The sequence below is a fragment of the Agrobacterium leguminum genome, from assembly GCF_015704895.1.
Lineage (GTDB): Bacteria > Pseudomonadota > Alphaproteobacteria > Rhizobiales > Rhizobiaceae > Agrobacterium > Agrobacterium leguminum.
The window spans coordinates 1-115343 of the sequence record NZ_JADQWB010000009.1; the positions used below are offsets into that span (position 1 = coordinate 1).

The 115343-nt window shown below is 59.5% G+C and carries 93 protein-coding genes (1 of these 93 running past the window's edge); 43 read left to right on the forward strand and 50 right to left on the reverse strand.

The genetic code is table 11. The features are described from left to right. The first annotated feature begins 50 nt into the window (after positions 1 to 50). Positions 51 to 836, forward strand: coding sequence for a TIM barrel protein (locus I3J13_RS14695; RefSeq protein WP_196379249.1), 786 nt, complete (start codon positions 51 to 53; stop codon positions 834 to 836). Between the two features lie 205 nt (positions 837 to 1041). Further along, entirely contained in the window at positions 1042 to 2088 is a 1047-nt protein-coding gene (locus I3J13_RS14700) for a LacI family DNA-binding transcriptional regulator (protein ID WP_196379250.1), read from the forward strand. Between the two features lie 236 nt (positions 2089 to 2324). On the opposite strand, the gene I3J13_RS14705 is transcribed toward I3J13_RS14700, so the two are convergent. Genes I3J13_RS14705 through I3J13_RS14730 form a run of 6 tightly spaced genes read right to left on the reverse strand, consistent with a single transcriptional unit; the run spans position 2325 to position 10468 of the window. Then, the gene (locus tag I3J13_RS14705) at positions 2325 to 3374 is read right to left on the reverse strand and encodes a carbohydrate ABC transporter permease (RefSeq protein WP_139786121.1); all 1050 of its coding nucleotides are present in this window, start codon (positions 3372 to 3374) and stop codon (positions 2325 to 2327) included. 2 nt (positions 3375 to 3376) lie between these two features. Beyond that, positions 3377 to 4372, reverse strand: coding sequence for a carbohydrate ABC transporter permease (locus I3J13_RS14710; protein WP_034498130.1), 996 nt, complete (start codon positions 4370 to 4372; stop codon positions 3377 to 3379). A 1-nt stretch (position 4373) separates the two neighbouring features. Continuing rightward, complete coding sequence (locus tag I3J13_RS14715) at positions 4374 to 5480, reverse strand: ABC transporter ATP-binding protein (RefSeq protein ID WP_196379251.1); 1107 nt, start codon at positions 5478 to 5480, stop codon at positions 4374 to 4376. Then, positions 5480 to 6832, reverse strand: coding sequence for a polygalacturonase PglB (gene pglB, locus I3J13_RS14720; protein ID WP_196379252.1), 1353 nt, complete (start codon positions 6830 to 6832; stop codon positions 5480 to 5482). Before pglB ends, I3J13_RS14715 begins: the two co-directional genes overlap by 1 nt. Before the next feature lie 5 nt (positions 6833 to 6837). Next, positions 6838 to 7932 carry a beta-galactosidase BglB gene (gene bglB, locus I3J13_RS14725; protein ID WP_004433483.1) on the reverse strand — a complete coding sequence of 365 codons (1095 nt, stop codon included), beginning with the start codon at positions 7930 to 7932 and terminating at the stop codon, positions 6838 to 6840. 13 nt (positions 7933 to 7945) lie between these two features. Further along, positions 7946 to 10468 (reverse strand): hypothetical protein, encoded by a 2523-nt coding sequence (locus tag I3J13_RS14730; protein WP_196379253.1) that lies wholly within the window; start codon positions 10466 to 10468, stop codon positions 7946 to 7948. Positions 10469 to 10662: 194 nt separating this feature from the next. Between I3J13_RS14730 and I3J13_RS14735 the strand changes: the two genes are divergently transcribed. Beyond that, positions 10663 to 11943 carry an ABC transporter substrate-binding protein gene (locus I3J13_RS14735; RefSeq protein ID WP_059758844.1) on the forward strand — a complete coding sequence of 427 codons (1281 nt, stop codon included), beginning with the start codon at positions 10663 to 10665 and terminating at the stop codon, positions 11941 to 11943. Between the two features lie 253 nt (positions 11944 to 12196). Further along, positions 12197 to 14179, forward strand: coding sequence for a phosphatase PAP2 family protein (locus I3J13_RS14740; RefSeq protein ID WP_196379254.1), 1983 nt, complete (start codon positions 12197 to 12199; stop codon positions 14177 to 14179). A 57-nt stretch (positions 14180 to 14236) separates the two neighbouring features. Here the strand turns inward: I3J13_RS14740 and I3J13_RS14745 are convergent, their stop codons facing one another. The 5 genes from I3J13_RS14745 to I3J13_RS14765 all read right to left on the reverse strand — a co-directional run bounded on the left by I3J13_RS14745 (position 14237) and on the right by I3J13_RS14765 (position 20904). Next, positions 14237 to 15460 (reverse strand): MFS transporter, encoded by a 1224-nt coding sequence (locus I3J13_RS14745; protein WP_196379255.1) that lies wholly within the window; start codon positions 15458 to 15460, stop codon positions 14237 to 14239. Beyond that, positions 15460 to 17889 (reverse strand): TonB-dependent siderophore receptor, encoded by a 2430-nt coding sequence (locus tag I3J13_RS14750; RefSeq protein ID WP_196379256.1) that lies wholly within the window; start codon positions 17887 to 17889, stop codon positions 15460 to 15462. Before I3J13_RS14750 ends, I3J13_RS14745 begins: the two co-directional genes overlap by 1 nt. Before the next feature lie 109 nt (positions 17890 to 17998). Beyond that, a complete protein-coding gene (locus I3J13_RS14755) occupies positions 17999 to 18967 on the reverse strand; it encodes a FecR family protein (RefSeq protein ID WP_196379257.1) in 969 nt (322 codons plus the stop codon). 84 nt (positions 18968 to 19051) lie between these two features. Next, positions 19052 to 19558 carry a sigma-70 family RNA polymerase sigma factor gene (locus I3J13_RS14760; protein ID WP_020808834.1) on the reverse strand — a complete coding sequence of 169 codons (507 nt, stop codon included), beginning with the start codon at positions 19556 to 19558 and terminating at the stop codon, positions 19052 to 19054. A gap of 197 nt (positions 19559 to 19755) precedes the next feature. Then, positions 19756 to 20904, reverse strand: coding sequence for an ROK family transcriptional regulator (locus I3J13_RS14765; RefSeq protein ID WP_196379364.1), 1149 nt, complete (start codon positions 20902 to 20904; stop codon positions 19756 to 19758). A gap of 212 nt (positions 20905 to 21116) precedes the next feature. On the opposite strand from I3J13_RS14765, the gene I3J13_RS14770 reads away from it, so the two are divergent. Next, positions 21117 to 22013: a glycerophosphodiester phosphodiesterase family protein gene (locus tag I3J13_RS14770; protein ID WP_196379258.1), complete on the forward strand. Its 897-nt coding sequence runs from the start codon at positions 21117 to 21119 to the stop codon at positions 22011 to 22013. 133 nt (positions 22014 to 22146) lie between these two features. Here the strand turns inward: I3J13_RS14770 and I3J13_RS14775 are convergent, their stop codons facing one another. Next, positions 22147 to 22896 (reverse strand): SDR family oxidoreductase, encoded by a 750-nt coding sequence (locus I3J13_RS14775; RefSeq protein WP_196379259.1) that lies wholly within the window; start codon positions 22894 to 22896, stop codon positions 22147 to 22149. A 95-nt stretch (positions 22897 to 22991) separates the two neighbouring features. Between I3J13_RS14775 and I3J13_RS14780 the strand changes: the two genes are divergently transcribed. Beyond that, the gene (locus I3J13_RS14780; RefSeq protein ID WP_196379260.1) at positions 22992 to 23900 is read left to right on the forward strand and encodes an AraC family transcriptional regulator; all 909 of its coding nucleotides are present in this window, start codon (positions 22992 to 22994) and stop codon (positions 23898 to 23900) included. A gap of 60 nt (positions 23901 to 23960) precedes the next feature. Here I3J13_RS14780 and I3J13_RS14785 read toward each other — a convergent pair whose 3' ends face one another. The 3 genes from I3J13_RS14785 to I3J13_RS14795 form a co-directional block, all read right to left on the reverse strand. Then, positions 23961 to 24530, reverse strand: coding sequence for a flavin reductase family protein (locus tag I3J13_RS14785; protein WP_196379261.1), 570 nt, complete (start codon positions 24528 to 24530; stop codon positions 23961 to 23963). 11 nt (positions 24531 to 24541) lie between these two features. Further along, positions 24542 to 24877 carry a ferredoxin FdxA gene (gene fdxA / locus I3J13_RS14790; protein WP_196379365.1) on the reverse strand — a complete coding sequence of 112 codons (336 nt, stop codon included), beginning with the start codon at positions 24875 to 24877 and terminating at the stop codon, positions 24542 to 24544. Between the two features lie 103 nt (positions 24878 to 24980). Next, positions 24981 to 25580 carry a superoxide dismutase gene (locus I3J13_RS14795; protein WP_196379262.1) on the reverse strand — a complete coding sequence of 200 codons (600 nt, stop codon included), beginning with the start codon at positions 25578 to 25580 and terminating at the stop codon, positions 24981 to 24983. A 332-nt stretch (positions 25581 to 25912) separates the two neighbouring features. Between I3J13_RS14795 and I3J13_RS14800 the strand changes: the two genes are divergently transcribed. Beyond that, complete coding sequence (locus tag I3J13_RS14800) at positions 25913 to 26863, forward strand: bile acid:sodium symporter family protein (protein ID WP_020808814.1); 951 nt, start codon at positions 25913 to 25915, stop codon at positions 26861 to 26863. 49 nt (positions 26864 to 26912) lie between these two features. On the opposite strand, the gene I3J13_RS14805 is transcribed toward I3J13_RS14800, so the two are convergent. Continuing rightward, positions 26913 to 27968, reverse strand: coding sequence for an aldo/keto reductase (locus I3J13_RS14805; RefSeq protein WP_196379263.1), 1056 nt, complete (start codon positions 27966 to 27968; stop codon positions 26913 to 26915). A gap of 185 nt (positions 27969 to 28153) precedes the next feature. Between I3J13_RS14805 and I3J13_RS14810 the strand changes: the two genes are divergently transcribed. Continuing rightward, positions 28154 to 29059 carry a LysR family transcriptional regulator gene (locus I3J13_RS14810; RefSeq protein WP_196379264.1) on the forward strand — a complete coding sequence of 302 codons (906 nt, stop codon included), beginning with the start codon at positions 28154 to 28156 and terminating at the stop codon, positions 29057 to 29059. 76 nt (positions 29060 to 29135) lie between these two features. Here I3J13_RS14810 and I3J13_RS14815 read toward each other — a convergent pair whose 3' ends face one another. After that, positions 29136 to 29921, reverse strand: coding sequence for a 2-keto-4-pentenoate hydratase (locus I3J13_RS14815; protein ID WP_196379265.1), 786 nt, complete (start codon positions 29919 to 29921; stop codon positions 29136 to 29138). Positions 29922 to 30179: 258 nt separating this feature from the next. Between I3J13_RS14815 and I3J13_RS14820 the strand changes: the two genes are divergently transcribed. Further along, a complete protein-coding gene (locus I3J13_RS14820) occupies positions 30180 to 31385 on the forward strand; it encodes an AGE family epimerase/isomerase (RefSeq protein ID WP_196379266.1) in 1206 nt (401 codons plus the stop codon). Between the two features lie 145 nt (positions 31386 to 31530). Beyond that, positions 31531 to 32814, forward strand: a complete 1284-nt coding sequence (locus tag I3J13_RS14825; RefSeq protein ID WP_196379267.1) for a glycosyltransferase family 4 protein — start codon at positions 31531 to 31533, stop codon at positions 32812 to 32814. A gap of 66 nt (positions 32815 to 32880) precedes the next feature. Here the strand turns inward: I3J13_RS14825 and I3J13_RS14830 are convergent, their stop codons facing one another. From I3J13_RS14830 to I3J13_RS14850, 5 genes are all read right to left on the reverse strand, one after another. Next, a complete protein-coding gene (locus tag I3J13_RS14830; protein WP_196379268.1) occupies positions 32881 to 34785 on the reverse strand; it encodes a hypothetical protein in 1905 nt (634 codons plus the stop codon). Positions 34786 to 34909: 124 nt separating this feature from the next. Further along, complete coding sequence (locus I3J13_RS14835; protein ID WP_196379269.1) at positions 34910 to 35647, reverse strand: SDR family oxidoreductase; 738 nt, start codon at positions 35645 to 35647, stop codon at positions 34910 to 34912. Then, positions 35644 to 36969 (reverse strand): FAD-binding oxidoreductase, encoded by a 1326-nt coding sequence (locus I3J13_RS14840; protein WP_196379270.1) that lies wholly within the window; start codon positions 36967 to 36969, stop codon positions 35644 to 35646. The genes I3J13_RS14835 and I3J13_RS14840 overlap by 4 nt, the downstream gene beginning before the upstream one ends. After that, positions 36966 to 37388: a GtrA family protein gene (locus I3J13_RS14845; RefSeq protein ID WP_196379271.1), complete on the reverse strand. Its 423-nt coding sequence runs from the start codon at positions 37386 to 37388 to the stop codon at positions 36966 to 36968. Before I3J13_RS14845 ends, I3J13_RS14840 begins: the two co-directional genes overlap by 4 nt. After that, positions 37385 to 38815: a UbiA family prenyltransferase gene (locus tag I3J13_RS14850; RefSeq protein WP_196379273.1), complete on the reverse strand. Its 1431-nt coding sequence runs from the start codon at positions 38813 to 38815 to the stop codon at positions 37385 to 37387. Before I3J13_RS14850 ends, I3J13_RS14845 begins: the two co-directional genes overlap by 4 nt. 278 nt (positions 38816 to 39093) lie before the next feature. On the opposite strand from I3J13_RS14850, the gene I3J13_RS14855 reads away from it, so the two are divergent. The 7 genes from I3J13_RS14855 to I3J13_RS14885 are packed head-to-tail and all read left to right on the forward strand — an operon-like array spanning position 39094 to position 49402. Next, positions 39094 to 40074 carry an NAD-dependent epimerase/dehydratase family protein gene (locus I3J13_RS14855; RefSeq protein WP_196379274.1) on the forward strand — a complete coding sequence of 327 codons (981 nt, stop codon included), beginning with the start codon at positions 39094 to 39096 and terminating at the stop codon, positions 40072 to 40074. Positions 40075 to 40108: 34 nt separating this feature from the next. Further along, positions 40109 to 41461: a UDP-glucose dehydrogenase family protein gene (locus I3J13_RS14860; RefSeq protein WP_196379275.1), complete on the forward strand. Its 1353-nt coding sequence runs from the start codon at positions 40109 to 40111 to the stop codon at positions 41459 to 41461. Beyond that, the gene (locus I3J13_RS14865; RefSeq protein ID WP_196379276.1) at positions 41458 to 43305 is read left to right on the forward strand and encodes a hypothetical protein; all 1848 of its coding nucleotides are present in this window, start codon (positions 41458 to 41460) and stop codon (positions 43303 to 43305) included. Before I3J13_RS14860 ends, I3J13_RS14865 begins: the two co-directional genes overlap by 4 nt. Next, the gene (locus I3J13_RS14870) at positions 43302 to 44753 is read left to right on the forward strand and encodes an FkbM family methyltransferase (RefSeq protein ID WP_196379277.1); all 1452 of its coding nucleotides are present in this window, start codon (positions 43302 to 43304) and stop codon (positions 44751 to 44753) included. Before I3J13_RS14865 ends, I3J13_RS14870 begins: the two co-directional genes overlap by 4 nt. 3 nt (positions 44754 to 44756) lie before the next feature. Next, complete coding sequence (locus tag I3J13_RS14875) at positions 44757 to 45326, forward strand: NUDIX hydrolase (protein WP_196379279.1); 570 nt, start codon at positions 44757 to 44759, stop codon at positions 45324 to 45326. Next, positions 45244 to 47334 (forward strand): class I SAM-dependent methyltransferase, encoded by a 2091-nt coding sequence (locus I3J13_RS14880; RefSeq protein ID WP_196379281.1) that lies wholly within the window; start codon positions 45244 to 45246, stop codon positions 47332 to 47334. Before I3J13_RS14875 ends, I3J13_RS14880 begins: the two co-directional genes overlap by 83 nt. After that, entirely contained in the window at positions 47309 to 49402 is a 2094-nt protein-coding gene (locus tag I3J13_RS14885) for an NAD(+) synthase (protein WP_196379283.1), read from the forward strand. The genes I3J13_RS14880 and I3J13_RS14885 overlap by 26 nt, the downstream gene beginning before the upstream one ends. A gap of 91 nt (positions 49403 to 49493) precedes the next feature. Here the strand turns inward: I3J13_RS14885 and I3J13_RS14890 are convergent, their stop codons facing one another. Together I3J13_RS14890 and I3J13_RS14895 are read right to left on the reverse strand one after the other, a co-directional pair. Continuing rightward, the gene (locus I3J13_RS14890) at positions 49494 to 50924 is read right to left on the reverse strand and encodes a mannose-1-phosphate guanylyltransferase/mannose-6-phosphate isomerase (RefSeq protein ID WP_196379286.1); all 1431 of its coding nucleotides are present in this window, start codon (positions 50922 to 50924) and stop codon (positions 49494 to 49496) included. 40 nt (positions 50925 to 50964) lie between these two features. Beyond that, positions 50965 to 52728: an ABC transporter transmembrane domain-containing protein gene (locus I3J13_RS14895; RefSeq protein ID WP_196379288.1), complete on the reverse strand. Its 1764-nt coding sequence runs from the start codon at positions 52726 to 52728 to the stop codon at positions 50965 to 50967. A gap of 463 nt (positions 52729 to 53191) precedes the next feature. Between I3J13_RS14895 and I3J13_RS14900 the strand changes: the two genes are divergently transcribed. Beyond that, on the forward strand, positions 53192 to 54478 hold the full coding sequence (locus I3J13_RS14900; RefSeq protein WP_196379289.1) for a glycosyltransferase family 4 protein: 1287 nt from the start codon (positions 53192 to 53194) through the stop codon (positions 54476 to 54478). 39 nt (positions 54479 to 54517) lie between these two features. Here the strand turns inward: I3J13_RS14900 and I3J13_RS14905 are convergent, their stop codons facing one another. The 5 genes from I3J13_RS14905 to I3J13_RS14925 all read right to left on the reverse strand — a co-directional run bounded on the left by I3J13_RS14905 (position 54518) and on the right by I3J13_RS14925 (position 59374). Then, the gene (locus tag I3J13_RS14905) at positions 54518 to 55414 is read right to left on the reverse strand and encodes a MurR/RpiR family transcriptional regulator (protein WP_059758651.1); all 897 of its coding nucleotides are present in this window, start codon (positions 55412 to 55414) and stop codon (positions 54518 to 54520) included. Between the two features lie 97 nt (positions 55415 to 55511). Next, positions 55512 to 56474, reverse strand: a complete 963-nt coding sequence (locus tag I3J13_RS14910) for an ABC transporter substrate-binding protein (protein WP_196379291.1) — start codon at positions 56472 to 56474, stop codon at positions 55512 to 55514. 7 nt (positions 56475 to 56481) lie between these two features. Continuing rightward, positions 56482 to 57522, reverse strand: coding sequence for a FecCD family ABC transporter permease (locus tag I3J13_RS14915; RefSeq protein WP_196379293.1), 1041 nt, complete (start codon positions 57520 to 57522; stop codon positions 56482 to 56484). Further along, on the reverse strand, positions 57519 to 58565 hold the full coding sequence (locus I3J13_RS14920) for a FecCD family ABC transporter permease (RefSeq protein WP_196379294.1): 1047 nt from the start codon (positions 58563 to 58565) through the stop codon (positions 57519 to 57521). The genes I3J13_RS14915 and I3J13_RS14920 overlap by 4 nt, the downstream gene beginning before the upstream one ends. Then, on the reverse strand, positions 58562 to 59374 hold the full coding sequence (locus I3J13_RS14925) for an ABC transporter ATP-binding protein (protein WP_196379295.1): 813 nt from the start codon (positions 59372 to 59374) through the stop codon (positions 58562 to 58564). The genes I3J13_RS14920 and I3J13_RS14925 overlap by 4 nt, the downstream gene beginning before the upstream one ends. 282 nt (positions 59375 to 59656) lie before the next feature. Between I3J13_RS14925 and I3J13_RS14930 the strand changes: the two genes are divergently transcribed. Next, complete coding sequence (locus I3J13_RS14930) at positions 59657 to 61828, forward strand: TonB-dependent siderophore receptor (protein ID WP_196379296.1); 2172 nt, start codon at positions 59657 to 59659, stop codon at positions 61826 to 61828. 60 nt (positions 61829 to 61888) lie between these two features. Here the strand turns inward: I3J13_RS14930 and I3J13_RS14935 are convergent, their stop codons facing one another. From I3J13_RS14935 to I3J13_RS14955, 5 genes are all read right to left on the reverse strand, one after another. Next, positions 61889 to 63955 carry an ATP-dependent helicase gene (locus I3J13_RS14935; protein WP_196379297.1) on the reverse strand — a complete coding sequence of 689 codons (2067 nt, stop codon included), beginning with the start codon at positions 63953 to 63955 and terminating at the stop codon, positions 61889 to 61891. Positions 63956 to 64276: 321 nt separating this feature from the next. Beyond that, positions 64277 to 65014 (reverse strand): ABC transporter ATP-binding protein, encoded by a 738-nt coding sequence (locus I3J13_RS14940; protein WP_196379298.1) that lies wholly within the window; start codon positions 65012 to 65014, stop codon positions 64277 to 64279. Beyond that, a complete protein-coding gene (locus tag I3J13_RS14945; RefSeq protein ID WP_196379299.1) occupies positions 65011 to 65856 on the reverse strand; it encodes an ABC transporter ATP-binding protein in 846 nt (281 codons plus the stop codon). Before I3J13_RS14945 ends, I3J13_RS14940 begins: the two co-directional genes overlap by 4 nt. Next, entirely contained in the window at positions 65843 to 66742 is a 900-nt protein-coding gene (locus I3J13_RS14950) for an ABC transporter permease (protein ID WP_137454044.1), read from the reverse strand. Before I3J13_RS14950 ends, I3J13_RS14945 begins: the two co-directional genes overlap by 14 nt. After that, the gene (locus I3J13_RS14955) at positions 66739 to 67767 is read right to left on the reverse strand and encodes an ABC transporter permease (RefSeq protein ID WP_003521789.1); all 1029 of its coding nucleotides are present in this window, start codon (positions 67765 to 67767) and stop codon (positions 66739 to 66741) included. Before I3J13_RS14955 ends, I3J13_RS14950 begins: the two co-directional genes overlap by 4 nt. A gap of 206 nt (positions 67768 to 67973) precedes the next feature. Here I3J13_RS14955 and I3J13_RS14960 point away from each other — a divergent pair, with 206 nt between their 5' ends. The 5 genes from I3J13_RS14960 (at position 67974) to I3J13_RS14980 (ending at position 75260) form a co-directional block, all read left to right on the forward strand. Further along, a complete protein-coding gene (locus I3J13_RS14960; protein WP_080853486.1) occupies positions 67974 to 68687 on the forward strand; it encodes a FadR/GntR family transcriptional regulator in 714 nt (237 codons plus the stop codon). Positions 68688 to 68754: 67 nt separating this feature from the next. Beyond that, complete coding sequence (locus I3J13_RS14965; protein WP_196379300.1) at positions 68755 to 69735, forward strand: mannonate dehydratase; 981 nt, start codon at positions 68755 to 68757, stop codon at positions 69733 to 69735. A gap of 78 nt (positions 69736 to 69813) precedes the next feature. Continuing rightward, on the forward strand, positions 69814 to 71400 hold the full coding sequence (locus tag I3J13_RS14970) for an ABC transporter substrate-binding protein (RefSeq protein WP_196379301.1): 1587 nt from the start codon (positions 69814 to 69816) through the stop codon (positions 71398 to 71400). A gap of 227 nt (positions 71401 to 71627) precedes the next feature. Next, a complete protein-coding gene (locus tag I3J13_RS14975) occupies positions 71628 to 72731 on the forward strand; it encodes a hypothetical protein (protein WP_196379366.1) in 1104 nt (367 codons plus the stop codon). A 189-nt stretch (positions 72732 to 72920) separates the two neighbouring features. Next, entirely contained in the window at positions 72921 to 75260 is a 2340-nt protein-coding gene (locus I3J13_RS14980) for a bifunctional diguanylate cyclase/phosphodiesterase (protein ID WP_196379302.1), read from the forward strand. Positions 75261 to 75419: 159 nt separating this feature from the next. Here I3J13_RS14980 and I3J13_RS14985 read toward each other — a convergent pair whose 3' ends face one another. Further along, a complete protein-coding gene (locus I3J13_RS14985) occupies positions 75420 to 76424 on the reverse strand; it encodes an inorganic phosphate transporter (RefSeq protein WP_003521775.1) in 1005 nt (334 codons plus the stop codon). After that, a complete protein-coding gene (locus I3J13_RS14990) occupies positions 76424 to 77068 on the reverse strand; it encodes a DUF47 domain-containing protein (RefSeq protein WP_044458958.1) in 645 nt (214 codons plus the stop codon). The genes I3J13_RS14985 and I3J13_RS14990 overlap by 1 nt, the downstream gene beginning before the upstream one ends. Before the next feature lie 113 nt (positions 77069 to 77181). Between I3J13_RS14990 and I3J13_RS14995 the strand changes: the two genes are divergently transcribed. Further along, complete coding sequence (locus I3J13_RS14995) at positions 77182 to 77724, forward strand: NUDIX hydrolase (RefSeq protein ID WP_059758602.1); 543 nt, start codon at positions 77182 to 77184, stop codon at positions 77722 to 77724. Between the two features lie 238 nt (positions 77725 to 77962). Here I3J13_RS14995 and I3J13_RS15000 read toward each other — a convergent pair whose 3' ends face one another. Continuing rightward, a complete protein-coding gene (locus tag I3J13_RS15000; protein ID WP_196379303.1) occupies positions 77963 to 81115 on the reverse strand; it encodes an efflux RND transporter permease subunit in 3153 nt (1050 codons plus the stop codon). A gap of 1 nt (position 81116) precedes the next feature. Then, entirely contained in the window at positions 81117 to 82277 is a 1161-nt protein-coding gene (locus tag I3J13_RS15005; RefSeq protein ID WP_196379304.1) for an efflux RND transporter periplasmic adaptor subunit, read from the reverse strand. 282 nt (positions 82278 to 82559) lie between these two features. Here I3J13_RS15005 and I3J13_RS15010 point away from each other — a divergent pair, with 282 nt between their 5' ends. The 3 genes from I3J13_RS15010 (at position 82560) to I3J13_RS15020 (ending at position 85552) form a co-directional block, all read left to right on the forward strand. After that, on the forward strand, positions 82560 to 83234 hold the full coding sequence (locus I3J13_RS15010) for a response regulator transcription factor (RefSeq protein WP_080818978.1): 675 nt from the start codon (positions 82560 to 82562) through the stop codon (positions 83232 to 83234). After that, positions 83231 to 84565, forward strand: a complete 1335-nt coding sequence (locus tag I3J13_RS15015; RefSeq protein WP_196379305.1) for a sensor histidine kinase — start codon at positions 83231 to 83233, stop codon at positions 84563 to 84565. Before I3J13_RS15010 ends, I3J13_RS15015 begins: the two co-directional genes overlap by 4 nt. Positions 84566 to 84673: 108 nt before the next feature. Continuing rightward, positions 84674 to 85552, forward strand: a complete 879-nt coding sequence (locus I3J13_RS15020) for a DUF3313 domain-containing protein (protein ID WP_003521767.1) — start codon at positions 84674 to 84676, stop codon at positions 85550 to 85552. Between the two features lie 62 nt (positions 85553 to 85614). Here the strand turns inward: I3J13_RS15020 and I3J13_RS15025 are convergent, their stop codons facing one another. Next, positions 85615 to 86523, reverse strand: a complete 909-nt coding sequence (locus tag I3J13_RS15025; RefSeq protein ID WP_196379306.1) for a hydrogen peroxide-inducible genes activator — start codon at positions 86521 to 86523, stop codon at positions 85615 to 85617. Between the two features lie 211 nt (positions 86524 to 86734). On the opposite strand from I3J13_RS15025, the gene katG reads away from it, so the two are divergent. Continuing rightward, positions 86735 to 88906, forward strand: coding sequence for a catalase/peroxidase HPI (katG, locus tag I3J13_RS15030; protein WP_196379307.1), 2172 nt, complete (start codon positions 86735 to 86737; stop codon positions 88904 to 88906). 108 nt (positions 88907 to 89014) lie between these two features. On the opposite strand, the gene I3J13_RS15035 is transcribed toward katG, so the two are convergent. Next, positions 89015 to 89191: a hypothetical protein gene (locus I3J13_RS15035; RefSeq protein WP_003521762.1), complete on the reverse strand. Its 177-nt coding sequence runs from the start codon at positions 89189 to 89191 to the stop codon at positions 89015 to 89017. Positions 89192 to 89396: 205 nt separating this feature from the next. Here I3J13_RS15035 and I3J13_RS15040 point away from each other — a divergent pair, with 205 nt between their 5' ends. After that, positions 89397 to 90290 (forward strand): helix-turn-helix domain-containing protein, encoded by an 894-nt coding sequence (locus I3J13_RS15040; RefSeq protein ID WP_003521761.1) that lies wholly within the window; start codon positions 89397 to 89399, stop codon positions 90288 to 90290. Between the two features lie 195 nt (positions 90291 to 90485). Here I3J13_RS15040 and I3J13_RS15045 read toward each other — a convergent pair whose 3' ends face one another. Then, positions 90486 to 92606 carry a TonB-dependent siderophore receptor gene (locus I3J13_RS15045; protein ID WP_196379308.1) on the reverse strand — a complete coding sequence of 707 codons (2121 nt, stop codon included), beginning with the start codon at positions 92604 to 92606 and terminating at the stop codon, positions 90486 to 90488. 221 nt (positions 92607 to 92827) lie between these two features. On the opposite strand from I3J13_RS15045, the gene I3J13_RS15050 reads away from it, so the two are divergent. From I3J13_RS15050 to I3J13_RS15065, 4 genes are read left to right on the forward strand one after another with little or no spacing between them, the layout of a single operon-like run. After that, positions 92828 to 93838 (forward strand): iron-siderophore ABC transporter substrate-binding protein, encoded by a 1011-nt coding sequence (locus I3J13_RS15050; protein ID WP_196379309.1) that lies wholly within the window; start codon positions 92828 to 92830, stop codon positions 93836 to 93838. Positions 93839 to 93840: 2 nt separating this feature from the next. Further along, positions 93841 to 94878, forward strand: a complete 1038-nt coding sequence (locus tag I3J13_RS15055) for a FecCD family ABC transporter permease (protein ID WP_206696210.1) — start codon at positions 93841 to 93843, stop codon at positions 94876 to 94878. Further along, on the forward strand, positions 94875 to 95915 hold the full coding sequence (locus I3J13_RS15060; protein ID WP_196379311.1) for an iron chelate uptake ABC transporter family permease subunit: 1041 nt from the start codon (positions 94875 to 94877) through the stop codon (positions 95913 to 95915). The genes I3J13_RS15055 and I3J13_RS15060 overlap by 4 nt, the downstream gene beginning before the upstream one ends. Continuing rightward, a complete protein-coding gene (locus I3J13_RS15065; RefSeq protein ID WP_196379312.1) occupies positions 95912 to 96727 on the forward strand; it encodes an ABC transporter ATP-binding protein in 816 nt (271 codons plus the stop codon). Before I3J13_RS15060 ends, I3J13_RS15065 begins: the two co-directional genes overlap by 4 nt. On the opposite strand, the gene I3J13_RS15070 is transcribed toward I3J13_RS15065, so the two are convergent. After that, positions 96728 to 97018 (reverse strand): addiction module antidote protein, encoded by a 291-nt coding sequence (locus tag I3J13_RS15070; RefSeq protein ID WP_003521755.1) that lies wholly within the window; start codon positions 97016 to 97018, stop codon positions 96728 to 96730. A gap of 149 nt (positions 97019 to 97167) precedes the next feature. Further along, positions 97168 to 98040, reverse strand: coding sequence for a helix-turn-helix transcriptional regulator (locus I3J13_RS15075; protein ID WP_196379313.1), 873 nt, complete (start codon positions 98038 to 98040; stop codon positions 97168 to 97170). A 134-nt stretch (positions 98041 to 98174) separates the two neighbouring features. Here I3J13_RS15075 and I3J13_RS15080 point away from each other — a divergent pair, with 134 nt between their 5' ends. The 6 genes from I3J13_RS15080 (at position 98175) to I3J13_RS15105 (ending at position 104145) form a co-directional block, all read left to right on the forward strand. Next, the gene (locus tag I3J13_RS15080; protein WP_196379314.1) at positions 98175 to 99389 is read left to right on the forward strand and encodes an amino acid ABC transporter substrate-binding protein; all 1215 of its coding nucleotides are present in this window, start codon (positions 98175 to 98177) and stop codon (positions 99387 to 99389) included. Between the two features lie 70 nt (positions 99390 to 99459). Then, positions 99460 to 100332 (forward strand): branched-chain amino acid ABC transporter permease, encoded by an 873-nt coding sequence (locus I3J13_RS15085; RefSeq protein WP_196379315.1) that lies wholly within the window; start codon positions 99460 to 99462, stop codon positions 100330 to 100332. Beyond that, entirely contained in the window at positions 100329 to 101237 is a 909-nt protein-coding gene (locus I3J13_RS15090) for a branched-chain amino acid ABC transporter permease (protein ID WP_196379316.1), read from the forward strand. Before I3J13_RS15085 ends, I3J13_RS15090 begins: the two co-directional genes overlap by 4 nt. Next, entirely contained in the window at positions 101234 to 101962 is a 729-nt protein-coding gene (locus tag I3J13_RS15095) for an ABC transporter ATP-binding protein (RefSeq protein ID WP_196379317.1), read from the forward strand. The genes I3J13_RS15090 and I3J13_RS15095 overlap by 4 nt, the downstream gene beginning before the upstream one ends. Beyond that, the gene (locus I3J13_RS15100) at positions 101955 to 102677 is read left to right on the forward strand and encodes an ABC transporter ATP-binding protein (protein ID WP_196379318.1); all 723 of its coding nucleotides are present in this window, start codon (positions 101955 to 101957) and stop codon (positions 102675 to 102677) included. Before I3J13_RS15095 ends, I3J13_RS15100 begins: the two co-directional genes overlap by 8 nt. Positions 102678 to 102693: 16 nt before the next feature. Continuing rightward, positions 102694 to 104145, forward strand: a complete 1452-nt coding sequence (locus I3J13_RS15105) for an aldehyde dehydrogenase (protein ID WP_196379319.1) — start codon at positions 102694 to 102696, stop codon at positions 104143 to 104145. 30 nt (positions 104146 to 104175) lie between these two features. Here the strand turns inward: I3J13_RS15105 and I3J13_RS15110 are convergent, their stop codons facing one another. Beyond that, positions 104176 to 105072, reverse strand: a complete 897-nt coding sequence (locus tag I3J13_RS15110) for a choline sulfate utilization transcriptional regulator (protein WP_196379320.1) — start codon at positions 105070 to 105072, stop codon at positions 104176 to 104178. 94 nt (positions 105073 to 105166) lie between these two features. On the opposite strand from I3J13_RS15110, the gene I3J13_RS15115 reads away from it, so the two are divergent. Next, entirely contained in the window at positions 105167 to 106120 is a 954-nt protein-coding gene (locus I3J13_RS15115) for a choline ABC transporter substrate-binding protein (RefSeq protein WP_196379321.1), read from the forward strand. 15 nt (positions 106121 to 106135) lie between these two features. Next, positions 106136 to 107650, forward strand: a complete 1515-nt coding sequence (gene betC / locus I3J13_RS15120) for a choline-sulfatase (RefSeq protein ID WP_196379322.1) — start codon at positions 106136 to 106138, stop codon at positions 107648 to 107650. A gap of 15 nt (positions 107651 to 107665) precedes the next feature. Here the strand turns inward: betC and I3J13_RS15125 are convergent, their stop codons facing one another. Genes I3J13_RS15125 through I3J13_RS15150 form a run of 6 tightly spaced genes read right to left on the reverse strand, consistent with a single transcriptional unit; the run spans position 107666 to position 114177 of the window. Beyond that, a complete protein-coding gene (locus tag I3J13_RS15125) occupies positions 107666 to 108559 on the reverse strand; it encodes a carbohydrate kinase family protein (protein WP_196379323.1) in 894 nt (297 codons plus the stop codon). Further along, positions 108556 to 109596 carry an ABC transporter ATP-binding protein gene (locus I3J13_RS15130; protein WP_196379324.1) on the reverse strand — a complete coding sequence of 347 codons (1041 nt, stop codon included), beginning with the start codon at positions 109594 to 109596 and terminating at the stop codon, positions 108556 to 108558. Before I3J13_RS15130 ends, I3J13_RS15125 begins: the two co-directional genes overlap by 4 nt. Then, complete coding sequence (argH, locus tag I3J13_RS15135; RefSeq protein WP_196379325.1) at positions 109596 to 111110, reverse strand: argininosuccinate lyase; 1515 nt, start codon at positions 111108 to 111110, stop codon at positions 109596 to 109598. Before argH ends, I3J13_RS15130 begins: the two co-directional genes overlap by 1 nt. Before the next feature lie 4 nt (positions 111111 to 111114). Beyond that, positions 111115 to 111957, reverse strand: a complete 843-nt coding sequence (locus I3J13_RS15140) for a carbohydrate ABC transporter permease (protein ID WP_196379326.1) — start codon at positions 111955 to 111957, stop codon at positions 111115 to 111117. Continuing rightward, a complete protein-coding gene (locus I3J13_RS15145) occupies positions 111954 to 112895 on the reverse strand; it encodes a carbohydrate ABC transporter permease (protein WP_003521738.1) in 942 nt (313 codons plus the stop codon). Before I3J13_RS15145 ends, I3J13_RS15140 begins: the two co-directional genes overlap by 4 nt. A 16-nt stretch (positions 112896 to 112911) precedes the next feature. Next, positions 112912 to 114177: an extracellular solute-binding protein gene (locus I3J13_RS15150; RefSeq protein WP_196379327.1), complete on the reverse strand. Its 1266-nt coding sequence runs from the start codon at positions 114175 to 114177 to the stop codon at positions 112912 to 112914. 242 nt (positions 114178 to 114419) lie between these two features. Here I3J13_RS15150 and I3J13_RS15155 point away from each other — a divergent pair, with 242 nt between their 5' ends. Next, positions 114420 to 115343, forward strand: the 5' portion of a protein-coding gene (locus tag I3J13_RS15155; RefSeq protein WP_196379328.1) for an ROK family transcriptional regulator. Its footprint extends 303 nt past the window's final position; 924 of the gene's 1227 nt are visible here — the first part of the coding sequence; it begins with the start codon at positions 114420 to 114422; the stop codon falls past the right edge of the window.

Here is a 115343-nt window from a genome sequence, read left to right on the forward strand (position 1 = left end):
GTTGAAATCAAGCTTCACACCCGTCCCGCCCTTTATCAGTGAGGTCTTTCATGCGTTTTGCCATCAACCACATCACCGCGCCGAAGCTCTCCCTTGAGGCATTCTTCGCGACAGCCCGCGAACTTGGCCTTACCGAAGTCGAAATCCGCAACGACCTGCCTGATATCGTCGGCACGGTGGATCCGGCGGCCGTGAAGGCGGCGGCTGAAAAGGCCGGCGTAACGATCATCTCGATCAATGCGCTTTACCCCTTCAACGTCTGGTCGGGCGACCTGCCTGCGCGGGCCGTCGCCATGGCCGATTATGCGGCGGCCAGCGGCGCGAAAGCGCTGGTCATGTGCCCGCTCAACGACGGTACGCCGGTGTCCTTTGACGATCTCGTCACGGCGCTGAAGGCCATGAAGCCGATCCTTAAGGAACGCGGCCTGATCGGTTTCGTCGAGCCGCTCGGTTTCCCGATCTCTTCGCTGCGCACCAAGGCCGAAGCGATCAGGGCCATCGATGCGGCCGGTGGCGGTGATGTCTACAGGCTGGTGCACGACACCTTCCACCACCATCTCGCAGGCGAGACGGAGTTCTTCCCGGAGCGGACGGGGCTGGTCCACATTTCCGGCGTGATCGATCCTGCCGTCTCCGTCGCCGACATGCTCGACGCCCACCGCGTTCTGGTGGATGGCGACGACCGGCTGGAGAATATCGCCCAGATCAGGACGCTTGAGGCGGCCGGTTACAAGGGACCTTACAGCTTCGAACCCTTCGCGACGGAAGTGCACGAGCTGAAGGATCCGGCCGCTGCCGTAAAGAGCAGCATCGACCATATCTCCCAGGCGCTCTGACCGCCTCGCCGCCCGCGGTTCGCTGCGGGCGGCGTTTCTTGCGGGGGATTAAAAACCCAGAGAAATCAATTCCGCATTTACGGATGATGCTGTAGTCTTCCGGCGACGAGAGAGCAGCAAACAGGCACGGGTATTCTTCAGATCGACTGCGTGAGGCAGGCTTTCTGCCGCACCGTCCGAAGTAGAGTGGTTGAATTTCCCCTTTATGAAAATAGACAGGAAAACGACGCTTAAGGACGTGGCGCGGGAGGCGAATGTTTCGCTGAGTACGGCTTCGCACGCCATCAACGGCACCGCACCCTTGACCACGCAGGTGCGCGAGCGGGTGCTGGAGGCGGCCCGCGCACTCGGTTACCTCGAAAACCGGCGACAGAAGGCGACGATCGCCACTTTGCGCGTCGTGCTTCTGGCCATGACCAACGATGCCGCACCGCAGAGCGATCTCAACATGGTCAGCTGGACGATGCTGAACGGCTTCCGGCGCGAATGCGAGCGGCGCGGCATTCGCATCGTTCCCTATGTCAGCGCAACGAGCCGGCTCGACCCGGTTGCGGTTGCGGCGGCGGCGGATGCCGACAATGTCGACGGTATCGTGATCCTGAACGATGACAGGCCGCAACTGGTTGAGGCGCTGTCTGCGCTTGCGCGGCCGGTGGTGCTGATCAATGGCGAGGACCCCGCCATGATCGTCGATACGGTGACCGCTGAGAACCGTTTTGGCGCGCGGCTCGGTATCGAGCATCTGCTGTCTCTCGGGCATCGCAATATTCTGCATATCACCTGGAAAGGGCGCACGACGATCCGCCGCCGATATGACGGTTATAGCGACGCGTATCTCGCGGCAGGTCTCACTGTTCCCGCCGATATGGTCATCGAGGTGGAGAGCTATGAGCCGGAATGGGGCGAGGCCGCTATCCGCCGTCTGCTGGCCGAACAGCGGCCGCTCAGAAACGCCACGGCGATTTTCTGCGCCGCCGATAATCTGGCGCTTGGCTGTCTGAAGGCCCTGACGGAAGCCGGAATTCGAGTGCCGGACGATGTTTCGGTCTTGGGGTTTGACGATATCATGCCTGCGGCCTTCAGTGCACCGCCGCTCAGCACCATCCAGTTGCCCGCCGACAGGCTGGGCGGCGCGGCGCTTGCGCTGCTGGAGCAGCGGCTTGTGGCGGCCGATCCGACCCGCCCGGCGCACCGGCTGGAACTCGGCTGTCGGCTGGTGTTAAGGGGCAGCATCGCGCCGCCGCCGAAGTAGGGTGTTGGAGTGTCGTCTTGTGTTGACCGCTGAACAAACTCCAGACGATCAATTCTCCCGTCATTCCGGCCTTGAGCCGGAATCCAGCCAGCCCAAGTCCTTGGGCTGAAAAGAGTCCTTTCGCCGCGCAGACGCGCGACGGCTGGATCCCGGCTCAAGGCCGGGATGACGGGTGGAGGGGCTTTAACATTCCAATCGTGACGGCCTGCTGTCCCACCGCAACGCTCGTACTCTTCTTATTTCATCCCCGTGCCGGCAATGCCTGTCGTGATGTAGCGCTGCAGGAACAGGAAGACGACGGTAACAGGTGCCAGGCTGAGGAAGGTCATGGCGAGGATATAGTGCCATTGCACCGAGAACTCGCCCTGGAAGGCGTTCAGCCCCACCTGCAGCGTGAAGTTTTCGCGGCTGCTGAGAACGATCAGCGGCCAGAGGAAGTCGTTCCAGCGCCAGAGTACCGAGAAGATGGCGAGAACCGCGAGCGCCGGGGCCGTCAGCGGCAGGATGATGCGCCAGAAGATGCGGAATTCGCTTGCCGCATCGACGCGGGCCGCCTCGATCAGCTCGTCGGGGATGGTCAGCATATATTGCCGGAGCAGGAACACACCGGTCGGCGTCGCAACCGTCGGGATGATGACACCCCAGAGATTGTCCACGAGACCGACGCCGACGATGACGAGATAGGCCGGCACCATGACGACGGTGAGCGGGATCATCAGGGTGGAGATGATCAGCACGAAAATCGCCTTCTCGCCGCGGAAACGGTATTTCGAGAGGGCAAAGGCCGCCATGGCATTGACGATTAGCGTCAGGATTGTCGCCACGAAAGTGACGAAGACCGAGTTCTTGAGGAAGGTCAGGAAGCTGAAGCGGGTCAGCGGATCGGTGAAGTTTTCCGTCGCGATGGTCAGCTTCTGGACGGGCGTGATTTCCCGCGTGTCGACGCTGACCGGCGGGCCGGGATTGGCGGGGTCGACCATCTGGGCTTTCAAGCCGACGCGGCGGACCATGGCCATTTCCCGCTCCATGCCGTCGATGGGGGCTTTCCATAGGCTGAGCGGCTTGTCGTAACCCTGCACTTCCACCTGCACGGCGGCGCGCGGCAGGAGGCTCGGCGGAAACCGGGTGATCTCAGCTTCCGGTTTCAGCGATGACATGGCGGCCCAGACGACCGGGATGAGGACGGCGAGCGTGCCGCCGATGAGCCAGACCCATGACAGGATATCGGTAAGGCCGATCCGGCCGGGGCGGCGGGTGCGTGTGAGGAAGGAGACGGCGTTGGACATGGTCAGGACTCCATCTTTTTGCCGAGGCGCAGTTGCACGAGCGTCAGCGCGAGAAGCACAAGGCCCATGAGAACTGAGGCGGCTGACGCAAGGCCGAATAGCCTCAGATCGCTGCCGAAGGCCATCTGGTAGATATATTGCACCACGAATGTATTGGCCGTTCCAGGCCCGCCGCCATTGGTCAAAACCCATGCCTCGTCAAAGATTTGCACCGATCGGATCATAAGCAGGATGAGCACGACGAGCAGGTTGGGCCCGAGCAACGGCAGGGTGATGCGCAGCAGGGTGCGCCGGGGCGATGCGGCATCGATGGCGGCGGCTTCATAAAGGTCCTTCGGGATAGCCTGAAGGCCGGCAAGCAGGATGAGCGTATAAAAGCCCATGTGGAACCAGACCGAGACCACCACAACGAAGAAACGCGACCAGCCGACATCCAGCAGGAAGATTTCCGGCGGCACGCCGAGCATCTGGAAAAAGGCGTTCAGCAGGCCGTTGCGGTCGAGGAACCATTTCCAGATGAGGCCGATGACGACGGGCGACAGCAGGACCGGGTAAAAGAACATGGCGCGGAAGAAACCGCGCGCGGCAATCGCTCGGTTGAGGATGAGGGCGGTGATGAGCGCGACAAGCAGCGTGGCGATGACGTTGAAGCCCACGAACCACAGCGTGTTCCAGATCGCGGTCCAGAACAACGATTCCCGGCAGCTTCCGGGGTCCATGTAGCTCTGGCAATCCAGCAGCTTGCCGAAATTTTCCAGCCCGACAAAGGGGCGGTCGGTGATGAGAAGTTCGGTGCCGCCGGTGAAGGCGTAACCGACGGCAATGGCAATCGGCAGGAAGGTGAAGATGCCGAAGAGAACGAGGTTCGGCATCAGGAAGATATAGGGCATGCGCCTTTTGCCGATCAGCCGCTCGATGAAGTTGAGCGGCACTTCGGCAATCGCCATCACGGCATCGAGCGCACGGTCGGACAGTCTCGCAAGCGTCGGATTGGCCATGCTAACCTCTCCCTTCGCTGTCGAGGCGCGGCAACGCCAGTTCGGTGGCGGGATCGAAGACATGCACCTTTTCCCGCGCCGGCATGATCTTCAGTACCGAGCCGGAAGCGGGGGCGAAATGGCCCGCCTGATGCACGATGATCTGCTCTTTCTCACCCTGGAGATTGCCGTAGAGATAGGTCTCGGTGCCGAGGCTTTCGTGATACTGCACCTCGAAGGGTAAGCCGGCATTGTCGGAGATGGTGAAATGCGAGGGGCGAATGCCCGCGAGAACCGCCTGTCCGGGGCTGACGGTTGCCGGGTCGACAAGGCAGGGCAGGGAGACGCCGTAGCCGGCGTCGATGGCGATGCTGCCGTCGCTGCCCTTGGTGATGGTGCCCTTCAGCATGTTCATGCGCGGCGAGCCGAGGAAACCGGCGACGAAGAGGTTGCGCGGATTGTCGAAAAGCTCGAGCGGGCTGCCCACCTGCTCGATGCGCCCGGCACGCAGCACCACGATCTTGTCGGCCATGGTCATGGCTTCCACCTGATCGTGGGTGACATAGATCATCGTCGTCTTGATATCGCGATGCAGGCGGGTGATTTCGGCGCGTGTCTGCACGCGCAGCGCCGCATCGAGGTTGGAAAGAGGCTCATCGAACAGGAAAATGTCAGGTTCGCGCACGATGGCGCGGCCGATGGCGACGCGCTGGCGCTGGCCGCCGGAAAGCTGTTTCGGCTTGCGGTCGAGATAGGGTTCGATGGCGAGCATGCGCGCCGCTTCGTTGATGCGGCTATCGATTTCCGCCCGCTTGAAACGCAGGTTTTCCAGGCCGAAGGCAAGGTTCTTGCGCACGCTCATATGCGGATAAAGCGCATAGGACTGGAAGACCATGGCGATCTTGCGCTCGGCGGGCGACAGCGCGCTGACATCGCGCTCGCCGATGGCGATGGTGCCGGAGGTGACATCTTCAAGGCCGGCGATGATGCGCAGCAGGGTCGATTTTCCGCAGCCCGAGGGGCCAACGAAAACGACGAATTCGCCGTTCTCGATCTGAAGATCGATGTCATGCAGCACATGAACGGCGCCGAACGCCTTGTTGAGGTTTTCGAGTTTTAGACTTCCCATCACCTGCTCCCTTCGGACAAGTTCGTCATCGCGACGATCTCTTGGCTGTTCCAGCCCTCGGGCAAGGGCGTCGTTCTTTTAATGGCGACATCGCGCGCCGCAAATCCTTCCACGCCGGCAAGATAAACCGCCGGCATTCCGCCGGGATAATCCTCCATTCCGACGATCCTGCCCTCAGCATCCTGTGTCCAGGCATTGGCGCGGCCGGCGGCATGGGGGCTTGGCGCAATATCCGCATTGGTTGGGCGCAGATCGTATTGCAGGCCGGTGCCGAGCTTGCCCGGCTGCTGCGACAGCGTGATGCGCTCCAGCCGGACATTGTGAATGCCGGCCTTCGATGTGGCGACGAGGTTGATCGCGCCCTCCATCGAGCCGCTCAAATCTTCCACGACCAGATTGTCGACGCTGCCGGCCTGACGCTCCGGGCGGCGGTCGACGACGGTGACGGTGACCGCTTCACCCGAACCCCAGAAGCCGCCCGGCGTTTCGTGGCATTCGGCCTCGATCCTTGAAAAGCGGATGTTGCGCATCGCGCCGCCATCGCGGGAAAACAGGCCGACGCCGCGATTGGACTGGACGATTTTGCAATCCTCGAACGCGACATTGGTGAAATCGCCGAAGGATTCCGTGCCGAGCTTCAGCGCGCAGCTCATGCTGGAAACGGTGCAGCGGCGAACGGTGATATCGGCGCAGGCTCCCACCGCCTTGCCATCCGGCCCGGCGCTGGTCTTCAGGCAGATGCCGTCATCGGCGGTCGAGATGAAGCAATCCTCGATCAGGGCGCGCCGGCAGGCATCGAGCACGATACCGTCGGTATTCGGCAGGCGGCGGTCGTTTTCGATGCGCAGATTGCGGAAATGAAGGTCTTCGCAATCGACCATATGCAGCGTCCACATCGGCGAACCGCTGACGGACAGGTTCTCGAGGCGCACGTTGCGGCAGCTTTCCAGCACCATCACGCGTGGGCGCTTTTTCGCCGGGACATAGGTGCCCATGGCCTTGTCGTCGCCGACGATGAAGTTTTCACCGCCGGCCTCGATACGGCCGGGGCCGGTGACGGCGATGTCATGCGCACCCCTGGCAATGATCATGCCGCGATCGGAGTCTTCGGCAATCACCGAAACCCGGGTCAGGCCATAGGCGTCGTAATCGGAAACGGGGGCAAGCACCGCATCTTCGGCAAGGTGCAGTTCCACGCCGCTTTTGAGATGGAGGCCGGCGCTGACATGACGCCCGGCCGAGAGAGACACGCGCCCGCCGCCTGCGGCTGAAACGGTGTCGATAGCCTGCTGGATGGCCGCCGTGGCATCGAGGCCACCCGCCGCGACTGTGATGTCCTGACTGATGTTCATGATGCTCACGATGCCTTTGGCCTTTTCAGAAAAACGTCGATCAGGAGCAGCATTGTCAGTGCCTGCCCATAGGGCGTCGGCAGATTGGGAATGCGGCGGTAGAAGTCGAGATCGTGGCCCATCGGCGTGCCGTCGGAAACGCCGTGGACGACGCCTTCGTCGTCGATATTGCCAAGCACCGCCTTCAGCGCGCGTTCCGCATGCGGGCGATTTTCTTCGCCGAGAATGCCGGCCTCGATGCCGCGCAGAATGCCATAGGCGATGCCGGCCGTGGCTGATGTTTCCACCGGCGATGTCGGGTCATCGAGAAGTGTGTGGAACATGCCGTCCTCGCGCTGATATTGCCTGAGCGACCGCACCTGGCTTGCCAGCACATTGGCAAGGAAACGCCTGTCCTTTTCGCCAAGCGTCGGCACCAGTTCGAAGAGTTCGGGAATGGCGACCGTGATCCAGGAGTTGCCGCGCGCCCAGAAGGCGTCAGCGAAATTATGGCGTCCGTTGAAGGTCCAGCCGTGATACCAGAGCCCGGTGACGGGGTCCGACAGATAACGCGTATGGATCATGAACTGGTAGACCGCCTCGTCGATCCAGTCCTGACGTTTGCAGACAACGCCGGCGCGGGCGAGGAACAGACATGCCATGAACAGCGTGTCGTCCCAGAGTTCGCCCTCATTCAGCCGCTCCTTGACGACATGCTGGAAGCCGCCATCTTCGGTTTTCGGCAATTGATGCACCAGCCAGTCGGCCCAGTCTTCCACCAGCGCCCGGAAATCCGGCCGGTCGACATGTTCAGTGAGGATGACAAGCGGCAGCATCGGGGCGGAACTGTTGATCTGGCGCGGCGGCAGGCCACGTTCGATCTGCCAGCCATACCATGTCACGAGGTCGTCCAATGCCTTCCGGTCATTGGCGGCGAGCGCCCGGCGCAGGAAACCGTAAAGGCCGACGCCCACTTCCCAGTCCCATTCATCGAACTGGATCTTGCCATCGGAACTGCCGCTGACCAGACCTTCCTGAATGCCCTTGAGGCGGCTGAAGGCGGCGGCGACATTGTCGATCGTCGTCCTGAGAGTGTCTTTTTCCATGCTTGGCTGGTTCATCTGTCAATTCCGCTTAGGAGTAGAATGGTTGTGCCGCGCCGCCCGATGCGGGGTCGGCACTGTCGAAGGTGATTTCCGGCTGGGGCTGGTCGTGGTCGAAGGCCATGGCCTGCCCGCCAATGGTGAATGCGCCGTCCCAGGTCAGGGTAAGCTCAGGTCCGTCCGGCGGCGTGACCGAGAGCAGGCGGCTTTCGGCATCGAAGGTGATCTGCGTGGCGAGAATTTTTTCCCGAAAACGGGCAAACTCCGCGACATCCCCGCAGCCGATGATGCCGACCCAGCCGGCGCGGCGGCCGGGCGATCTGATCTCGCGACTGGCGGTGGCGCCTGCGGTGATGGGCTCGAGACCGTTGGTCGCATAAAGCGCTGCAAAGCCACGGCCCGAGCGGGTGATGAGCCAGTTGCCCTCCACCAGCACCTTGTCCAGCCCGTCGCGGCCGAGATAGGCATGGGTCCAGTCGTTGCGGTGATCCTGCGTATCGAAGATCAGCATCGCCAGATCGCGATGTTGCGCCACGCGCGGCAGGATGCCGCTTCCCGCCCAATAGGAGGGACGTTGCGTGCCCCACGGATCGTCTTCGCCGGGATGATTGACCCAGAGCCGCGCCATCGGGTGGCCGGCAAGCTTGATGTCCATGACGTGCTGCTGGTGGCCCTTGCGACCGGTTTTGTGATCGACAACGGTGGAAAGCTGGGCGGCCTCGTTCTTGAACAGCACGAGCTTTCCGGGCTCCAGCCCCTGCGCATACCGCGCCTCGACCATGCGGCCACTTGTCAACTGTGAAAGGGCGGCGAGATGCGCCGGCGGCAGGTAATCGCCGCAGCAGAACATCGGTAGCGAGGCAACGCCATTGTTCAGCCAGCCCTGACCGAAGGCGACCTGCGCGAAGGGCGCCAGTTCCGTCAGCGGCCCGGCGCGCAGCTCCTTGTCATAGGCTCTGCCCTGAGAGCCGGAGGGAACGCCGCCGAGCGTGTGCAATGCGATCATTTCGAAGATGAGATCGATCTGATAGCGCGCGCGTGCTGCAAGCTCCGGTCCCGCCCAATGTTCGATGGCGAGAAGGCCGATGAAATCCACCGGATAATAGGCAGCGGAGTTCCACTCGGCGAGGCCGTGCGCCTCGACGCTGTCGAACCAGCGTTCCAGCCGGTCGGCGGCCAACGCCGCCTGTTCTCTGCCGGTGCGGCCGGAGGCGGTGAAGAGGGCATCCGGCAGATATTCGCCGGCCAATAGCTGGCTGGTGTGGAAGCAGAGAACATGGTTCTCGCTCCAGAACCACATGACGTCATTGCCCGGTTCGTCCACCCAGTAACGATAGCCGAGGATCGAGGCATCGATCCGCGCCCGCATCTTGGCCGGCAGGCGGTCACCATAGGCGCGCACCAGCCACAGAAGCGGGATCATGACGAAATCGGAGCAGTCTTCCCGCCGATCAATGGAATGCAGCGTCGCATCGACGATGCCGCCGATCGTCTCGATGTCATCGCTGCCGGTAGCGACCATCGCCAGCGCGCGGCCGATGCGCCAGGCGCCGAAGCGGGCGCTGAAGGAGAGGGCGGCCTTTTTTCGCTCGTTGATATCGCCGCTGGATGCTTCCGGCGCGATATCATGCATGAAAGCGGCGTCGATGACGCGGGTTACCGTTCCCGCTCCCGAACCCATGGTGATTTTGACGCCGTGATATCCGTCCGAGATGCCTGTCGTTTCTGGGATCGTCAGCGTGGATTGCCCGGCCTTCAGCACGGTATCCACTTCCGCAAGCGAAGCGCGCTCATGGCCATGGCTTTTGACGGCGATGTGCACGGGAAGGTCGCTCGCAGGTGCCGCCCCGAAGACCAGTTCGAGGGCCGTGCCGCAAAACACGTCCCGCGCCGGGCGAACATCGCGCACCAGCGCGGCGAGACGCTTCGTCTCCTCCCGGTCGAGCGGTACGGGCAGCACGACGGTTAGCGGCGTAGGATCGATTACCTCAAGCTCGAAGAACCAGATGATGTCGCGTTCCGCCAGATCCTCGCAGAGCAGCAGCACCTCGTTGTCGCCGGCCGCGAGATCGAGCGTGATGTCACGGCTGCTTTCGACATTGCGGATGAAAGGTTCGAAACGGACCTGTTCGACGCCGCCCACCCAGATGCGGACACCGCCGCAGGTGCGCAGTCGAAAATGCGCCTGTCTTGCCGCATCGCTGCGGAAGGTGCCCTTCAGCCAGCGCTGCACATGGGTGGGAACATGCCAGAAACCGGTGAATTCGACGCGGCGATTGGAACCCGGCAGGTTGAGGTGCGAAACCGTAAAGCCAGTCTCGGGCGCGATGTCGCGGCCGATCATGGTCTGCTGAAAGGCCTTGCGGCAGGGCAGGTCGCCCACATCCACGAAACCGTTGATGAAGCGATAGTTCACGCGGTCTTCGGCGGGGGCTGCGGTGCCGGGAAACGACGTCTCCACCAGATCGGAGACGATCCAGGCGGTCACCGTTTCGCCGTTTGCGACGGTATATGTCGGCTGCGACGCGTTCGCCGCAAATGGTCCATCCGTCATAATGGATCGCCTCCCGTCGATCTTTATGAAATTATTTTCACAAGCCGATTTTCGCTTTTCCGCGTCGATTTGTGCAATTTATGTAAAACAAACAGCTTGACGTTTATTCTGTCAAGCCGCAAAACATTATAAATCGAATTAAGCAGAGGAGCTTCCGTTCGATTTATGAAAATGTTTTCATTGGGAGGATGAGCATGATGAAATTGTTTTCGGGCGTCAGCGCCCTCGTAGTGGCCTCTGTCGCCGGTCTTGCGACGGCCCAGGCTGAGACCCGCACGATTACTTTCCTTTTTACGGATGACGACCAGGGTTATGTGCAGCGCATGTCGGAACTCAGCAAGGAGTTCGAGACGGCCAATCCGGGCGTGAAGATCAATTTCGTGTCTTCGGGTTATGATGCGGTTTCCAAGCAACTACCGGTGCAGCTGGCGGTGGGCGAAGGTCCTGATATCGCCAAGATCACCGACTGGCAGCTCGCGCCCTATTATCTCGACATGCGCCCCTATATGAAGGATGCGGAAGCCTTCGCGAAGCTGCACGGTTCCAGCCTCAACCAGCTTCGCCTGCCGAATGTCAACGATCCGCAGTCGATCAACGGTTACATGGCGTCGCAGACGCTCAACCTGCCCTTCGTCAACAAGACCCTGTTCGAGCAGGCGGGCGAACCCTTGCCCGGCCCGACCGCTAAGTTCAGCGAGATCGTCGAGGCTTCCGCCCGTGTCGCCAAGGCGACCGGCGTGCAGATTCCCTTCACCATGGACCGTTCCGGCCACCGCTTCTCCGGCGGCGCCTTTGCTTATGGCGCGACCTATGTGAAGGACGGCAAGTTCAGCTTCCCGGACGATGCGGCGAAAAAATATATCGCCGATATCTATTCATGGACGCAGAATGGCAGCTTCCCCAAGGAAATGTGGGGTGCGGCCGGCGGTTCGCAGTACAAGAACATGGGTGACGAGTTCGTCAACGGCAATGTCGTGACCTATCTGGCCGGCAACTGGATGGTCAATCCGTTCCAGAACAAGATTGGCGACAGTTTCGAATGGACGGCGATCAATGCGCCCTGCGGCGAGGCCGGATGCTACGCCATGCCCGGCGGCACCGCCATTGTCGGCTTCAAGCGCACCAAATATCCGGAAGATGTGGCTCACTTCATCGAATTCCTCGGCTCCGAAAAGGTGCAGCGGGAAATCGCCGAGAACTACGTCATCCTGACCGGCGCGGAGATCGTCGATCCGCAATACAAGCTGAAGAGCGAAGACGCCAAGGCGGCGATGAAGGTCTTCCTCGACAACAAGAAGAACGTGCCGCAGGCGGCTCGCGATTTCGAACGCGCCAAGGGCGGCAGCGCCATGTATCAGCAGATCGTGCAGCGCATGAGCCAGCTCATCGTCGGCGAGTTGACGCTCGACCAGACCTACAAGGTTCTGGAAGATGACGTCGCCAAGATCAACGAGGCCGTCGCGGTCAAGAAATAACGGCCCGACCGTCCGCCTCCGGCGGAATGATGAAGCTCTCGAACGATATGCCCGGAGCGGTGCTCCGGGCATATCGCGCCGTTTCTTTCCGAAGGCGGCGCATTTTCGCTGGAGGAATTGCCGCAGGGAGCCGTTCCCGGCAACCCATCGAAAAACTGAAATACGCTCCGTTTAAACCTGACGATGAGGCGCGCGGAACGCTGCACCGCCTGTTTTCGTCACGCGTCACTCGCTGAAAATCATAGGATTCGTCATGGCCAGACTGAAGATGTCGTCTTTCTTTTCCGCACGCTCGAGCCTGCTCGCCTCCGTCGCATTGCTGGTTCTGGTTCCGGGCGCGCAGGCGTTCGATCGCACCGGGCCCGCAGGTGAGGGTTATGCCATCACGGTGCCGGAACCGGCGGCAACATATCCGCTGCCGCTTGCCGACAATTATCGCAACCAGACCGGCAAGAATGAGAAGGGCGAGGCGGTTCGCGCCTATGATGACCGGGACAACCCGATCATCGAAATCCTCTCCGGTTTCAACCGCATCTGGACGCTTGGCGATGAAAAATGGGCGGATGGCGGGGCCAATGGCGATGGCCCGGCGGATTTCAGCCATGTGAAGATCGTCGATCCCGCTGTCTGGCAGGAAAACATGCGTTACGTGCTGTCCGTCACCGGCGAGAACCGCACCCGCGCCGCCGCTTTCGAAGCTTATATGAACGACCGGCGTTCGCAGGGTTACAGCGTCATCGACGGCATGGGTCCGCTTGCCGCCTGGTATCGCGAAGGGGCGGGCGCGACGACGACGATCAATCATACCCTCGCTGATTTCGACCCGAACGAGGTCATCGCCCGCAAGGAAGACGACAAGGGCACCGAGGCGGGTGCAGCCGATAGCGAACTGAAGGATTTCGTCGCCTTCATGAAGGTGATCCGCGGCCCGGAGGGCACGACGTCGCCGGCGAAATATTTCTATTCCACACCACGGCCCTGGCGCATGAACGACAAAGGCGAGGTGATCGAGACCGGCAAGGAAACGATTGGCGACCGCAGCTTCGAAAGCCATGAGAGCGATCCGGGCGTCATCGTGCCGGCGCTGAAATATGCGCGGGAAAATCGCGGGCGCGGCAAGGACGGTGGTTTTCCGAGCGGGCATACCAATGCCGCCTATCTTGCCGCCATTGCCTATGCCTATGCGGTGCCGGAGCGCTTTTCCGAATTGCTGACGGCTGCCTCCGAACTCGGCGAGAGCCGCATCGTCGCCGGCATGCATTCGCCGCTCGACGTGATCGGCGGCCGCATCACCGCAACCGCAATGGCTGCCGCCATGTTGCAGGACCCCAAAAATGCCGAGGTGAAGAAGGCCGCGCATGCGGCCTTGCAGGCCTATTTCGCCAAACGCCTGCCGCAGGGCCAGTCGCTCATCGATTTCGCCCATGGCGCAAAGCCGGATGTCGACCAATTTGCCGATGCGGCGAAGAACGGGGCGGATTATCGCAGGCGCATGACCTATTCCTTCAGCCGCGACAAGGCCGCAGGCGATGCGCCGATGGTGGTGCCGAAGGGGGCGGAGGTCCTGCTGGAGACGCGTCTGCCCTATCTCGATGCCGCCCAGCGCCGCGCCGTGCTGTTTTCCACTGGCATCGAGGCCGGTTATCCGCTGCTGGATGACAGCAATGGCTGGGGTCGCATCAATCTGGTCGCTGCCGCCAGCGGTTACGGCGCGTTTGACGGCGATGTCGAGGTGACGATGGACGCTGCCGCCGGCGGGTTCAATGCGGCGGACAGATGGACGAACGATATTGCCGGGGCAGGGCGTCTTGTCAAATCCGGCAGCGGAGCGCTGACGCTCGGCGGCCATAACAGCTATGGCGGCGGCACCATTCTCAGGGAGGGAACGCTGGTGGCGTCGTCCGCCGATGCACTTGGAACCGGCGGCGTGCTGGTCAGCGGCGGCACGCTTTCGCTCGGCGGAGAGACGGATCTTGTCATCGGCGGCGACTATGCGCAGTCGGGTGGCACGCTGGCGGTCGACCCGCAGAAGGCTACGCTTCGGATCAAGGGCAATGCGGTGCTGGATGGCGCGACGCTGAAGCTCGTTTTCGATGGCGGCGCGCCGGCCGCCGGCACGCGGTTCGACGTGATCTCCGCCAACGGCCTGACCGGGACATTTGCCACGATAGATGCGGGCAATGTGAAGCTGCGGCCGGTCTATACCGGCTCGGCACTGTCGGTGGTGGTCGAATAAGCCGATACAAGAGGCCCCCCGGGCGCGGCTTAAGCCGCCGCGCCCGGGGGCTTAGGTTCAAGAATTCTGCCGTCGCATCAGCAGGAAGATGACCGGTGCGGCGAGCACCGAAACGATGGCGGCAATGATGAAGGAGGCCTGATAGCCGAATTTTTCGGCGATCGCGCCTGCGCCCAGCCCGCCGATCATGCCGACAACGCCATCCATGCACTGGAACAGGGTGAAATCGACCCCGGCCTGCCGGGGGTCGGACCAGCCCATGAAGCAGGCGTAAAGCGCGACGAAGCCGATGGACATGATGCCCGACGAGCTTGCCACCGCAACCGCCATGACGACCCATTGCGAAATATCGCGATGAACGCTGAAATAGGCGAAAAGGCACAACAGCGCCGTCTGCACGAAGATGGCGATCAGCAGGATTCGTGATGCCCCGTAGAGGCGTACCAGCGTGCCGCCGAGCAGCGCGCCGGCGAAACCGACGATCATGCTGCCCACGCCATTCAGCGCGCCGATGGTGGCGAGATCGAAACCGTAATCGACCAGGAACGGGCCGAGCATTGCCAGACCCCATTTCTGCGCGGCGACATAAACGGCCGCGACCAGAAGGCCGGTGCGGACTTCCCGTCGCTTGAGCGCGTTTTTGATCGATGGCAGGTGGTCCCGTGTTTGCGTGACCGTTCTTGCCGCCGGGCCGAGCAGGAAGGGGAGCGCGAGCAGGATGACCAGCCCGGCCATGACCAGCGTGGCGCTCGTCCAGCCGGCGCGCTCCACCAGCACCAGAAACAGGCCGGCACCGATGGCGGAGCCGAGATAGGAGCCGCCCACCTGTGCGGCATTGCCCCAGCCATGATGCTCTTCCGCCAGCGTTTCGACCGCATAGCCGTCGCAGGCGATGTCGACGGTCGCCGTCACCAGCGCGATCACCGACAGGATGGCGATTGCGACGGAAACCGGCGACGGGCCGGTGAAGGCAAGAACGGCGAGGCCGCAGGCGCAGGCGGCGATACCCGTGCCGACGATCACCCGCGACCGGTTCCTGCCGACGGGCGGCAGCCGGTAACGCTCCACATGCGGCGACCAGAGGAATTTCAGCGCCCAGGGGAGAACGACGAGATAAAGCAGGCCGATCTGGTCCAGCGGCAGTCCGGCGGTTCTGAGCACCGCCGGCAGGCCGAGAAAGGTCAGCCCGCCAATCACGCTCTGGCCGACATAAAGCCCGCCGACCGCCACGAAGACGGCGGCCGGCGACGGCTTGGTTGTGGCAGGGTTCTGCTGCAGCATCAGAAGCGATACCGGATGCTGCCGACGACCTTGCGGCCTTCGTCATAATAGCAGAAGCCCGTGGTGCAGACCTGTTTCACCTCGTCGAGAAGGTTGGTGGCGTTGATCTGCAGTTTCACGCCTTCCAGCGAGGGCAGGGCCTTGCCGAGATCGTAGCGCAGCGAGGCGTCGACGAAGGTGCGGGCCTCGTTGTCGAGAATGGGGGTGTGCTGGTTGTCGCCGAAGCTCGATCCGACATAACGCAGCCCCGCGCCGATGCCGAGGCCTTCGAGCGCGCCGCTCTGGAACTCGTAATCGGCCCACAGCGAGAAGGTGTGATAGGGCGAGGAATTGAGCTGCTTGCCCACCGTTTCCGACGTCAGTTTGGTGATTTCAACGTCGTTATAGGAATAGGAGCCGATGAGGCTCCAGCCATTGTCGAGCGAGGCCGTGGCTTCGAGTTCCACGCCGCGCGAGCGCAGGTCGAGCTGGCGCAGCAGGTTGATGCCGGACGAGGTCTCGTAGACCGTCGCATTGTCCTGATCGAGATTGAAGAAGGCGGCGCTCAGCAGGGCGTTATATTGCGGCAGGGCATATTTCACGCCGAGCTCATATTGCTTGCCGACCGTCGGCTGCGCCTGGCCCGTTACCGTTCCCGTGGTGATGATGACGCCCGGATTGGCGACGAAGGAGGTGCCGTAGCTGACATAGGGCATCACGCCGCTGTCAAAGACATAACCGAGGCTGGCGCGGCCGGTCGTCTTGGTTTCATCGCCGTCATAGGTGGGAGCCGTTGCGTCTCCGACGGTCTGGGCCTGATATTCGGTGTCCAGCCAGTCGTGGCGGATGCCGGCCGTCAGGCGCCAGCGGTCGATTTCGACCTGATCCTGCGCATAGATGCCGAGCGTGTTCATCCGCTGGGTCAATATCAGCGATACATCCGGCATATAGGTATAGGTGTCGGTGAACAGGCCCGGCCCGCTGCCCTGTGTCGAGGTGTAGGACATGTGGCTGAAGTCGATACCCGTCAGCAGCGTATGTTTCGCAGGGCCAGTGTCGAATTCTGTCTTCAGGTAATTGTCGGCGGAGACGCCTTCATTGTCCTCGATGGTGATGCCGGGATAGTTGGCGAAGACCCATTGCTGGTCGGCCGAAAGGGCCGAATAACGCGCCTTGCTGTAGAAGGTGACGTTGTCGTTGATTTCATGCTCGAACTCATAGCCGATACGCCATTGTTTCTGCTCGAAATCATTAAAACGGGAATCGCCGCCATAAACCGGCGTCGCGCCGATCGACTTGCCGTCGCTGCCGTAATTGTTGATGTACCCCCAGGTGCCGCCGGTGGTGCTGTCCATATATTCGCCGAGCAGCGTCAGCTTGGTGCCGGCATCCGGCTGGAAGGTGAAGGCCGGCGCGATGAACAGCCGGTCGTCCTTGATGGCGCTGATTTCGTTGCGGCCGTCGCGGGCCACCCCGGTCAGGCGGTAAAGCATGGTCTTCTCGTCATCGACGGCGCCGGAAAGATCGAAAGCGCCCTGCACGCGGCCGAAAGAGCCATATTGCAGCTCCACCTCGCGCAGCGTCTCTTCGGTCGGGCGTTTCGAGATGATATCGACGATGCCGCCGGAGCTGCTGGCACCATAGATGGAGGCGGCGGGACCGCGCAGGATGGAAACCGCTTCCACGCCATAGGGCTCAAGCCGGGCGCTGCCGTTCTGGCTGCTGACCTGCCGCAGGCCGTCGCGGAAGATGCCGGTGGTGCTGAGATCGGTGCCGCGCACCTTGAAGGCGTCGAAACGCGGCTCCGCGCCATATTGGCCGATGCGCGCGCCGGGCGTGTAGTTCAGCGCTTCCGAGAGGTTCTGCGGCCTCAGGTCATCGAGCTGCTTGCGGCTGACGGTGGTGATCGACTGGGCGGTTTCGGCGACCGGCGTATCGGTCTTGGTGGCGGTGCGGCCGGATTTGCCGACATAGCCATTGCTCTCGATGATGCCCCTGGCGCCTTCAAGGCCGGTGCCCTGCACGGTGATCGGCGCAAGCAGGGTGCTGCCGGCGGCAGCCGAGCCGCCGCTTTCGCCGGTCTGGCTGGCGGGATCGAAAATGCGGACGGTATTGCCGCCGGCCAATGCATAGTTCAGTCCCGATCCGGCCAGAAGCCCGCTGACGGCCGCCGATACGCTGAGCGTGCCCTTGACGCCGGCCGTGCTGCGGCCCCTGGTGATCGCGGAGGGGTAGACCATGCGCAGATTGGCCTGGCGGCCGAAGCTGAGAATGGCGTTTTCCAGCGGTCCTGCGGGAATGGAGACGGTGACGGTGGCGGGTGCGCCGCTTGCGGCGGGCGGTGTCTGCGCGCTGGCGGTCGTGGCGCCCGGACCTGCGGCGACGATACCCCCGATGATCGCCGTCGTCGTCAGCCAGAACCAGCCGCGTGCCTGCTTGCCCAAATTCATGTCATTCCCTCTCACTCGTGATCTCATGCCGCCCGCTGAAACGGGTCCTGATTGCCTAGAGTGAAAAGACGGGCCGACTCCTGACGTCGGATCTGCGAAAAAAGTTATTTTATCGCGAGCGGACGAAAACCAGCATTCCGGAAAGCCGCGATACGGAAACGGGAAGGCTCTCTTCGAGAATGGTGAGGGCCTGATCCGTGTCCTTCAGGTCGAAGATGCCGGAGACGTGCTGCCTCGCCGCCGCCTCATCGAGGATGACGATGCGGCCCCGGCGATATTGCGAGAGAATATCGAGAACCTCGCGCAGCGGCTGGCCGGAAAAGACGAGCTTGCCTTCGCGCCAGGCCATGCTGTTGGCGACATCCTTGCGGGCGCGAACCAGCCGGCCGTCGCCGCCAAGGGTCACGGTCTCTCCGGGTGTCAGCACGGCGATCTCGGCGCCTGTGGTCACCTCCACCCGGCCTTCCTCCACCTGCACTTCCTGCGGCAGCGCGCCATTGCCGGTGCGCACCGAATAATGGGTGCCGAGCGCCTTTGCCGTCAGCGCTCCATCCTCGACGATGAAAGGCCGCTCCGGGTTTTTGGCGACATCGAAATAGGCTTCGCCGCGAAGAAGGGTGATGCGCCTTTCCTTTTGCGAATAATGAACCGCAATCGCCGTGTCGGTGTTCAGGCTGATGCGGCTGCCGTCTTCCAGCGAAAGCATGCGTGTTTCGCCGATTTCGGTGTAATAATCCGCCTGCCAGCGGTCCTTCAATCCGCTTTTCTCCGCAAACAGCGCCGCAAGCCCGATGAGGCAGAGACCGGCAACACCCGCCAGCATTGCCCGGCGAGGTCCGCGCCGTTTTCGCTGTTCAACCGGCGCAAGCTCTATATCGCCAAGCTCGCCCCAGAGGCTCTGCATGTCCTCATAGGCGCTGGCATGGGCGGCATCGGCCCGCAGCCAGACATGAAACGCCTCGCGCTCCGCTTCCGTCGCGTCTCTGGATTGCATACGCGCCACCCACAGCGCGGCCTCTTCGGCCAGAGCCTCATCGGTCAAGCCGTTATCCTTCAGACCGTCCGGGCGCTTGTTCATGTCCTGATCTGCCGTTTGTTGCGTGCTGAGATGTGGTCCTTTTCCCTTATAGAGTGAAAAAGGATGCGAACACCTGATGCCGGTCTACATTTTTATTTGCGCGCGAACCTGACGGCAGTGCAGCAGCGCCTTGATGATGTGTTTTTCCACCATGTTGCGGGAAATGCCGAGACGGGCGGCGATTTCGCCATTGGAATGGCCATGCAGGCGGCTGAGTACGAAGACCTGCTGGCAACGCTTGGGCAGGGCCTCGATGGCCCGCGCCATTAAAATAAGGTGCTGCCGCCCGGCGACGATCCGCTCCTGCCCCGGCTCTTCGCAGGCAACGGCAAAGCCCGCTTCGTAAGGTGCGAATAAGGGCCGCTCGCGCGACTGGCGAATGGCGGTCAGGCGGGCGACGGACCGGGCGATCTGGAAGAGATAGGCCTGTGGATTGTCGATCAGCGTGGCATGAGAAACCTCCAGCGCCCGCAGCAGGGTTTCCTGCATGGCGTCGGCGGCGTCTTCCCGGTTCTGCAGGCGCCGGCGGAAAAACCGCATCAGGCGGCTTTCCTCCTCGGCATCGAGAACCTGTAACAGGGCTTTGCTCATCAATCGACCCGGTGGCGTATTGGCTTGGCGCATGAAGCAGCCGGATATGCTGCGTCATGTCGCGATAAACATGATAGTTGTAATCATATTTATCGCCTTCGGATGCAAGCTACCAACCAGTAAAAAACCGGGGGCGAAATCAGGCTCACGTTTCCGTGATGATTGTTGCGGGATTACATCAGGCCGCCTGGGCTGAGTTACAGGAAATAACGCACCCTGAGCGGCAACAGCGCCGCGCCGAGAGCCGAGGGATCGCCCTTAGCCTCGCCGAGAACCAGCTTCGCCTCCTTTGGCCCGACACCATAACGATGTTCGCGCCGGGAGGGCATGTGCGCGCGTTCGATCATCATCTGGCCCAGCGCACGCGGCAATTGCCCGCCAAAGACGATGGCCTGCGGATCGAGAACCGCGATCAGGCTCGCCACCAGCCTGTCCACCTGCGGCATCGTCTCGGCGAGCCACTCCTCGACGCCCGGCCATGCGGGGTCGAATTGCTGATAGAGCGCTTCGATGGAATGGATGTCGACGCCGTTTTTCTGGAGCGTGGCGATCAGATATTGCAGGGCCGGGCGTTTGGGCGATTCATCCGGGCTGTATATGCCGCTGAATTCGCCGGCATTGCCATGAAAGCCGTGAAACGGCTGGCCACCGAGGATCAACCCGCCGCCGAAACCGTAATTGAAGGACAGATAAGCGAAGGTCTGGCACCAGGAGCCGACACCGCGAAGGCTTTCACCGATTGCGCCGGTGGTGGCATTGTTCTCCAGCCAGACCGGCAGCCGGAACCTCTCTTCGAGGATCGGCTTCAGGTCCATCAGCGACCAGTCGCGCAGGGGCTCCGGCGCATTGAAGGCGCGGTCCTCAGACACGAAGAAGCCGGACATGGAAAAACCGAGGCCAAGCAGGCGCTCGCGCGGGATGCGATGTTCCGAGAGCAGCCTGTCGAGGGCCAGAGACAAAGCGACAAGCGTCTCCTCCCGGTCCTCCGGAAGCATCTTCAGTTTTTCCTCAACAATCACGTCGCAGCGAAAATCGGCGATGCAGATCACCACGGAATCTGTGTTGATGGAAATGCCGAGCGAATAGGCCGCTTCCGGCACCAGTTCGATGGTGGGGCTCGGCTGGCCGCGCGTGCCCTTGAGCGGCGCCCCGGTTTGCAGAAGCCCGCGCTCCAGCAGGCCTTCGATCAGCCGGTGCACGGATTGCTGGGTCAGGTTGGTGTGGCCGGTGATCGATGCGCGGGCGATGGGGCCGTGGCGGCGGATGATATCGAGAACGAGGCGCTCATTCTCGCTGGCAAGCGGCTGGCGGTCGAAAATCTGGGGCGGGGTCTGATCCATGGTCATCGCTCTGGATAATGGCTGTGCGGGGCGGCGGCAATGCGAACCGCCATGGCTGACATAACTTTTCATGGATCCTGTTATAAATATTACACTATGAGTGTATTAAATCCAGACGGTCAACAACCGGTTCGCAGGAGTCGCCTCGGCCGCGGGCACGGGGAAAGTCTGACCCCGGCAACCAGCGCCGGTAAACACAACGTCTGAAAGCGAAAATCATGCATCAAACCCTTGCCGCCTCCCGAAATACCTCCAGCCCCTGCAATGTCCTTGCGCTCTGCTCGCGCGACAATCCGGCCATCCTGACCGTTGCCCATCGCGGTTTCTGGACCGCCACCGCCGAAAATTCGCTGGCTTCCGTCCGTGCCGCGGTTGCGGCGGGGGTAGAGATGATCGAGATCGACACGCAGGCGACGGCCGATGGCCGGCTGGTCGTCATTCACGACGGGACACTCGACCGCACGACGACGGGGAAGGGCATCGTGAATGCGCTGCCCTTCGAGGTGGTCCGCGCCGCGAGATTGAAGGCCGGCGCGGGTGGCGATGCGGCTGACGTGACCGATGAATGTGTGCCGACGCTGGAAGAATTGCTGGAGGAGGCGCGCGGCAGGATCGCCGTCAATATCGACACCAAATTCGCCCGCGATCTGCCGCTGGTCATGGAAACCGTGTTGCGGCTCGGTATTCAGGATCAGGTGCTGGTGAAGACCGATATCGACCCGGAAGCCGCCCGTTTCGAGGTGCTGGATGCGCACTGGTTCGGCAAGATCCCGCATATGCCGATGTTCCCGGTGCGGAAGGGCAAGTTTGCGGAGGATTTGCGCCGTATCGAGGCGTTACGTGCGCCGATGATCGAGGTGAAATTCACCGATATAGCCGATCTGGCTGAAGGTCGTGCCGAAATGGAGCGCCAGAACATCCGTCTCTGGATCAACACGCTCGACGTCGCCCATTGCCTGGATTTCAACGACACGCGCGCGCTGGCGGACCCTGAAGCCGTGTGGGGCGCTCTCGCCGAGGCCGGCGTCGGAGCGATCCAGACGGATGAGGTCGAAGCTTTCACCGGCTGGCTGAAGACGGGCCCCGGCGCGACGGGTAGAGCATGGGCAAGATGAGCAAGCGTCTCGAAGCGCCGTCGCCATCGTCATGGTAAAGTCGATGGCAGATGTGTTGAAGCATCTGCCATCTGCATATCAGCCGGCTGAAACGCCGCAACCGAGCAATGTCCGGTCAGGCCGCTATCGGTCGTCAGTTCGCCCGAGACAGAGCAATTGCATCAGGACCTGCGGGAAAACGAAGCTGGCCGGATACGTCGTGGACGGCGCTCCAGATCGCTTCGGCAACATCGTCTTCGCTGGTCGTCATGGCCGGTTTGGCGAAGCCTTCAAGGATTGGTCCCGCGAAGTCCATGTAGTCTTCCGGCAGGAGCTGCTCCAGCGGCAGGATGGCGTTTGTCGTGAAGCGGGTGGTCGGGGCATAGCCCGGTTCCACCAGCTTCACCCGGATGTTGAAATGACCGAGTTCATGCGCGAGCGAACCGGAGAAACCTTGAATTGCCTGCTTGCTGGCGGTGTAGGCGGCGGCGAGCGGGAAGGAGGCGAGCGTGGCGCTGGAAGTGACGTTGATGATCGTGCCGGATCGGCGCTTTCGCATCTGCGGGATTATCGCCTGCGTCATTGCCATCACACCGAAGCTGTTGGTGTCGAAGATCGTGCGGATTGCCGACATGGGTGTCGCTTCAAAAGCGCCGACCATGCCGATGCCGGCATTGTTGACCAGCACGTCGACCGGACCTGCCGCATCGATCAGCGCCGCGATGCTTTGTTCGTCCGTCACATCCAGCGGCAGGACGCGCAACCGCTCAGTGTCGCCAACGAAGCGGTTGGGATCCGGATGCCGCATGGTCGCAACGACATTCCAGCCGCGCGAAAGGAAGAATTCGGCGGTTGCCTTGCCATAGCCCGATGAGGTGCCGGTGATGAGGATCGTTCTGGTCATCATAATCTCCATTGTTCGATATGACCGGAGATAGACGACCTGTTCTGGATGATATATGCTCTTAACTCCGTAATTTATTATTGATCGTCCAGACAATGGATCCTCTTAGCGATATCATCGATCTTTTGCGGCCGAGCGCCGCCGTTTCGAAGCCGATTTCCGGACGAGGCCGATGGGGCGTGCGTTATCGCGCCTATGACGCCCCGGGTTTTGCCGTGGTGCTGGCCGGTGCGGCGTGGGTCATGATCGATGGCCGGGAACCGCTGCGGCTGGCGCGTGGCGATTTTCTGCTTTTGCCCTCCACGCCCGCCTTTTCGCTTTGCAGCGATACCGACGTCGACTGCATTCCGGTCGAGCCGCAAGACCAGGCGGTGCGGCATGGGGAACAGCAAGGGGAACCCGATTTCGTTGCGCTCGGAGGAAGTTTCACGTTCGAGCGGGTCAATGCGGCGCTGCTGCTTTCGTTGATGCCCGAGCTGATCCATGTGCCGGCGGGTGAGGGCGGAGCATCCCGGCTGGCGCGTCTGATCGAATTGCTGGCGGAAGAATGCGTGCGTGAGGATGCGGGCAAGGAACTGATCATCCGGCGTATGCTGGAGGTTTTGCTGGTCGAAGTGCTGCGTCGGCCGAATGCGGGCAACGAGGCAATTCCGGCGGGACTGGTGAAGGGAATGCGTTTGCCGGGGCTTGCCCGCGCATTGTCCGCCATGCACGCCAATATCCGCGCGAACTGGACCGTGGCCGAACTGGCCGGCATCGCCGGCATGTCGCGCTCGGCCTTCGCGGCGCGTTTTAATGAAATGCTCGGCTGCGCGCCGATTGAATATCTGGCCCGCTGGCGGATGGCGCTCGCCAGGGACGCGCTGATGCGCGGGGTGAAGTCGCTCGACGATATTGCGGATGAGATCGGTTATGAATCCGCCAGCGCATTCAGCACCGCTTTCCGCAGGAGAACGGGTGTCGCTCCGGGCAGCTTTGCCCGTGCGAACAGCGACAGGCACTGACTGCGCGGATTTTCTCCAGCCGTGCCGGTCACGACGGCGGCGGGAGCCTTTTCCGACCATCTAGAGGGAGTGACGTTGATCCGTGCCGGTATAGGCGCGTTCGCTCCAGAGCAGGGCTTTGCGCAGCCGATCCGACATTGCTTCGGTTATGGCGCCCACGAACAGAATATGGTCTGCGGCATCGATGGAACCGACAAGTTCGCAGTCCATGGACAGAAGCGCATCGGCAAGTCTGGGGCTTCCTGACGGCCAGGCATCCCAGTTTCCGATGCTGAACCGGTCCGGGTGATTTCCCTTGCCCGCAAAGACATCGGCAATCTCCTCCTGTCCTCTGGCCAGTGCCGCAACGGAGAAGCGTCGGCTCGCTGCGATGAGATCGACCATGCGGCTGCTGGCGTCGATGGAGATCATCAGAAGCGGTGGTTCTGCGCTGAGCGGCATGAAGGAGGTGATTGTGCGCCCAACCCGCTCTCCGGCGTGGCAGGCCGCGGCCACCGCCACGGTGAAGGTTAGGCCGGCCATTGAATCCTTGAATTCACGCGGGGAGATCATCGGAGAGGCGCAAGCTTTCAGCGGAACATGCGCGTGATTGACCACACCGCCATCGATCAGCCTGAGATTATGAGACATGATGTGCCGGGCTAACCGCCCGCTCCCGGATTTTTCGAAAAAATGGACATCTTCGCCACAGCGCCATTCATGATGTCGGCATCGTCAGGCGGTGACTTTTTCTGGTGTACTCTTGGCCAGATGCCGGAATAGTGGCGATTGAGCTCGAGCCAGACATGCAGTCCCGCTTCGGTATCCGGCCGGATCGCGGCGGCGGGACATTCGCCCTCGCAAATCCCGCAGTCGATACATTGATCGGGGTGAATGACGAGCATGTTCTCGCCTTCATAAAAACATTCGACCGGACAGACTTCCACGCAGTCCATATATTTGCAGGCGATGCAGTTTTCGGTGACGACATAGGGCATGAGACGCTCGAAGGGAGTTGCAGCCGGACGGCGGCTGTCCGGCTGCGCCTGATCCGGCCGGCCGCCCAGGGAAGCGGGACCGGCCGGATCGGTGGGGCTCAAATCAAAGGCGGGCGGCGACCGCCTGCCAGTTCACCAGATTGTCGAGGAAGTTTTCGAGGTAAGCGGGGCGCTTGTTGCGGAAATCGATGTAATAGCTGTGTTCCCACACATCGCAGCCAAGAAGCGCCTTCTGCCCGAAGCAGAGCGGATTGACCCCGTTTTCGGTGCGCGTGATCTTCAGCGAACCGTCGGTATCCACCACCAGCCACGCCCAGCCCGAACCGAACTGGGAGGCGCCGGAGAGGGCGAAATTCTGCTTGAACAGCGCGACCGAGCCGAAGGACTGCGTCAGCGCATCTTCCAGCGACTTGGGGATCGCGTGATTTTCCGGCCCCATGATTTCCCAGAAGAGATTGTGGTTCCAGTGCTGGGAGGCATTGTTGAAGATGCCGGATTGCGCCACCGCACCCTTCTCATAGGTGCCCCGGACGATCTCTTCGAGGCTCCTGTTTTCCCATTCGGTGCCGACGATCGCCTTGTTGAGATTATCGACATAGGCCTTGTGGTGAAGATCGTGATGGAACTTCAGCGTCTCCTCGGACATGCCCGAGGGGGCGAGCGCATCATGGGCATAGGGGAGGTCGGGAAGCTGGAAAGCCATGGGGTATCCTTTGTCAACTGTTCGCTCAAGAGCATGGAAAGAGCCTTGCGAAAACAAGGTGACAGTACTTCTAGGACCTCAACCATGGTTCAGGTCAAGAGGTTTTTTTAAGAGCGAAGGAACCGCAATCGGATGCCGGATTTGTCTCGCGATCCGCCGGAAAGCGGCTCACATGGATTGCGATCTGACATCGCCGAAAGCTCGCTCGCCGCGCGATCGGCGTTCAATCTTTTTCCAAATGGTTCATCGAGCGGCCGCTCGTCGTTCGTTGTGGCCTTGACACAGTGACATCGCGGTCTAGACGGGTCAGGTGTTCATTTTGGAGTATAGACATGAAAACACTGGCAGCCGTTTCGGCTTTTGTAGGCAAGACCTTTGCCGCCTGGGTCATCCTGTTCGCCGTGCTCGGCTTCTTTTTTCCGGATACGTTCAAGCAGATTGCGCCGTGGATCGTCACGCTTCTGTCGATCATCATGTTCGGGATGGGGCTCACACTTTCGGTCGATGACTTCAGGGAGGTCGTCAAAAGGCCGTTCGATGTGACGATCGGCGTGCTCGGCCAGTTTCTCATCATGCCGCTTCTGGCGGTGCTGCTCACCCGCATCATTCCCATGCCGCCGGAAGTCGCGGCGGGCGTCATTCTGGTCGGCTGCTGCCCGGGCGGCACATCTTCCAATGTCATGACCTATCTCTCCAAGGGCGATGTCGCCTTGTCCGTCGCCTGCACCTCGGTAACCACGCTTGCCGCGCCGCTGGTGACGCCGTTCCTCGTCTGGCTGTTTGCGAGCCAGTTCCTGCCGGTTGACGGCTGGGCGATGTTCCTCAGCATCGTCAAGGTCGTTCTGGTTCCGCTCGCTCTCGGCGCCGCCCTGCAGAAGCTGCTGCCCGGTCTCGTCAAGACCGCCGTTCCGGCATTGCCGCTGGTAAGCGTCATCGGCATCGTCCTCATCGTTTCGGCGGTGGTGGGAGGATCCAAGGCGTCCATCGCCCAGTCCGGGCTGATGATTTTTGCCGTCGTCGTCCTGCATAACGGGCTTGGCTATCTCCTCGGTTACCTCGCGGCAAAGGCAACGGGCCTGTCGCTTGCCAAACGCAAGGCCATTGCGATTGAGGTCGGCATGCAGAATTCGGGCCTTGGTGCGGCACTTGCCACGGCTTATTTCTCGCCTCTTGCCGCGGTTCCGAGCGCCATTTTCAGCGTCTGGCACAATATTTCCGGTGCAATCCTGGCGAACTGGTTTTCGGGCCGGGTGGACGCAGGCTCCGCCAACAAAACCGCCTGAAGCTCCGCATTTGTCAGGCCGCCCGTCGTTCAGGCGGCCTGACCCTGCCTTAGAACGGCATGGTCTGACGTGTTACGGCCGGTGGATTAAGCCGGGCAAAGCCCTCCTGGCGCTGATACGGGAAATGCGGATAGGGAGCAGTCGTCTCGCTGGCCTCGTCCAGCTTCGCTACCTGTGCGGACGTCAGTTCCCATCCCACGGCATCGAGGTTCTGGCGAAGCTGTTCCTCATTGCGCGCGCCGATGATGACTGTGGAGACAGTCGGGCGTCTGAGCAGCCAGTTGAGGGCGACCTGCGGCACCGTCCTGCCGGTTTCTTCCGCGACAGCGTCGAGCGCATCGATGACGCGGTAGAGCTGTTCATCATTAACCGGCGGGCCGAAGCTGGTGGTCTCATGCAGGCGGCTACCTTCGGGCAGCGGCGTGCCGCGACGGATTTTTCCCGTCAACCGCCCCCAGCCAAGCGGGCTCCAGACCATTGCGCCAAGACCCTGATCCGCGCCGAGCGGCATCAGATCCCACTCGTAATCCCGGCCGATCAGGGAATAATAGACCTGATTGACCACATAACGCGGCCAGCCATATCGATCCGCGACTGCAAGCGATTTCATGATCTGCCAGCCTGAAAAATTCGAGACGCCGGTATATTGCACCTTGCCGGAGCGGACGAGCGTATCGAGCGTCGACAGCACTTCATCAACTGGCGTGAAGGCATCGAAGGCATGAAGCTGAAGGATGTCGATATAGTCGGTCTTTAGGCGGCGCAGGGCGTCATCCACCGCGCGCAGCAGCCGGAAGCGCGACGAGCCCGCCTCGTTCGGCCCGTCGCCCATCGGCAGGCTGGTCTTGGTTGAGATCAGAACGCTGTCGCGCCTTCCCTTGACGGCTTCGCCGAGCACGTCCTCCGATGCGCCATTGGAATAGACATCGGCGGTATCGAACAGGTTGACGCCGGCTTCCAGACAAATATCGATCAGGCGCCGGGCTTCCGTGGCGTCTGAACTGCCCCAGTTGCTGAAGAGCGGGCCGGAGCCGCCGAAGGTTCCGGTGCCGAAACTCAAGACCGGCACTTTCAGGCCGGATTGGCCAAGATGACGATATTCCATGGGGCGTTCCTTTGTTGCTTCGAAATGGTCGCGGGCGGAGCTCTGGCAGCGCCGCGCTCTGTCCATCCCGTCATGATCTGGCAGATGAAGATTGCGATGCGTTTCAATCGCCGCCTGAAGATAGACGCTCGCTCTTCAATGAAATAGAATGCCGAAAATACTATCACTTGTGAGATGAAGTCATCATGGCGCGACTGGAGATCAACCGGGCAGGGGAGATGGAAATCTTCGTGCGGGTCGTCGAACTCGGCGGTTTTTCCCGCGCGGCCGCGGCGGCGAACATGACGCCTTCGGCGGTGAGCAAGCTGATCGCACGGCTGGAAAGCCGCCTGGGCGCGCGCCTGCTCAACCGTTCCACCCGGCAGCTTCAGATAACGCCCGAGGGCTGCGCCTTCTATGAAAGGGCCACCCGCATCCTTGCCGATCTCGAAGAGGCCGAACGCGCCGCCGGTGAGGGCGAACAGCCTGTCGGCCGAGTGCGGATCAACACCAGCGCTTCTTATGCAACGCATATTCTTGCGCCCATCCTGCCACGGTTTCTGGCGCTTCATCCGGGCATCACGCTCGATATCGTCCAGACGGATATGGTGGTTGACCTCCTTGCGGAACGCATGGATGTCGCGGTGCGCGCCGGGCCGCTCAAAAGCTCAACTCTCGTTGCCCGGAAACTCGGTGAGACACGGATGATCATCGCCGCCGCCCCGGCTTATCTGGAGGGTTGCGGCGTGCCGCAAACCATTGCCGATCTGGAAGATCACAATCGGCTCGGATTCGGTTATGCACGGTCAGTCGACGGGTGGCCGTTGCGGGACGCTGGAAAGACCGTCGTTATCCCGGCGACGGGGCGCGTGCAGGTTAGCGATGGCGAGGGCCTTCGCCGTCTTGCCCTTGCCGGTGTCGGGCTGGTCCGCCTTGCCGCCTTCACCGTGCGGGAGGATATCGCCGCCGGCCGGCTTGTCTCCGTGCTCGATCACCTCGATACGGGTGAGACGGAGATGTTTCATGCCGTTTATGTCGGCCAGCGCGGGCCGCTTCCCGCCCGCATCCGGGCCTTGCTCGATTTTCTCGGCGAATATGGGCGAGTGAGATAATCTAGCGGGGCATTAGAATGTGCGACCCGGATGAAGATGGCGTGGGTCCGGAAAATGAGGCGTCTGGACCGGCCGCTTATGGTTTCGGACCAGACAGCGTGAAGGCGCCAACCGATTTCAGTGTGATCTGCGTCTCGCTGGCAATTGTGCTTGGTATCGCACCGCAGAGACTGCCTGTCGTCACGACGTTACCAGCCTTGAGCATATTGCCCTTGTTGAATCCCGAGTTGGCAAAGGCGACAAGCGGCGCAAGCGGATCATCATTCGGATGTTTTACCGTAGCATCGAACAGCGATACCGACCCCTCATTAACGGTGAGCTGCGGCAGGTTCTCGCCATTTCCGGCAAAGACATCCACGATGTCCTTATCGACTTCCGGGCCGATGACGAAACCGTGGTTGGCGAGGCGATCCGCGAGAAAAAGCGGAAACGGGACCTGATTTTTCTCCACCAGCCTGTAGCGGAGAAGTTCAGCGCCAAGGTGGACCTTGTCGATAAACCCTATCAGGTCGGCTCTTGTCAGCGGCCCCGCCGCCGCCGCAGGAATATCCGCCGAAAGCGTAAAGCAGATCTCGACCTCGATGCCTTCGGTGCCGTCATGCGGAAAAGAAGCAGCATTGGCTTCATCGATCCGCACACAATCGAACATGGGCGCCCCAATGGCCTCGCCATCCGCGCGAATCGCCAGTTTCCAGCCGGCAACCGGTTCTGCCCGGCTTTCAGCAAAAACCCGCTGGACCGCCATAGCCTCTCCAAGCGTAGCAGGAATGAGACCCTCCGCCTGCACCGCCGCCAGAGAAATCTTCGCCCCCTCGCGGCTCGCTGTAGTGAAGCTTTCCGCCAGTTTTTCGATTGCCGCCATTGCGTCCATGATCTCCGTTGTTCTCGAACGCCAAAATGTTGTCACGATTTGGCGGTCACTGCCAAGGCCATCGATGCCGGGTTTGACCACATCGCCGACTTTAAGGACGTGCGGCGAAGGGCATTGTGCGGGGTTTATGGGAGAGCAAATGAATAGTGTTTATGGTTGACAGCGTCACAAAACATAAATTCAAGCGTTTGCTTCTGGGTTCCCTTAGCGTATTCGTCCCTACCACGACGTAGAACAGAGAGTTGACGCATGACATTGCCATTTCCGAGCATCGCGCAGACGCTTGCCGAAGAGATCGGAAGATTACGCAAATGGCTGGATGAGGACGCCCTGCCCCTGTGGTGGGAGGCGGGCTCGGCGCGGCCGGATGGCGGCTTTTACGAACGTCTCGGCCAGGATGCCAAACCGGTTTTTTCCGATGACCGCCGCGCCCGTGTGCAGCCGCGCCAGGCCTATTGTTTCGCCGCCGCCGGCCAGCACGGCTGGCAGGGACCGTGGAAAGACGCGCTCCTGCACGGGCTTTCCTGGTTCGAGAAGGTCTATCGCCTTGAAAACGGCCTTTACGGCAACCTTGCCGACCAGACCGGCCGGCTGATCGATCCCTCCTTCGATCTCTACAATCAGGCCTTTGCGCTGTTCGCCGCCGCACAGGCGGCCGCAAGCCTTCCCGAGCGCCGGGACGAGATGCGCGGCCGGGCGCTCGATATCCTTGCCATCCTCGAGCGCGACTACAAACATCCGGTCGCCGGCTTCGAGGAAGCGAACCCGCCGCGCACGCCGCTCTGCTCCAATCCGCACATGCATCTCTTCGAGGCGATGCTGGCCTGGGAGGTGCAGGACCCGGACGGCCCGTGGTCGGCGCTGGCCGACGAGATCGCCGATCTTGCGCTTAACCGCTTCATCGATGGCGGCAATGGCGGCTTGCGCGAATTCTTTACCCATGACTGGACACCGCATGACAGCGACAAAGGCCGGATCATGGAACCCGGCCACCAGTTCGAATGGGCCTGGCTTCTGGTGCGCTGGGGCAGCCTGCGTGGAAACGATGAGGCGATCGGCAAGGCAAAACGGCTGTTCGAGATCGGCGAGGCCTACGGCATCTGCCCGCGCCGCAAGGTGGCGGTGATGAGCCTCTATGACGATTTTTCGGTGCATGACGGGCTGGCGCGGTTATGGCCGCAGACGGAATGGCTGAAGGCTTCGGTGCGGCTTGCAAGCGTCACGGGCGGCGAGGAGCGTCAGCGTTACCTCGCCTCCGGTCTCAGCGCCATCGGCGCGCTGCAGCCTTTCCTCGACACACCGGTCAAGGGCCTGTGGTTCGACAAATGGCCGGCCGACAGGCCGATGCTCGACGAGCCGGCGCCGGCAAGCACGTTTTATCACATCGTCTGCGCCATATATGAGGCCGAGGCTGTGCTGGCGGTCATTGGTGAAGATGATGCCTATAGCCGTTGAGGAATAGCAGAAATCTGATTTTTGAATTGGGTTGTTTCATTTTATTCTCAGGCTTTAAATGGGATAGCGCTTTTACGCTGTCGATCAGCTAAAAAGACAATACTGGGGGCACTAAAACTATGGTCACTCTTTCGAAAGGCAAATAATGGCCCTTGATCTTCTGAACCACGAGGATGAGCTAAAAACTGCTAAAGAACTCAACCACCTGTTGGCTTCAAAGTATGCCCAGGAGGTAGTTAACCGTGTTGCAAATGACGTTATGTCGGCACAATCGAATGGTGTCCGAATCGGCGATGGAAAAGGGAAAAGCGACAGTGGTTTTAGGGCGACGCTTCGTTCGCTTAATCCCGAGCGCATGATACGAAGAGCGATACGGAAGCGCTTTCCAAAGCAAGGAACGGTCTCGAGGTTACCCGAAGCTTTCGATTGTCCTGAATATTTTCCCTTATGTGTTCAGGGTCTTAATATTCAGTATAGTACTGCGACTTTCGTTGACAGACGAGGTGTTGGTAGAGTTGCACGTGAGATATTGAAAGAATTAATAAAGCGAGAGGCGCTCTCAACGTTCGACGTTGGGCCAGTTTGCGAAAAACCTGTTCATTTTTTCTCGTCTGTCCATTGGTGCCCATCCGAGTTACCTTCTCGATCTGTCGTTATGGTGCACGACGTTATTCCTTTGCTATTTGAGAGCATATTTCAAAAATCAACTATTAGCGAATGGAAACAAAGATACGTCCATACGATTAGAAGCGCTGATGTTATCGTGACAGTTAGCGAGAGCAGTTCGAAAGATATTTCACGAATTATTGGTATTCCTGAGGAAAAAATACACGTCGTTTATAATGGCGTTGATATTTTGGACTGGCATGAAGACGAGAGTGTGGATTTGCTCACGCCCGATGCTCCATACTTCGTCTGTATAGGTTCTAACGATTACCACAAAAATATTGACGTCGTAATTAAGGCGATGGGCTTCAGGGATGTCAGGGACTATCATCTGGTCGTTGTCGGAAAATCTCCGAAGGGATTTTCCGCGGAGTTGGCCTCTGATAGCGGAGATAGAATACATCCGATCGGTCGCCTGACGGACGGACAGTTGGCTAGAGTATTGAAGCGATCCAAAGGGCTGCTTTTCCCCAGTTTATATGAAGGTTTTGGTTTGCCTCCCTTAGAGGCGTTGACGCTTGAAGTTCCCTGCATATGTAGTGCGAGACCTGCCATGACAGAATTGCTGCCTGGTATGGTGATTTTTTGTGAGCCGGATAAGCCGCAAGATTGGGCGAATGCCATGTATCAATTGGCTAACTTCCCACCGGACATGAGTGTTCGAAGCCGAATAGCGGGCGAAATTCGGGACCAATTCAATTGGGAGAGATCTACAGACTTGCTTTTATCTGTACTTAGTAGACTTGAAGATGCTGAAAACTGAAAATATTACGGGTGGCAGGCGGCGTGCACCTATATATTGAATATGCATACAACGGTGGTTCAACGATCAGGTTTTGCCGCCTTGACCTGCGGAGCGGAGCCGGACGCCAGTAACACGGATGCCGTATAAATTGTTACCGGCAATTCGAAATTCCCAGCTGCCCTGATCCTGCTGCCCGATTATGAATTCGAGGCGGGTCGTGGTGGGATTGCCCTGTGGCCCGCGCAGCAGGGGCGCGGACGTGACGAGGCCGGCTGTTGTACTGTATACCTCGACTACTGCCTCGTCGGCGCGCTCATCGAAAATTAGCGCATCCATTTCAATACGGTATTTACCTGGTGACAGCACCATTCCGGGGCCATACAGCTTATGTTTTCTTCCAGTCCCGGCCAGATCGAGAATGGGGTCTTTCACTGGACCATATCGCGTTTTCATTAGCGGTAACAGGTTGCTGTCCATCACAGGCTGCAATGATAGACCAGTACTTTCCAGTTGCTGACGCGGCAGATGTGAGGCGAGATAGAATTGCGTTCCGGCAATCCAATACAGCGTTTTGACTTCAAAGTTTACCAACTTGTGGCGTATTTTGGCGAGGCTGATACTGTTAGTATGCCAAATTAGAGTTTCGGGTGGGTTGTTGTCACTATTTGGATTATCAAGGTCGTCTTCCTGCAGAAATGCGCGTGGCCGTAGCGAAAGCATTGCCGGATCGACCTTGATGCGCCCCAAGAGAGGACGGTTTCGCTCGATGCTATCGGCTGCGCTATCTGTGGCTCTCACTACATTGTCATTCCAAGCCGGGAGAAGGGTACTCCAGGGAAAGCTTATGGCAATACCGGCTATCAAAAATAGCGGAACCAATATCTTTATGCTTGTCTGCTGCCGAAGCGTAGTGGGGTTCGTAAGGTGTGATATTCGCGTTGTTCCGCTCCACCACAGAAACCAGAAAATGGCGATTTGAAAGGGAAAAGGGTAATAGACGTCCATTTGGCCCGCAGCATCACTCAAAGCAGTGAAGTTGAGAAGTGACCATGGAATATAGGCCACGTAACCGAAAAGAGGTATGGGATTACGCCAGGCGATCGTTGCCAGCAAAGCAATTACCGCAGGCTGCACTAGATAAAGCCGCTGTGTAAACAAGATGGCAAGCCGCTCCTGCATCAGTGACCACGTCAGGTGAGCATAAGGTGGCGTACCAGTGTAAATGCGGGTAAATGCGCCGTCGGCGGGGAATTGCGAGCTACGGATCAGCACGGCTGCCAGCGACAGACTGAAGGCCGGCAGTAGCAACGTCAGTATATTGCTTCCTGCTGTCACACGGCGGCTGTTCCACATGGTCCACACCCACAAAAGCCCGAGCGGTGCAACGATATGGAAACCCATATCTTCGCGCACGGAGAGCGCTAGCAGCAAAAACAGTGCCGCCAACTGCCGCTTGCCGCTAAAGAAGGCGGCGAGACACGCGCAGGCCATTAGTACGCCCAACCCCTCGATATGCGGATATGCCAGAATAAACATGGCTAAACCGTTGAAGGCGAAAGCCAGCGCCAGAAGGGCTCGCCAAAGCGGTTTTTCCGCAAAATACAATATTCTGCCCAGAACAATCCACGCCATCAGGCCACTGCCACCGAGAATCACGCCCTGGAAGCTGGCAAACCATGTTATCGGTCCCCAAGGCCAGAAAAAGCTAAGCAGACCGATGGCGTAAAGTATTGGCGACAGATGCGTGCTGTAGAAAGAATTGTTGTCAATAACAGATGGATTGGTGAGGTTAAAATCTTGTGGGTGCCACATCAGCGCGGCGAACCAACCGCTATCGTGTAGATAGCCACCTGACACATAGAAATGGTTCATTACAAAGCTGAAACCAGCTAGAAACGGTGCCAGAAAGGAGAAGGCCGCAGCCATGCTTTCCACTACTGGCGCGCTCTTAGGCGCTGTCGGTTCAGTTGTCTGCCAAATCATTCCCATTGGTTGTTTCTCCGTCGCCGTTCCAGCGACGATCTCTTAATTGCTATATAAGGGCTGCGCCTATATTGACCTGATTGCGATCAGGTGTGTTATCTTCGCGAATAAACGGATGAATATATGATTTTTATATCTTCATCTTTTTAAAAAGACGCTCGGGGATATTGCGGATGATTAACATGATCAGCTGCCAAACAGGACGTACGTAGACGATGTTTCTTTTGCGCAGAACGGCGCGCTCTATCGCAACTGCGACCTCATTTGGACTGGCTGTCAGGACCGCTGGCAAATCCATCCCCTCTGTCATTTTGGTCGCAACAAATCCCGGTAAAACTGTAACCACATGGACGCCGCGATTGGCTAGGCGATTGCGCAAGCCTGAAAGAAATGCGGTGAAAGCAGCTTTAGCGGAACCGTAGATGTAATTAGTTGCGCGACCCCGCTCCCCAGCAACAGAACTAATCCCGACCAGCGTGCCCGAAGCACGTTGTTCGAAGCGGTTGGCGAGAAGGGCCAGGATGCTAGCCGGGCCCTCATAGTTACTGCGCATAATATGGCTTGCAGTGATGGGATCGGCTTCGCTTTCTTCTTGTCGCCCCATCAGCCCGATGGTAGATATCGCAATTTCAGGCAATTGGGGAAGGTTTTTTAGGAATTCTTGATGAATTTCTATCGAAAGTGCGTCAAACTCATGCAACGTGACCCCAACACCGTAACGGAGTTCGATATCGCGTTTCTCAGTGTCGAGACTTTCGGCATTACGTGCTGCTAGTTGGATAGCATATCCCTTTGCGGCAAATTTACGAGCTACAGCGTTGCCAATATCCGACCGAGCACCAATAATGAGTACAGACGGTTTCGTCATATGGAGAGCCTTTCTGCCTGAGATGAAATAAAGCGGGTTCTCCAGCCATTCTCATCCCTATTCTGTACGAATTTTTCTACGCGTGCATCTGAGGTGTGTAGTGTGTGGGCCGACATGCGGCTGTCTTTTGCCAGGTAGAAACGCCCGCCATTTTCAATGGTGATGTCATCCAGACGGTGCAGCAAACGAAGGTTTTTCCTGGATATCGGGAAATCAAGGGCAAGGGTGTAACCTTCCATGGGAAAGGAAAACTTGCTGTCTTGCGGACCAAGTCTCTTGAGAACAGCGAGGAAGGAGCCGGCTCCGGCAACGGAAATTGCGTCAAGCAGGGCGCAAATACCTTTTTCGGAAGAATCAAGAGGCAGTACGCATTGAAACTGCGCGAAGCCGCTCCGACCATAGATTCGGTTCCATCCAAGTACCGCATCTAGGGGGTAAAAATATGAATCGCAATCGACAAGATGATCGCCGTTTTTTCTGGCTCCATTTTTATAGTAAAACTGGTTGAATAGACTTACACTTACTCGATTCAATATGCCAGACGGCAAAGTGACAGGTAATCTGATTTGACGTTTCTGTGGTTGCGCGAATGGTTTGCTCGCGTGCTCCGCCGGGAGGTCGGAGATCGACGCATGTTCACCTAACATAATCAGGGAGCGCCCCAAATTCTTTCCGCGTCCGAGGCAATCGATCCAGGCGACTGAATAAGTGGTATCCTTGTATTTCTCGAAGACTTCCATTGCCGCCCCCAGGTTTTGAGCAGGAACGGTTGTTTGCCTTATCCACGAAGTCTCGACGTGTCTGAGGCGGAGAGCTGCGCGTAAAATGATCCCGGTCAGCCCCATGCCGCCCAAAGTATGTTCGAAAAGATCAATATTCATATCCCGGGAACATCGGATAATCTCTCCATTCGCGTCTAGGACATCTATCCAATCGACACACGTTCGAAAGCTGCCTTCTTTGTGGTGGTTTTTGCCGTGGACGTCAGCGGCAATCATGCCGCCCAAGGTAACGAATTTGGTTCCTGGCGTCACCATCGGGAACCAACCCCTAGGTAGAAATGTCTTGATCACGTCGCTCAGCAATACTCCAGCCTCGGCGACAAGTTGACCAGTCTGGGTTTCGAAAGAAAGCATGCGATTAAAATACTTCATTGAAATAGTGCTGAATGGATTAATCGCGCTATCGCCATAGGCACGGCCGTTACCTCGCGCTATTACGCTGTGTCTGGAGTTTAACAAGCCGCGCAGCGTTTCCACATCGCGCGGAAAATAAAGTCGGGTCTCTATCAACGGGTATCGACCCCAGCCGGATATTTTCATAGTGCGATCTCTTTGCTTTTGTCATTGAAGACAAAACGCTTGTCGAGATTGTACTTAATAATGTATCCCAAGGTTAATCCCATAATAGCTCCGACTTCGCGCATAAAATCGGTTTGCCAGACTAGCCAAAAAACCGTTTCAGTCCCCCAGAATATTAGAGTAGTAAGAAGCCCCATCACTGTGTAAAGCGTGAATTTTCGGCTATTGTTCTTCAATCCCATATCTTGATCGTAAAATATCCACTGCTTGTCGAGCGCATATTTTATAACAAGACCTACGATCGTTCCCATTCCGATCGCTGCGATAAAATGGGTTTCTGTAGTTCCAGCCTGAAGAGCAATCCGTTGCGTTGCAAGGTTTGAGAAAGTGGCGATAACGGCAAATATCGCATATCTGATAGTCAGAGTGCCGAGTGTCACAACAATGTACCTCCCAGCGTGAAGGCCAATATTATCGCTGCGCATATTTGACTGGTGCCGTCTTTGGCTGCGTAGACCACTGGATCGTCATGCATCAAGCCTCGGTGCGCCATCATCACGGCGCGGGTGATCCAATACAGCAGAATCGCACAGACGCCCCAAAGCGCCTCCGGACAGGCATACAACCGCACTACGGCGGGAGAATTGACATAGAGCGTCATCACGAGCACGGAGACGTAGCCAGCAGCAATCGCTATCATTGAAATTATAGGCAAATCATCGACGTGATAGCCTCTGCCACTCGGTTTCAGATCGCCCCGCGCTGCGCTGTCGATTAATTCGGCCTGCCTTTTGATGGCGGCTAGCGACAAGAAGAAGAAAACAGAGAACGCCAGCAGCCAGATTGAGATGCCAATCGACGTCGCTACAGAACCGGCAAAAATCCTTATCGTATAAAGTGCGGCAAGCATGCAGATATCAACAACAATCAATCGCTTCAGATGAAGTGAATAAGCGGTCGTCAACAAATAGTAGCCGATCATCACCACCAGAAATTTCAAGCCGATAAAAATTGCGAGAAAAGAACCGAAACCTACAAGCGCTCCCGCCATTAAGGTTCCGTGTGCGATGGGAACGGTGCCTGCGGCAAACGGTCGGTTCCGCTTTCGCGGATGCGCTCTATCTGCAGAAAGATCAAGCAAGTCGTTCAAGATATACACGCCGGAAGCTATAAGGCTAAAGCACACAAAAGCCGCTATCGAGGAAACAATTGTCAGCCCATCGAGTTGATGCGCGGCAAGCATTGGGACAACTACGAGGAGGTTCTTTAGCCACTGGTGAGGCCTGAGGGCCTTGATGTAAGGCCTAATGATCTCTTTCTCGCTTTGGAGATGCTCCACTGTATCGCAGAGGGCCTCAACTTTTGTGCGCACTTTCCTAGGTACATCCACCGTGATCGCTTTTTCTGCGCGTTCCCAGACCGGGAAATCGGCAGCGGTGTCCCCCATATAGAAGAAGCCTGTTTCACCGAAACGTTCTTCCAAAAATGCAGCTTTCGTGGCGCCTTTCAGATTTCGCTTGCCGTCAGAGCCGTGAACCTCATCAAATATACCTAGGTAGTCGGCTATTCCTTGTGCAATTTGTTGGTCAGAAGCGGTGACAAGAGCGGTGCGCCCGCCGGCGCGTCGCCATTTTTTGATATAGGCCAGTACCTTGGTGTTATAGGGAAGCAAACGGGCATCGACTGTTGCCGCACAGGCGAGGTGACGTTTCAAGTGGGCACGCCCACGCGGCAATGCCGACATCGCGCTGAAAAGACACCGCCAATCCGAGCCAAAAGCCGACCAGAAGTTTTCGTATAGCATGTCTGTGCGGAGAAGGGTTCCGTCTAGGTCAACGACGAGAATTTTTCGAGTGTCGAAATTCAACGGTTCATCGCTCTTTTGTCGTACATTTGTCGCGGCGGGCCCGGATAGAAGAGGGCGCTATTGTGCATTTATGCGACCTTGGATGTTGTGGGGCGCCGTTTTTCTGCTCGGGGCGTCCTACCGCATAGGGCGGGATCACGCAATCAATTGATGGCCGGTTCGTGCAGAAACATTCTGAAAAGATCGGAAATAATCCGAAACCTATTGAAAACTTCCAACATAATCTGATAGCTGCTGCGGGCGCATAATTGCGGATTTTTCTTGTTGGGAAGAGATACATGAAAACGGCACTCGTCTGCGGAGCAGGTGGATTTATTGGCGCACATCTGGTCAAGCGTCTGAAACGCGAAGGCTTTTGGGTGAGGGGGGTCGACCTCAAATTCCCGGAATATGCCGCAACGGAGGCTGACGATTTCGTCATCGCAGACCTTCGGGAGCAATCCAATTGTCGTGCGGTGATCGATCGCAGATTTGACGAGGTATACCAGCTTGCTGCCGATATGGGTGGCGCGGGATATATTTTTACAGGTGAAAACGATGCCGACATCATGCATAATTCGGCTACCATCAATCTCAACGTCCTGGATGCCTGTTTTCGCCGCAACATAAAGCGGGTCTTTTACAGTTCCTCGGCCTGCATGTATCCCGAACATAATCAGACGGATCCGAATGCTCCGGTAACGCGGGAAGACAGCGCTTATCCGGCAAATCCGGACAGCGAATATGGCTGGGAAAAACTGTTTTCCGAGCGTCTTTATCTCGCTTATAACCGCAACCATGGCATGGAATGCCGCGTCGCGCGTTATCATAATATCTTCGGTCCGGAAGGATCCTGGGTCGGAGGACGCGAGAAGGCGCCGGCGGCGCTCTGCCGCAAGGTCGCAGAAGCCGAACCCGGCGGTGCAATCGAAATTTGGGGTGACGGCCTGCAGACACGGTCGTTCCTCTTCGTCGATGAGTGCCTCGAGGCAACTCTGCGGCTGACTCGATGCGAAACTTTCGCTGGGCCGGTGAATATTGGCTCGGAAGAAATGGTTTCGATCAATGAACTTGCCCGGATTACGATGCGGGTTGCCGACAAGAATCTCGAAATTCGCAATATTCCTGGCCCGCAAGGTGTACGTGGGCGCAATTCCCATAATGACCTCATTCGGGAGAAGCTGGGATGGGAGCCAAGCCTTACGCTTGAGCAGGGCCTGGCCCGCACCTATCCCTGGATTGCGCGCCAGGCTGAGCTTGCGCGTGGAAAAAACAAGTGACGGCCAACGGCCCGATCCGTAGCGAGATATGAAGATGAAGCCGAAACTCTCCGTTATAGGCCTGGGCAAACTTGGTGCGCCCATGCTTGCCGTTTTTGCCAAAAAGGGCTTTGACGTCATTGGTATGGATTTGAATTCCGCATTTGTGGATTCAATCAATCGTGGTGTAGCGCCAGTTCCCGAGCCGCAACTCCAGGAGTTGATCACCGAGCATGGTGAGCGCATTCGGGCAACGACCGACATGCGGGAGGCAGTGCTTTCGTCGGATGTCACCTTCATCATCGTACCGACGCCAAGTGGGCCGGACCGATTTTTCCGCAATGATTATGTGATCTCCGCTCTGGAGAGCATCGGTGCCGCATTGCATGACAAGATCGGCTATCACAACGTGGTCGTCACTTCCACTGTTATGCCTGGTTCTACAGGCGGCGTGCTGAGGCAAACGCTTGAGCGCGCATCGGGTCGCACAGTGGGTTCGGACCTCGGTTTGTGCTATAATCCGGAGTTCATCGCGCTCGGTACTGTCGTTCGCGACATGCTTTATCCAGACATGATTCTCATTGGCGAAAGCGACCCCAAGGCCGGGGATATGCTCGAGAGCGTCTACCGTGGCTCGACGGAGAGCGGTCCCGAATTCCAGCGCATGAACTGGGTCAATGCGGAGCTTTGCAAGATCGCCGTTAACACCTACGTAACCACCAAGATCAGCTATGCGAATATGATCGCAGATATGTGCGACCATCTCGATGGTGCAGATGCAGACGTGGTGACGGATGCTCTTGGTGCGGATAGCCGTATCGGAAAGAAATACATCAAGGGAGCCATCGGTTATGGTGGTCCCTGTTTCCCGCGTGATAACAAGGCATTTGCTGCACTTGGACGCAGCCTGGGCGCACGTACGGACCTCGCAGAAGCGACGGATGTAATCAATGATCATCAGACCGAACGCCTTGTGCGGGCCATATCGGCATCGGCTGATCCAGGTGCGCAGGTTGCGATTCTCGGCCTCTCCTATAAGCCGGAAACGCCGGTGATTGAGGAAAGCCAGGGACTGGCGCTCGCCCACAAGCTGATTAGCATAGGTTATCGTGTGCGGATTACGGATCCGCAAGCGCTTGTCAGCCTTCCGGATCAAATTGCCGACGGCATTGTGATCAAGATGGATGCGGAAAGCGCCATGGCGGGAGCGGATGTGGTCGCAATTGTGACGCCGTGGAAAGCCTATCGCAATCTCGATATCGCGGCAGCAGGGCCTAAGGCGGTCATTGACCCGTGGCGCGTCGTTGACGCTGCAAAGCTCTCAGCCGCAATAACGCTTATCAGACCCGGTATGGGGGATTGGCTCTCAGATGCCGCAGCGGCGAAACACAACCGGGTAATGCCATGATATCGATCGTCCTCTACGGAAGGAACGACAGCTACGGCTATAATCTCCACAAGCGGGCTGCTCTCAGCCTGAATTGCATGGCGGAAGTGCTGACTGACGAAAATGATGAAATTCTTTTCGTCGATTACAACACGCCGGACGATTTCCCGACCTTCCCGGAGGCGATCTGTGACACGCTGACGGATCGTGCGAAGCGCCTTTTGCGGATTATCCGTATAAGGCCCAGCCTTCACAATCAGCTTTTCGCATCACGGACGCATCTGAAGGCCCTCGAACCCATTTCGCGCAACGCCGCGGTGAGACGGTCCAATCCTGCAAATCGTTGGATACTGTCAACCAACACGGACATGATATTCGTTCCGCGGGGGTCGCAGTCCCTCTCGGAGCAGCTGGCGGGACTGAAGGACGGGTTTTACTGCGCGCCGCGTTTCGAGATACCTGAAACACTATGGGAGAGCTTCGACCGGCTTGATCCGGCTGGGGTTATAGCTGAAACGCGTGCGGTGGGAGAGAACCTCCATCTCAACGAAATTGTCTACGGCGCTGACTCCATTCTTTATGATGCACCTGGCGACTTTCAGCTCATGAGGCGTGAAGATCTCTTTGGTATCCACGGATTTGATGAGCAGATGCTCTTAGGGTGGCACGTCGACTCAAATATTTCGAAGCGGCTTGTAATGCTTCATGGAAAAGTCAGCGATGCCGTGCCTGCGGTTTTTGGTTATCATTGTGATCACACTCGTCAGACAACTCCAATGCACGCGCACAAGAGTGTGGAGAATGACCCCGAGAGATTTATTAATAGGGTAGCGCAGCCTGACATTCCTGAGCAGTCAGAGGTTTGGGGGCTGAACGGAATAGATTTGGAAGAAATCCGCCTGACGGATACGATAAATACTGCGTATCGTAGCGCTCTTGCAGAAGCGATAGGCACGCCGCTCAAGCAGCCGTTGGAAGCGAGATATCGTTCAGAATCCTATGATCGCGAAATCGGTACGCCGGAACACGTTTTGCCATTTCTCGTCGATCTCTTTGCGAATGCTCCGCGAGAAACGCGAGTTGTCTGGATCGGCCTACAGGACCAAGTGCTTACTCTATTCAGCCGTTGTTGGGACAAACTTGGTTTCTCCAATCGAGTGACGGTGTGGCAAGCAGGTTCGGAATCTTCGGCCACACTTACTCAAGCCGATGCCTTTGTTATCAATTTTGGTTTGCCGGATAAGGCTGAAGGAGAAGATCTTACTAGCGTTCTCAATGGATTTTTTGCTGCAATAGGCGCCGAGCATAAGCACTTGGCAGAAAAAAATGAACCAAGGCGCTTCATTGGCGTCAACGCGGTTCATAATCGCTTTGAATCGCTGATGCAGCGTTTCATCGGTTGCGGGCGCACGCCATTTTCTGCGCGACTACGCCATGGTTATCTACTTCAGTCTATATTCAAGGAAGTGGATGATTGGACTTCAGAAATGCGCGCTGGTGCGGCGGGTACCCGGGAAAAGGATGTTATCCGCTCGAACGACGAAGTCGGTCACATTTTTTTCGGGCCTTATGCCCATCTGCCTCCTGGAAACTATCGCATAGATTTGACGTTGTCCCGACGCTGGGATCACTCGTGGAAATGCAGACTCAACCTCGATCTGATTCAAGGTGAAAGAGTTGTTTACGAAACGAAAGTGAATATCCTCGGAGGGAAAGCGACGGTTAGGCTACCGCTGCATGTTGCTCCGCGGGATATATTGCTTCCCTTACAGGTTCGCCTCCACTCGTCCGGAAAGGCGCGAATAACTCTCGAAGGTGTGCTGATCGAGCGTACTTCTAAGCTCGCGGAGGATTGGTCTGCATGACGCTATCTGCTTTCCGTCACAGTTCTTCTTTCTTGCTAGAATGTAAGAAGCGGGGCCTCCTCGAAAATCTGAACCTTTCTTTGCTCGATGTTGGTTGCAGTGGCGGAATCGATAGCTTTTGGGATCAGTTTGGCGAGAGTTTCCGTGCGGTTGGTTTTGACCCATTGGTTTCAGAAGTGGATCGATTGAATGCCGAGGTCGGGACCGAGCGGGATATTCGCTACGTTGCTGCGTGGGTTGGGAATGGGGCCCGGCCCCTTCCTCTCTCTGTTCGAATAGATACAGAGCCAAAAAGAGGGGCTTCAAGCGCATTTGTGCTGAGTAGTGCGCATCGAGCATCAGAGAAGACCGGTCTTTCCTTTACTGCGGATGTTTTTAATCGCGGAGCGGAGCTACGGTTTGCCGACCAACGCCTTTCTCTTGACGAGTGGCTGGCCGCGAATGAGTTTGGGCGTGTTGACGTGGTTAAATGCGACGTCGATGGATTTGACTTCGAAGTTTTTGTCGGCGCTCAAGACCTTCTTTCGGGGCCAAAGCGTCCGCTTGCTTTAATTACCGAAGCCCAACTACACGAGATGCGTGATCGACATGGCACTGTTTGGGGTGACCTTGACAGGCTCTTGCGTGATCACGGTTATCGCTTATTTGACGTGGATGTTCATCGTTATACGCGGGGCGCATTGCCGGGACGATTTGCAATCCCACTTTTTGCCCAAACAGTTGATGGGCCGGTGATGTTTTGTGATGCGCTTTACATGCTCGACCCTGTCATGGATCCAGAAGTGATGGACGAGTTGGTCGAGCAAGGCGATACAACTGTTTTTCTTAAGCTTATTTTTTTGTATGAGACATTTGGGCTGTCCGATTGCGCAGCCGCTTTAATAGTTGCGTTGCGAGAAAGAGATATTTCCGTAGCTGGTCTGGATGATAGCTGGGCGCTTGACGCGCTCGTTCCGCCGAACCCCTATAGTGAAAACAATTATAATGGTTACTTAGGCGCTTTCGACGCAAATCCCCGCCAGCTTTTTCCCCAGAAATCGTTATCAGTGGTAGAGGAATTTGTTCCAGGAACGACAGTTGACTGGATATCGATGATGTTGCCAGGGGAAGGCTCGCGTCGCGAGGGGCTTGATATCGTTTCAGAACGGGGGGTGGGCGGCCATCTTTGTTTTGGCCCTTACCATTACCTTCCGACTGGCCGCTACGTTGCTCGGTTGCAGATTGAGACGGATGTTTCATTAGGGCAGAAGTTGTCACTTGAAGTGGTTGCCGACGAAAAAGTGGTGTCAAGCTATTCCAAATCATTGTGGATTTCAGGTTCGCATTGGCTGGAGATTCCGTTTGATATCGAAGCCGCCAACGGGGATTCTTCAGTCCAGTTACGCCTGACTGTTGGTCGTAAAGCAAAACAACGTTTGCTGCGGGTCATAATCAGGCGTGAAAGCTAAGCAATGAGTTCAAATGGTGTCATTAGCAATGCAGCGCCCTGGAAGGTGGTTAAAACTCACACCGTTCATGATGCGCCACCATATTTAAAGCTCTCAGTGGAAACAGTTGAGCTACCGGATGGCCGCATTGTCGACGACTATCACCAAGTTCACTTGCCTGATTATTCGATAGCCGTGCCAATTCTGGCGGACGGCAGTATTTTAACGTTGTGGCAATATAAGCACGGCGCACGCTGTTATTCCATGACCTTTCCGGCTGGCCATGTGGAGCCCGGTGAAGATGCCGTCGAGGCTATGCTCCGGGAGTTGCGAGAAGAGACTGGTTATGTTGCGGAGCAGGCAATTGGCTTTGGCAGTTATACCGTCAGCGGTAATCAGGGCTGCGGGCGTGCGCATCTTTTTGCCCTGACGGGTTGTCGTCCTGTTGGCGTCGCTGATCATGACGATCTTGAAACTTTTGATCTCAAAGTTATGACAGTGGAGGAAATAAATGCGGCGATCGATCAGGGACATTGTACAATCCTTCCTCAGCTCGCCGTCTGGCTCGCGACCCGAGCACACTTCGGATTTTGAACAGCAACGCCCCGCCGAATCTCAACCGGGTCTGGATGTTGAAGCTTCGGCCCCTGCTATCCAGCTCGATCTGGCTCCGATCTGGACGATGGTTCCCGAGGCGGAGCCAATTCGGCTCGGTTCCTATTACGCGCATATGCGAGGCTACTATCCCTATTGTGAGATGCAGACAAAACGGTGGTGTGTCCGCAATATCGGTCGCGATTGGCGTATTTTTGATGTCGGGGGCAATATCGGTTATTACTCCGCCCTTTTTGGCCGTTGTGCGCCGGAAGGTTTTGTCGTCGCGTTCGAGCCGACCGAAACACATCGGATGCTCAGGCATAATCTCGAGCTTAATGGGATTTCAAATGTCGAAGTCCGGCAGATCGCTATGGGAGAGACGGAAGGCAACCGTCGAGATGCGATATTCCGCGTATGGGGCAGTCCCGCGGAGGTAGAGGAGTTTCCTTTCTCGACAGTGGACGCGGAAATGCAGCGTCTGGAGTGGGACAGGCTTGATCTTCTTAAGGTTGATGTCGACAGTTTCGATCTCGAAGTGTTGAAAGGGTCTCTTCAGACACTCGATAAATTTAACCCTTGGGTTCTTGTGGAGCTCAACCACGCGTTGGCGGAAAGAAAGCAGAGCGTCTCGCAGGCACTCGAGTGGTTGGCATCAGTCGGCTATCACGAGGCTCTCGTGATGGATGGCGAAAATTTCCTCTTGCGTCGTCCTGAAGGCGTACCCGTTGCCGTTGATGGTCTGAGGCTTATACATGAACGGGAACCTGTCTATGTTTCGCCTGTTCTTGTCGCGACGGCTGCATCAGCGGCTGACGTTGCTGCTACATTCGAGCCGGCTGGCGCGGGTGTTGTGGATGAGGAAACTGGTGATCTGATTATTGATGCACCTGCCTGGGGTTATGGCCTGATCTGGAAAGTGCAACCAGTTTGTGAAGGACCGGCAATCGTGCGCCTGTCGGTCGGCGTGTCCGGCGCAGATATTGGAGTTCTTTGCGTAAGAGAAGGTTTTTCAGAACTCATCGGATCGGAAGCTTTTGTGCTCCCAGGTGGGGAAACGACCGTTGCTATAGCTCTTGATAACGTTGAGGACCTGCGCGGTATTGTTGTCAGAAAGGGTCCTACGCTGCCAGGCGTGGCAAGAGTACGTTTCAGTGAGCCAGTTGTGCTGCAAGCCGAAGCTCGGCGCAACACGACACCGTCGCCTTCGATGAATCCTTTACAAAAAGAGATCGCCTTAAGTGAGGCCGCCAACGGTCTCCCCTCATTGAGTTTCGATGTGCCTGAAGACAAACTCGAAATTGTTGACGCTCATATGTTGGGAGAACGCCTCGGTTTGCATTGCTCGTTCCGTGCTCCGATAAACCTCGTTAACATGCCGCTCACGCAGTTTCGTATGGAAGTGCATGATGCGAAGGTGTTGCAGCAACTCTACCGTGCCTTTCGCCCAAAGCATCACCTCGAATTTGGAACCTGGGAGGGGTTTGGTGCGCGGCTTTGCTTACAGCATTCCGAAGCACACGTGTGGACACTCAATCTTCCCGAAGGGGAAAAAGATGCCGAGGGGCGTTCTTTGTATTCAGACGCATCGGGCATTACGGATGGTGGAAATCGAATAGGACGCCTTTATCGCGAAGCAGGACTGGCTTCACGGGTCACGCAGCTGCTGATGGACAGCAGAGAGTTCGATACCTCGGCTTTCGATAGCGATTTCTTCGACACCGTCCTGATCGACGGCGGTCACACGGCTGATGTCGTGGCCAACGACACTGAAAAGGCCTTGCAGGTGGTTCGGCCCGGCGGGCTTGTCATGTGGCATGATTTTTGTCCGGATCCTTCGATCCTGGCGGAGCAAATTGCTGCGCAGGGCGTCGTCGAAGCGGTTTTGCGGAATTGGAAACAATGGCGCCCGCGTTTTTCCTCCTTATTTTGGGTGCGCCCCTCCTGGCTTCTCATCGGAGTGGTTGCTGATGGCGGCGTGAATGCAAGTGAACACAATGATGCGTAATAAACAGGTTACATCCACGACTTTCGCTTCGGCTTACGCGCAGGGCTTTCTTCGTTGTGCCGTCGCGTCACATCTGGTCTCGCCCGCTTCGCCTTTGGCGAATGCTGCAGCCACAATACCGCTATTGGAGGCAGCAGACGAGCAGTCGGTTGGTCTTCTTGTCCTCCCCGAGCTCGGCTTGACCGGTTATTCGATTGATGATCTGCTGCATCAGCAAACGCTGCTTGATGAGACGGAAGCAGCTCTCGAATTGCTGCGGAAGCGCACCGAGACGCTAATGCCTCTGATTCTGGTAGGAATGCCGGTGCGCTGGCAGGGGCACCTTCTTAATTGCGCGGTTGTGCTGCACCGCGGTCGTCTTTTGGGTATCGTCCCTAAAACCTATCTGCCGAATTATCGCGAATTTTATGAGGCAAGGCACTTCGCATCGGGCGCAATCGTTGAAAGAGGTGCCACGATTGAGCTTTTGGGGACAACGGTTCCGATCGGTACGGACCTCTTATTTGCTGCGCAGGATATAGAGAATTTCGTGCTGGCGATTGAGATTTGCGAGGACGTCTGGGTGCCGACACCACCTTCGTCCCTGGCTGCACTTGCGGGCGCTACTGTTATTGCAAACCTTTCAGCTTCCAATGCAATTATCGGCAAGTCCGCCGAACGTCACGCGTTATGCCGCGTGCAGTCCGCTCGCTGCAATGCCGCATATCTCTATTCCGCGGCAGGATTTGGTGAATCAACCACCGATCTCGCTTGGGACGGCCATGCAATGGTCTATGAAGCTGGAACTCTTTTGGCAGAATCCGAGCGTTTTTCTACCAGAGCCGGCATGATCGTCACGGATATCGACCTTGAACTTCTGGCAGCGGAAAGGTTGCGGAATGGTAGCCTTGTCGCGAATCGGCGCGATCTTGCACCAAAAGATTATCGGCATATCGGTTTTCATCTTCAGCCCTCCGCAAACGATATTGGTTTGCAGCGAAAAATTGCCCGCTTTCCTTTCGTTCCAGATGACAAAAGCCAGCTTGATGCTCTCTGCGAGGAGGCTTTTCAGATACAGTCTCAAGGCCTTGCCCGTCGTTTGAGGGCCAGTGGCATCGAACGCGTTGTCATAGGCGTTTCCGGAGGATTGGATAGTTCTCACGCCCTTCTGGTTGCTCTCCACGCCATGGATTTGTTGAATCTACCTCGTTCCAATGTTCTTGCTTGGACCCTGCCTGCTTTCGCGACAACCAACACCACGAAATCAAATGCGTGGCGCTTGATGCGGGCTTTGGGGGTGACGTCCGACGAAATCGACGTAGGTCCAGCTTCGATGCAGATGTTGAGCGATATTGGCCATCCTGCCGCTAAAGGTGAAAAGATTTACGATATCACCTTTGAAAATGTTCAGGCAGGAGCCCGGACCTCTCTTCTTTTCCGGCTGGCAAACCGGCATAACGCAATTGTCCTTGGCACGGGCGATCTCTCCGAGCTTGCTCTCGGGTGGGCAACATATGGCGTGGGTGATCACATGAGTCACTACAATGTCAATTGCTCGGTTCCTAAAACTCTTATTCAACATCTTATTCGATGGGTGGCGGCGCGCGGTCTTTACGGTGAGGAAGCATCCGAAGTTCTTCGGAATATATTGTCGACCGAAATCAGCCCCGAATTGGTGCCAGGTGATGCAGATGCACCAAGTCAGAAGACTGAAGATTTCGTCGGGCCCTATGCGCTCCAGGACTTCAATCTCTTTTACACGGTACGATATGGAATGAGGCCGTCCAAGATTGCCTTTCTTGCGTGGCACGCCTGGAGGGATGTCAAAATGGGGACCTGGCCACCCGACTTCGCGGATACTGACCGACGGGATTATGACCTGGAGACCATCAGGTCGTGGCTGAGAGTCTTCATAAGGCGCTTTTTTCAAACGAGCCAGTTCAAGCGTAGCGCAGTTCCGAATGGTCCGAAAACCAGCTCCGGTGGCTCTTTGTCTCCGCGGGGGGACTGGCGTATGCCTTCGGACGCATCGGCTGATGCCTGGCTACGTGAACTTGACACGGCGCTTACGCCGCCCCCCAAGGGTTAGAAGGGCGTAGAAGATCGTTCTGCCAGGGCGCGCTGATTTATCGGGGAGGGGAAATCCGGATCGCTGCTTTTATCCGCAGCATATCCGCTAGTCACTTCCTTTTATAATCGTCCTCGATGCGGATGACATCGTCCTCGCCGATATAGGCTCCGGTCTGGATTTCGACCAGTTCGAGCGGAATCTGCCCCTCATTGGCAAGCCGGTGCGGCTGGCCGATCGGGATATAGACCGACTGGTTCTCCGTCAGCAACTTCGTCTCCTCGCCGATCGTCACCGTCGCCGTGCCCTTGACGACGATCCAGTGTTCCGAGCGGTGATAATGTTTCTGGAACGAGATGCGGTGGCCGGGATCGACCGTGATGTGGCCAACCCGGTAACGCTCGTCCACATACATGTGTTCGATATAACCCCAGGGGCGATAGACGCGCTTGTGGCTTTGCGTCTGCGGTGCGTGTTCGCCGTCCTTCAGCGTCTCCACCAGACCCTTCACATCCTGCACCCGGTTTTTCGGCACCACCAGAACCGCATCCTTGGTGGCCACCACCACCATGTCTTTAGCGCCCACCACCGTCGTCAGCAATTGCGTCGAATGGATGAGGCAGCCTTCGGAATCGATGAAGACGCCGTTGCCTTCCAGCGCATTGTCGTTGCCGCGCTTGTCGGCGATCTCCCAGATCGCATCCCAGCTGCCGATATCCGACCAGCGGAAATGGCCATGCACCACCGCCATGCGTTTGGTCTTCTCGATCACCGCATAGTCGATGGAGTTTTTCGGCGAGGCCTCGAAGCTTGCCTGATGCAGGCGCACGAAACCGAGGTCGCTTTCATATTGCTCGACCGCCTGCGTCACCGCTGCCAGGATTTCCGGGGCGAAGGCCTTCAGTTCGGCGATCATCACATCGGAGCGGAACAGGAAGTTGCCGGAATTCCAGAGATAACCCTTTTCCAGATAGGAGATCGCCGTCTTCATATCCGGCTTTTCCACGAAGGCGTCGACGGTGCTGAGGTCTTTTTCGCCATCGATCGCCTCATCCGGCTTGATATAACCGTAGGAGGTGCGCGGTTCGGTCGGCACCAGGCCGAAGACGACGATATTGCCCTGATCGGCGGCTTTTGCGCCAAGCTTCACGGCGTCGGAGAACTTGTCGGCATCGAGCACCACATGATCGGCGGCAAGCGCCAGCACCAGGCATCCGGGCTCGCGGCGCTCGGCCAGCACGGCGGCGGCGGCCATGGCGGCGGCGCTGTCGCGGCGGGCGGGCTCCAGCACCACGGTTGCCGGCAGATCGATCTCTTCGGCCTGACGGCGGGCGAAGAAACGGAAATCCTCATTGGTGATCACCAGCGGCTCGGCATAAAGGCCCTTGTCGCCCACCCGCTGCAGCGTCTGCTGATAGGTCGAAAGATTGCCGACCAGCGGCTGGAACTGCTTGGGCAACTGATCACGCGATACCGGCCAAAGCCTGGAACCAGCACCGCCGGCCAGAAGAACCGGCGTGATCTTTCGAGAGTGTTCCTTCACAACAAAACCTTTCCAACGCGGCTTTATAGATCGGCTAAGTTTAAGCTACATCCGCATCGAACTGAATGCTGTGCAGGCGCTTATAGAGGCCATCCGTCGAGAGCAATTCACGGCGGCTACCTTGTTCTACAACTTCGCCATTGTCCATAACGACGATCTTGTCTGCCCGGTTAATTGTGGAAAGACGATGAGCGATTACGATTGATGTCTTGTTGAACGTGAGGCGCTCCAGAGCATCTCGGACAAGCGCTTCGGACTCGGAATCCAGGGCACTTGTCGCCTCGTCAAGGATCAAAATATCCGCGTTTCTAAGCATGGCTCGCGCGATCGCGACGCGCTGCCGCTGACCGCCGGACAGACCGGAGCCGTTTTCACCAAGCTTGGTATCGTAACCCTCGGGCATTTTCATGATAAAGTCGTGTGCATTGGCGGCCTTGGCCGCAGCAACGATTTCCTCTTCCGTAGCGTTGTCACGACCGACGGAAATATTGTGCTTTACAGTGCCGGAAAACAGGAATGTTTCCTGACCCACATAGGATACATGCTCACGCAGACTCGCGAAGGACACGTCGCGCAAATCCATGCCGTTGATCTCAACCAATCCATTTTGCGGGTCATAGAGGCGCATAATCAGATTTATAATTGTGGATTTGCCGCTTCCTGAAGGCCCAACGAGTGCCGTCATCTTGCCCCCTTCGAAAAGGACACTGACGTCTTTCAAAACCGGCTGGCCGGAAACGTATTCGAAGCCAACATTTTTCAACTCCACATCGCCGCTTGCTTTTGGCAGCGGTGCGGCGTCGCTTTTCTCGCTTAAAGTCAGTGGAGCATCGAGAACCTCAAACATCATACGCACACCGATCATGCCACTTTCGATCTGGACGCGCATGCGTGCAAGACGCTTTGCCGGTTCATAAGCAAGTAGCAGGGCAGTGATGAAGGCCATCAAGTCGCCCGGAGAACCGCCTTTTTCAAGGACTGTATAGCCGGAAACGGCGATGACAACTGCAATCGCCAGGCCAGAGAGCGTCTCCATGATCGGGCTTGTCGCCGCTTCAAGTTTCGCTATGCCGTTTGCGCGATGCTCGACATCCGATACCGCTTTGTCCATGCGTTGGCGCATCAGCTTCTCGAGCGAGAACGCCTTGATAACGCGCACGCCTATGCTGGTCTCCTGCACGACATTGACGATTTCGCCCAACGAGGCAAGTTCCGCCTCCATGATTTTGCGGACGCGCCGCAAAACAAGGCGAACACTGAAAATCGCAAGAGGACCGATAATCATTGAGATCGCACTCAGAAGAAAGTTCTGGGCAAACATCACGATTATGAGTCCGATAAGCGAAAAGAGATCACGAACAAACGACGTTACAATCGTGTCGATGACGCTCCGCGCAGCCTGGGCGTTATAGGTGACGCGAATGAGTAGCTCGGAGGACGGCAAGTTCTGAAAAAAAGAAACCCCCTGTTTCAGAAGCCGGTCGTAAATCTTGCGCTGTTGCTCCGCTACGATGCTATTACCAGCCTTGCTTAGATAATAGCTCTGCACGAAGGTGGCCAGCCCCTTGACGATGAAGATCGCGGCAACCGCGAACGCAATCTCAAGAACGACATCGAAGCCACGCTTCAGGTAAACGCTGTTAACGATATCGCGCATGATCCAGGCGCTAAGGGATGTCGTTGCGGCAACGACAACCATGGCCGCGATTGCCATCGAGTACCAGCCAACATGCTTCTTGAAGTTCTCTTTGAACAGTCGTACCAGCAGCTTCTTGTCGTTTTGCGACAAAAATGATCCGATCACAGCGATATTCCTATTTGGTGCAAAAACTGCAGTTGGCGAGTGTTATCACGTCAGGCAAACAAACCCAAATCAGCGGCGTGATGTTCTGTGTAACGCTCATATATGATACGCCCAAGTTTCATATTCAGAAAACTCTAAGCTTAACACCGGTTCCAAGTGCCGCGGCACGTCTAATCCGAAATTGGTGTAGTGCACTTAAATGGGTGATCGTTAAGTGTCAATCTCCCTCCGGTGGTGGTGCCCAAAGCTGCGCACAAGATGTGAGTAGTTTTTGGATTGGTTGTTGTTGCGAAACATCTAGTTTTGCACAGCCAGAAGGTTCTTGCCGTTGACAAGTGCGCTGTTCGAAATCTATATCCCGAACTAAGTGGTGGGCGATCGACAATGGCGCGGCATATAAGCCCGTAAGCTTTTGCAATCCAATGTTTTTTATGACGGATATGTCCGTCAGGCAGGACGGTAAATGCCCCAAGTTTTTTTTGATCTGTCGGAACTGTTCCTGAATTCAGGAGTGAAATTCAAATATTACGGAATTGCAAGAACGGTGATGGAGGTCGCCTATGAGCTGACCCTGACGGACAAGTCCGTAAGATATGTCATTTATTCGCCATTGCATCGTCGTTTTTTTGAGGTGTTTCCGCGCACGGGTGACGCATCGCCAACGGGTGTTCTGGATCCGAACGTTCCTTCAAGCGCGACCCCTCTGCGCCTGCGACAGAACCTTTTCGACACGAATTTTCTGAAGTCTCTGTTCTACGGTGTTGTGCGCACAATAGTTGAGCATCGCAATCGCAAACGCTGGGCAACTATTCCGACAGGGGCCGTCCGAGAGGTCGACCTGGACGGACAGATTCTGGTCTCGCTAGGAAGGCCGAAAATCATGTCCGATTACCTCATGGCATTGAACCAACGCGGTGAAAAAGCCATCTTTATTCCGATGCTCCATGATATGATCCCGTTGCATGATTTCACACATCGGAATCAATTTTCATTTCCGCGGAATTTCATTCACGATAACAAGGTCGCTATCGCGGCATCCGCACTGATTTTGACGAATTCTGAATTTACGGCGCGGGAGGTAGCGCATTTTTCAAATGTTGGCACATTGCCGCCAGTACCCGATGTGGTGGCTGTACCGCTTTGCAACGAGCTTCGTCAGACAGTTGAACCGATAAACAAGAAACCACCTCAAGATCGTTACCTGCTGGGCGTTGGCATTTACAACGGCCGCAAAAACTTGGAGTGCGTTGTTGAGGCCATGCTGGCATTGCGGGAATCCGGTGTTATTCCGCCCGCACTGGTGTTAGCTGGCGCGAGGCGGAAAAGGGTTGAAAAATTTTTAAAGCAAGAGAAGTTCCGGCCAATAGCCGACAAATTTCACTTTGTGCTTAATCCCAATCAGGCGGAATTACGTTTACTCTACGAAAATGCCTATGGTTTGGTCTTGCCGAGCAGGATGGAAGGATGGGGTCTGCCGATCAGTGAGGCTCTATGGTGCGGGACGCCGGCGTTTGCGGCGGATGTGCCTGCCTTGCGTGAGGCAGGTGGAACGCTTGCGCTTTACTTCGACCCGGAAAAACCTGAGGAATTGGCGAGTCTGGTTCGCAAACTCTTGTTGGAGCCGGGTGAATACGCTTCTCTGAAAGCGAAGATTGCTGAATTTAAGCCGCAAATGCGAACATGGCGAAACGTTGCATCAGACATACTTAATGCAATACAACATAGCAACAAAATGAGGATGCCGACTTAAGGGCACATCGACATTCTGAGCTTGATAGTGTCGCTGAATTTACACCCGCTTATGCGGCCTGATCGACGTCCTCAGTTCCACCAGCCGCTCCAGCGTCTCAAGGCTTCGCTCGGGGCAGGCGGCGGAGAGGGCGAGGGCCATGGTTTCCATGGCGATGAAGGTGGGGGCGTGGAGCGCCACGCCTTCGTTTTTGGCGCGGGGCAGGAAGAGGCTGGCGTTGGCGTGTTTTTTGAGCACGCTGTCTTCCTGGCCGAGCAGCATGATGATCGGGATGTCGAGGCGGCCGGCCTCGGCTATGGCGGTCTGGGCCTCGCGGTGGGCGCGGCCGTGCAGGAGCATGATGAGGACGTGGCCGTTTTCAAGTTCGAGCAACTGTTCGGCAAGCGCGATGCCGGTGGCGTTGAGCGCATAGGAATGGACGCCCGAGCGTTGGAACAGCCTTGCGGCATAGGTGGCGATGATGCCGGATGCGCCGATGCCGAGCACGCCGATGCCGCGCGCTTGCGAAAGAAGCCGCACGGCCGCCGCCATGGCTTCGCGGTTTTCTGCGCTTGAAAGCATCTCCAGCGTGTTTTTCTGATTGTCGAGCACGAAATCTATCGCTGCATCGCAGTTGCCGGATATGGATTTTGTCGTTGCCGCCATTTTTTCGACGGGCGAATCCGTCACGCCCAGATAGGCCTCCAGCGTTTCCTTGAGATCGACCAGCCCCTGAAAGCCGAGCGCCTGTATGGCGCGGATGACGGTCGCATCGGATGTATTGGTCTCGAAGCCGATTTCCAGTGCCGATTTGGCGAGAACGGCATGGCGGTGGCCATCAATATATTCGGCAACGGCAAGCAGGCCCGGCGACAGGCGGTCGCGGCGCTTGCGCAGCTGCTCGCCGAAACGGTCGGTGCGCCGAAGCCTTGATGTATGCGTTTCGCCAGCCGACATGAATTCTTCCGTGAAGCTGAGTTTTCTACTCCTCTTCACGAATTAGCAGCGCGCCAAGCCGGGAGGCAAGCGCTTTTGTCTGTAGTGGTCGTTGCCGTCACTTTTCGTGCGCTGGCCGCACCGTCAAATGGGACTGGACGGCGGAGACCATGAGGCTGAGTGCGGCATAGGAGTTGGAAATCGCTTCCTCGCGCGGCAGGAGGATGTACCGACCGTTGCGGCAGGCCTGAAGAAAGTTGCAGAAGCCCGGCATCACGGCTTCCATCATGTCGATTTCCGCCTGCGGCGAAGCGCCGGTATCGGAGCGATAGGGATCGAAGATGATATCGGCATCGAGTTCCGGCAGGCGTTCGGCGCTGATTTCGATACGGTCGCCTTCCGGAATGGCGTCGATGATGGCGGGGAAACGAAACCCCGCGTCCCGCAGCACGCGCCCGAGCGCCCGATAGGTGTGGTAGACGCTGATCTTGCCGTTGAGCGGCTGGAACACTGAAACGGTGGTGCTGCCGGTATCGACCGAAGCCTTCAGCGCTTCGATCTGCGCGCGGTAGCGCCGGTCCAGCACGGCCAGACGATCCTGCGTGCCGGTGAGTTCGGCCAGCACCTTGTAAATATGCGGTGCGCCGTCTTTGGTATTGTCGATGGCGACGGTGGGGGCGATCTGCGCCAGTTTTTCAACGGGGGTGGGGCGATCCGGTTCGGTCAGGATGAGATCGGGCTTGAGGGCGATAATCGCCTCCAGATCGGCATTGATGGAGCCGATATAGGCGATGTCGCTATTGTCGAAATCAACACCGGTCAGAATGGCGCTGGAGCGCAGATAGGGTTTGCCGTCCACTCCCATGCGGCCGTGGCTGCCCACCGGCGTCACGCCTAGCTCGATCAGCGGAATGGTGAGGTCGATATCGTGTAAGGTCACGATGCGCTTCGGCTTTGCCGGAATGGAAATGCTGCGACCGAGGTCGTCGGTAAAGCTTCGGCTGGCCTCTTCGGCCTGAGCCGTGGCTGTGCCGAGGAGAAAAGCGGCGGCCGGGAGAAGGGCGAGAAGTGTTTTGCGCATGGGGGACCTATAGGCGATGCCGGTGAAACCAGAGAAGGGCAAGGAGCGTGGGTGCGCCGACGGCGGAAAGAACGAGGCCGGTCGGCAGCTCCAGCGGTGAAAAGGCGGTTCGGGCGATGGTGTCGGACGCTGCGACCAGAGTTGCGCCTGTCAGGCCTGCACCCATGACAAGCCCCGGATAGGAGCCGCCGGGCAACAGAAGCCGGGCGATATGCGGCCCGATCAGGCCGACAAAACCGATGCTGCCGGTGAAGGAAACGCAGGATGCGGTGAGGCTGACGGCAAGCGTGACATGAAGCACCGAAAGGAGGCGGTTATGAACGCCAAGCGCCGTCGCCGCATGATCGCCGAGCGCCTGCACGTCGGCGGCGCGCGCCGTCAACAGCAGCAGGCCAAGGGCGATGACGAGGATGACGGAGAGGATTGAAACGGCGGTCCAGCTTGCGCCCTGCAGGTTGCCGGCCATCCAGATCATCGCTGTCTGCAAATTGCGAATATCGAGCGATGCCATGAGGATAAGAAGCAATGCTGATAAAAACCATGAAAAGCCGATGCCGGTCAGCACGAAGCGCAGGCGCGAGGTTGCGCCGGAGAGCGTCAGAACGATTGCGGCACTTGCCATGCCGCCGACAATGCCCGCGACGGGGCGCAACATGACCGGCAGGGAAGGCAGCAGGAACAGGCAGCCCAGCACGGCAAGGGACGCACCTTCGCGCACGCCGAGCAGGCCGGGATCGGCAAGGCCGTTGCGGGTCGTGGCCTGCATGATGGCGCCGGCAATGCCAAGCATGGCGCCGGTCACCATCGCAAGCGCCAGACGCGAGAGCCGGAAGTCGAGAACCACGACCGCGTCGGTCATGGCGGCATCGGTGTTGGTTGCGGTGACAAGCGACCACAGGGCGGAGGCGGGGATATGCTGGCTGCCGGCGGTGAGAGACCACAGGGCGACAAGCAGGAGGCAGAGGAAAAGCGCCAGCAGAATGGCGAGCCGCGACGGCATGAAACGGAGGGAAAAGCGTCCCAGTCGGACAACCTGGTAACGGTTCATTTCAGCACCCTGCGCACCAGCCAGAGAAAGACCGGCGCGCCGACAAGGCCGGTCATTGCGCCCGTGGGCAGTTCTTTCGGCAGGAGAATGAGGCGGGCGGCGAGATCGGCGGCGATCACGAGAACCGCGCCGCCGAGTGCTGCGATGGGTATGGCAAGCAGAAGCCGCCCCGTTTTCAGGCGCGCGACGAGCGGCGGCACCACCAGACCGACGAAGCCGATGGGACCGACGACGGCGATGGCCGCGCCGCAGAACAGCGATATGGACACAAGCGCCAGAAGCCGGGTCGAACGGATCGGCACACCGAGTGCTGCGGCAGCGCTCTCGCCCAGCCCCAGAAGATCGAGCCGGGGGGCGACGGCGAAAGCGAGGATGAGCGCGATCGCGCCCGCGGGCAGGGCGGCGGCGATGGTTGCCATGGAAACGCCGGCCGTATCGCCCACCAGCCAGAAACGCATCTGCTGCAATGTTTCTTCATTGAGAATGAGGGTGGCGGAGGTGAGGGTTGCCGCAAGCGTGGAAAGCGCAATGCCGCAAAAGACGAGTTTTGCCGGTGTCAGCCCCTGCCGACCGGCGGAAGCAAGGAGAAGCACGAGCGAGAAGCTGATGCCCGCGCCCGTCGCCGCCAGCAATGGGCGGCACAGCGGCGTTGCGATAAGCCCGAGCGGCATCACTGTCGCCAGAACGACGGCAAGGCTTGCCCCGGCATTCAACCCCAGAATATGCGGCTCGCCGAGCGGATTTCGAAGCAGGGTTTGCAGCAGAAGCCCCGCTGTTCCAAGGCAGGCCCCGGCCTGCATTGCAGCCAGCAGACGCGGCAGGCGCAGGCGCATCAAAACCTGCTGGTCGAAATTGCGGGCGTCATAAGCGAATATCAGGTCTTGCAGAACGTGCGGCGCAATGGGGCGCGGGCCGGTGGCCATATGCGCCAGCACCAGAAGCAGCATGGTGAGCAGCAGGAGAAGTGCTGCCGCTAGTGTGCGGCCATAGGCTCGCTCTCTAAGGGCAAGGGTGTTTGCGCTGCTGGTGCCGTTAAGGTTCATGCCGCGCCGGCCCGTCCGGGCAGGGGAAGAAATACCGGCCGTGCCGTGACCGGATGCGTGAGTTGGGCAACTGCCATGTCGAATACGTCGGCAATGATGCCGGCATCGCACGCCGCCGCCGTTTCCAGCCGGTGCCGCAGCCGCCCGTCCTTCAGGAAAATCAGGTGATCGGCATATTGCAGGGCAAGATTGATGTCATGCAGCACCGCCACGATCGTGCGGTTATGGCGGCTGACGAGGCCCGCCAGCATGTCCAGCACCTCTATCTGGTGGTGCAGATCGAGAAAGGTGGTCGGCTCGTCGAGAAGAATTATATCCGTCTGTTGCGCCAGCGCCATGGCGATCCAGGCGCGCTGGCGCTGGCCGCCGGAAAGGCTGTCGACTGCTCGATCCGCCAGTTCGGACATGCCGGTCACGGACAGCGCCTCTTCCACCGCGCGGGCGTCTTCCTCGCTCCATTGCTTCAGAAATCCCTGATGCGGGTAACGGCCACGGGAGACGAGATCGAAAACCGAAAGCCCCTCCGGCGTATGGTTCTGCTGCGCCAGCATACCGAGCTTTTTCGCCACCTCCTTGGTCGGGTGGCGGAAGATATCGCTGCCGTTGAGAAGAATATGGCCCCGCGCGGGCCGGTGCAGGCGGGCAAGCGCGCAGAGAAGCGTGGATTTTCCAGAGCCGTTCGGGCCAAGCAGAACGGTGAAGCGGTTCGGTGCGACATCGATGGACATATCCGCAAGCACCGGCGTGTCGCCATAGGCGAGCTCGATTGCCTGCGCCGCAAGGCCTGTATCCGTGCTTATGGGTATCATGCCGTCGTTCAAATTCGTCACCGTCTGAATGCGTTGCCACCAGAATTATTGATGACTGTAGTAGTCAAGTATATAGCGTTCGAAAAAGCGGTTTTTGCCGGTCGATTTGAACAAAAAGCGGCTGTCATGGGCTGAAATGACACGCCAGGAAGCGCGAATGCACCCTTCGGTGCCGACGTTTTGCCGCGCTGAAGCGGAAATAAAGTTGACTACTACATTCATCAATTGAAAGAGCGGTGCATCGTCGCGATGACGATTTGGGACAGCCGGGGACAAGACAGGATGCATGACGGTTCGATGATCATTGGGGTGCGCTCGCGGGCGCTGCTGGCGTTTCTTCTGGCCGGGGTCGCCCTGCCTGCTTATGCGCAGGAGAGTGCGGCACCGAAGAAAAATGCCGACGGGACGACCGTGCTCGAAACCATAACCGTCAATGCCGAGGTTAAAAAAGGCGCGCGCGGCTATCAGCCGGTGACGACGGGCACGGCGACCCGCACCGAGACGCCGCTCCTCGACATTCCGCAATCGGTCAATGTGGTGACGGCCGAGGTGCTGCGCGACCAGCAGGCGCGTTCGCTGGACGAAGCGCTGGCCAATGTCAGCGGCGTCACCCAGGCAAATACGCTCGGCGGCACGCAGGATGCCGTCATCCGCCGTGGTTTCGGCGACAATCGCGACGGCTCCATTCTCGTCAACGGGCTGAAGACGGCCTTGCCGCATTCCTTCAACGATACTGTCGAGCGGGTGGAAGTGCTGAAGGGGCCTGCCTCCACGCTTTATGGTATCCTCGATCCCGGCGGCATGGTGAATGTCGTGACGAAGAAGCCGGAGGACACGTTCACGGCGGAAGCCTATTCGCGCTTTTCCGCTTATGGGGCGGGCAAGTATGGCACATCAGGCGGTTTCGATGTGACCGGCCCGATTGCGGGTACGGATTTTTCCTATCGCCTGATCGGCGAGGGGGAAAACAGCGATTACTGGCGTAATTTCGGTGAGAAAAAGAACTGGCTGATCGCGCCTTCGCTGAAATGGAGCGGCGAGGACACCGATATTACGGTTTCCTATATGCATGAGGACTACAGCGTGCCGTTCGATCGCGGCACGATCTTCGATCCGGCGACCGGCAAGGCGATCAATGTCAGCCGCCGCCTGCGCCTTGATGAAGCCTATAATATCACCGACGGCAAATCCGATCTGGCGAGCATCGCCATAGACCGCCAACTCTCCGATGACTGGAAACTGTCGCTGAATTACGCCTATAGCCGCAACGAATATTCGGACAATCAGGCGCGCGTGATGGGCTATAATTCCCGCACCGGGCAGGTGACGCGACGGGCCGATGCGACGCAATATTCCACGATCTACAATCACGCGCTGCGGGCGGATCTGACGGGTGAGGCCGAAATCGGCGGGCTGCGCAACGACCTGCTGTTCGGCGCGTCCTATGACTACAGCGATACCCTGCGCACCGACATGCTTCGATGCGCGAATTCCACGAATTTCAACGTCAACAATCCCGTCTATGGCCGCCTGCCGGTCTGCACCACGGTGAGGGCGGTCGACAGCGACCAGACGGAAGAGCTCTCCACCGCCTCGATCTATATGCAGGACGCCCTGCATCTTAACGATCAATGGATCGCGGTCGGCGGTTTGCGTTACCAGTATTACGATATCTATGCCGGCAAGGGCCGTCCCTTCGTCGTCAATACCGAGAAGGATGGCGGCGAGCTCATTCCCAATGCCGGTCTGGTTTACAAACTCACTCCGAATGCCTCGCTTTACGCCAATGTGGCGAAAACCTTCCGCCCGCAATCATCCATCGGCGCCTATTATGGCGGGCTCGATCCGGAAGAGGGCATTTCTTATGAAGTGGGCGCGAAGTTCGATCTCTTCGCCGGGCTCAACGCCAATATCGCCCTGTTCAATGCCCGCAAGCGCAATGTCGCCTATTCGGAAGATGTCGGCGGTGTCTCGACGGTGAAGGCCGCCGGCCTCGTCCGTTCGCGCGGTGTCGAGGTCGATATTGCCGGCAGCCTGACCGACGATCTCGATCTCATCGCAAGCTATGCCTATACGGATGCGCTGGTGCTCGAAGATCCCACCTATGCCGGCAAGCGCCTGCCGAATGTGGCGCGCCACACCGGCTCGCTCTTCCTTGCCTACGATGTCGGCGAGGTCGGTCCGAACGGCAATACGCTGCGCATCGGCGGCGGCGTCCGGGCGGTGGGTGAGCGCGCGGGCATCAACGACAATTCCTACAATCTGCCGGGTTATGCGGTCTTCGACGCCTTCGCCACCTACACGCTTCAGTTCGAAAAGCCGGTGACGCTGCAGCTCAATCTGAAGAACATCTTCGACAAGACCTATTACACCTCGTCCATCGGCTCCACCAGCTATGCCAATGCCGTGGGCGAGCCCTTCAATGTCAGCCTCACGGCCAGCGTGAAGTTCTGACAACAGCGTTCGACCGGAAAACAATCGCCAGTCATGAGAGCGGGGTGAACGCCCCGCTTTTTATTTCCACATGGCCCGCATCCGCGCACCCACATCGATGCGGATCTGCTGCGCGCTGCGCTCCGAAGCGGCAGCCGACACCAATGGCCAGGTTGCCGTTTCGAAGAATTGCAGCAATGTCGCCGGGATGAAGCGGGTTCTTGCGGCGTAGACATGCCGGTCGCCCTGCTGGTTCTGCCCGCCGGTGAAGAAGCGTTGCGGCGTGATAAGTGACAGGCTGTCCTTGGCGCGCGTCATGGCGACATAAAGCAGCCGGCGTTCTTCCTCCAGCTCCTGGGTGGTGCCGACCCCGAGATCGGAGGGAATGCAGCCGTCGACCACATTCAGGATGAAGACGGAGCGCCATTCCTGACCTTTTGCCGAATGGATGGTGGAGAGGCTGAGATAGTCCTCGTCAAGCAGCGGCACGCCGGCCTGATCGCTGGTGGCGTCGGGCGGATCGAGCGTCAGCTCGGTCAAAAAGCGCTCGCGTGAGGGGTAGCCGCCGGCGATCTGCTCGAGCTGCAGCAAATCGGCCTTGCGGGTGTCCGCATCCTCATGGATGCGTTCCAGATGCGGTTCGTACCACAGTCGCGCCTGCCCGATCTGGCCCGGCCAGTCGTTCGGCGCCTGTCGCAGGCCCACCAGCATTTGCGTGAAGGCTGTCCAGTCGTCGCCCGTCTTCGGCGGCGGCGGAATTTCGGCAAGGGCAAGCAGCGGCTCGGGGTCTGTCGCAATCGCATCGAGAATATTGCCGGCCTTCTTCGGTCCGATGCCGGGCAGCATCTGCAGCAGCCGGAAACCGGCGACGCGGTCGCGCGGGTTCTGCGCGAAGCGCAACACGGCCAGCATGTCCTTCACATGGGCGCTGTCCAGGAATTTCAGGCCGCCGAATTTGACGAAGGGGATGTTGCGGCGGGTCAGTTCCACCTCGAGCGAGCCGCTATGGCTGGAGGTGCGGAACAGCACGGCCTGTTGTTTCAGGGTCATGCCGGTTTCGCGGTTGGCGAGGATCTGGTCGATGATGAAATTCGCCTGTTCGGTCTCGTCCTTTACCGTCACGAGTTTCGGGCGCTCCAGCGACTGCCGCTCGGTCCAGAGGTTCTTGGTGAACCGCTCGCGCGCCAGATCGATGACGCCGTTGGCAGCCGCAAGGATCGGCTGCGTCGAGCGATAGTTGCGGTCTAGCGTGATGATGTCGGCAGCAGGGCTGAAGGACGCCGGAAAATCGAGGATGTTTCGCACCGTCGCCGCCCGGAAGGAATAGATCGACTGCGCATCGTCACCCACCACGGTCAACCCGCGGCCACCGGGCTTCAATGCCATCAGCACCGAAGCCTGCAGCCGGTTGGTATCCTGATATTCGTCGACCATCACATGGTCGAAGCGGTTGCCGATATCGTCCGCAAGGATGGGATCGCTGACCATCTGGGCCCAGTAGAGCAGGAGATCGTCGTAATCGAGCACGTTCTGGACCTGCTTGGCCTCCACATAGGCCGCAAACAGTTCCTTAAGTTCGCTCTCCCAGTTGGCGACCCAGGGATAATGCTGGCGCAATATCTCCTTGAGCGGCGTCTGGGAATTCACCACGCGCGAATAGATCGCAAGACACGTACCCTTCGTTGGAAAGCGGCTTTCGGTTTTGGAAAACCCCAACTCGTGCCGGGCGAGGTTCATCAGGTCGGCGCTATCCTCGCGGTCGTGGATGGTGAAATCGATGTTGAGCCCGATCTGCTCGGCATAGATGCGCAACAGGCGCGCGCCGATGCCGTGAAACGTGCCGGACCAGGCCAGCGCGTCGGTCATGATTGCCGAATTCGCCCCGATAACGTGTTTGCAGATACGCTCGACCCGCCGCGACATTTCCGTGGCGGCACGTCTGGAAAACGTCATCAGCAGAATGCGGCGGGGATCGGCGCCATTTACGATCAGATGCGCAACACGGTGGGCGAGCGTATTGGTCTTGCCCGAACCGGCCCCGGCGATGATCAGCAGCGGCCCGGCCGTGTGCCCGTCTGCCAGCCCAACGCCATGTTCCACCGCCTTGCGTTGCTGTTCGTTGAGCTTTTCCAGATAGGCAACCGCCATGCCAGCAATCCTTAGATAACCTGCCTGTCCCCACGGGTGAGAACCTTGTTCAGAGATGGCAGTCGTCGGAATGTCCGGCCATTGTCTGCCCTGTCGTGGCAATGATTAGCAAAGACTCAAACAGCAATCCAGAACAAATGCTGAACGCATTGTTCCGGTGGTTTGAACGCAGTCGGTGGTGAAATTTATCGGCCCAAAAGGTCGCTCTGCCCCTACCGGCGATTGTTGGCTGCCGGGCAGGCGAAATCGCCGAAATCGCGCCACGGGAGAAGGCGGGCGGCCGTGGATGGGTCGCCCGGTGTGACCGTTTTGGGAGGGTCGTTACAGGAAACTGCTTTCGAACAGCTCGCCTGAATAGGCCGAATGGGTAACGCCCGCTTCAAGATCGGCCTTGGTCAGCTCATCGACAAAATCGCCGTTCTGCATGACCAGCACACGGTCGCACATATGGGCGATGACCGCGAGGTCATGGCTGACGAGAACGAAGGTGAGGTCGCGTTCTTCGCGCTGGTCGGCAAGCAGGTTCAGGATTTCGGCCTGGATGGAGACGTCGAGCGCGGATGTCGGCTCGTCGAGCAGCAGGATCGGCGGTTCGAGGATCAGCGCGCGGGCGATTGCCACGCGCTGCCGCTGGCCGCCGGAAAGTTCATGCGGGAAGCGCTCGGCGAAATGTGGGGGCAAGCCCACCTGTTGCAGGGCGGCAGGCACTTTCGACCAGCCATCGCCAAGTCCCATGGCGCGGATCGGTTCGGCGAGCGCCCGGCCGATGCGGTGGCGCGGGTGTAGCGAACCGTAGGGGTCCTGAAACACCATCTGCGCCAGTTTCAGTTCGTCGCGACTGCGGGTCTTGCCGACCGGTTTGCCGTTAAAGCTGATGGAGCCGGTCCAGCCGGCCTCCAGCCCCGCCAGCGACCGCAGCAATGTCGACTTGCCGCAGCCGCTCTCACCGACGATGCCGAGCGTTTCACCTTTGTTGACCGTGAGGCTGACGCCGCGCACGACGTGATTGCGGTTTTCCTTTGCGCCGTAGACGACGTCGAGCTTGTCTACCGTGATCATCGCATCACCTCCGCATCGATGGCCTGACGGTCCAGCACCTTGAGACGCCGCACCGGATTGCGGGGATCGGGCATCGCCGCGATCAGGCCCCGCGTATAGGGATGTTGCGCATCCTCCAGCTTCGTCAGCGTTTCCACGACGCGCCCGCCATACATGACCAGCACGCGCTCACAGAAGGCCGCAACCATGCGGATGTCATGGCTGATGAGGATCAGGCCGGAATTATTCTCGCGGACCATCTCGTCCAGAAGCAAAAGCACATCCTTGCGAACGCTGACATCAAGGGCCGAGGTCGGTTCGTCGGCGATGACCAGCTTCGGCTTGGCGAGCAGCATCATGGCGATCATCACGCGCTGCCCCATGCCGCCCGATATCTGGTGCGGATAAAGCGCCATCACGCGGTCGGGATCGTTGATACGCACGCGCAGCAGCATGTCGCGCGCGGCGCCTCTCGCCGCCTTGCCGGTCAGCGCCAGATGCAGCTCGGCCGCTTCCGCCACCTGCTTTCCAATCGGCAGGACCGGATTGAGCGAATAACGCGGGTCCTGCATGATGAGCGCCATCTCGCTGCCGCGGATCGCGCCCATCTGGCGCTCGGTTTTTTCAAGCAGGGGCTCGGAGAGGAAATCCATCCGCTTCGCCGTCACCGTGGCGCTTTTCGGCAGGAGCCGCATGGCGGCCCGGCCGGTGGTGGATTTTCCCGAGCCGGATTCACCGACGATGCCGACCCTTTCGCGCCCGACATCGAAATTGACGTTGGACACGGCGGGAATGGTGTTGCGGCCGAAACGGACATTGAGGTCGCGGACCGAGAGGATGGGGGAGCTATCAGGAACGGGCATGACGCGGATCCAGGAGGTCGCGCAGCGTATCGCCGGCGATGTTGAAGGCAAGGCTCGTCAGCAGGATGGCAATGCCGGGCATGACGGCGACCCACCAGTAATCGAGCATGAACTTACGGCCGCTGGAGATCATCGCGCCCCATTCCGGCAGCGGCGGCTGGGCTCCCAGACCGAGGAAGCCGAGTGAAGCGGCGGTCAGAATGATGCCCGCCATGTTCAGCGTCAGGCGAACGATGACCGAGGGAATGCACATCGGCGCAATGTACAGAAACAGGATGCGCAGCGGCGAGGCGCCATAGAGACGGGCGGCGGCGACGTAGTCGGTATTGCGCACGACAAGCGCTTCCGCGCGGGCAAGACGCGCAATCGGCGGCCATGCGGTCAACGAGATCGCAATGATCGCCGTGCCGAGGCCGGCGCCCATGGCGGCCGCAAAGGCAAGCGCCAGCACGAGCGAGGGGAAGGACAGGACGATATCGGTCGCGCGCATCAGGATCGCGTCGGTTCGCCCGCCGAAGAAACCGGCCATCACGCCAATGGCAAGGCCGATAGGGCCGACGATGACCGAGACCGACAGTACCGTCTGGATGGTGATACGGGTGCCGTAAACAAGCCGGCTGAAAATGTCGCGGCCGAATTCGTCGGTTCCGGCCAGATGTGTCCAGCTGGGAGGCTGGAGCGCGTTTTCCAGAGCCTGACGGGCAGGATCGTAAGGCGCGATGAGCGGAGCGAAAATGGCGACCAGAACCAGAATGGCCAGAATGGCGAAGCCGAACATTCCAAGCGGTTCGTCCGCGAGCTTTCGAAGTGTCCGCGCAATGGTGGTCGAGATGCGCGACAGGGCGCTGGGACGATCAACGGTATTGTTGTGCGCGATATCGGTCATCGTGCGGCCTCCCGTGTACGGGGATCGAGCGTGGTGTAGGCCAGATCGGCGAGGAAGTTGAGCAACATGAAAATGAAGCCGATGACGATCGTGGCGGCCAGAATCGCATTCATGTCGCCGATGAGCAGCGCATTCGTCATGTATTGGCCGATGCCAGGCCAGGAGAAGACGATCTCCGTGACCACGGCGCCTTCCAGCAAGTTGCCATAGGAGATCGCCAGAACGGTGATGAGCTGCACGGCGATGTTGGGCAGCACATGGCGGGTTATGGTGCGTGCGGGGCTGACACCCTTGGCCCGTGCCGCGATGACATAATCCTGGCTGAGCTGTTCGAGGGTGAAGGCCCTCGTCATGCGGGTGATGTAGGCCATGGCCATATAGGCGAGGATGATAGCCGGCAGAATGATGTGTCCAAGCGCGTTCCAGAAGATTTCCGTCTCGCCCGCAAGGAGGGTGTCGACGAGCATCAATCCCGTCTTCGGCTCCACGAGGCCTTCGTAGAAGACGTCGACCCGACCCGGGCCGGCGACAAGGTTGAGGTTCGCGTAGAAAATCACCAGCCCGACGATGCCGAACCAGAAGACCGGTATCGAATGTCCCACCAGCGCAAACACGCGCGCGAACTTGTCGATGAAGGTGTCGCGGAAGAGGGCGGCGGCTAGACCGAGTGGGACGCCGACGACCGTTGAGATGATGATCGCCAGCGTGGCGAGTTCGAAAGTGGCGGGGAAAGCCTGCGCCAGATCGCGGGTAACGGGGTTGCCGGTCAGGATCGCAATGCCGAAATCGCCATGCAGCAGGCCGCGCAGATAGATGAAGAATTGCTGGTATAGCGGCAGGTCGAGCCCCAGCCGCGCTCGCATGGCCTCATAGGCCTTGGGATCGGCAAGTTCGCCGACGATTGCCCCGACCGGATCACTCGGCATGACCCGGCCGATGATGAAGGTGATGCAGAGCAGGATGAAGAGGCTGACGATCAGTTGCAGAAAACGATGTCCAAGCCCGCGCAGTGAGATTTCCGTCATTGCTGGCCGCACTTCCCTGTGAGAACGCCGTCAGCGGCCGAGGTATTGCGCACCGCTCGCCGCAGACGCGCAATTCTCCTTTGCAAAAACTCTTGATGGTACTTCATCCCAACTCCTCCCTGAGCTAACATGAAAACATATGATGTGCGGCCATGTCATCATATGAGTAGCGAAGGGATTCATATTCTGCAAGAGGGAAGAGTGGCATGATGGGCGACAAAGCGAGGCCGCGGGAGAGGCGGGCACAACAGATCATCGATAATCTCAGCGCAGAAATTCGCAGTGGAAAACTGAAAAACGGTGATCAACTTCCCACCGAACCGGAGCTTGAACGCAGCTACGGCGTGAGCCGCACCGTGGTTCGCGAGGCGATCGCGGATTTACGTTCCGCCGGCTATGTCGTTCCCATCCAGGGCAAGGGGGTTTTCGTCAGCAATACCAGTGAATGGGCCGGCGTGAAACTGACGCAAACCGAAGTCGGAACCATTGCGGAAACGCTGGAAATGCTGGAGTTCCGGCTTGCGACGGAGGGTGAGGCGGCGGCAATCGCCGCCTATCGCCGTACAGCCCAGCAGGAGGCCGCAATCTCTGCGGCGCACCGGAAAATGGCCCGTGCCATCGATGCGCGTGAAACCACCGTCGATGCCGATTACGAGTTTCACACGGCCATCGCGATTGCCACGAACAACCGCTTCTATCTGGAGGCTCTGCGTCAGTTCGGCTCGCGCTCCATACCGCGCGGGCAGTTCCCGACGCTGCCGGAAACCGGTGACGCGAATTATCTTCGCAAAGTGCAGGCCGAGCACGAAGCAATCCTGCGCGCCATCGTCGAACAGGATCCGGAAGCGGCACGAAAAGCCATGCGCGAACATATGCTTGCGAGCCAGCGCCGATACAGGTTGCTATCAGAAGCGCAATAGCATCTCGACACTCATCTTATTTCATGCGATGTCATATGATGACTTGCATGGAGAGAGGAGAGAATCGATGTATGTCGGCACCCAGGTTGCTGCGCGCGATGACGAGGATTTTAAGGTTTGGGCGCAGCTCGGCGTCAAAAATATCAACGCGGATCCGCCCGGAAAGCCCGCGAGCTGGACTTTCGAGGACTTTGAGCGCCACCGTGACAAGGTCGAAAGCTTTGGCCTCGTTCTCGACATGGTGCAATTGCCGCTGCCGTCGCGGCCCATCGAACAGGCGTCGTATCCCGATATCCTGCTTGCCGGTCCGGATCGCGACCGGCAGATCGATGCCGTCTGCACGATGATAGAGAATATCGCCAGGGCCGGAATCCCTGCCGCGAAATACAATCTCAACCTCATCGGCATTCCGCGCACAGAAATGGAGCGCGGCCGCGGCGGCTCGCTCAATGAAGCCTGGCGCTGGGACAAGGCGGACCATGATGCGGCACCGGGTCTCGCGGGCGTTCTTTCCGAAGACGAGAACTGGGAACGCATCGATTACTTCCTCGAGCGTGTGGTGCCGGTGGCCGAAAGCAACCGCGTGCGCCTTGCATGCCATCCGCATGACCCCTATACCCCGCCGGGTTACAGGGGTGTCACCCGGGTTCTCGGCACGGTCGAGGGGCTGAAGAAATTCGTACAGATGCGCGAGAGCCCCTATCATGGCCTGAATTTCTGCCAGGGGTCGATCGGCGAGATGCTCGACAATCCGCGCGAGGAGATCGACGACATTATCAGGTGGTTCGGCAGCCGCGACAAGATCTTCAACGTCCACTTCCGCAATATCAGCGGCGGCAAACTCTCCTTCATGGAGACATTCCCCGATGAGGGCGACATGGACATGGTGCGTTCGCTGAAACTCTATCACGAACTCGGCTATCGCCACATGATCATGCCAGACCATGTGCCGACGATTGCCGGGCGCGATGCCGTCGGTGTCGCTTTCGCCTTCTGCTACGGCTACATCGCCGCCTTGATAGAAGCGCTTGATAACAAACATCTTTGACCGTTCTGGCCCGCGACGCCCCGCTGCGTCGCGGGCTTTTTCACAAACATGAATTACCGATCTGTAGGAGGAGCAGGTATGAGAAAATCATTGATCCGTCTCGCATTCACCACGGCCCTGGGCGCCATGCTGGTGCAGGCAGCGCCAGCCTTGGCCAAAACACCGAATGACCAGCTTGTCATCGGAACCTCGCTGGCTCAGGTGCTGTCGCTTGATCCGCATCAGGCCACCGAAGGAAAAGCCAACGAAATCATGTCCAACCTCTATGACCGTCTGATTTCGGTCGATGGTTCGGGCAAGGTTTCACCGCAGCTTGCCGAGCGCTGGGAGATAGATGACAAGGGCATCACCTTCCATCTTCGCGAGGCCAATTTCGCCTCGGGCAATCCGGTAACCTCGGCAGACGTCGTCTATTCGCTCAGCCGGCTGTTGAAGATGAACCAGGCGGCCGCAGCCAACCTCAAGCGCGTTGGTTATAATGCCGATAATGTCGACAAGCTGGTGAGCGCGCCGGATGAAAAAACGGTACGCATCGATCTTTCCGGCGAAACGACGTCCGAGCTGCTTCTTTACCGTCTGGCCATGGTCATCGCCAGCGTCGTCGACAGCAAGGAGCTCAAGACGCATGAAAGCAGTGGCGACTGGGGCAACGGCTGGCTGAGAACCAATTCCGCCGGTTCCGGTCCCTTTACGCTCAATCGCTGGTCGCCCAACGAGATCATCATTCTCGAGGCCAACAAGAATTATGTGGCCGGCAGCCCGAAAATGCGCCGCGTCATCGTGCGGCATGTGCCGGAAAGCCAGGTGGAGCGCCTGATGCTGGAGCGCGGCGATATCGACATCGCCAGTGCGCTGACGGCTGCCGACCTTGCAATCTTCAACAACAAGGAGGGTTTCCAGATCCAGCGCGTGCCGACGGGCGGCTTCTACGTCCTGTCCATGAATGCCGGCAAGGAGCCCTTGTCCAACCCCAAGGTCCGCGAAGCGATTGCCTATGGCATCGACTACAAGGGCATGGAAAAGACCATCATGGGTCCTTATGGCCGGGCGCGCACGGTGCCGGTGCCGGAAAACTTCGAATACGCCATTCCGAGCCCGGACTGGAAGCTCGATGTGGAGAAGGCGAAGGCGCTCCTCAAGGAGGCCGGTTATGAGAACGGCTTCACGCTTAATCTGAAGACGATCGCGCAGACGCCGCGCATCGATCTCGCCACCGCGATCCAGGCCTCGCTCAGCCAGATCGGCATCAAGGTCAATATCCAGCAGGGTAACGGTTCGGACGTGATCGCCGCCCACCGTGCGCGGGATTTCGATCTGCTCATTCCGCAGACCGGCGCCTATATGCCCAACGTGCTGGGCTCGATGGAGCAGTTTTCCAGCAACCCCGACAATTCGCTGGCCGCCAACAACGCCGGCAATTTCGTCTGGCGCTCGGCCTGGGACATTCCGGAACTGACCGCGCTCACGGCAAAGGCTTCGCTGGAGCCGGACGCCAGGAAGCGCGGAGAAATCTACACCCAGATGCAGGAAATGTTCGTTGCCCAGAAGCCGGCGGTGCTGCCGATGTTCGAGAGATTCGAGCCGATCGTGCTGAATGCGCGCGTGAAGGATTATGTGGGCCATCCCAGCCAGACGACCCGGCTGGAAAAGGTCACGAAGGACTAAGGGCAAACCACAGCCTCTGAAAACCTGCGACGGGCGGTTTTACCGCCCGTTTTTATTCGCGGCCAAGCGGGAAGCCCGGCCGAGGCGGTGAATTATCGTCATTATCCCGAAATTTCGGGGGTTTTCTCAAGGACTTCATCGGGTTAGATCGTCCGATGACTATTCCTTCCGTCGGGCGAGAGTCGTGAACTCCGCTCACCCACCTCCCGAAGAATGCGTTGACGACCATGAACCTTGCACAGATAAAACTTCCGTCGCGGCCGCTGAGCCTTAAACGTGGCGTCATTTCAGTGCCGGCAGCCTATTATTTTTCCATTCCGGTGCTTCTGGTAATCACGGCCGTCATGCTCGTCGCCGAAGGCCCGGGCATATTGCGCGACTATCAGATCAGCAAAGATCCGCTGGAGATCGAAAACGGCGATATCAGCGGTAGCTGCAAGACGCGCAAGGCGATCTTCACGACCTGTGAGGCGGATCTTTCCTATGACCATGCGGGCGTGAGTTACAAGAAGGATGTCGAGGTCATGTTCGTCGATTTCCATTCCGGCGATTATGAAACCGGGCTGGTCATCTCCGCGAAGAACCCGGAACTTGCAACGATTTCCCTCGGCCTCGACATGCTCTGGAACCGCATCATCACGCTCGGCGTGTTCGTTGCTCTGCTCGGTTTCGGCAGTTTGGCGATGCTGTTCACGCTTATCCGGGTCCTGCGGGTTCGCCTGCAGCTGCGAAAGCCCGCACCGTTGACCGTCATTCCGGTGGCGCTGACGGCGGTTGCCGAAAAACGCAGCCGTCTCTTCGTCACCTATGCCGATACGGTCAGAGAAGACAAGACCAAGCGGCAGTCCTTCACCCATCTGGAGAGGGGGCGAATCCCGGTCGTCGTTGGCCATAACGGAAAACACGATGTTGCGCTGGCGGTCTGGCACGGCAAGACCGCGCTGCCGGTTCTGCTCGACGACCAGCTGGAGCGGATCGAGCTATCGGAGCAGGAAAGGGCGGAGGCCCTCGCATCGCTTGCCCCGATGCTCGCGAACCAGACGCCGGAGGGCGCCTCGGCTCCGGGCGCGACGAGTGCGAAAGGGCCGGGCCTCCTGCGCAGACTGGGAATTTTCGTTGCCATCGTGGCCGTCATCGTCGTCGCGGTTATCGGTTACTGGCTGTGGTACGTTACCAGCGCCCCGTCGCAGTTCAACTCGCCCGGCATGGACCTCAACAACATGATGCCCGCAGCAATTAACGAGTGGGGATGCGCCCGTCTGCAGGAGCGTTTCTCCGATGGTCCGGCGCCTTTCGGATGCACCGCAACCGATTATCGAAGCTGGAAATAAACGGCTTTTCCTATAGTCCCGGTCGGGCCGCGCGCGAAAAACCTTACGGGCTGCCGCGTGCGGCCCGTTCCTTTCTGTACGTTGCAGGACAGATCGTTCCATTTATCAATAGTTGCATTAGAGATTTATAAATAAACCACTCCCATAGTGCCACCGTGAGCGGTTCTTCAGAGGCTGGGAGAGTGCGTCATGTTCACGGTTCTGGAATGCGTTGTCGTACAACACGACCGGGCGGTCGTGCTTCTTGCGGCTGTTATCTGCCTGCTTGGCATGTTTGCTTTTTTTCATCTTTTATTGCGCGCGGAGGAAAGTCCGGCTGGCCGCAAGCCCTATTGGGTGCTGGTCGCGGCCTTTGCTGCGGGACTGAGCGTTTGGGCCACACATTTCGTCGCCATGCTCGCCTATAAGGGCGCGGTCCCGATCGGTTATGATTTCGCCTTCACGGCTCTTTCGGCGGTTCTTGCGGTTTTCGGTTTCTGGCTGGCGCTCACCAGCCGCTCGCAGGCCGCTTACAGCCCGGTGGTCGTCGGCACGCTGGTCACGCTCTCGGTTGCCGTCATGCATTTCCTCGGCATGGCGGGAATGGATGTCGCCGCCACGATCAGCTATCGCTGGGGGCCGGTGCTGGGCGGTTTTGCGGTTGCCTGGGCGTCTTTTCTCCTCGCCTTTTTCCTTTTTCGCCGCCTCGGCTCCTGGCAGCGCATCGCCGCGCCGGCCGGATCGGCGATCTTCGCGATCTGCGCGCTGCATTTCACGGCCATGTCGGCCACGGTGCTTTCGCCTGATCCGTCCGTATCCGGGCCTGATCCCGATAATGTCGCCCGGCTGATCATGATCTGCGCCATTTCCGGCGTCACGTTCCTGATCCTGTCCACCACTGCCGCCGCTGCTCTTGTGGATCGTTATCTTGTCGATCTCAAGGGTCTGGTGGATGCGACGCTCGATGGTCTCGCCGTCGTCCGCGATGGGCGGATCGTGGAGCTTAACACCCGTTTTGCCGGCCTTCTGGGTCGGGAGGAAACGTCGCTGGTCGGACAAAACCCCGACGATCTCTTCAAGGCCATCGACGGGCAGCCCGCCTATCTGCCGCGCCATGCGCCGGTGGAGGCGGTTCGCGAGCGCGCCGGGCAGGCGCAGATATTCGAACTCGGCGTACGCACGATCGAATATCGTGGCCGCCCCTGCGAGGTGATGGCCATTCGCGACCTGACGGAAAAGCGCGAAGCGCAGCGGGAAATCGAATATCTCGCCCGCCACGACGTCCTGACGGGACTTTCCAACCGCACCATGTTCCAGACCCGTCTTCACCAGCAGATCGAGCATTGCGACGAGGAGGATGAATTCGCGCTGCTGGCGCTCGATCTCGACCGGTTCAAGGCGGTCAACGACATATTCGGCCATGCCGAGGGGGATCGCGTCCTGAAAAAGGTCGCCGCCATTCTCGATGAATGCGCAAGGGCAGGGGATGTGGTCGCCCGTCTCGGCGGCGATGAATTCGTCATCCTGACTGCCCGGCACACCAGGGCGGAAGAGGCGCGCCTCCTGGCCGAGACGATCCTTGGCATGTTCGCACTGAAGATGAATGTTGCCAACGATCCGACCTCCGTTGGCGTCAGCATCGGCATCGCCGTCTTCCCGCGGGACGGGAAGGACCATGAAAGCATCATGCACGCCGCCGATCTGGCGCTCTACCGCGCCAAGATGGGCGGGCGCGGCATATTGGCCTTCTACGACCCGGTGATGGATCAGGAGGCGCGCGAGCGCCGCCAGCTCGAGACGGATCTGCGGCTTGCCATCAATCGCAACGAGCTGCTGTTGAACTATCAGCCGGTCCTTTCGGTCGAATGCGGGCAGGTCGTGGGTTACGAGGCGCTGGTGCGCTGGCAGCACCCGACACGGGGCGTGGTGCCGCCGGATGTCTTCATTCCTATTGCCGAAGAGAGCGGTATCATCATCTCGCTTGGCGAATGGGTGCTGCGCGAGGCCTGCCGTCAGGCGGCCGGTTGGGCGCCGCATCTGAAGATCGCGGTGAACGTTTCGCCATTGCAGTTTTCGCTGGCCAATCTCGGGCATGTCGTCTGCACCGTGCTGATGCAGACCGGACTTTCGCCCAACCGGCTGGAACTTGAAATCACCGAAGCCGCGCTTCTTAAGGACCGCAAGGCGACGCTGATCATCCTCAACCAGTTGAAGGCGCTCGGCGTCGCCATTGTCATGGACGATTTCGGAACCGGTTACTCCTCGCTCAGCAACCTGCAGAGCTTCCCCTTCGACAAGATCAAGATCGACCGCAGCTTCATCGCCGCCATGAGCGATGATGACAATGCCCGCGCCATCGTGCGCGCGGTGATCGGCCTCGGCCGCAGCCTCGATCTGCCGGTGACGGCGGAGGGGATCGAAACGGATGCGCAATACCGCATGGTGGTCGACGAGGGCTGTGCGCAGGCGCAGGGCTATCTCTTCGGCAAACCGGATGTCGCGCCCGCCCAGGTCGTCAGCGCCACCACACGGAAGAAACATTCCGTTTGATAAAAGATGCGACGGCACAATGGTGTCGTCGCCTTCCTTTCGGGTAACCTCTCCAGAAAACCCGCCGTGCCATGGCTGCGATCCGCATCGGCTCCCCGGAGCAACAGCCACGGGGTGGCTTTTTGTTCCAGGGAATGGCAATCGGGCGGGCTGAGCCTATCAGCCGAACAGCGACGTCAGCCCGTAAACCGCGGCGGAGATCAGCGCAGCCGCCGGCATGGTCACGATCCAGGCGATGACGATGTTGCCGGCAAGGCCCCAGCGCACCGCCGAGACGCGGCGGGCCGCGCCGACGCCGACGATGGCGCCGGTGATCGTGTGGGTGGTCGAGACCGGAATGCCGAGCCACGTCGCACCGAACAGCGTCAGCGCACCGCCGGTTTCGGCGCAGAAACCCTGCATCGGATTCAGTCGGGTGATTTTCGATCCCATCGTATGGACGATGCGCCAGCCGCCGAACAGCGTGCCGAGCGCCATGGCCGACTGGCAGGAAATCACCACCCAGAAGGGCACGTAGAAGCTCTCGCCGAGATGTCCCTGGCTGAAGAGCAGCACGGCAATGATGCCCATGGTCTTCTGCGCGTCGTTGCCGCCGTGTCCCAGCGAATAAAGCGAGGCGGAGATGAACTGCATGACGCGGAAGGTGCGGTCCACGGCAAAGGGCGTCTGCCGCACGAACAGCCAGGAGACGGTGAGCACCAGAAGCAGGGCGAGGAAGAAGCCGATGGCCGGCGACATGAAGATGGCGCCCACGGTCTTCAGCAGACCCGACCAGACGATGGAATTGAAACCCACCTTCGCAAATCCCGCACCGACGAGCCCGCCGATCAGCGCGTGCGACGAGCTGGAGGGAATGCCGAAAATCCAGGTGACGATGTTCCAGACGATGGCGCCGATCAGCGCCGCGAAGATCACCTGCGGCGATACGATGGCCGGATCGATGATGCCGGTGCCGAGCGTTTCGGCCACATGCAGGCCGAAGAACAGGAAGGCGATGAAGTTGAAGAAGGCCGCCCAGGCGACCGCATATTGCGGGCGCAGCACGCGGGTGGAGACGATGGTGGCGATGGAATTGGCGGCATCGTGCAGACCGTTCAGAAAATCGAAGAACAGCGCGATGGCGATAAGGCCGATTAGCAGCGGCAGGGCAAGTGCGACATCCATCAGACGTTCTCGATAACGATGCCGCTGATCTCGTTGGCCACATCCTCGAAGCGGTCGACGACCTTTTCGAGTTCGCCGTAGATCTCGCTGCCGATCATATAGGCCATGGCATTGCCGCTTGCGCCGTGGCGGCGGAAGAGGTCCTTGAGACCCAGATCGTGAAGTTCGTCGGAGCGGCCTTCAACGCGGGTCACCTCTTCGGCGATGGATGACAGGCGATGCGCATTCGTGCCGACCTTGTTGAGAAGCGGAATGGCTTCCGCGATGAGGCCGGCTGCGCGCACGATCTCATGACCCATTTCCTTCATCAGCGGATCGAATTCCGTTTGCTCGAAAAGACGAATGGTCTTGACGGTCTTGTGCATCATGTCGATGGCGTCATCCATCGACTGGATGAGATCCTTGATGTCGCCGCGGTCGAAGGGGGTGATGAAGCTGCGCCTGACGGCGAGCAGCACCTCGCGGGTGATGTCGTCCGCCTGGTGTTCGAGGGCGACGATGAGGTCGCAGTTCTTCTCGACGTCGACGCCGCTCAAAAGTTGGTCAAGGGCCTCGGCCGCTTTGATGACGGTTTCGGAATGTTTGCTGAACATGTCGAAGAAACGGTCCTCGCGCGGCATCAGCTTGCGAAAAATACTCATCATGCGAATTGGCCCTCAATGGCGCTTTATTAGTTGTGGGGGGTGATTGTCATAAAACTGTCATAAATGCACGCGGGGCATTGATGCAACCCGGAAAATCAGCACTATCAACGGATATGAAACCCACCAAGAAAAGCCGGAAAACCCGCCCGGCTCGTGCACTGACATTGCTCCAGCAGCTTGCTGCGGTTCCGGAAAAGCTCTTCACCGGCGCTTTCCGGCAGCAATATGCCGCGCTCTGCTTCCGTTATGCCGGCAATGGCGAGGATGTCGAAATCCTCCTCGTCACGTCCCGTACCAGCGGACGCTGGATCATTCCGCGCGGCTGGCCGATGAAACGCAAGAAGCCGCACGAGGCGGCGGCAATCGAGGCGTGGGAGGAGGCGGGCGTGCGCGGCCGGGTGAAAAAGAATGCGGTTGGCCGCTATACCTATCTCAAGATGCTCGACAATGGCGATGTCGTACCCTGCATGGTCGATGTGTTCCAGATAGAGGTGACGGAGGCGGAAACCAGTTTCAAGGAACGCGGTGAACGCCTGCTGGAATGGGTGCGCCCGGATGAGGCGGCAAGGCGCGTTCGCGATATCGAACTGAAGTCGCTTCTTGTCGATTTTCGCCCGAAGGGCAAAAAGAAGCGCCAGGGCAGCGAGAGACCGTAACCGCACGCGTCCGGCATCGGCTCCCGTGCCCAGGACTGTAATGCCGCCGCAATGGGCCATCTCCAGCCTTGCCTGATGATTGTCGTCAGGTGCCGTTGCATGAAACCATGTCGTCCCGCTCTCCGTTTTTTATTGCGTTATCTCCATCCCATCATCGTCCTTGCCGTGCTTTTGGCGGGGCCGGCCGCCATTCTCCTGCTGAGGTGACGGCAGCCCCACGGATGCAAAACCGGCCTTTTCAGGCCGGCTGCTTTTGGGAAGGTTGCGCCTGATGGTTCGAATGCCCCGTTTCATCCGGCGCCTTCGGTAACAGGCGGGCGAAATGCCTGACGATGCTGTCTATATAGGACAGGATGGTCGGCACCACGATCAGGGTCAGCAGCGTGGAACTGATGAGACCGCCAACCACCGCATGGGCCATCGGCGCACGTTGCGCACCGCCTCCGCCAACGGCGAGACCGAGCGGGATCATGCCGAAGATCATCGCTAGCGTCGTCATGATGATCGGGCGGAAGCGGATGACGCCGGCATTTTCCAGCGCCGCGTTCAGCGAAAGCCCACGCCGCCGTTCGCGATTGGCGAAATCGACCAGCAGGATGCCGTTTTTGGTCACGAGGCCCATCAGCATGATGAAGCCGATCAGCGAGAACATGTTGATCGTGCTGCCGGCGACCATCAACCCGATGAGGACGCCGACGAGCGAAAGCGGCAGGGACGCCATGATGGCGAGCGGTTGCATGAAACTGCCGAATTGCGAGGCGAGCACGATGTAGATGAAGATGACGGCCATGGTAAGCGCCGTGACCATGTGGCCTATGGTCTCCTGCATGGTTTCGGCGTCACCGCCGAAGCGGATGCGATAGCCGTTCGGCAGGTCACGACCGGCGGTCAGGCCCTGCAACGTCTCCGTCACCTCGCCAAGGGTGCGGCCGGCGATATTGGCCGAAACCAGTATCTCGCGGCGATTGTCGATACGGCGGATTTCGGCGGGGGCCGGCATGATGCCGATATCGGCAACCTGATCGAGACGCACCATCAGCGGTGCGCCGCTCGCGGCCGTGCGGCCGGTTGCGATCATCAATTCACCGAGACCTGCCGCGTCGGACCGCCGCTCGACGGGCAGGCGAATGACGATATCGTAGCTGTTGCCGCCCGCATCCGTCCATTTCGACACATCCTCGCCGCCGATGAGGGGGGAAAGCGCTGCGGCAAGGTCGGAGCGGGCAATGCCGAGATCGCTCGCCGCCGCAGGCTTCAGGCGGACCGAAAGAATGGAGGTCACATCCTTGGCGCTGGAGGTCACATCCACGAGGCCGGGGATTTTCTTCATGTCTTCGACCAGACCGATGGCGATTTTTTCGAGGACCGCCCGGTCGTCGCCGAGGATGCTGAGCTGCACCGGGCTTTCGCCGCCGCCAAGACCATTCTGCAGGATCGTGACCTCTATGCCGGGTATGGCTGACAGGCGTTTGCGAACCGGTTCGGCAAGGGAGAGCGGGGTTCGGCTCCGCATATCGAGCGGCACCAGCCCCACCAATATGGCGGCGCGATGTTTTCCGGCGGCGGCGCCGGTATTGACGGTGGAATAAATCGTCTCGACTTCCGGAAATTCCTTCAGCGCCTTCTCGACCTGCCGCACTTTCGTTGTCGTATAGTCCAGCGAGGAGCCGACCGGCGCGGTAATATTGACCTGGAAGCGGCCCTCATCGGCATTCGGAACGAATTCCGTGCCGACCAGCGGCACCATGAACAGGCTGCCGATAAAGATGCCCGACGTGACAAGCAGGGCGACGAGCCGGTGCCGCAGGGTCCAGCCGATGGCCCGGCGATATTGCCCGGCCATCCATTCGAAGCCGCAGTCGAAACGGGCGATCAGGCGGCCCACCGGCCCGCGCTTCGCATCGGGCTGGGCGTCCGGATCGTACCAGACGCTGGACAGCATCGGGTCGAGCGTGAAGGCGACGAAAAGCGAGATCAGGACGGCGGCCGAAACGGTGACGCCGAATTCGTAGAAAAACCGGCCGACAATGCCGTCCATGAAGGCGACCGGCAGGAAGACTGCCACGATTGTCGCCGTTGTTGCGATTACCGCAAGCCCGATTTCATTGGTGCCGTCGAGTGCTGCGCGCAGGTGGGATTTGCCCATGTGGAGATGGCGGGTGATGTTTTCGCGCACCACGATGGCGTCATCCACCAGAATGCCGATGGAAAGCGTCAGCGCCAGCAGGCTGAGCGTATTGAGCGTGAAGCCGAGGAAATGGATCACCGCGAGCGTGCCGATGATCGCGATAGGCAATGTCAGCCCGGTAATCACCGTGCTGCGCCAGGAATTGAGGAACAGGAAGACGATGGCGACGGCGAGTGCCGCACCTTCGATCAGTGTCGTCTCTACCTGACTGACGGATTCGCGGATCGGTATCGATGAATCCGTGACGATGCGCAATTGCACGTTCTGCGGGGCAAGCTCGGCATTGAGCGCATCGAGGCGCTTCCTCACATCCGTTGCGACCTGAACCGTATTGGCGTCCTGAACCTTGACGATGTCGATCGCCAGCGCTGTCTGGCCATTATAGAGGGCGCGGTTTTCGGCATCGGCTGCCCCTTCGGAAAGTGTGGCGACATCGCGAAGCGCAATGGCCGCGCCGCCGCGCCTTGCCACGACCATATCCAGCAGCGCCTGCGGTTCCTCGATACGCCCCTGCACCTGGATCGTGCGTTCGGAGACGGGATCGACGACGCTTCCGGCCGGGCTGTTGCTGTTGCCGGTGCGCAGCGCATTCACCACCTCGTTGATGCCGATCCCAAGGGCGCGCATGCGTGTTTCGTCGATTGTCACATCGATCTGCCGTTTGCGCGCGCCGACCAGCGTTGCCTGGCCGACGCCGGCAACGGTCGTCAACTGCCGCACCACCTTCTGGTCGGCAAGGCTGGTGAGGGCGGGCACATCGAGCGACGTTGAACTGATCGCCACCGACAGGATCGGCTCGGCGGCGGGGTCGAACCTCGATATGACGGGCTTTTTGGCGTCTTCGGGAAAATTCGCCTCGATGGCGGCGATCTTGTCGCGCACTTCCTGTGCAGCGACCGAACTCCGCACCTCGAGCTTGAATTTCGCGACGACGACGGAGCGCCCCTCATAGGAGGTGGAGGTGACCTCATCGAGACCGCCAATGGCGTTCAGCGCGTCCTCGACCGGGCGTGTCACCTCGGTTTCCACCGTCTCCGGCGTCGCGCCCGGATAAGAGGTGATGACCACCACCACGGGAACGTCGACATTGGGATATTGGTCCAGCCCAAGCCGTTGCAGGGAGAAGGCGCCCATGACGAGAAGCGCAACCATCATCATGGTGGCGAAAACGGGATGGGTAACGGATATGCGGGTCAAGAACATTTCAGCCTGCCTTATCGACGGTGACGGCCATATCGGGCCGCAATTCGGGAAGCGGCGCGGTCAGGATGGTCTCTCCATCCTTCAACCCGGCGGCAATCTCGACCAGGTTGCCGCCGTTCCAGCGGGCTCCCACCGTGACCGTCTGGCGACGAAGATGGCCGTCCTGCACCTTGAGCACATGGTAACCGGTCTCATCCTTGCGCAGCGCGATGGTGGGAACGACGAGCGCATCGTTTTTCTCGCGCAGCAGGATCGATCCGCTGGCGAACATTCCGCCCCACAGCTGGCCGTCACGATTGGCAAGCCGCAGATAGACGGCAACGAAGCGGGTGCCGTCTTCGGCAACCGGGCTGATGCGGTCGACCGTGCCCTTGACGATCTGGCCGCCAAGGCCGTCAATCTCCAGTTCCGCCGTCTGGCCGAGGGCGACGCGCGGAACATCGCGCGTGGCGACAAGAACCTTCGCCTCCAGCACGCTGGTATCGACCAGCGTGAGAAGCTCGCCATCCGCACCGACACGCGATCCCGCCTCGGCCAGCCGCCGGGTGACGGTGCCGCCGAAGGGCGCGCGGATTTCGGCATTGCGAAGGGCGAGACGGGCGATATCCGCCTGCGCCGAAAGGCTCTGGAGCCTTGCCGTCTTCACCGCGACATCGCTTTTCGCCTTGTCGAGCTGTTCGGCCGAAGCGATGTTTTTCAGGGCAAGCTGTTCGGTTCTCGTCAGGGCCTGCATTGCCAGCATCAGCTCGGCCTCGGCCGCATCCCGGTCGCTTTGCCGCAGCAAAAGCGTCGATTGCAGCTCGTCGGCTTCGAAACGCACGAGCAGCTTGCCCGCCTGCACCGTGTCTCCGTCGCGGACATTCATCTCGACGATCTTGCCGGCTTCACGGGCGCGGATCACCACGCGGGTGATCGGCTGAAGCTCGCCGCTGATGCCAAGCCGCTCCACCATCGGGCGCGTGCCGATCTTCGCCGTTTCAGTGGCTGTCAGTTCGAAGGGAGTGCCTGCCGGGCTCATCGAAGCGGTTTCGACGAGCCCGTTCACGATGCCTTTGACACGCTCATTCGCATCGACGCTGCCGCGCGCCGGATCGAGAGCGGTGACAACGAGAACGCAACCTGCAAGCGCGATCCCCGCCTTGATGGTCCTCTTCACCCACATGTTGAAATCCTTTCCATACCGGGACCGCCGCTCAGGCGGTCGCATTGCCTCTCTTGAGGCGTATGGCATCTGGATAGGCGTCCATAATTGCAGCAGCATTACCCTTGCGAACGCACCTGCTTAAACAGCAAGGGCTTATGCTCCATAGCCCTGATTTCATGCTTTTTTTGGAGGGGAAACGGTTATGCGGCAGATTGGAAATGCTCCGCGTCTTCTTCTTCTTTGCCGCAATACTGCCGCAACCTTTCTGGCAGACAAGGGAATGCGAAGGGACGGTGACGCATGAGACTTCTGTTGATCGAAGACGAAAAGGAAATGGCGGATGCGCTGACGGCGACGCTCGGCAGGCAGGGCATCGTCATCGACCATACGATGTGGCTCGGCGATGCGATGGAGTTGACGCGCCAGCACGTCTATGACGCCATTCTGCTTGATCGCCGCCTGCCGGACGGGGAGGGACTTGCCTTCATTCCGCAGCTGCGCCATGCCGGCATCGACACGCCGATCATTCTGTTGACGGCATTGAACGAACCGGAAGACCGCATCGCTGGACTGGATGGGGGCGCCGACGATTATCTCGGCAAGCCGTTTCTCGTCGGTGAGCTGCTGGCGCGGGTGCGTGCGGTTCTAAGAAGGCCGGCAAACCTTGCACCCGCCGAGATCACCGCTGGCCGCATCGTCATCGATCCGCTCCATCTCAGCGTCACGATCAATTCCGTTCCCTTCGATCTGCCAAGGCGCGAGCTTGCGGTTCTCGTTGCGCTGGCGAAACGCAAGGGTAAATCCGTGCTGCGTTCCACGCTTGAGGCGGCCGTCTACAATTACGAGGAGGAGATCCAGTCCAATGCGCTCGACGCGCATATATCGCGGCTGCGAAAACGCCTGCTCGACGCCTCCGCAGGCGTTGGCGTCCATAATATTCGCGGCATCGGTTATCTGTTGAAGGAAGAGGCATGAAAGCGCAGGGCACCTCCAACTCGTCCTTGTGGTGGAAATTGAGCTGGCAGCTCAGCGTCGTCGTCTCCGCCATGATTGCCGTGGTCATCATCGGTCTCTGCTTTTACGGCATGACGATGCTTTCGCCCAATATTGCGCTCTGGGACGACCTGTCGGCGACACTCGATGAGTCGCTTTCGCTCGATCCGCAAAAAGGACTGGTCGTTACCGATGGCCCGGCATTGCAGGCCCTGAAAGCGGAGAACTCAACGCTCTGGTTCGTGGCTTCCACGCTGGACGGGCGGGTGGCGAGCTATGGCGCCGTGCCCGCCGTCTATGAGGAATTGTCGCCGTATCTGCATTTGCTGACGGATGCCGATATTCGCGGAGGAAAGGGCATTTCCGAGGTCGCCCTGGTTGAAAGCATGGAGACGAAGTGGGGTTCCGTAAGGGTCATGTTCGGCGGAACAACGCATATGAGGGGGCAGTTTTTGACGCTTCTTGCCGGAACCTACAAGATTTACGTTCCCCTCTTGGCTGTCATCTTGCCCGCCGTGTTCTTCTCGGTTCCCCGCATCGTGCGCGAGGCGCTTGCCGGCCTCAGTTCCGTCGTCAAAAAGGCTCCCGAGATCGATCCGCGCCGGCCGGGCTCGAAGCTTCCCGTCGAAGATGTGCCGCGGGAGGTGGTGCCCCTGATCCTCGCCTTCAACGGTATTCTCGAACGGCTCGAAGAGCAGTTTCGGGCGCGGCAGCGTTTTCTCATCGATGCGGCGCATGAGCTGAGAACTCCGATTGCGATCATGCAGACCCGGATAGAGGGCTTGCCGGGACCGGAGCAGCAACGCCTGATGGAGGATGTCGCGCGGCTTGGGGAGACCACCGAACAGCTTCTCGCCTTCGAAAGAAACGATCAGGTAAACGACCGGCGCGAAACGCTGGACCTCGTCGAGACGGCGCGCACCGTCGTTGCCGATCTCGCGCCGCTCGCGCTTGCGGCGGGCTACGATATCTCCTTCGAAACGCAGGTCGTGCGATATGAAATACTGGGCAACCCGTTCACCCTGCCGCGCGCCATCAGCAACATCGTGCGCAACGCCATCGACCATGGCGGGAACAGGGGGATGATCCACGTCTCGATTCTCGCCAGTGGCGAGATCGCGGTTTCCGATGAGGGGCAGGGGATAGCCGAAGATCAGCGGGAACGGATTTTCGAGCCCTTTTATCGCGTTACGCCGCGCAGCACCGGGGCCGGCCTTGGCCTCAGCCTCGTCAAGCAGATCGTCGCCAACCATAACGGGCGAATCTTTCTGGACAGCAGCGCCTTCGGAAGCACCTTCCGGTTACGTTTCTGAGCCTGCGTTGCGCGCGCTTTCAGGTGCGGGCAATTGTAATGTTGCCGCAATTTTCGCTGTCGTACCGTGTGGGGCACAGGATCAACCATGCCAACTGGAGTACGTGCAGTGAAACAACAGTGCAGTCTGTTTGCCCGGGCTTCCGGCGACAGGGCCTCCCGCAGTCGCGGCGTCGCCTTCGCCACCTTGCCCTTTGCCATCATCATGTCCGGCTGCACGTCCGTGCCGCTCAAGGAAGGCGGTACGCTGACCTCCTATGCGCAACTCAGCCCGGTCAAGGGCAAGTTCACCAAATCGCGCACCTTCGTGGACGCCAACGGACTGGCCGGCGTCAAGACCGTCGCCATCGTGCCGACCACCTTCTCCTTTGCGGCCTCGTCGCGGGTCACATCGGAAAAGGACCGTGTCCTTGTTTCGAATGCGCTGGATCGTGCCATCTGCGTCGCGCTCAGCGATAAATACCGGATTGCCGCGCTGGGCCAGCCGGCGGACATGACGGTGCGCACGGTCATCACCGATCTGGTGCCGACCGACAAGACCATGGCCGGAGTATCGACGGCCGTGACGCTCGGCAGCAACTTCGTCCTGCCGGTCAGCGTGCCGCGTCTTCCATTCGGGCTTGGCGGCCTCGCTGTCGAGGCGGAGGCGGTGGACAGCACCGGCGTGCAGCGCGCCGCAGCCGTCTGGTCCAAGGGCGCGAATTCCATCACCGGCAACGCCCGCGTCTCGGAAATCGGAGATGCCTACGAGCTTGCCGCCGATTTCTCCAACTACTTCTCGCGCATTCTGGTGACAGGCAAGGTCTCCGACGGGCTGAACCTCTCTATCCCCTCCGGCCATCGAATCCGGTCCGCCCTGGGTGGAAAACCGAAATATGTCGAATGCGATGCCTATGGACGGTCGCGCGGCCTGCAGGGCATGGTGGCCGACAAGTTCGGTGCGCCACCCGAATGGACCGACAGACCCGCAAAGGCCGCGTCGCGATAGGGCAGCCGCTATCGTTGCAGATCGCGCGCGTTACGGCGCGCGCGACAGTCCGAGCCGAGGACCTATGCCGCAAGACCGAGTTTCTGAAGGCCGCATTCGCGGACGATTTCGGCGATATGGCTGAATTGCGCCGAGAGCGGATTGCTCTTGCGCCACACGATGCCGATGGTGCGCGACGGGCGCGGTTCCGCCAGCCGGAACACAGAGACGGTGGATTGCCGTGTCTCCATATCGACGGCCATCTGCGGAATGAGCGTGACGCCGATGCCGGCGCCGACCATCTGTACGAGGGTGGAGAGCGAGGAGCCTTCCATCAGGACGCGCGGCGGCGCATTGGTCGTGCTGCAGAAGGAAAGCGCCTGGTTGCGGAAGCAATGGCCTTCTTCCAGCAGCAGCAGGCGCATTTCGCCCAGCTTGTCGGCGCTCGGCACCGGCATGCCCGCATCCTCCATCGGCCGCACCAGAATGAATTCCTCTGAAAACAGCGGAACCTCCTCCAGCGCCGGCTCCGAGACGGGCAGGGCGACGATCGCCATGTCCAGCCGGGCTTCCAGAAGGTCCTCGATGAGTTTCTGCGTCACCGCCTCGCGCGGGCGGGCCTCCAGTCCGGGATAATGCCGCGTGAGTGTCTTGATAATCTGTGGTAAAAGATAGGGTGCGACGGTGGGAATGACGCCGATGCGAAGGCGGCCGCTGAGCGGCCCATGCCGCGCCCGCGCCAGATCCTGCAACTCATCCACCGAACGCAATATCGAGCGGGTGCGTTCGGCGAATTCCTCGCCAAGCGCGGTCAGCCGGATCTGGCGGCTGCTCCGTTCGACGAGCGGCGCGCCGATCAGTTCCTCCAGTTCCCGGATCTGCAGCGACAGCGCCGGCTGGGAAATGGCGCATGCCTCCGCCGCCCGGCCGAAATGGCCGATCTTGGCCAGAGCGTCGAAATAACGGAGATGTTTCATGGAGAGCGCAATCATAAGCTCAGCATATCGCAGCCTTTAGAATATACAATTGGAAATTATGGAACCCGGCTGTTAGTCATCTTCATGACAGAAAGAAGCTGTAGCTGTGAGAGGTTACCAGCGTCGCTGCACGGTTTTCCCATGACCTGCCGCTGGCTCTGGCTCTCAACGCTGCACATGTCGAATTGATTATTTCGTTTAATTGCTAAACCCATCGGAGGGCGAAATGGACGCAACTTCAAAACCGGCTGGCAAGTGTCCTGTCATGCATGGAGGCAACACGGCCTCGGGTAAATCGGTGACCGAATGGTGGCCGAATGCGCTGAACCTCGACATCCTGCACCAGCACGACACCAAGACCAATCCGCTCGGCACCTCCTTCAACTATCGCGAAGCCCTAAAGACGCTCGATGTCGAGGCGTTGAAGGCCGATCTGCGCGCGTTGATGACCGACAGCCAGGAATGGTGGCCGGCCGACTGGGGCAGCTATGTGGGCATGATGGCCCGCGTTACCTGGCATGCGGCGGGTTCTTACCGTGTGACTGACGGCCGCGGTGGCGCCAACACCGGTAACCAGCGTTTTGCGCCGCTCAATTCCTGGCCGGACAACGTAAACACCGACAAGGGCCGCCGTCTGCTGTGGCCGATCAAAAAGAAATACGGCAACAAGATTTCCTGGGCAGACCTTATCGCGCTCGCCGGCACCATTGCCTATGACGTCGCCGGTCTGAAGACCTTCGGCTTCGCTTTCGGCCGCGAAGATATCTGGGCTCCGGAAAAGGACACCTATTGGGGCGACGAAAAGGAATGGCTGGCGCCGAGCGACGGCCGTTACGGCGACGTGACCAAGCCTGCGACGCTGGAAAACCCGCTTGCCGCCGTGCAGATGGGCCTCATCTACGTCAACCCGGAAGGCGTGAACGGCAAGTCCGATCCGCTGGCGACGGCGGCGCAGATGCGCGAAACCTTCGCCCGCATGGGCATGGATGACGAGGAGACCGTGGCGCTGACCGCCGGCGGCCACACCATCGGCAAGTCGCATGGCAATGGCAGCGCCGCCAACCTCAGCCCCGATCCGGAAGCCGCAGGCCCTGAATATCAGGGTCTTGGCTGGATCAACACCAAGGGCCGCGGCATCGGTCGCGACACGGTAGTATCCGGCATCGAAGGCGCGTGGACGAGCGAGCCGACCAAGTGGGACAACGGCTTCTTCAAAATGCTGTTCAAGCATGAGTGGACGTTGACCCACAGCCCCGCCGGTGCATCGCAATGGGCGCCGATCACCATCGCCGAGGAAGACAAGCCTGTCGACGTCGAGGATGCCTCGATCCGCACCATCCCGATGATGACCGATGCCGACATGGCCCTGAAGGTCGACCCGGTCTACCGCGAGATTTCGCTGAAGTTCAAGGACGATCAGGACCATTTCTCCGAGGTCTTCGCCCGTGCTTGGTTCAAGCTGACCCACCGCGACATGGGGCCGAAGTCCCGTTACATCGGCCCGGATGTTCCGGCGGAAGACCTGATCTGGCAGGATCCCATCCCCGCAGGCTCCACCAGCTACGATGTCGCTGCCGTCAAGGCGAAGATCGCGGCTTCTGGCCTTTCCGTTGCCGATCTGGTTTCGACCGCCTGGGACAGCGCCCGCACCTTCCGCGGTTCGGACAAGCGCGGCGGCGCCAATGGCGCACGCATCCGCCTCGCACCGCAGAAGGACTGGGAAGGCAACGAGCCCGCCCGCCTTTCCCGTGTGCTCTCGGTTCTGGAACCGATTGCCCGTGAAACCGGCGCGAGCATCGCGGATGTGATCGTTCTGGCCGGCAATTACGGTGTGGAACAGGCGGCGAAAGCGGCCGGCTTCGACATTGCCGTGCCTTTCGCGGCAGGCCGTGGCGATGCTTCCGCCGAACAGACGGATGCCGACAGCTTTGCGCCGCTGGAACCGCTGGCGGATGGTTTCCGCAACTGGGTCAAGAAGGACTATGTCGTCAGCCCCGAAGAACTGCTTCTGGACCGCGCCCAGCTCCTCGGCCTGACCGCGCCGGAACTGACAGTGCTCATCGGCGGCCTGCGCGTCATCGGCAGCAATTACGCCGGTACGGCGCATGGCGTGTTTACCGACAAGCCCGGCGCGCTGACGACGGACTTCTTCACGACGCTGACGGACATGGCCTATTCCTGGGTTCCGACCGGCAACAATCTCTATGAGATTCGTGACCGCAAGACCGGGGCCGCCAAGTACACGGCGACCCGCGTGGACCTCGTCATCGGTTCGAACTCCATCCTGCGCGCCTATGCGGAAGTTTATGCGCAGGACGACAGCAGGGAGAAATTCGTGCGTGATTTCGTCGCCGCCTGGACGAAGGTGATGAACGCCGACCGTTTTGACCTTCTGTAAGAAAAGGCCGACTGTTTAATGATAATGCACCTCCCTGAGCGATCGGGGAGGTGTTTTTTCTATCTGTGGGTTGGCGAGGACGCATCAGCGACCGCTCGATCCGGGATGCTATCGCCGGTCAGAAGCCGCAACCGGTTTGCCCGATGAAGATTTTTCTGCCTTTGCCGAGGGAGCTTTGCCGCTCTTTTCGTTTTCGTGCGCATCCGGCCCGGCCACGATGACGCCACGGCCCTTCTCTTCGCGTTTCTTGTCCGCGAAGTTGCCCGGTTCCTTTTTGCTGTCCATTGATAATCTCCCGTGTTGCGTTGCTGTCAGGAGTTCAACGGGCGTTTCGCTCAGAGGTTCCAGAGCTGTCGCGTCAGCGAATGTTTCTCTTTATAACGATCTTTGCTATTAACATGAATTGATAAGTCATGTTATTGGGGCATGGCGCGGTGCGCGCGTCTTTCCATACGCTCACCCCAGACCCGACAACCGGACGGTACCCGCATTGAGTTTCTGGCATTCCATGACCTGGCACACGGAAGGGATCAGCGTCACTGCGCCGGTGAAATGGCGCCAGTTCGACGGGCTGGTCAGTGCTTTCTGGGAAGCGGAAAGCCAGATGGGAGCCAAGGGTTATTATCTGGCCGCCGATCCGCGCATCATGATCTTTTTCAACGATGTCTCCTCACGCATCAGCATGTCCAACCGAAACGGCGAATTTACCAACCATTCGCGGCCAATGACACGGGCGGTTTATGTGCCGGCCGGCGTACCGATGTGGACGAGCAGCAGCGCCACGCATCGGTTCTCTCATCTCAACCTGCATATTCACAAGGATCGCCTGCTGCGTTTTCTCTCGCCCTCGGTCGGCAGTTCGGCGGCGATGACGGCGCTGCGCCGTCCGGTCGAGATACAGGACATCGGTTCGGTGGAAACCCTTGCCGGCCTGCTTGTCGATGAGCTGGCTGAACCCTCGAAACATGCGGTCTATGCGGAAAGCCTCGTCGGCAGCATCGTTGCCGGCCTGCTGGATATTCCCGGCCCTTCGCCGGAGCAGGCCAATGGCAGGCTGACGCAGGCGCAGTTGAACAAGCTTCTTGCCCAGGTCGAAAAGCGTGGCGACGACCGTATGACGGTTGCCGAAATGGCCGATATTGTCGGGCTTTCGGAAAGCTGGTTCGCCACCGTATTTCGCCAGACCACCGGCAAGACGCCGCTGCAATGGCAATTGGAGCGGCGCATCAATGCCGCCCAGAAACTTCTGCTGGAAGGCGATCTGACGGTGGCCGATATCGCCGCCCAGCTCGGCTTTTCCGATCAGGCTCATCTGACCAAGGCTTTCCGCCAGTCGGTGGGCAACACGCCGGCCGCCTGGCGACGGCTGCACAGGCTGCTTTGAAGCTGGGTGAGGTCGATGCGCAGTGTTTTGGTGAGGCGCGCAAACCTCACCTTTCGTCATCCTCGGGCTTGTCCCGAGGATCTGCGACCTTCAGACTTGATGAGACGTGGTTAGATCCTCGGGACGAGCCCGAGGATGACGTTGTACATTAGGGAAATTATGCAATATATTGAAAAATATTGCTAATATCGATTTTTACCATGTCTTTCGCAAGGTCACGGAAAACGCCCGGCCGGGATTGTAAAAGTCAGCGCCGAACCCGCCATAAGAGACGTGTTTTTCGTTGAAGATGTTGGAAACATTGACGTCCAGCGAGGCGGTTTCCTGAATCTTGTAGCTGAACGCCGCATCCACGGTCACGCTGCTTCCGGTTTCGACCTTGTTGGCATTGTCGAAATAATAAGCGCCGGTATAGCGGCCGCCGAGACCGAAGGTCATGTCGCCGAAATGGTCGTTGCCCGCAAGCGTGTAGTTGACCCATAGCGAAGCCTGATGCTCGGGCACGAATTGCGGCCGGTTGCCGACATTGCCGCCGGTGCCGTTTTCAGTGATTTCCGCGTCGAGATAGGAATAGGCCGCCGTCAGGCTGAGATTGTCGGTCACTTCCGCCTTGGCTTCGAGATCGAGACCGCGCACGCGCACCTCGCCGATGGTCGTGGGCAGGCTGGTGATCGGGCTGGTGACGGTGATGTTGTTCTTCTTCAGATCGTAGATCGAGGCGGTGAACAGGGCCGGGAACGCGTCCGGACGATATTTCACGCCGAGTTCGATCTGTTCGCCGCGTTCGGGCTCTACCGTCAGGCCAGATGCCGGCACCACCGATTCGGCGTAGCTGATATAGGGCGCGATCTCGTTGGTGATCTTGTAGGACACGCCGATACGCTTGGTCAGTTCGCTGATGTCGCCGCTCGCCGAGGTGCCGCGCAGGCGGTTGGTCTGTTCGGTGTCGATCCAGTCGTTGCGCAGGCCGGCGCTGACGATCAGCCTGTCGAAGAAGGTGAAATCCTGCTGGAGATAGATCGCCTTGGTCTTCTGGTCCGTCAGGGAGTCGGCATAGAGCGGCACTGAAACGGGTGCGCCGGTATAGACCGGGTTCATCCAGTTGATGCTCGGCGCAGCGCCGAAGTAGCTTTTGCTGCCGGAGGTGTAGTCATTGTAGAAGACGCCGACGAGGCTGCGGCTTTCGACATTGTCAAACCGCGTATCGTATTGCAGGCGCGTGTCGATCAGGAAGTTTTCGGTCTCCGTGTCGTTGCCGAAATAGGACCGGTTGGCGATTGTCGAGCCGTTGGTCGGCGTGGACGAGATATAGGCATAACCGAAGTCGGTATTCGCCTTGCTGTAGCGGGCGTTGGAACTCAGCGTCAGGCCGGAGCCGAAATCGTGATCGAACATCACGCTCAGCGAATTGCGGTTTGTACCGCGATAATTGTAGTCCGGTTCGCCGAAGAAACGGCTCCTGTCGAAATGCGAGCCGACAGGATGGCCGCCGCCGCCCGGAACGCCATCCTTGTTGAGATGATCGTAAACCACGGTAAGGCTGGTGACGTCCGTGGGACGCCATGTCAGGCCGCCCATGAAGAATTTCTCGTCGTCACGGGAATAGTCATATTCCGCATCGGCATTTCTGAGCTTGCCGGTCAGGCGATAGGACAGCGTGTCGTCGCTGGTGATGTTGTCGCCAAAGTCGAAGCCGGTTTCGGCGCGGCCATAGGAGCCGCCGGTGACATAGACTTCACCGAAACGGGTGCGTTTCGGCACCTTTGTGGAATAATTCACCGAGCCGCCGGGATCTGAGACGCCAAAGGTGGTGGAATTGCCGCCCTTCAGCACTTCCACCCGCTCATAGGCATAGGTTTCTTCGCGCAGCGCGCCGAAGGGACGGCCAAGCGTCAACCCGTCGCGATAGGTATAGGCGTCGAAACCGCGAATCTTGAAATAGTCGAACCGGTCGTCGGAGCCGTAAAAATCCGTGGTCACACCGGCGGTATATTGCAGCGCTTCTTCCACGCTCTGTACACCGCGCTGCTGCATTTCCTTGGCGGTGATGACCGAGACCGAGGCCGGTGTGTCGAGAATATCGGTCGCCATCTTGCTGCCGCTCGTCGTGCGGGTGGCGACGATGGACTTCTGGTCATTGTCACCGCTTTCGATGGTGATCCGTTCCAGAACCGTGCTGCTGTTTGTATTGGCAGCCTCCTGCGCCAGCAAGGCGCCGGGCAGGGTGGCGACAAGCGCCGTGCAGGCAAGCAGCGCCGCATCCTGATAACGGCGTCGCGCGGTTTTGCGGTGTCTGCCTTCGGTTTCGATATTCATTGGTATGTTCCAGAAGTTGATGCCCCGATCGCCGCTTCCACGGCCCACTCTCGAAACGCCCAATAACTTGAGAAAGTTTGTCCGGTATTGTAACTTTCTGCGGTTTTGTACAAAACCCCGGAAATTTCACCGCTGTTGCGACGGCATTTCTTGCCTGGGCTTGACGGAGGCAATTGAAGCTGAGAGTTCAAGTCCACTTTTGAACTTTTGAGAGCTCGCCAATGCTTCGCCCGTTCCGCCGCCTCATGCCGGTATTTGTGCTTTTCCTGTCGCTGATCGCACCGAATATGGTCTCGGCGGAGGAGACGACCAGCTATCCCGTCGTCATCAAACATGCGTTCGGCACAACCACGATTGCGAAGAAACCACAGCGGGTCGCGACTGTCGCCTGGGCGAACCATGAGGTGCCGCTGGCGCTCGGCATCGTGCCTGTCGGTTTTGCGGCGGCCAATTTCGGCGATGATGACGGCGATGGCCTGCTGCCATGGGTGGCGAAGCGGCTTACCGAACTCAACGTGGCAAAACCGGTGCTGTTCGACGAGGGTGACGGCATCGATTTCGAGGCCGTGGCGGCGACGCAGCCGGATGTCATCCTTGCCGCCTATTCAGGCCTCAGCCAGTCCGACTACGATACGCTGAGCCAGATCGCCCCTGTCGTCGCCTATCCCGTTTCTCCCTGGGCGACGGACTGGCGCGAGATGATCCGGCTGAACAGCGCCGGGCTTGGCATGGTCGCGGAAGGTGAGGCGCTCATCAAACGCATCGAGGGTGAGATCGCGCAGGTCGTTGCCGGCCACCCGCAGCTGAAGGGCAAGTCGGCCATGTTCGTCACCCATCTCGACGCCACCAATCTCAGTGTCGTCAATTTCTATACGGCTAATGACACCAGGGTGAAGTTCTTCGCCGATCTTGGGCTTGCCTCGCCGAAAAGCGTCGTGGAAGCGACGAAGCCGGGGCAATTCGCCGCCGGCGTCAGCGCCGAACGTGTCGATGCCTTCGACGATGTCGATATCGTTGTGACCTATGGCAGTGAGCCGCTGCTGAACGCCATGCGCGCCGATCCGCTTCTCGCCCGCATGCCGGCCGTTGCCAACGATGCCATCGTCATGCTGGGCCGCGACCCGCTCGGCACCGCCTCCAATCCCACGCCGCTGTCGATTTCGTGGGTGTTGAAGGACTATGCCGATCTTCTGGCAAAGGCTGCGGATAAATCCTCCGGGAAATCGCAGTGACGATGTCTGGACCCGGCAAAGCGACGGCGGTGCTGCTCGCCGGCCGCTCCAACCGCGTGCGAACGGCTTGGCTCGGCGCGATGCTGGCGCTTCTCGCGCTGCTCTGTGCGCTGTCCTTCGCCATCGGCACGCGTGACGTCGCTTTTGCGGATATTGTTGGCGGGCTCAGCGGCCGCGTCGAGACGGTTGCGGAGGCGGCGGTTGCCGTACGCTTGCCGCGCACGCTGCTTGCCCTGCTTTCCGGCGCCGCACTCGGGCTGGCCGGGGCCATCATGCAGGGTGTCACCCGCAATCCGCTTGCCGATCCCGGCATTCTCGGTGTGAATATGGGGGCGTCGCTCGCCGTTGTCATCGGCATCGTCTGGTTCGGCATCGCCTCGGCTCAGGCCTTCATCATGGTCGCAATTGCCGGGGCGGGGGTATCGGCGGTTTTCGTTTATGTTGTCGGCTCGCTTGGGCGAGGCGGGGCGACCCCGCTGAAACTTGCACTTGCGGGTGCTGCCACCTCCGTCGCCTTTTCCTCGCTCGTCATTGCCGTCGTTCTGCCACGCAGCGATATTGCCGGCGGCATCCGCTCCTGGCAGATCGGCGGCGTCGGCGGGGCGACTTTCGAGCGCATCGAGACCGTGCTGCCCTTTCTGGCCGCCGGTTTCATCATCAGCCTGCTTTCGGCGCGCAAGCTGAATTCCCTGGCGCTCGGAGATGAACTCGCCGCCGGGCTTGGCGAGAATGTTGCCGTCGCCCGAGCCGTAGCCTCCTTCGGCGCCATTCTGCTCTGCGGCGCAGCCACCGCCATTTGCGGGCCAATCGGTTTTGTCGGGCTTGTGGTGCCGCATCTCTGCCGTCTGCTCGTCGGGGTGGACAATCGCTGGCTTCTGCCGTTCTCGGCGCTTGGCGGGGCGTGCCTGCTGCTTGCCGCCGATATTGTCGGGCGCATCGTGGCGCGGCCGTCGGAACTCGATGTCGGCATTGTCACCGCCCTTGTCGGCGCGCCTTTCTTCATCTGGATTGTCAGACGCCAGAGGGTGCGGGAATTGTGACCATATACGCTCCCGTCATTGAAAATCTCGTCTTCAATCGCCATGCCCGCCAGCGCCGGCGTCGCCTTGTCATCGCTGCCCTGTCGGCGCTTCTGATTGCCGCTTTCGCAACAACGCTGATGCTCGGGCAATCTTTCACGCCGCCCGGTGATGTCGTTCGCGTTCTGCTGGGGGAGGACATTGCCGGCGTCACCTTCACCGTCGGGCAGTTGCGCCTGCCGCGCGCGCTGCTGTCGATTCTGGCAGGCCTGAGCTTCGGGCTTGGCGGCGTCGCCTTCCAGATCATGCTGCGCAACCCGCTCGCCAGCCCTGACATTATCGGCATCAGTTCCGGGGCGAGCGCTGCGGCCGTTTTCGCCATCGTCGTCCTGCAGATGAACGGGCCGCTGGTCTCGGCCTTCGCCGTCGCCGCCGGTCTTGGCGTCGCGCTTCTCGTCTATCTCCTGTCCTTCCGCAACGGCGTGGCCGGAACGCGGCTGATCCTCGTCGGCATCGGCGTTTCCGCCATGCTGGAAAGCTTCATCGCCTATATCCTCTCCGTTGCGCCGGCATGGACGTTGCAGGAGGCGATGCGCTGGCTGACCGGCAGCGTCAACGGCGCGAAAATCGCGCAGTTGCTGCCGCTCCTCATCGCCCTCATCCTTTTCGGCGGCCTGCTCCTCAGCCGTGCGCGCGATCTGGAGGCTTTGAGACTGGGTGACGACGCCGCAGCAGCGCTTGGTGTGAGGGTGGGGCGAACCCGCATCATCGTCATCATCGCCGCCGTGGGCATGATCGCCTTTGCAACGGCGGTCTCGGGTCCCATCGCGTTTGTCGCTTTCCTCTCCGGGCCGATTGCGGCGCGCATTGTCGGCAGCAACGGCTCGCTGCTCCTTCCTGCGGCGCTGGTTGGGGCGGCGCTGGTGCTGGTGGGCGATTATTGCGGCCAGTTCCTGTTGCCGGGCCGTTACCCGGTCGGCGTCGTTACCGGCGCGCTCGGTGCACCCTATCTGATTTACCTGATCGTGCGGGTCAACCGCAGCGGAGGCTCGTTATGACCGGCCACTCCCTTTCCGTGAACGGCCTGTCGGCCGGCTACGGCGAAAACCTCATCATCGACGGGCTGGATCTCACCGTCCCGCACGGAAAGATCACCGTCATCGTCGGCGCCAATGCCTGCGGCAAGTCCACTCTGCTGCGCAGCATGTCGCGGCTCATCACGCCGCGCGCCGGTCAGGTTCTGCTCGATGGAAAATCGATCCATCGTCTTCCCTCGCGCGACCTCGCACGGCGCATGGGCCTTTTGCCGCAATCGCCGATAGCGCCGGAGGGCATTGTGGTTGCCGATCTCGTCAGCCGTGGCCGGCACCCGCATCATGGCCTGTTCGCCCGCTGGTCGCGACAGGACGACGAGGCCGTCGCCGCAGCCCTTGTCGCCACCGATACGGTGGAACTGGCCGAGCGGCCGGTGGACGAGCTTTCCGGCGGCCAGCGGCAACGCGTCTGGATCGCCATGGCGCTCGCCCAGCAGACAGACATATTGCTGCTGGATGAACCGACCACCTTCCTCGATATCAGCCACCAGGTCGAGGTGCTGGATCTTCTGATCGACCTCAACCACGCCCGCGAGACCACCATCGTCATGGTGCTGCACGATCTCAATCTCGCAGCCCGTTATGCCGATCATCTTGTCGCCATGAGGGACGGGAAGCTGCATGTCTTCGGCACGCCGGAGGAAGTATTGACAGAGGAGAATGTCCGCCACGTCTTCGGCATCGAAAGCCGGGTCATCAAGGATCCGACCTCGGGCAAGCCGATGATGCTGCCGATCGGGCGGCACCGGACGGTGGCTGATGACGTCAGGCGCTGATCATGCCGCCTTGTGTTTGCTGGTGAGCTGAAAGCCCAGGGAGTTGAGGACGGCTATCGTTGTTTCTAACGTCGGATTCCCAGCCTCGCTGAGCGATTTGTAAAGATGCTCTCTGGCAAGTCCGGTTTCACGCGCTACCTGCGTCATACCCTTTGCGCGCGCGATAACACCAAGCGCATTTGCGATGTATGCCGCATCATTGGTTGCGAACGCATCCTCCAGAAACACCTCAATGGCTTCATCGCTCTTGAGGTGTTCAGCGGGATCAAAGTTCGTAAACTTCTCAATCATCGTCATCACTCCATTGCGCCGCAATCTGCTTCGCGGCTTTGATGTCCTTCTCCTGCGTACTCTTGTCCCTGCCGGTCAGACCGCACAGAAGGTGGCCGGACCGCAATGATTGCGATAGGCCATGGACATTACATCCTTATGCCAAGACGTCACGGCCAAGCCGCATAGGATGGTGGTGGCACGTTCTGCATTCGCGTTGCCGTTCTCCTGAAACGGCCGGGAGACGTGCCCTCGTTGCGGGTGAAGAAGCGATTGAAATAACCGGGGTCCTGAAATCCCAATCGGAATGCGATTTCAGCGACTTGCAGCGATGAGTTTAGAAGAAGATCGCGCGCTTCGGAGAGCAGTTCGCGATGAATATAGGCCTGTGGCGAAAGCCCTGTCGCTTTGCGTACCGCAAATCCAAGACGTTCGCGGTTGACGTCGAGTTGCCTCGCATAGTCTTCCACGCCCCATTGATCGCGTTTGTGCTGGCTGACCAGCAGCACAAAACGCTCGGTGAGGCTGCCGGGCGTGGAGACGGCTGCGGCAATATCGGCGATGGCGTGCTGGCAGATGCGAATGAGCGTGACGGAGAGCAGGCTGGCGATAATCGTGTCCGAACCGGTTGTCGCGCGGACATTTTCGCTGGCGATGGTCTCGAGATAACCCGCCAGTTCTTGCCGGTCCTTCTCTGCCGGCGCCTGCGTCAGAACACGCTGCAATATATTGCGCACGGCGCTTGCGCTCGTGCCGGTCGGCATCGCATGGGCGAGCCCGATTTCCGTCGTCCCCAGCAGCGATCCACGGCTTCCGGCAGCCAGCCGCAGGCGGCCGGCGGGGCCGATGGGCAGCCAGACAAGCCCCGGTGCCGGGACAGGCAGCGTCTTTTCACCCAGTATGATCTCCGCTTCCCCGGCGGAAAGGAGAAGCAGATGGGCGCTATCCGATTCCAGCCGGAATTCGGATATGCGCAGCGTCGAGGCGAGGGTGCGCGCCGTGATCTCCACGCGATTGCCGGCAATCTGGCTGTGCAGCGGCATTCGGCCTCCAAAAGTACAATAATGCGCTACATTAGTGCATTTTATATGCGGCTGTCATTGCTAAACTTTGATCAGCGCAGGGGAAAGCCTTGAGGAGAACGGCAACCCCGATAAGGCGCTTTGGGAGGAACATCATGAATAATCTGAAGCGCAGAACGCTGTTCTGCCTGCTCTCCGGTGCTGCCCTGTCGGCGGTATCTTTCGGTCACGCCATTGCGCAGGACCGCGCCTCGGTGAAGATCGGTTATGCCGTTTCCAAAAGCGGCGCCAATGCCACGGGTGCTGGCATCACCACCATTCCGAACTACAAATTATGGGTGAAGGAGGTCAACGATGCCGGTGGCCTCACTTTGCCGGATGGCAAGCGCCTGCCGGTGGAAGTGGTGGAGTATGACGACCGCTCCTCGGCCGAGGATGCGGTGCGGTTCACCGAGCGTCTGGCCAGCCAGGACAAGGTCGATTTCATTCTGCCGCCCTGGGGCACGGGCTTCAATCTGGCCGTTGCGCCGCTTTACGACCGTTTCGGTTATCCACAACTGGCTGTGACCGGCGTGACCGACAAGGCGCCCGATTTCGCGGCGCGCTGGAAAAAGAGCTTCTGGATGCTGGGCGGTGGTCATGACTATGCCAATGCGCTTGCCGATGTTTTGAAAGCCGCGCGCGATGCCGGCCAGATCAATGACAAGGTCGCGGTGATTTCCGTTGCTGACGGTTTCGGCATCGATCTCATCAAGGCCGCGCGGCCGGCGCTGAAGGAAGCGGGTTTTACGCTTGCCTATGACAAGACGTATCCGGTCGGCACTTCGGATTTCGCAGCACTTGTGAACGAGGCGGCGTCGAGCGGTGCGGACAGCTTCATCGCCTTTTCCTATCCGCCCGACAGTTTCGCGGTGACGAAACAGGCGCAGACGGCGAAGTTCAACCCGAAGGTGCTTTATGTCGGCGTCGGCGGTGCTTTCCCGATCTTCCCGAAGGTCTCCGATGGCAAGCAGGAGGGCGTGATCAGCATCGGCGGCGTCGATGGCAGCAGCGACAAGATCGAGGACTATTTCAAGCGCCACGAAGCCTTCATCGGCACCAAACCGGACAGCTGGGCAAGCGCCATCACCTATGCCAGCCTCGAAATGCTGGCCCAGTCCATCCAGCGCGTCGGCCTCGACAAGGCGGCAGTGGCAAGTGAACTCTCGACGGGAAGCTTCGAGACCGTCATCGGCCCGGTCAAGCTTGAAGACAACCAGCTTCGCCAGCTCTGGTGGGCCGGGCAATGGCAGGGTGACCGTTTCGTGGCGATTGCGCCCGCAGACCGCGCAGGTGCGGCCAAGCCGGTCGTTCCGAAGCCGCAATGGTGAACCTTTGCCGGCCGGGGCCGTGAACCCCGGCCGGAAGGCTTCGGCCATCTTCCATACTGGAGACATTCCCTTGTTCTTATCCACCCTCATCTTCGGCTTGATGCTGGGAGGGACCTATGCGCTGATCGCGCTTGGACTTTCGCTGCAATATGGCATCGCCCGCATCATGAACCTTGCCTATGGCGAAGTGCTGATTGCGGCTGCCTTCATCACCTTCGTGCTGTTTTCCAGCTATGGCCTGTCGCCGCTCCTGTCGCTGTTCATCATCGTGCCGCTCGGTTACGCCCTGTCTTTCGTGATCTACCGGGTCATGATGCGGCCGCTGGTGCGCCGTTCGGGCGGCTCCGGCCGTCTGGAAGTCGATTCCATTCTGGCGACCTTCGGGCTGCTCTTCGTTATCCAGGGCATCATGCTCGTGGTGTTCGGCGGCAACTACCATTCCTATTCCTATCTCTCCGATGGCGTCGACATCTTCGGCACGACGGTAGCGCTGAACCGGCTTTTGTCGTTCATCCTGTCGGTCGCAATCGGCGGCGGGCTTTATCTGGCGCTCACCCACAGCCGCTGGGGGCTCAACCTGCGGGCGGTGGCGCTTGCGCCCAAATCTGCGCCGCTGGTCGGTATCGATGTGAACCGCGTTGCCTCAATCGGTTTTGCCCTTGGCGGCGCACTCGCCGTGGCGGGTGGAGTGATGATCTCGATGTACCAGACCTTTTCCGCCTCCTATGGCGTGGTCTTCACCATGAAGGCGCTTGTCGTCGTCATCATGGGCGGTGTGGGCAATCTCCTCGGTGCGCTGGTGGCCGGCCTGCTGCTCGGCCTCGTGGAAACCTTCGTGCTTGTTTATGTCGATCCCGGCCTCACGCTTGCCGCCACCTATCTGCTTTTCCTCGTGGTGCTGCTCTGGCGTCCGGAAGGCATCTTCGCAAGGAGGGGCAAATGATCCCGCTTCTCATCGGCCTTGCCGCAGCCGCGCTGCTGGCGCTTTCCCCCTTCTTCTTCGATGCCTATGGTGTCGGCGTCATCATCGGCCTTCTCGGTTATACGACGCTCGCCTCTGCCTGGGCGATGTTCTCCGGCCCGACGCGTTATATTTCGCTCGCCACCGTCGCCTTCTTCGGTGTCGGGGCCTATACGGTTGCGGTGCTGAGCGAGGTTCTGCCATGGCCGCTCGTGCTCCTGTGCGCGGCCCTTGTCGGCGCGGCGCTGGCGCTTGTCGTCGGGCTTTCCACACTGCGCGTCGCCGGCATTTATTTCGTGATCTTTTCCTTCGGTCTTGCTGAGCTCATCCGCCAGCTCATCACCTGGTATGAGGTGAATGTGACCGGCACGCTCGGGCGCTATATCTTCCTGCCGCTGGAGCCGCGGCATGTGCTCTGGCAATTGCTGGCGCTGGCTGTCATCACCCTTCTGCTGACAATCCTGATCGACCGCAGCAAGCTCGGACTGGCGCTGAAGGCGATCGGTGACGACGAGGTCGTGGCCGCCCATGCGGGCATTAATCTCGCCCGCACCAAGCTTACACTCTTTGTGCTGTCGGCCACGATCATCACGCTTGTCGGCGCTATTCAGGCCCCGCGCTGGGTCTATATCGAGCCGGCCATCGTCTTTAATCCGCAGGTATCGTTCCTCACCGTCATCATGGCACTGCTTGGCGGAGCCACACGCCGCTGGGGACCTATCCTCGGTGCGGTGCCGCTGTTCCTGCTGTTCGAGTGGCTGGGCGCCAACTTCCCCAACCATTTTTCCATCATTCTCGGCGCTCTCTTCATCCTCATCGTCTTCGTGCTGCCGGATGGCGTGCTGGCGGCGCTGGAGAAGTTGCGCAAAAAGGAGAAAGCCGCATGAGCGCCGTTCTCGAAATCACCGATATCCGCAAGACCTTCGGCGGGCTGAAGGCCGTGGATGGGCTTGGTCTCACCATCGAGGCCGGCGAGGTCGTCGGGCTGCTCGGGCCGAACGGTTCCGGCAAGACGACGCTGATGAACCTGATCTCCGGGGCCCTGAAGCCGACCGAAGGGTCGATACGGCTGAAAGGGCAGGAGATAGCGGGCCGGCGGCCGGATGTGATTGCACGCGCCGGCGTGGCGCGCACCTTCCAGCTCGTGCGGCTTTTGCCGTCGCTTTCCCTGCTTGAAAACGTTGCCGTATCGGCCATGTTCGGGCCACAACGCCTGTCCCGTCTCGACGCGGAGAAGGTCGCGCGCGCCTGCCTTGAAAGAATAGGCCTTGCCGGGCGGGAGACCCTACCGGCTGGCGATCTCACCTATATCGACCAGAAGCGGCTTGAACTGGCGCGTGCGCTGGCGGGCGAACCGAAGCTTCTGCTTCTCGACGAATGGCTCGCTGGCCTCAACCCCACGGAACTGCAGGAAGGAATAGCGTTGATCCGGCGGCTGGCCTCCGAGGGAACGACGATCCTGCTGGTGGAACATATCATGGCCGCCGTGCGTGCCCTTTGCCCGCGCTCCGTGGTCATGGCGGCCGGCCGCAAGATCGCCGATGGGCCGACGGCAACGGTGCTTGACGATCCGCAGGTCATTTCCGCCTATCTGGGAGCGGCACATGCTTGAAATAGATGCACTGACAATCCGTTACGGCAAACATCTCGCGGTTGACGGCATATCGCTCAATGTCGCCAAGGGCGAAACGGTGGTGCTGCTCGGCGCCAACGGTGCGGGCAAGTCGTCACTGCTGAAAGCGGTCGGCGGCATGGTGGCGTCGGCCTCCGGCGACGTGCGCGTCAACGGTGCGTCTCTTGCCGCCGTCCCCGCCCATCAGATCGTGGAACGGGGCGTGGCGCTGGTGCCGGAGGGGCGCGGAATTTTCGCGGCGCTGACGGTGGAGGACAATCTCCGTCTCGGGGCCAATCCCCGCCATGCCCGTTCAGCGGAAACGGCGACTCGCGAACATATTTTCTCGCTGTTTCCGCGCCTTGCCGAGCGGCGGCAGCAGCTTGCCGGCACCATGTCCGGCGGCGAACAGCAGATGGTCGCCATCGGGCGGGCGCTGATGTCGGCACCGGATTATCTGCTGCTGGACGAGCCGAGCCTTGGCCTTGCGCCCATCGTTACGCAGGAACTCTTTGCCGCCTTGGCGGAGATCAAGAAGAGCGGCCTTTCCATTCTGCTCGTGGAGCAGAATGTGCGCGAAAGCCTCGCGCTTGCCGATCGCGGTTATTTGCTGGAAGCAGGACGGATCGTCGGGGCAGGCACGGCTGAGGCCCTGTCCGCCGATCCCGCCGTGCAACGGGCGTTTCTCGGCGGCACCACCGCCGCCATTGTCTGAATTCAGGAGGAAGACCATGCAGACTGTCAATCTTTTCATCGGCGGCGACCATTGCCCGGCCGCGAGCGGCAAGCGTTTCGAACGCAGCAACCCCATTACCGGCGACGTGGCGACGAGTGCTGCGGCGGCAACGGTGGAGGACGCTACCCGTGCGGCCGATGCCGCGGCCGCCGCTTTCTCGGTCTGGTCGGCAACGCCGCCCGGCGAACGCCGCCGCCTGCTTCTGGCTGCCGCGCAGGCGCTTCTCGCCGCCGGGCCTGATATTACCCAGGCGATGAAGGAGGAAATTGGCGCGACCGATGCCTGGGCCGGTTTTAATGTGAAGCTCGCAAGCGACATGCTGGTCGAGGCGGCAAGCCTGACGACCCAGATCAAGGGCGAGATCATTCCTTCCAACCGTCCGGGAGCCATGGCGATGGCGCTGCGTCAGCCGGCGGGCGTTGTGCTGTCCATCGCGCCGTGGAATGCGCCGGTCATTCTCGGCGTGCGCTCCATCGCCACGCCGCTTGCCTGCGGCAATACGGTTGTGATGAAGACCTCGGAACTTTGCCCGCGCACCCATGCGCTGATCATCGAGGCAGTCGCTTCCGCCGATCTGCCCAAGGGCGTGCTCAACGCCGTCTCCAATGCGCCGGAAGATGCGGCAAAGATCGTCGATACGCTGATCGCACACCCCGCCGTCAGACGCGTGAATTTCACCGGTTCGACCCGCGTCGGCCGCGTGATTGCCGAAACGGCTGGCCGTTACCTGAAACCCGCTTTGCTGGAGCTTGGCGGCAAGGCGCCGTTCATCGTGCTTGACGATGCCGATATCGATGCGGCCGTCGCAGCCGCCGCTTTCGGCGCCTATATGAACCAGGGCCAGATCTGCATGTCGACGGAACGCATCATTGTGCTCGACAGCGTTGCCGATGCATTTGTGGAGGCCTTCGCCAAAAAAGCGTCGAGCCTCACGGCTGGCGATCCGCGTGAGGGCAAAACACCGCTCGGCTCACTGGTCAGCGCCGAAGCGACATCGCGCATTCGGGCGCTGGTGGATGATGCCGTTTCCAAGGGCGCACGACAGGTCGCCGGTGGCGGCGGCAACGGCACGATGCTCGATGCGATTGCCGTTGATGGCGTCACCCCCGCCATGCGGCTCTATGCGGAGGAAAGTTTCGGTCCGGTCGTTTCCATCATCAGGGCCGGCAGCATCGATGAGGCGGTGAGCATCGCCAACGAAACCGAGTTCGGTCTTTCCGCCGCGATTTTCGGCAGGGATCAGGCACGAGCGCTTTCGATTGCCGCCCGCATTGAAAGCGGCATATGCCACATCAACGGCCCAACCGTTCACGATGAAGCTCAGATGCCCTTCGGCGGGGTCAAGGCTTCCGGTTACGGCCGCTTCGGCGGTACGGCGGGCATTGCGGAATTCACCGAGCTGCGCTGGGTCACGCTGCAGGACGGGCCGCTGCATTATCCGATCTGAACCGGAAACGGTACAGGCTGGCGGGCGGCGTCATCGCCGCTCGTCGATCAGCCAGCCGGTGAGTTTTCTCACCGCGCTGTCGCTGCTTTTCGGCCGCATCAGCCAGTAGCCGCGTCCCGGCGCATCGAGGCTTGGGCCGGCCGTCACCAGCACGCCGGCTTCGAGCAGCGGATCGACCAGCCCGGCCCAGCCGAGCGCGAAACCCTGTTCGCCGATGGTTGCCTGCACCACCATGGTGTAATTGTTGAAGCTGATGTCGCCGCCATCATGGTCGGCCGTTCTCTGCACGCCGAAATGCTTGAAATAGGAAGGCCAGTCGAACCAGTGCGCCTGCGAGGTATTTTCGAGGTGGATGAGCTTCCGTCGCGAAAAATCCGCAACGGTCGCGGGTGCCGATGTCCCGGCCAGCAGGGCAGGCGAGCAGACCGGCGTGACCTTTTCCGAAAGCAGCAATACCGCCCCGTCACCCGCTTCCTGACGCGTGCCGAAAATGATCATCACGTCGCTATCGTGTTTGCCCTGACCGAGCGGATCCTGCGTGGCGACGATCTGGATGTTGATGTCGGGGTTGAGCGCGCGAAAACCATGCATGCGCGGGATGAGCCACAGGGACGAGAAGGCATAGTCCGTGTGCAGACGGATGGTCTGCCGCTCCTCCGTCCGGCGCAGCTGTTGTGCGAGAAGGTCGATGGCGTCGATATTGCGCGAGACGATCTCGAACAGCCTCTGACCCTCCGTCGTCAGTTCGATGCCGCGATGTTTGCGGCGGATGAGGATTACGCCCAGCTCATCCTCCAGCCTACGAATCTGATAGCTGACGGCAGGCTGCGTCAGCCGCAGGGATGCCGCCGCCGCCGTCAGGCTGCCGCGGCGGGCAACCTCGGTGAAAATGCGCATCCATCCCAGATCGAGCGGCCGGTCTGACATTAAAATTCCTTATATCAACTATCGAAAAATACCCGCTTCACAGGCAAAAGCAACGTGGTGTTCAATAAACTGGATTGATAAAAGGGGAGCCGCAATGAAAACCATTTCTCATCTGCATCGCATCGCCGCCGGTCTCTTTCTGTCCGTGGCGGCCTTCTCAACCCCGCTTCAGGCGGCCGATGACGCGGCCTGCAAGACGATCCGTCTCAGTGATCCCGGCTGGACCGACATTACCGCCACCAATGGCGTCGCCTCCGTGCTGCTGGATGCCTTGGGTTATGAAGCCGACGTCAAGACACTGTCGGTGCCGATCGGCTATCAGGCCATGAAAAACGGCGAAATCGACGTTTTCCTCGGCAACTGGATGCCGGCCCAGAAATCCTTCGTGGACGATCTGAATGCCGCCAAGGCGGCGGAGGTGATGACGAAGAACCTCGAGGGCGCCAAGTTTACACTGGCCGTGCCAGCCTATATGGCGGAAAAGGGCGTCAAGGATTTCGCCGATCTGGCAAAGCACGCCGATGAATTCGAAAGCAAGATTTATGGCATCGAGCCGGGCGCACCGGCCAACCAGAATATCCAGAAGATCATCGACGCCAATGATTTCGGCCTGAAAGGCTGGCAACTCGTCGAATCCGGTGAGCAGGCCATGCTGGCGCAGGTGGAACGGGCGGGCAGGGACAAGAAGGCCGTGGTCTTCCTCGCCTGGGCGCCGCATCCGATGAATGAGAAGATCGATATTGCCTATCTCTCCGGCGGTGACGCCTATTTTGGCCCGAATTTCGGGGGTGCGGAAGTTTATACGCTTTCCCGTACCGGCTGGCCGCAGCAATGCCCGAATGCAGCAACGCTGTTCAAGAACCTGAAATTCGATATCAGCATGGAAAACACCCTGATGGGCTCTATTCTCGGTGGCGAGGATTCCAGGGCGGCGGCGACAGCGTGGCTGAAGGCAAATCCGAAAGCGCTGGATAGCTGGCTGCAGGGTGTTACCACGCTGGATGGCAAGCCGGGGGCGGACGCCGTCAAGGGCAAGCTTGGCCTCTAAAATCGGAAAGTGGAAATGCCGCGTCCCAATATCCTGATCCTGATGGCCGACCAGTTCAACGGGACGTTTTTTCCCGATGGCCCGGCCGATTTTCTTCACGCGCCACATCTCAAAACACTGGCGAAGCGGTCCGTCCGCTTCGCCAACACCTATACGGCAAGCCCGCTCTGCGCGCCGGCCCGCGCCTCCTTCATGTCCGGGCAATTGCCGAGCCGCACGCGGGTTTACGACAATGCCGCTGAATTCGCTTCCGATATTCCGACCTATGCGCACCACCTGCGGGCGGCGGGTTATTACACCGGCCTTTCAGGAAAGATGCATTTCGTCGGCCCGGACCAGCTGCATGGCTTCGAGGAGCGCCTGACGACGGATATTTATCCCGCCGATTTCGGCTGGACACCCGATTATACCAAGCCGGGTGAGCGGATCGACTGGTGGTATCACAATCTCGGTTCGGTCACCGGCGCAGGCGTCGCCGAAATCACCAACCAGATGGAATATGATGACGAGGTGGCCTATCACGCCACCCGCAAGCTCTACGACCTGTCGCGCCGCCTCGATGACCGGCCGTGGTGCCTGACGGTCAGCTTCACCCACCCGCACGATCCCTATGTGGCGCGGCGCAAATTCTGGGACCTCTACGAGGATTGCCCGGCGCTCGATCCGCAGACATCGGCCATCGCCTTCGAAGAGCAGGACCCGCATTCGAAACGGTTGCTGAAAGCCTGCGATCACGAAGCTTTCGATATTTCGCCAGAGCAGATACGCCGCGCACGGCGCGGCTATTTTGCCAATATCTCCTATATCGATGAGAAGATCGGTGAAATCCTCGACGTCTTGAAGGCGACTCGAATGGAGGAGGACACGATCATCCTGTTCCTGTCCGACCATGGCGATATGCTGGGCGAGCGCGGGCTGTGGTTCAAGATGTGTTTCTTCGAGGGTTCCGCCCGCGTGCCGCTGATGATCACCGCGCCGGGCTGGCAGCCGGTTTTGATCGACACGCCGGTTTCGACGCTGGATGTCACGCCGACGCTCTGCGGTCTGGCGGGGCTCGATATCACATCGCTCAAACGCTGGACGGATGGCGAAGATCTGGCGGCGCTGGCAGCGGGAACTGGCGAGCGCGGCCCGGTGCCGATGGAATATGCCGCCGAAGGCTCGATAGGGCCGCTCGTCGCCCTTCGCGACGGCCGCTACAAGCTGTCGGTCTGCGAGGCCGATCCGCCGTTGCTCTATGATATCGAGGCGGACCCGGAGGAACGCACGAACCTTGCCGGCGACCCTGCTTTCAGCACCGTCCTCTCATCGCTTTGCGCTGAAATCGACCGGCGCTGGCAGCTCCCGGTTTTCGACGCGGCGGTGCGGGAAAGCCAGGCGCGGCGCTGGGTGGTCTACAAGGCGTTGCGCAACGGCGCTTATTACCCGTGGGATTACCAGCCTTTGCAGAAAGCCTCCGAGCGCTATATGCGCAACCACATGGACCTCAACGTGCTGGAGGAAAACCAGCGGTATCCGCGCGGGGAGTGAAGCGGGCAGGGCGGATCAGGCGGGCGTACGCACCTTGGGAGCGCCGCCTGCCGCCTGCACGGCAAGGCTTCCCGCTGCAACACCGGCTTCAAGGCAGAGTTTCTCTTCCTCTCGCCGCAGCCATGCATCGATGAAGCCGGCATTGAAGGCATCGCCCGCGCCTGTCGTATCGACCACCGGGACTTTTTTCGCCGCCGCGTGATGGAAACCCGCAGGCGAGGAGACCCAGGCGCCCTGCGCGCCGCCCTTCAGGGCCACGACGGGAAAGGCTCCGGACAAAGCGGTGAGGGCTGCTTCAGGGTTTGCATGGCCCGTGATCGCTTCGGCTTCTTCGAGGTTGGGCAAAAACACGTCGACGCCGGCACAGGCCCTGAGCAGGCCCTTGTCATAGATCAGCGAGGCATCCCAGCTCGGATCGAGTGAGACGGACAGTCCATTATCCTTGGCGCGGGAGATGAGATCGGGGATTTCGTGCAGTGTGGCGAATTCGGCGATATGCAGATGGCGGGCCTTTTGCCAGCTAAAAGCGGCATCGAGGGTGGATGGCCGGGCGGCGCCGGCGCGGCGCGTCAGGAATGCGCGGTCATGACCAACCACCGTCGCAACCGTGACTTGCGGTCCCGCATCCGCCGAATGTTCCAGAAATTGCAGGTCCACACCGCTCTGCCGCATTTTTTCGCCGATGGCGCATGAGAAGGTGTCGGTGCCGAGCCTTGCCAGCAGCGCGGCCGTGCGGCCGATATGGGCGAAATGGGCGGCGGCGATGAAAGCTCCGCCGCCTGCGGCGATTTCCATGTCGCTGGCAAAAAGCTCCCGGCCGAGCACCGGCAATTCGTCAAGCCCGGTGAAAATGAGGTCGCAATAGATCCGGCCGATGCTGATGACGGCTGATTTTTCTGTTGTCATCATGCGCGGCCCAGAAGCTTTTCCGTTTTGGCGTCGAAAAGGTAAAGCGCGCCCGTTTCCGCCCGGCATTGCAGCTGGCTGCCGACGGCGGGAATGGATTTGCCCCTTGCCGTTGCGATTACGGAGGTGGTCGCCGTATCCAGGTGCACCAGCGTTTCCGGGCCGAGCGGCTCCACCGCCGTTACCGTTCCCTCAAGCGAGAAGGCGTTCGGGGTGGCATCGGCTTCTCCAACAAGCAGATCATGGGGGCGAATGCCGATCAGCAGCTCGCCCGTGGCCGACGGCGCGACGCTGTTCGTCGTTCTGGCGCCGCGCAACAGGTTCATTGAGGGGCTGCCGATGAAACGCGCGGTAAAGACATCCACCGGCGTCTCATAAAGCTCCGTCGGCGTGCCGACCTGCAGGATATGACCGTCCTTCATCACGACGATCCGGTCCGCCATGGTCATCGCTTCCACCTGATCGTGGGTCACGTATACGGTCGTTGTCTTAAGACGCTGGTGCAAACGTTTGATTTCAATGCGCATCTGCGATCTCAGCTGCGCGTCGAGATTGGAGAGAGGCTCGTCGAAAAGAAAGGCTGCGGGATCGCGCACCATGGCGCGGCCGATGGCGACACGCTGCCGCTGGCCGCCCGACAGGGCCGCGGGCCGGCGGTCGAGCAGGGCTTCCAGTCCCAGCACCCGGCCGGCCTCTTCGATGCGCCGGTTCTTTTCCTCGCGGTCGAGCTTCGATGTATAAAGCCCGAAGCCGATATTCTGGCGAACGGTCATATGCGGGTAGATCGCATAGTTCTGGAAGACCATGGCGATGTTGCGCTGTTTCGGTTCTTTCTCGTTGACGACATTTCCGGCGATTTTCAGCGTGCCGTCGGAAATCTCCTCCAGCCCGGCGATCATGCGCAGCGTGGTGGATTTACCGCAGCCGGAAGGGCCGACGAAAACCACGAATTCGCCGTCTTCAATGGCAAGGTCGATGCCCTTGACCGCCTCCACCTTGCCGTAGCGCTTTACCAGTTGATTGAGTTCGATTGTCGCCATTATCGCGCTCCCGTCAGGGCGGTAAATTTTTCTGCCAGCTCGGCAGCTTTCGCCGCTTCGTAATCGGCGGATCGTTGTGCTTCGGCCTCAAACGCACCGAGCTTGCCGCGATAGGCCGCAATCGCCTCCCGCATCGGTTCAGGGGCAGGGCCGCCGAAGCGGCTGCGAACGGCGACGAAATGTTCCGGCGAGACGATCTGCCTGAATTTTTCCTCATCGATGCCGGTTTTGCGGCCCGCCAGTTCCTCGAACGCCTTGAGGAAAGGCTGGTAACCGTCATTCGGCAGATCGCCCTTCAGCGCGACGACGCTTCTGGCGACGGTTGCCGCAATCTCATGGGCCTGCCGGAAAGACAGGTCTTCGATGCGGACGAGCGAATCCGCCAGTTCCGTGATGGTGATGCAGGAACGGCGAATATTCTGCTCGACCCTTTCCGGGTCGATGCTGATCTGGCCGACGAGGCTGGCGAGGAGATCGAGTACCCGGCCGGCAGAAGTGAAGGCCTCGTAACCCATGCCCTGGGTTTCACCCTCGCTGTCATTCATGTCGGTGAAGGGCGTATTGTGCATCACATCGAGCACGGTCCGTGCCCGGCCGAATGTCTGGCTGGCGAGGTGGCGCAGATGTTCGATGGGGACCGGGTTGCGCTTCTGTGGCATGATGGAGGAAATCTGCACCAGCGAATTCGGCACATAGATCTGGCCCACTTCAAAGCTCGTCCAGAACTGGAAGTCCTGAATGAGCCGGCCGAGATGCAGGAACATCAGCTCGATCGCGGCATAGGTTGCCGTCGTGTAGTCGACGGCGGCAATGCAGGAATAGGAATTACGTAAGGGTGCGGCAAAACCGAGAAGCTCGGCAACACGCGCCCGGTCGATGGGAAAGCCCGAGGTGGTGATGGCGGCAGCCCCCATCGGCGAGAGATCGACGATACGACGGGCATCCGCGAAGCGGTCAATATCCCTGATCAACACCTCGATGGCGGCCGAGAGGTAATGGCCGAAGGTGGTGGGCTGGGCGGGCTGCCCATGCGTATAGGCCACAATCAGCGTGGATTGATTACGCTCGGCGGTATCGATCAGGGCTTTCAGCAGCACGCGCGCCTTGGCGGTGAGCGTATCGATCTTGTCCTTGAGGCCGATCTTGAACAGCGTGTGGTCGATGTCGTTGCGCGAACGGGCCGTGTGCAGGCGGCCGGCGATATCGACGCCGATACGGGCTTTCAGTTCCTTTTCGATCAGGAAGAAGAAATCTTCGACCTCGCCGGTATAGACCAGCTCCGATGGCTCGATGGTTCTGTCGATGTCTTCCAGCGCTCCGGCGATCTTCGCCGCCGTGTCAGCATCGAGAATGCCGGTTTCGCGAAGCATGACCAGATGGGCACGGTCGATGCGGCGGAAACCGTCGACATGGTGGTTCTTCGCGCCGTCAAACAGCGGGCGCAGAACCGTTTCCTTGTAGACCGGATCGGGAAATTTGCTGGTATCCGACAGGCGCGGGTTCATATCGGCCATGATATTATCCTTTCAGACCCGCCAGCATCACGCCGCGAACGATGTAGCGTTGCAGGACGATGAAGACGATAAGGGTGGGGATGGTCGCAATGGCGGCGCCGGTCATGATCATTTCCCACTGGATCTGCTGCTCCACCGCAAAGCTCGAAAGCCCGACCGGCAGCGTGTAAAGTTCCTTGCTTGTCGTGACGATCAGCGGCCAGAAGAAGGCTGTCCAGTTGCCGAGGAAGGTGAAGATGGCGAGTGCGGAAAGCGCCGGCGTGACCAGCGGCAGGGCGACCTTCCACCAGATCTGGAATTCGTTGAGCCCATCGACGCGCGCGGCCTCGATGAAGTCGTTCGGAACCGTCTCGAAGAACTGCTTCATCAGGAAGGTGCCGAAAGCCGTCATCATGCCGGGGAACATGATGCCCCAGTAGCTATCGAGCCAGCCCAGCTGGCTGGACATCAGATACCAGGGAATGACCAGCATTTCGGTCGGGATCATCAGCGTCGAGAGGATCGCCAGGAAGATGAAATAACGGCCGCGAAACTCGAATTTTGCCAGCGTGTACCCGACCAGACTGTCAAAGAAGCAGTTGGAAACGGTGACGATGACCGCAACCAGCATCGAGTTGGAGAACCAGCGCAGGAAACGGCCGTCTGCCATGACGGTGATGTAATTCGCAAGCGTCGGTGCAGCCGGAATGAGCCTGAGATCATAGACCTGGTCCGCCGTCTTGAACGATGTCGAGAACATGAAGAGCAGCGGCGAGACCATGATGAGGCCGCCGATAAACAATATGGTCCAGGCGATAATACGGCCGGGGCGGATGCGGGCGTGGGAGAGTGGCGGCGCTTCGCTCATTTCTTTTCCCTCAGGACCCAGAGCTGGATCAGCGATACGACGAGAAGAATGGTGAAAAGAACGACCGTCTGCGCGGCGGCATAACCCATCGCATAGGAGTTGAACGCGGTCTGGTAGATCATCAGCACCAGCGGCTTGGTGGAGCCGAGCGGTCCGCCCGGATCATTGGTGGTCATGTTGTAGACCTGGTCGAAGATGCGCAGGAAGCCGATGGAGGAAAACACCACGAGGAAAACGGTGGTGGGTTTCAGGAGCGGCAGCGTGATCTTGCGCAGGATCGCCCATTCGCCGAGGCCGTCGATGCGCGCGGCTTCATAAAACGTTGTCGGAATGGCGCGCAGGCCGGCCATGAAGATGATGATCTGGAAACCGAGGCCCGCCCAGATGGCGGTTATCATGATCGAATAAAGCGCCTGATCGGTGGAGCGGATGAAAGGCTGCTGCGGAATGCCGAGAAGCCCAAGCACGTCGTTGATGATGCCGATGGGCGGCGGCTGATAAAACCAGCGCCAGACCCAGGCCATCGCGGCGGCCGTCGTCAGATAGGGCAGGAAATAGAGCGCGCGGATGAAGCCGTGCAGGATGCGTACCCGGTCGAGATAAAAGGCGATGACGAAAGCCAGAACGAGGCTGATCGGCGTGCCGATGATGAGATAGGTGAAGGTGTTCCTGAAGACTTTCCAGAATTGCGGGTCCTTGAACAGCTTCACATAATTGGCGATGCCGATGAACTTCGCCGGTCGCAGCAAATCCCAGTTGGTGAAGGACAGCCAGAAGGCCTGCAGCGTCGGGTAAAAACGAATGACGCTGTAAAACAGGATCGGGATCGCCAGAAAGCTCCAGATCCACAAAAGCCGTTTCGTGCGCATGGAAAGGCGGTCTCCGAAGGAGCCGCCGGGGCGGCCGGATGCCGCCCCCTGTTGATCGATCGCTGTCATGTCGGACCTGCGGGTTTTAAGGTTTCGCCGCGTCGATGATTTCCTGCTCGGCCTCGGCGGCCTGCTTGACGGAATCCTCGACGGACTGGCCCTCGAGCAAGATCCGGTTCGTCATGTCGATGGCATTCTGCCGCTGGGCGGCTTCGTCCTTGAACAGGGTCGTATGGGCGTATTCGAGGCCCTTCAGGAACGGCGCGTAGACCGGGTCCTTCAGGTTCTCTTCGGTCAGTGCCGCGGCGCGCCGCGCCGGCAGCTCGCCGACAGTCTTCAGCCAGATCGCCATGGCTTCCGGTGAGGAGATGTAAGCAAGGAATTTCTTGGAGGCTTCCAGTTCCTCGCCGCTCGTCTTGGCGCTGATGCCGTTGGCGAAATAGCTGGCATAGTTGGAGCGGATATTCTTGTCATTGGTGGGAAGCTCGGTCACGCCCCACTCGAAATCCTTGATGGTCCTGAAGGATCCCAGACGGAACGTGCCGTCGATGGTCATGCCAGCCTTGCCGGCGCGGAAGGCGGCCTGGCCTTCATCCATGAAGCCCACCTGACCGATCTTCTTCTCAAGCTGCAGGCTCGTATAGAACTTCAGGGCCTGAACGCCTGCTTCGCTGTTATAGGCGACCTTCTGGTCGTTGTCGATGTAGGGCTCGCCACCGAACTGGCGGATGAGAACCTCACGCCACCATTGATGGTCCTGTCCGCCCATGTCGAGCGTGGAGCCGGCAACGGTGAGGTTTCCGGCGGCATCGTGCTTGGCGATCTTTTCCGCAGCAGCGACGAATTCATCCAGCGTTTTCGGCGGATTGGCGGGATCGAGGCCGGCTTCGGTGAAGAGCTTCTTGTTGTAGAAGAGCGCCAGTGAGCGAACCGCCGTCGGCAGGCCGTAATAATCGTCGCCGCGCTTCATGGCGCTGACGATGGGGAAAAATTCGCTTTCGATCTTGTCATGCGGGAAAGCATCGGCCGGCAACGGCTGCAAGATGCCGCCGGCTGCGAATTTGTCCAGCCAGCCGTAGAAGAGCTGCATCACGTCCGGGCCTTTGCCGGAAAGATTGGCGGCGATGACGCGCGTCTGGTAATCGGCGTAAGGGAAGGTCACCTGCTTGACGGTGATATCAGGATTGGCCTTCTGGAATTCCGCGATCAGCTCGTCCATGGCCTTCACGCGTGTATCGAAGACATATTGCCAATATTCGATTTCAACCGCCTGTGCGGCGTTGAATGCGAATGTGCTGAAACCGGCGACCAAGCCGGCGAACAGAGTTGCCCTGCGCATGTAAGCCTCCATTTCCTCCGTCCGGTCTTCCGGATGCGGAGCGATCGTTCCCTTTATCCGCGCTTTCGCGCGCGTTCATCGATTTGCCGGCAGCGGAGTTTCCTCTTCCGCCCCATGCAAGCCTGACCCCCGGTCGCTCTCTACGGTTCTCTGAAGGCGCGCATTTGTCAATAAGATAATTTACTTGAATTATTATATTGCGCTTATCGTCAATTCGACGCTATGAATTTTCCAAGAGACGGGAAGTTGAAGAGATGACGGTGCACACGGTGGACGCTTATCCCGTAGCAATCGGAAAAAATCCTGAGCGGAGCCGCGAACACAACAGGCGAGTCGTGCTCGACATCGTCCGGCGGCACGGGTCGCTCGGCCGCGCCCAGATCGCCAAGATCACACATCTGACACCGCAGGCGGTCGCCAATATCGTCGACGAGCTGATGGGCGAGGAATTGTTGAAGGAACTCGGCCGCCGCCGCACCGGCAGGGGCCAGCCGCCGATCCAGTTCGCCGTCAACCCGGATGGCGGGGCGACCATCGGTGTGGAAATCGCCGCCGACCATATGGTCACGGTCGGTCTTGATCTTGCCGGCGTGTTGCGTACCCATCGTGTTACTCCCCTCAAGGACACGACGCCGGACGCCATATTCACGACCTTTGCCGCAGAACATGCCGCTGTTGCGAAAAATCTCGGCTGCAGGCTGCTCGGCACCGGGGTTGTCATGCCCGGTCCCTTCGAGATCGATGGCATGACTTCCGTCGGACCGACGACGCTTTCCGGCTGGGGTGGCATCGATGCCCGGCAGATGCTGGGGGAAGCCTGCGGCCAGCAGGTCGTGGTGGAAAACGATGCGACGGCCGCAGCGGTCGGGGAACGGCTGTTCGGTGCGGGGCTGGCCATCCCGAATTTCTGCATGATCTATTTCGGCGTCGGTATCGGCCTCGGCATCATTCAGGACGGATCGCCCTATCGCGGCGCGTTTGGAAATGCCGGCGAAATCGGCCATGTGACCGTCTCGCCGAAGGGAAGGCCTTGCCCCTCCTGCGGGCAGAGAGGGTGCCTCGAAGCCTATGCCTCGGTTTATGTGCTGAAGGAAAAACTTGTCTGCGCCGGTGTCGTGGATACGGAGCTTGACGATCTGGAAGCCCTGTTCAAAGCGGGCAATCCGGTGGTGATGGAA

What these genes read in the sequence shown, in the direction of transcription:
- I3J13_RS14705 (WP_139786121.1), bottom strand. Translation starts at nt 3,374, where the DNA reads ATGTCCAACGCCGTCTCCTTCCTCACACGCACCCGCCGCCCCGGCCGG.
- I3J13_RS15035 (WP_003521762.1), bottom strand. Translation starts at nt 89,191, where the DNA reads ATGGACAGCAAAAAGGAACCGGGCAACTTCGCGGACAAGAAACGCGAA.
- I3J13_RS14910 (WP_196379291.1), bottom strand. Translation starts at nt 56,474, where the DNA reads ATGCGCAAAACACTTCTCGCCCTTCTCCCGGCCGCCGCTTTTCTCCTC.
- I3J13_RS15150 (WP_196379327.1), bottom strand. Translation starts at nt 114,177, where the DNA reads ATGGAGGCTTACATGCGCAGGGCAACTCTGTTCGCCGGCTTGGTCGCC.
- fdxA (WP_196379365.1), bottom strand. Translation starts at nt 24,877, where the DNA reads ATGCCCTATGTCGTCACCGAAAACTGCATCGCCTGCAAATATATGGAC.
- I3J13_RS14715 (WP_196379251.1), bottom strand. Translation starts at nt 5,480, where the DNA reads ATGGGAAGTCTAAAACTCGAAAACCTCAACAAGGCGTTCGGCGCCGTT.
- I3J13_RS14980 (WP_196379302.1), top strand. Translation starts at nt 72,921, where the DNA reads ATGTTCACGGTTCTGGAATGCGTTGTCGTACAACACGACCGGGCGGTC.
- I3J13_RS14975 (WP_196379366.1), top strand. Translation starts at nt 71,628, where the DNA reads ATGAACCTTGCACAGATAAAACTTCCGTCGCGGCCGCTGAGCCTTAAA.
- I3J13_RS15005 (WP_196379304.1), bottom strand. Translation starts at nt 82,277, where the DNA reads ATGTGGGTGAAGAGGACCATCAAGGCGGGGATCGCGCTTGCAGGTTGC.
- I3J13_RS14930 (WP_196379296.1), top strand. Translation starts at nt 59,657, where the DNA reads ATGCATGACGGTTCGATGATCATTGGGGTGCGCTCGCGGGCGCTGCTG.
- I3J13_RS14970 (WP_196379301.1), top strand. Translation starts at nt 69,814, where the DNA reads ATGAGAAAATCATTGATCCGTCTCGCATTCACCACGGCCCTGGGCGCC.
- argH (WP_196379325.1), bottom strand. Translation starts at nt 111,110, where the DNA reads ATGGCCGATATGAACCCGCGCCTGTCGGATACCAGCAAATTTCCCGAT.
- I3J13_RS15130 (WP_196379324.1), bottom strand. Translation starts at nt 109,596, where the DNA reads ATGGCGACAATCGAACTCAATCAACTGGTAAAGCGCTACGGCAAGGTG.
- I3J13_RS14860 (WP_196379275.1), top strand. Translation starts at nt 40,109, where the DNA reads ATGAAGCCGAAACTCTCCGTTATAGGCCTGGGCAAACTTGGTGCGCCC.
- I3J13_RS15090 (WP_196379316.1), top strand. Translation starts at nt 100,329, where the DNA reads ATGATCCCGCTTCTCATCGGCCTTGCCGCAGCCGCGCTGCTGGCGCTT.
- I3J13_RS14775 (WP_196379259.1), bottom strand. Translation starts at nt 22,896, where the DNA reads ATGACCAGAACGATCCTCATCACCGGCACCTCATCGGGCTATGGCAAG.
- I3J13_RS15025 (WP_196379306.1), bottom strand. Translation starts at nt 86,523, where the DNA reads ATGATTGCGCTCTCCATGAAACATCTCCGTTATTTCGACGCTCTGGCC.
- bglB (WP_004433483.1), bottom strand. Translation starts at nt 7,932, where the DNA reads ATGAACCAGCCAAGCATGGAAAAAGACACTCTCAGGACGACGATCGAC.
- I3J13_RS14960 (WP_080853486.1), top strand. Translation starts at nt 67,974, where the DNA reads ATGATGGGCGACAAAGCGAGGCCGCGGGAGAGGCGGGCACAACAGATC.
- I3J13_RS15075 (WP_196379313.1), bottom strand. Translation starts at nt 98,040, where the DNA reads ATGCCGCTGCACAGCCAGATTGCCGGCAATCGCGTGGAGATCACGGCG.
- I3J13_RS14695 (WP_196379249.1), top strand. Translation starts at nt 51, where the DNA reads ATGCGTTTTGCCATCAACCACATCACCGCGCCGAAGCTCTCCCTTGAG.
- I3J13_RS14990 (WP_044458958.1), bottom strand. Translation starts at nt 77,068, where the DNA reads ATGATGAGTATTTTTCGCAAGCTGATGCCGCGCGAGGACCGTTTCTTC.
- I3J13_RS15145 (WP_003521738.1), bottom strand. Translation starts at nt 112,895, where the DNA reads ATGACAGCGATCGATCAACAGGGGGCGGCATCCGGCCGCCCCGGCGGC.
- I3J13_RS14880 (WP_196379281.1), top strand. Translation starts at nt 45,244, where the DNA reads ATGCGGCGATCGATCAGGGACATTGTACAATCCTTCCTCAGCTCGCCG.
- I3J13_RS14750 (WP_196379256.1), bottom strand. Translation starts at nt 17,889, where the DNA reads ATGAATTTGGGCAAGCAGGCACGCGGCTGGTTCTGGCTGACGACGACG.
- pglB (WP_196379252.1), bottom strand. Translation starts at nt 6,832, where the DNA reads ATGAACATCAGTCAGGACATCACAGTCGCGGCGGGTGGCCTCGATGCC.
- I3J13_RS14770 (WP_196379258.1), top strand. Translation starts at nt 21,117, where the DNA reads ATGCATCAAACCCTTGCCGCCTCCCGAAATACCTCCAGCCCCTGCAAT.
- I3J13_RS14755 (WP_196379257.1), bottom strand. Translation starts at nt 18,967, where the DNA reads ATGAACAAGCGCCCGGACGGTCTGAAGGATAACGGCTTGACCGATGAG.
- I3J13_RS14730 (WP_196379253.1), bottom strand. Translation starts at nt 10,468, where the DNA reads ATGACGGATGGACCATTTGCGGCGAACGCGTCGCAGCCGACATATACC.
- I3J13_RS14940 (WP_196379298.1), bottom strand. Translation starts at nt 65,014, where the DNA reads ATGATCACGGTAGACAAGCTCGACGTCGTCTACGGCGCAAAGGAAAAC.
- I3J13_RS14925 (WP_196379295.1), bottom strand. Translation starts at nt 59,374, where the DNA reads ATGATACCCATAAGCACGGATACAGGCCTTGCGGCGCAGGCAATCGAG.
- I3J13_RS14780 (WP_196379260.1), top strand. Translation starts at nt 22,992, where the DNA reads ATGGATCCTCTTAGCGATATCATCGATCTTTTGCGGCCGAGCGCCGCC.
- I3J13_RS14900 (WP_196379289.1), top strand. Translation starts at nt 53,192, where the DNA reads ATGCCCCAAGTTTTTTTTGATCTGTCGGAACTGTTCCTGAATTCAGGA.
- I3J13_RS15050 (WP_196379309.1), top strand. Translation starts at nt 92,828, where the DNA reads ATGCTTCGCCCGTTCCGCCGCCTCATGCCGGTATTTGTGCTTTTCCTG.
- I3J13_RS15100 (WP_196379318.1), top strand. Translation starts at nt 101,955, where the DNA reads ATGCTTGAAATAGATGCACTGACAATCCGTTACGGCAAACATCTCGCG.
- I3J13_RS14740 (WP_196379254.1), top strand. Translation starts at nt 12,197, where the DNA reads ATGGCCAGACTGAAGATGTCGTCTTTCTTTTCCGCACGCTCGAGCCTG.
- I3J13_RS14710 (WP_034498130.1), bottom strand. Translation starts at nt 4,372, where the DNA reads ATGGCCAATCCGACGCTTGCGAGACTGTCCGACCGTGCGCTCGATGCC.
- I3J13_RS14765 (WP_196379364.1), bottom strand. Translation starts at nt 20,904, where the DNA reads ATGACCATGGATCAGACCCCGCCCCAGATTTTCGACCGCCAGCCGCTT.
- I3J13_RS15080 (WP_196379314.1), top strand. Translation starts at nt 98,175, where the DNA reads ATGAATAATCTGAAGCGCAGAACGCTGTTCTGCCTGCTCTCCGGTGCT.
- I3J13_RS15110 (WP_196379320.1), bottom strand. Translation starts at nt 105,072, where the DNA reads ATGTCAGACCGGCCGCTCGATCTGGGATGGATGCGCATTTTCACCGAG.
- I3J13_RS15065 (WP_196379312.1), top strand. Translation starts at nt 95,912, where the DNA reads ATGACCGGCCACTCCCTTTCCGTGAACGGCCTGTCGGCCGGCTACGGC.
- I3J13_RS14865 (WP_196379276.1), top strand. Translation starts at nt 41,458, where the DNA reads ATGATATCGATCGTCCTCTACGGAAGGAACGACAGCTACGGCTATAAT.
- I3J13_RS14820 (WP_196379266.1), top strand. Translation starts at nt 30,180, where the DNA reads ATGACATTGCCATTTCCGAGCATCGCGCAGACGCTTGCCGAAGAGATC.
- I3J13_RS14700 (WP_196379250.1), top strand. Translation starts at nt 1,042, where the DNA reads ATGAAAATAGACAGGAAAACGACGCTTAAGGACGTGGCGCGGGAGGCG.
- I3J13_RS14830 (WP_196379268.1), bottom strand. Translation starts at nt 34,785, where the DNA reads ATGGGAATGATTTGGCAGACAACTGAACCGACAGCGCCTAAGAGCGCG.
- I3J13_RS15055 (WP_206696210.1), top strand. Translation starts at nt 93,841, where the DNA reads ATGTCTGGACCCGGCAAAGCGACGGCGGTGCTGCTCGCCGGCCGCTCC.
- I3J13_RS14805 (WP_196379263.1), bottom strand. Translation starts at nt 27,968, where the DNA reads ATGGAATATCGTCATCTTGGCCAATCCGGCCTGAAAGTGCCGGTCTTG.
- I3J13_RS14905 (WP_059758651.1), bottom strand. Translation starts at nt 55,414, where the DNA reads ATGTCGGCTGGCGAAACGCATACATCAAGGCTTCGGCGCACCGACCGT.
- I3J13_RS14800 (WP_020808814.1), top strand. Translation starts at nt 25,913, where the DNA reads ATGAAAACACTGGCAGCCGTTTCGGCTTTTGTAGGCAAGACCTTTGCC.
- I3J13_RS14920 (WP_196379294.1), bottom strand. Translation starts at nt 58,565, where the DNA reads ATGAACCTTAACGGCACCAGCAGCGCAAACACCCTTGCCCTTAGAGAG.
- I3J13_RS14985 (WP_003521775.1), bottom strand. Translation starts at nt 76,424, where the DNA reads ATGGATGTCGCACTTGCCCTGCCGCTGCTAATCGGCCTTATCGCCATC.
- I3J13_RS14935 (WP_196379297.1), bottom strand. Translation starts at nt 63,955, where the DNA reads ATGGCGGTTGCCTATCTGGAAAAGCTCAACGAACAGCAACGCAAGGCG.
- I3J13_RS14760 (WP_020808834.1), bottom strand. Translation starts at nt 19,558, where the DNA reads ATGAGCAAAGCCCTGTTACAGGTTCTCGATGCCGAGGAGGAAAGCCGC.
- I3J13_RS14835 (WP_196379269.1), bottom strand. Translation starts at nt 35,647, where the DNA reads ATGACGAAACCGTCTGTACTCATTATTGGTGCTCGGTCGGATATTGGC.
- I3J13_RS14795 (WP_196379262.1), bottom strand. Translation starts at nt 25,580, where the DNA reads ATGGCTTTCCAGCTTCCCGACCTCCCCTATGCCCATGATGCGCTCGCC.
- I3J13_RS14745 (WP_196379255.1), bottom strand. Translation starts at nt 15,460, where the DNA reads ATGCTGCAGCAGAACCCTGCCACAACCAAGCCGTCGCCGGCCGCCGTC.
- I3J13_RS15140 (WP_196379326.1), bottom strand. Translation starts at nt 111,957, where the DNA reads ATGAGCGAAGCGCCGCCACTCTCCCACGCCCGCATCCGCCCCGGCCGT.
- I3J13_RS15070 (WP_003521755.1), bottom strand. Translation starts at nt 97,018, where the DNA reads ATGATTGAGAAGTTTACGAACTTTGATCCCGCTGAACACCTCAAGAGC.
- I3J13_RS15125 (WP_196379323.1), bottom strand. Translation starts at nt 108,559, where the DNA reads ATGATGACAACAGAAAAATCAGCCGTCATCAGCATCGGCCGGATCTAT.
- I3J13_RS14950 (WP_137454044.1), bottom strand. Translation starts at nt 66,742, where the DNA reads ATGACCGATATCGCGCACAACAATACCGTTGATCGTCCCAGCGCCCTG.
- I3J13_RS14735 (WP_059758844.1), top strand. Translation starts at nt 10,663, where the DNA reads ATGATGAAATTGTTTTCGGGCGTCAGCGCCCTCGTAGTGGCCTCTGTC.
- I3J13_RS14810 (WP_196379264.1), top strand. Translation starts at nt 28,154, where the DNA reads ATGGCGCGACTGGAGATCAACCGGGCAGGGGAGATGGAAATCTTCGTG.
- I3J13_RS15015 (WP_196379305.1), top strand. Translation starts at nt 83,231, where the DNA reads ATGAAAGCGCAGGGCACCTCCAACTCGTCCTTGTGGTGGAAATTGAGC.
- I3J13_RS14870 (WP_196379277.1), top strand. Translation starts at nt 43,302, where the DNA reads ATGACGCTATCTGCTTTCCGTCACAGTTCTTCTTTCTTGCTAGAATGT.
- I3J13_RS14840 (WP_196379270.1), bottom strand. Translation starts at nt 36,969, where the DNA reads ATGAAAATATCCGGCTGGGGTCGATACCCGTTGATAGAGACCCGACTT.
- I3J13_RS14885 (WP_196379283.1), top strand. Translation starts at nt 47,309, where the DNA reads ATGCAAGTGAACACAATGATGCGTAATAAACAGGTTACATCCACGACT.
- I3J13_RS14855 (WP_196379274.1), top strand. Translation starts at nt 39,094, where the DNA reads ATGAAAACGGCACTCGTCTGCGGAGCAGGTGGATTTATTGGCGCACAT.
- I3J13_RS14875 (WP_196379279.1), top strand. Translation starts at nt 44,757, where the DNA reads ATGAGTTCAAATGGTGTCATTAGCAATGCAGCGCCCTGGAAGGTGGTT.
- I3J13_RS14995 (WP_059758602.1), top strand. Translation starts at nt 77,182, where the DNA reads ATGAAACCCACCAAGAAAAGCCGGAAAACCCGCCCGGCTCGTGCACTG.
- I3J13_RS15010 (WP_080818978.1), top strand. Translation starts at nt 82,560, where the DNA reads ATGAGACTTCTGTTGATCGAAGACGAAAAGGAAATGGCGGATGCGCTG.
- I3J13_RS15105 (WP_196379319.1), top strand. Translation starts at nt 102,694, where the DNA reads ATGCAGACTGTCAATCTTTTCATCGGCGGCGACCATTGCCCGGCCGCG.
- I3J13_RS15000 (WP_196379303.1), bottom strand. Translation starts at nt 81,115, where the DNA reads ATGTTCTTGACCCGCATATCCGTTACCCATCCCGTTTTCGCCACCATG.
- I3J13_RS14955 (WP_003521789.1), bottom strand. Translation starts at nt 67,767, where the DNA reads ATGACGGAAATCTCACTGCGCGGGCTTGGACATCGTTTTCTGCAACTG.
- I3J13_RS14915 (WP_196379293.1), bottom strand. Translation starts at nt 57,522, where the DNA reads ATGAACCGTTACCAGGTTGTCCGACTGGGACGCTTTTCCCTCCGTTTC.
- I3J13_RS14815 (WP_196379265.1), bottom strand. Translation starts at nt 29,921, where the DNA reads ATGGCGGCAATCGAAAAACTGGCGGAAAGCTTCACTACAGCGAGCCGC.
- I3J13_RS15115 (WP_196379321.1), top strand. Translation starts at nt 105,167, where the DNA reads ATGAAAACCATTTCTCATCTGCATCGCATCGCCGCCGGTCTCTTTCTG.
- I3J13_RS14965 (WP_196379300.1), top strand. Translation starts at nt 68,755, where the DNA reads ATGTATGTCGGCACCCAGGTTGCTGCGCGCGATGACGAGGATTTTAAG.
- I3J13_RS14825 (WP_196379267.1), top strand. Translation starts at nt 31,531, where the DNA reads ATGGCCCTTGATCTTCTGAACCACGAGGATGAGCTAAAAACTGCTAAA.
- betC (WP_196379322.1), top strand. Translation starts at nt 106,136, where the DNA reads ATGCCGCGTCCCAATATCCTGATCCTGATGGCCGACCAGTTCAACGGG.
- I3J13_RS14945 (WP_196379299.1), bottom strand. Translation starts at nt 65,856, where the DNA reads ATGCCCGTTCCTGATAGCTCCCCCATCCTCTCGGTCCGCGACCTCAAT.
- I3J13_RS15045 (WP_196379308.1), bottom strand. Translation starts at nt 92,606, where the DNA reads ATGAATATCGAAACCGAAGGCAGACACCGCAAAACCGCGCGACGCCGT.
- I3J13_RS15095 (WP_196379317.1), top strand. Translation starts at nt 101,234, where the DNA reads ATGAGCGCCGTTCTCGAAATCACCGATATCCGCAAGACCTTCGGCGGG.
- katG (WP_196379307.1), top strand. Translation starts at nt 86,735, where the DNA reads ATGGACGCAACTTCAAAACCGGCTGGCAAGTGTCCTGTCATGCATGGA.
- I3J13_RS14785 (WP_196379261.1), bottom strand. Translation starts at nt 24,530, where the DNA reads ATGTCTCATAATCTCAGGCTGATCGATGGCGGTGTGGTCAATCACGCG.